This window comes from Methylobacterium sp. FF17 (assembly GCF_025813715.1).
Classification (GTDB): Bacteria; Pseudomonadota; Alphaproteobacteria; order Rhizobiales; family Beijerinckiaceae; genus Methylobacterium; species Methylobacterium flocculans.
On the sequence record NZ_CP107532.1, the window covers coordinates 170022 to 283395 of the forward strand.

The 113374-nt window shown below is 68.1% G+C and carries 101 protein-coding genes, 3 tRNA genes, 4 pseudogenes and 2 riboswitches (2 of these 110 only partly in view); of the genes and pseudogenes, 50 read left to right on the forward strand and 58 right to left on the reverse strand.

Going from position 1 to position 113374, the window contains the following annotated elements; all coding sequences use genetic code 11:
* Positions 1 to 891 carry the 3' portion of an SDR family oxidoreductase gene (locus OF380_RS00815; RefSeq protein ID WP_264048898.1) on the forward strand. Its footprint begins 108 nt before the window's first position, so the window shows 891 of its 999 coding nt (coding positions 109-999); its start codon lies off the left edge, out of view; the stop codon is at positions 889 to 891.
* A gap of 251 nt (positions 892 to 1142) precedes the next feature.
* Here OF380_RS00815 and OF380_RS00820 read toward each other — a convergent pair whose 3' ends face one another.
* The gene (locus OF380_RS00820) at positions 1143 to 1910 is read right to left on the reverse strand and encodes a Crp/Fnr family transcriptional regulator (protein ID WP_264048899.1); all 768 of its coding nucleotides are present in this window, start codon (positions 1908 to 1910) and stop codon (positions 1143 to 1145) included.
* A gap of 700 nt (positions 1911 to 2610) precedes the next feature.
* Between OF380_RS00820 and OF380_RS00825 the strand changes: the two genes are divergently transcribed.
* From OF380_RS00825 to OF380_RS00840, 4 genes are all read left to right on the forward strand, one after another.
* The gene (locus OF380_RS00825) at positions 2611 to 4632 is read left to right on the forward strand and encodes a hybrid sensor histidine kinase/response regulator (protein WP_264048900.1); all 2022 of its coding nucleotides are present in this window, start codon (positions 2611 to 2613) and stop codon (positions 4630 to 4632) included.
* A 236-nt stretch (positions 4633 to 4868) separates the two neighbouring features.
* Complete coding sequence (locus OF380_RS00830) at positions 4869 to 5108, forward strand: DUF6894 family protein (RefSeq protein ID WP_264048901.1); 240 nt, start codon at positions 4869 to 4871, stop codon at positions 5106 to 5108.
* 175 nt (positions 5109 to 5283) lie between these two features.
* Entirely contained in the window at positions 5284 to 6813 is a 1530-nt protein-coding gene (locus OF380_RS00835) for an ATPase domain-containing protein (protein WP_264048902.1), read from the forward strand.
* The gene (locus OF380_RS00840) at positions 6804 to 8855 is read left to right on the forward strand and encodes an ATP-binding protein (protein ID WP_264048903.1); all 2052 of its coding nucleotides are present in this window, start codon (positions 6804 to 6806) and stop codon (positions 8853 to 8855) included. The genes OF380_RS00835 and OF380_RS00840 overlap by 10 nt, the downstream gene beginning before the upstream one ends.
* 133 nt (positions 8856 to 8988) lie before the next feature.
* Here OF380_RS00840 and OF380_RS00845 read toward each other — a convergent pair whose 3' ends face one another.
* Entirely contained in the window at positions 8989 to 9267 is a 279-nt protein-coding gene (locus OF380_RS00845; protein ID WP_264048904.1) for a hypothetical protein, read from the reverse strand.
* Positions 9268 to 9464: 197 nt separating this feature from the next.
* On the opposite strand from OF380_RS00845, the gene OF380_RS00850 reads away from it, so the two are divergent.
* From OF380_RS00850 to OF380_RS00860, 3 genes are all read left to right on the forward strand, one after another.
* Positions 9465 to 9683, forward strand: a complete 219-nt coding sequence (locus tag OF380_RS00850) for a hypothetical protein (RefSeq protein WP_264048905.1) — start codon at positions 9465 to 9467, stop codon at positions 9681 to 9683.
* A gap of 358 nt (positions 9684 to 10041) precedes the next feature.
* Positions 10042 to 11034 (forward strand): patatin-like phospholipase family protein, encoded by a 993-nt coding sequence (locus OF380_RS00855; RefSeq protein WP_404810520.1) that lies wholly within the window; start codon positions 10042 to 10044, stop codon positions 11032 to 11034.
* A 245-nt stretch (positions 11035 to 11279) separates the two neighbouring features.
* Positions 11280 to 12458, forward strand: coding sequence for a zinc-dependent alcohol dehydrogenase (locus OF380_RS00860; RefSeq protein WP_264048907.1), 1179 nt, complete (start codon positions 11280 to 11282; stop codon positions 12456 to 12458).
* 102 nt (positions 12459 to 12560) lie between these two features.
* On the opposite strand, the gene OF380_RS00865 is transcribed toward OF380_RS00860, so the two are convergent.
* The 3 genes from OF380_RS00865 to OF380_RS00875 all read right to left on the reverse strand — a co-directional run bounded on the left by OF380_RS00865 (position 12561) and on the right by OF380_RS00875 (position 15833).
* The gene (locus tag OF380_RS00865; protein WP_264048909.1) at positions 12561 to 13577 is read right to left on the reverse strand and encodes a sensor histidine kinase; all 1017 of its coding nucleotides are present in this window, start codon (positions 13575 to 13577) and stop codon (positions 12561 to 12563) included.
* A gap of 264 nt (positions 13578 to 13841) precedes the next feature.
* Positions 13842 to 15524: a hybrid sensor histidine kinase/response regulator gene (locus OF380_RS00870; protein WP_264048910.1), complete on the reverse strand. Its 1683-nt coding sequence runs from the start codon at positions 15522 to 15524 to the stop codon at positions 13842 to 13844.
* A 30-nt stretch (positions 15525 to 15554) separates the two neighbouring features.
* A complete protein-coding gene (locus OF380_RS00875; protein WP_264048911.1) occupies positions 15555 to 15833 on the reverse strand; it encodes a hypothetical protein in 279 nt (92 codons plus the stop codon).
* 143 nt (positions 15834 to 15976) lie between these two features.
* On the opposite strand from OF380_RS00875, the gene OF380_RS28670 reads away from it, so the two are divergent.
* On the forward strand, positions 15977 to 16396 hold the full coding sequence (locus OF380_RS28670; RefSeq protein WP_318784398.1) for a DUF2934 domain-containing protein: 420 nt from the start codon (positions 15977 to 15979) through the stop codon (positions 16394 to 16396).
* Positions 16397 to 16412: 16 nt separating this feature from the next.
* Here OF380_RS28670 and OF380_RS00885 read toward each other — a convergent pair whose 3' ends face one another.
* The gene (locus tag OF380_RS00885; protein WP_264048912.1) at positions 16413 to 17936 is read right to left on the reverse strand and encodes a sensor domain-containing diguanylate cyclase; all 1524 of its coding nucleotides are present in this window, start codon (positions 17934 to 17936) and stop codon (positions 16413 to 16415) included.
* A gap of 567 nt (positions 17937 to 18503) precedes the next feature.
* Here OF380_RS00885 and OF380_RS00890 point away from each other — a divergent pair.
* The gene (locus tag OF380_RS00890; RefSeq protein WP_264048913.1) at positions 18504 to 20291 is read left to right on the forward strand and encodes a sensor histidine kinase; all 1788 of its coding nucleotides are present in this window, start codon (positions 18504 to 18506) and stop codon (positions 20289 to 20291) included.
* Between the two features lie 117 nt (positions 20292 to 20408).
* On the opposite strand, the gene OF380_RS00895 is transcribed toward OF380_RS00890, so the two are convergent.
* A complete protein-coding gene (locus OF380_RS00895; RefSeq protein ID WP_264048914.1) occupies positions 20409 to 22637 on the reverse strand; it encodes a CHASE3 domain-containing protein in 2229 nt (742 codons plus the stop codon).
* A gap of 471 nt (positions 22638 to 23108) precedes the next feature.
* Here OF380_RS00895 and OF380_RS00900 point away from each other — a divergent pair.
* Together OF380_RS00900 and OF380_RS28675 are read left to right on the forward strand one after the other, a co-directional pair.
* A pseudogene (locus tag OF380_RS00900) lies at positions 23109 to 23892 on the forward strand (PepSY-associated TM helix domain-containing protein); the annotation flags it as partial.
* A gap of 409 nt (positions 23893 to 24301) precedes the next feature.
* Positions 24302 to 24394: pseudogene (locus OF380_RS28675) on the forward strand (hypothetical protein); the annotation flags it as partial.
* Between the two features lie 52 nt (positions 24395 to 24446).
* Here the strand turns inward: OF380_RS28675 and OF380_RS00910 are convergent.
* Together OF380_RS00910 and ku are read right to left on the reverse strand one after the other, a co-directional pair.
* Positions 24447 to 24674 carry a hypothetical protein gene (locus OF380_RS00910; protein WP_264048915.1) on the reverse strand — a complete coding sequence of 76 codons (228 nt, stop codon included), beginning with the start codon at positions 24672 to 24674 and terminating at the stop codon, positions 24447 to 24449.
* Positions 24671 to 25573, reverse strand: a complete 903-nt coding sequence (gene ku / locus OF380_RS00915) for a non-homologous end joining protein Ku (RefSeq protein ID WP_264048916.1) — start codon at positions 25571 to 25573, stop codon at positions 24671 to 24673. The genes OF380_RS00910 and ku overlap by 4 nt, the downstream gene beginning before the upstream one ends.
* A 217-nt stretch (positions 25574 to 25790) precedes the next feature.
* Between ku and ligD the strand changes: the two genes are divergently transcribed.
* Complete coding sequence (gene ligD, locus OF380_RS00920; protein ID WP_264048917.1) at positions 25791 to 28295, forward strand: DNA ligase D; 2505 nt, start codon at positions 25791 to 25793, stop codon at positions 28293 to 28295.
* Positions 28296 to 28753: 458 nt separating this feature from the next.
* On the opposite strand, the pseudogene OF380_RS00925 reads toward ligD, so the two are convergent.
* Positions 28754 to 29836 (reverse strand): annotated as a pseudogene (locus OF380_RS00925) (catalase family protein).
* A gap of 282 nt (positions 29837 to 30118) precedes the next feature.
* On the opposite strand from OF380_RS00925, the gene OF380_RS00930 reads away from it, so the two are divergent.
* Together OF380_RS00930 and OF380_RS00935 are read left to right on the forward strand one after the other, a co-directional pair.
* A complete protein-coding gene (locus tag OF380_RS00930; protein ID WP_264048918.1) occupies positions 30119 to 31156 on the forward strand; it encodes a catalase family protein in 1038 nt (345 codons plus the stop codon).
* Positions 31157 to 31357: 201 nt separating this feature from the next.
* The gene (locus OF380_RS00935; RefSeq protein WP_264048919.1) at positions 31358 to 32683 is read left to right on the forward strand and encodes an APC family permease; all 1326 of its coding nucleotides are present in this window, start codon (positions 31358 to 31360) and stop codon (positions 32681 to 32683) included.
* Positions 32684 to 32693: 10 nt separating this feature from the next.
* On the opposite strand, the gene OF380_RS00940 is transcribed toward OF380_RS00935, so the two are convergent.
* The 7 genes from OF380_RS00940 to OF380_RS00970 form a co-directional block, all read right to left on the reverse strand.
* Positions 32694 to 33338 (reverse strand): nodulation S family protein, encoded by a 645-nt coding sequence (locus OF380_RS00940; protein WP_264051521.1) that lies wholly within the window; start codon positions 33336 to 33338, stop codon positions 32694 to 32696.
* Positions 33339 to 33760: 422 nt separating this feature from the next.
* The gene (locus OF380_RS00945; RefSeq protein WP_264048920.1) at positions 33761 to 34330 is read right to left on the reverse strand and encodes a cytochrome b; all 570 of its coding nucleotides are present in this window, start codon (positions 34328 to 34330) and stop codon (positions 33761 to 33763) included.
* On the reverse strand, positions 34327 to 35475 hold the full coding sequence (locus OF380_RS00950; protein ID WP_264048921.1) for an acyl-CoA dehydrogenase family protein: 1149 nt from the start codon (positions 35473 to 35475) through the stop codon (positions 34327 to 34329). Before OF380_RS00950 ends, OF380_RS00945 begins: the two co-directional genes overlap by 4 nt.
* A 244-nt stretch (positions 35476 to 35719) precedes the next feature.
* Positions 35720 to 37870, reverse strand: a complete 2151-nt coding sequence (locus tag OF380_RS00955) for a TonB-dependent receptor (RefSeq protein ID WP_404810521.1) — start codon at positions 37868 to 37870, stop codon at positions 35720 to 35722.
* Between the two features lie 106 nt (positions 37871 to 37976).
* A riboswitch (cobalamin riboswitch) is annotated at positions 37977 to 38177 on the reverse strand.
* A gap of 294 nt (positions 38178 to 38471) precedes the next feature.
* Positions 38472 to 39134, reverse strand: a complete 663-nt coding sequence (locus OF380_RS00960; protein ID WP_264048923.1) for a GAD-like domain-containing protein — start codon at positions 39132 to 39134, stop codon at positions 38472 to 38474.
* A 325-nt stretch (positions 39135 to 39459) separates the two neighbouring features.
* Positions 39460 to 39876, reverse strand: coding sequence for an ester cyclase (locus tag OF380_RS00965; protein WP_264048924.1), 417 nt, complete (start codon positions 39874 to 39876; stop codon positions 39460 to 39462).
* A 159-nt stretch (positions 39877 to 40035) separates the two neighbouring features.
* On the reverse strand, positions 40036 to 42198 hold the full coding sequence (locus tag OF380_RS00970) for a molybdopterin-containing oxidoreductase family protein (protein ID WP_264048925.1): 2163 nt from the start codon (positions 42196 to 42198) through the stop codon (positions 40036 to 40038).
* A gap of 240 nt (positions 42199 to 42438) precedes the next feature.
* On the opposite strand from OF380_RS00970, the gene pdxR reads away from it, so the two are divergent.
* From pdxR to OF380_RS00990, 4 genes are all read left to right on the forward strand, one after another.
* A complete protein-coding gene (gene pdxR / locus OF380_RS00975; protein ID WP_264048926.1) occupies positions 42439 to 43926 on the forward strand; it encodes a MocR-like pyridoxine biosynthesis transcription factor PdxR in 1488 nt (495 codons plus the stop codon).
* A gap of 883 nt (positions 43927 to 44809) precedes the next feature.
* On the forward strand, positions 44810 to 45559 hold the full coding sequence (locus OF380_RS00980) for an AAA family ATPase (RefSeq protein WP_264048927.1): 750 nt from the start codon (positions 44810 to 44812) through the stop codon (positions 45557 to 45559).
* Positions 45560 to 45621: 62 nt separating this feature from the next.
* Positions 45622 to 47445, forward strand: coding sequence for a S8 family peptidase (locus OF380_RS00985; RefSeq protein WP_264048928.1), 1824 nt, complete (start codon positions 45622 to 45624; stop codon positions 47443 to 47445).
* A 42-nt stretch (positions 47446 to 47487) separates the two neighbouring features.
* Positions 47488 to 48171 carry a hypothetical protein gene (locus OF380_RS00990; RefSeq protein WP_264048929.1) on the forward strand — a complete coding sequence of 228 codons (684 nt, stop codon included), beginning with the start codon at positions 47488 to 47490 and terminating at the stop codon, positions 48169 to 48171.
* A gap of 12 nt (positions 48172 to 48183) precedes the next feature.
* Here the strand turns inward: OF380_RS00990 and OF380_RS00995 are convergent, their stop codons facing one another.
* The 6 genes from OF380_RS00995 to OF380_RS01020 form a co-directional block, all read right to left on the reverse strand.
* Complete coding sequence (locus OF380_RS00995) at positions 48184 to 50055, reverse strand: CHAT domain-containing protein (protein WP_264048930.1); 1872 nt, start codon at positions 50053 to 50055, stop codon at positions 48184 to 48186.
* Complete coding sequence (locus tag OF380_RS01000; RefSeq protein WP_264048932.1) at positions 50052 to 51440, reverse strand: lipase/acyltransferase domain-containing protein; 1389 nt, start codon at positions 51438 to 51440, stop codon at positions 50052 to 50054. The genes OF380_RS00995 and OF380_RS01000 overlap by 4 nt, the downstream gene beginning before the upstream one ends.
* A gap of 363 nt (positions 51441 to 51803) precedes the next feature.
* Positions 51804 to 55382, reverse strand: a complete 3579-nt coding sequence (locus OF380_RS01005) for a DEAD/DEAH box helicase (protein ID WP_264048933.1) — start codon at positions 55380 to 55382, stop codon at positions 51804 to 51806.
* A 130-nt stretch (positions 55383 to 55512) separates the two neighbouring features.
* Positions 55513 to 56793, reverse strand: a complete 1281-nt coding sequence (locus OF380_RS01010) for a ParB N-terminal domain-containing protein (protein WP_264048934.1) — start codon at positions 56791 to 56793, stop codon at positions 55513 to 55515.
* A 189-nt stretch (positions 56794 to 56982) separates the two neighbouring features.
* Positions 56983 to 57372: a hypothetical protein gene (locus OF380_RS01015; RefSeq protein ID WP_264048935.1), complete on the reverse strand. Its 390-nt coding sequence runs from the start codon at positions 57370 to 57372 to the stop codon at positions 56983 to 56985.
* Positions 57373 to 57683: 311 nt separating this feature from the next.
* On the reverse strand, positions 57684 to 59768 hold the full coding sequence (locus tag OF380_RS01020) for a hypothetical protein (RefSeq protein WP_264048936.1): 2085 nt from the start codon (positions 59766 to 59768) through the stop codon (positions 57684 to 57686).
* 554 nt (positions 59769 to 60322) lie between these two features.
* Here OF380_RS01020 and OF380_RS01025 point away from each other — a divergent pair.
* The 11 genes from OF380_RS01025 (at position 60323) to OF380_RS01075 (ending at position 64363) form a co-directional block, all read left to right on the forward strand.
* Positions 60323 to 60643, forward strand: coding sequence for a hypothetical protein (locus OF380_RS01025; protein WP_264048937.1), 321 nt, complete (start codon positions 60323 to 60325; stop codon positions 60641 to 60643).
* Positions 60644 to 61046: 403 nt separating this feature from the next.
* Positions 61047 to 61355 carry a hypothetical protein gene (locus OF380_RS01030; RefSeq protein WP_264048938.1) on the forward strand — a complete coding sequence of 103 codons (309 nt, stop codon included), beginning with the start codon at positions 61047 to 61049 and terminating at the stop codon, positions 61353 to 61355.
* On the forward strand, positions 61352 to 61591 hold the full coding sequence (locus OF380_RS01035; RefSeq protein WP_264048939.1) for a hypothetical protein: 240 nt from the start codon (positions 61352 to 61354) through the stop codon (positions 61589 to 61591). Before OF380_RS01030 ends, OF380_RS01035 begins: the two co-directional genes overlap by 4 nt.
* The gene (locus OF380_RS01040; protein WP_264048940.1) at positions 61588 to 62193 is read left to right on the forward strand and encodes a lysozyme; all 606 of its coding nucleotides are present in this window, start codon (positions 61588 to 61590) and stop codon (positions 62191 to 62193) included. Before OF380_RS01035 ends, OF380_RS01040 begins: the two co-directional genes overlap by 4 nt.
* Before the next feature lie 58 nt (positions 62194 to 62251).
* Complete coding sequence (locus OF380_RS01045; protein WP_264048941.1) at positions 62252 to 62488, forward strand: hypothetical protein; 237 nt, start codon at positions 62252 to 62254, stop codon at positions 62486 to 62488.
* 2 nt (positions 62489 to 62490) lie between these two features.
* Positions 62491 to 62943: a hypothetical protein gene (locus OF380_RS01050; protein WP_264048942.1), complete on the forward strand. Its 453-nt coding sequence runs from the start codon at positions 62491 to 62493 to the stop codon at positions 62941 to 62943.
* The gene (locus OF380_RS01055; RefSeq protein WP_264048943.1) at positions 62940 to 63224 is read left to right on the forward strand and encodes a hypothetical protein; all 285 of its coding nucleotides are present in this window, start codon (positions 62940 to 62942) and stop codon (positions 63222 to 63224) included. The genes OF380_RS01050 and OF380_RS01055 overlap by 4 nt, the downstream gene beginning before the upstream one ends.
* On the forward strand, positions 63221 to 63559 hold the full coding sequence (locus OF380_RS01060; protein ID WP_264048944.1) for a hypothetical protein: 339 nt from the start codon (positions 63221 to 63223) through the stop codon (positions 63557 to 63559). The genes OF380_RS01055 and OF380_RS01060 overlap by 4 nt, the downstream gene beginning before the upstream one ends.
* Positions 63556 to 64056, forward strand: a complete 501-nt coding sequence (locus OF380_RS01065; protein ID WP_264048945.1) for a hypothetical protein — start codon at positions 63556 to 63558, stop codon at positions 64054 to 64056. The genes OF380_RS01060 and OF380_RS01065 overlap by 4 nt, the downstream gene beginning before the upstream one ends.
* Entirely contained in the window at positions 64043 to 64201 is a 159-nt protein-coding gene (locus OF380_RS01070) for a hypothetical protein (RefSeq protein WP_264048946.1), read from the forward strand. The genes OF380_RS01065 and OF380_RS01070 overlap by 14 nt, the downstream gene beginning before the upstream one ends.
* 39 nt (positions 64202 to 64240) lie before the next feature.
* A complete protein-coding gene (locus OF380_RS01075; protein WP_264048947.1) occupies positions 64241 to 64363 on the forward strand; it encodes a hypothetical protein in 123 nt (40 codons plus the stop codon).
* 91 nt (positions 64364 to 64454) lie between these two features.
* Here OF380_RS01075 and OF380_RS01080 read toward each other — a convergent pair whose 3' ends face one another.
* From OF380_RS01080 to OF380_RS01105, 7 genes are all read right to left on the reverse strand, one after another.
* The gene (locus OF380_RS01080) at positions 64455 to 64877 is read right to left on the reverse strand and encodes a hypothetical protein (RefSeq protein WP_264048948.1); all 423 of its coding nucleotides are present in this window, start codon (positions 64875 to 64877) and stop codon (positions 64455 to 64457) included.
* Entirely contained in the window at positions 64808 to 65188 is a 381-nt protein-coding gene (locus OF380_RS28860) for a hypothetical protein (RefSeq protein ID WP_449818017.1), read from the reverse strand. The genes OF380_RS01080 and OF380_RS28860 overlap by 70 nt, the downstream gene beginning before the upstream one ends.
* The gene (locus OF380_RS01085; protein ID WP_264048949.1) at positions 65185 to 65406 is read right to left on the reverse strand and encodes a hypothetical protein; all 222 of its coding nucleotides are present in this window, start codon (positions 65404 to 65406) and stop codon (positions 65185 to 65187) included. Before OF380_RS01085 ends, OF380_RS28860 begins: the two co-directional genes overlap by 4 nt.
* Positions 65393 to 65641, reverse strand: coding sequence for a hypothetical protein (locus OF380_RS01090; RefSeq protein ID WP_264048950.1), 249 nt, complete (start codon positions 65639 to 65641; stop codon positions 65393 to 65395). The genes OF380_RS01085 and OF380_RS01090 overlap by 14 nt, the downstream gene beginning before the upstream one ends.
* 21 nt (positions 65642 to 65662) lie before the next feature.
* Positions 65663 to 67276, reverse strand: coding sequence for an AAA family ATPase (locus OF380_RS01095; RefSeq protein ID WP_264048951.1), 1614 nt, complete (start codon positions 67274 to 67276; stop codon positions 65663 to 65665).
* A gap of 90 nt (positions 67277 to 67366) precedes the next feature.
* Positions 67367 to 67906, reverse strand: coding sequence for a hypothetical protein (locus OF380_RS01100; RefSeq protein WP_264048952.1), 540 nt, complete (start codon positions 67904 to 67906; stop codon positions 67367 to 67369).
* 394 nt (positions 67907 to 68300) lie between these two features.
* Positions 68301 to 68537, reverse strand: a complete 237-nt coding sequence (locus tag OF380_RS01105; protein ID WP_264048953.1) for a hypothetical protein — start codon at positions 68535 to 68537, stop codon at positions 68301 to 68303.
* 290 nt (positions 68538 to 68827) lie between these two features.
* On the opposite strand from OF380_RS01105, the gene OF380_RS01110 reads away from it, so the two are divergent.
* The 3 genes from OF380_RS01110 to OF380_RS01120 are packed head-to-tail and all read left to right on the forward strand — an operon-like array spanning position 68828 to position 70062.
* On the forward strand, positions 68828 to 69301 hold the full coding sequence (locus OF380_RS01110; protein WP_264048954.1) for a hypothetical protein: 474 nt from the start codon (positions 68828 to 68830) through the stop codon (positions 69299 to 69301).
* A 42-nt stretch (positions 69302 to 69343) separates the two neighbouring features.
* On the forward strand, positions 69344 to 69838 hold the full coding sequence (locus OF380_RS01115; RefSeq protein ID WP_264048955.1) for a hypothetical protein: 495 nt from the start codon (positions 69344 to 69346) through the stop codon (positions 69836 to 69838).
* On the forward strand, positions 69835 to 70062 hold the full coding sequence (locus OF380_RS01120) for an antitoxin VbhA family protein (RefSeq protein ID WP_264048956.1): 228 nt from the start codon (positions 69835 to 69837) through the stop codon (positions 70060 to 70062). Before OF380_RS01115 ends, OF380_RS01120 begins: the two co-directional genes overlap by 4 nt.
* Before the next feature lie 45 nt (positions 70063 to 70107).
* On the opposite strand, the gene OF380_RS01125 is transcribed toward OF380_RS01120, so the two are convergent.
* Both OF380_RS01125 and OF380_RS01130 read right to left on the reverse strand, forming a co-directional pair.
* Positions 70108 to 70184, reverse strand: a tRNA-Arg gene (locus tag OF380_RS01125).
* A gap of 233 nt (positions 70185 to 70417) precedes the next feature.
* Positions 70418 to 70645: a hypothetical protein gene (locus OF380_RS01130; protein WP_264048957.1), complete on the reverse strand. Its 228-nt coding sequence runs from the start codon at positions 70643 to 70645 to the stop codon at positions 70418 to 70420.
* Positions 70646 to 71360: 715 nt separating this feature from the next.
* Here OF380_RS01130 and OF380_RS01135 point away from each other — a divergent pair.
* Complete coding sequence (locus OF380_RS01135; RefSeq protein ID WP_264048958.1) at positions 71361 to 71498, forward strand: hypothetical protein; 138 nt, start codon at positions 71361 to 71363, stop codon at positions 71496 to 71498.
* Positions 71499 to 71528: 30 nt separating this feature from the next.
* On the forward strand, positions 71529 to 71918 hold the full coding sequence (locus OF380_RS01140; protein ID WP_264048959.1) for an NAD(P)H-dependent oxidoreductase: 390 nt from the start codon (positions 71529 to 71531) through the stop codon (positions 71916 to 71918).
* 292 nt (positions 71919 to 72210) lie between these two features.
* Here OF380_RS01140 and OF380_RS01145 read toward each other — a convergent pair whose 3' ends face one another.
* Both OF380_RS01145 and OF380_RS01150 read right to left on the reverse strand, forming a co-directional pair.
* The gene (locus tag OF380_RS01145) at positions 72211 to 75405 is read right to left on the reverse strand and encodes an efflux RND transporter permease subunit (RefSeq protein WP_264048960.1); all 3195 of its coding nucleotides are present in this window, start codon (positions 75403 to 75405) and stop codon (positions 72211 to 72213) included.
* Positions 75406 to 75500: 95 nt separating this feature from the next.
* Positions 75501 to 76790: an efflux RND transporter periplasmic adaptor subunit gene (locus OF380_RS01150; RefSeq protein WP_264048961.1), complete on the reverse strand. Its 1290-nt coding sequence runs from the start codon at positions 76788 to 76790 to the stop codon at positions 75501 to 75503.
* An 88-nt stretch (positions 76791 to 76878) separates the two neighbouring features.
* Between OF380_RS01150 and OF380_RS01155 the strand changes: the two genes are divergently transcribed.
* Positions 76879 to 77478, forward strand: a complete 600-nt coding sequence (locus tag OF380_RS01155) for a TetR/AcrR family transcriptional regulator (RefSeq protein WP_264048962.1) — start codon at positions 76879 to 76881, stop codon at positions 77476 to 77478.
* A 12-nt stretch (positions 77479 to 77490) separates the two neighbouring features.
* Here OF380_RS01155 and OF380_RS01160 read toward each other — a convergent pair.
* Positions 77491 to 77664: pseudogene (locus OF380_RS01160) on the reverse strand (RidA family protein); the annotation flags it as partial.
* 406 nt (positions 77665 to 78070) lie between these two features.
* Here OF380_RS01160 and OF380_RS01165 point away from each other — a divergent pair.
* The gene (locus OF380_RS01165) at positions 78071 to 78352 is read left to right on the forward strand and encodes a hypothetical protein (RefSeq protein WP_264048963.1); all 282 of its coding nucleotides are present in this window, start codon (positions 78071 to 78073) and stop codon (positions 78350 to 78352) included.
* Positions 78353 to 78512: 160 nt separating this feature from the next.
* On the opposite strand, the gene OF380_RS01170 is transcribed toward OF380_RS01165, so the two are convergent.
* Entirely contained in the window at positions 78513 to 80843 is a 2331-nt protein-coding gene (locus tag OF380_RS01170) for an FdhF/YdeP family oxidoreductase (protein ID WP_264048964.1), read from the reverse strand.
* Positions 80844 to 80994: 151 nt separating this feature from the next.
* Between OF380_RS01170 and OF380_RS01175 the strand changes: the two genes are divergently transcribed.
* From OF380_RS01175 to OF380_RS01190, 4 genes are all read left to right on the forward strand, one after another.
* Positions 80995 to 81276: a hypothetical protein gene (locus OF380_RS01175; protein ID WP_264048965.1), complete on the forward strand. Its 282-nt coding sequence runs from the start codon at positions 80995 to 80997 to the stop codon at positions 81274 to 81276.
* A 24-nt stretch (positions 81277 to 81300) separates the two neighbouring features.
* Positions 81301 to 81510 carry a hypothetical protein gene (locus OF380_RS01180; protein WP_264048966.1) on the forward strand — a complete coding sequence of 70 codons (210 nt, stop codon included), beginning with the start codon at positions 81301 to 81303 and terminating at the stop codon, positions 81508 to 81510.
* A 98-nt stretch (positions 81511 to 81608) separates the two neighbouring features.
* Positions 81609 to 82292 (forward strand): alpha/beta hydrolase, encoded by a 684-nt coding sequence (locus tag OF380_RS01185; protein ID WP_264048967.1) that lies wholly within the window; start codon positions 81609 to 81611, stop codon positions 82290 to 82292.
* A 63-nt stretch (positions 82293 to 82355) separates the two neighbouring features.
* Complete coding sequence (locus tag OF380_RS01190) at positions 82356 to 83660, forward strand: erythromycin esterase family protein (protein WP_264048968.1); 1305 nt, start codon at positions 82356 to 82358, stop codon at positions 83658 to 83660.
* Positions 83661 to 83672: 12 nt separating this feature from the next.
* Here the strand turns inward: OF380_RS01190 and OF380_RS01195 are convergent, their stop codons facing one another.
* The gene (locus OF380_RS01195) at positions 83673 to 83885 is read right to left on the reverse strand and encodes a hypothetical protein (RefSeq protein ID WP_264048969.1); all 213 of its coding nucleotides are present in this window, start codon (positions 83883 to 83885) and stop codon (positions 83673 to 83675) included.
* Positions 83886 to 84072: 187 nt separating this feature from the next.
* Between OF380_RS01195 and OF380_RS01200 the strand changes: the two genes are divergently transcribed.
* Positions 84073 to 84195 carry a hypothetical protein gene (locus OF380_RS01200; RefSeq protein ID WP_264048971.1) on the forward strand — a complete coding sequence of 41 codons (123 nt, stop codon included), beginning with the start codon at positions 84073 to 84075 and terminating at the stop codon, positions 84193 to 84195.
* Positions 84196 to 84207: 12 nt separating this feature from the next.
* Here the strand turns inward: OF380_RS01200 and OF380_RS01205 are convergent, their stop codons facing one another.
* The 4 genes from OF380_RS01205 to OF380_RS01220 all read right to left on the reverse strand — a co-directional run bounded on the left by OF380_RS01205 (position 84208) and on the right by OF380_RS01220 (position 87848).
* Positions 84208 to 84681: an HAD-IA family hydrolase gene (locus tag OF380_RS01205; protein WP_264048972.1), complete on the reverse strand. Its 474-nt coding sequence runs from the start codon at positions 84679 to 84681 to the stop codon at positions 84208 to 84210.
* 270 nt (positions 84682 to 84951) lie between these two features.
* Positions 84952 to 86388: a sugar porter family MFS transporter gene (locus tag OF380_RS01210; protein WP_264048973.1), complete on the reverse strand. Its 1437-nt coding sequence runs from the start codon at positions 86386 to 86388 to the stop codon at positions 84952 to 84954.
* A complete protein-coding gene (locus tag OF380_RS01215) occupies positions 86372 to 87607 on the reverse strand; it encodes a hypothetical protein (protein ID WP_264048974.1) in 1236 nt (411 codons plus the stop codon). Before OF380_RS01215 ends, OF380_RS01210 begins: the two co-directional genes overlap by 17 nt.
* Positions 87608 to 87698: 91 nt before the next feature.
* Positions 87699 to 87848 (reverse strand): hypothetical protein, encoded by a 150-nt coding sequence (locus tag OF380_RS01220; RefSeq protein ID WP_264048975.1) that lies wholly within the window; start codon positions 87846 to 87848, stop codon positions 87699 to 87701.
* 365 nt (positions 87849 to 88213) lie between these two features.
* On the opposite strand from OF380_RS01220, the gene OF380_RS01225 reads away from it, so the two are divergent.
* The 5 genes from OF380_RS01225 (at position 88214) to OF380_RS01245 (ending at position 93719) form a co-directional block, all read left to right on the forward strand.
* Positions 88214 to 89284, forward strand: coding sequence for an SDR family oxidoreductase (locus OF380_RS01225; protein WP_264048976.1), 1071 nt, complete (start codon positions 88214 to 88216; stop codon positions 89282 to 89284).
* Positions 89285 to 89749: 465 nt separating this feature from the next.
* The gene (locus OF380_RS01230; protein WP_264048977.1) at positions 89750 to 90586 is read left to right on the forward strand and encodes an alpha/beta fold hydrolase; all 837 of its coding nucleotides are present in this window, start codon (positions 89750 to 89752) and stop codon (positions 90584 to 90586) included.
* 107 nt (positions 90587 to 90693) lie between these two features.
* The gene (locus tag OF380_RS01235) at positions 90694 to 91089 is read left to right on the forward strand and encodes a limonene-1,2-epoxide hydrolase family protein (protein ID WP_264048978.1); all 396 of its coding nucleotides are present in this window, start codon (positions 90694 to 90696) and stop codon (positions 91087 to 91089) included.
* A gap of 174 nt (positions 91090 to 91263) precedes the next feature.
* The gene (nhaA, locus tag OF380_RS01240) at positions 91264 to 92463 is read left to right on the forward strand and encodes a Na+/H+ antiporter NhaA (protein ID WP_264048979.1); all 1200 of its coding nucleotides are present in this window, start codon (positions 91264 to 91266) and stop codon (positions 92461 to 92463) included.
* Between the two features lie 239 nt (positions 92464 to 92702).
* The gene (locus OF380_RS01245) at positions 92703 to 93719 is read left to right on the forward strand and encodes a zinc-binding alcohol dehydrogenase family protein (RefSeq protein WP_264048980.1); all 1017 of its coding nucleotides are present in this window, start codon (positions 92703 to 92705) and stop codon (positions 93717 to 93719) included.
* A gap of 21 nt (positions 93720 to 93740) precedes the next feature.
* On the opposite strand, the gene OF380_RS01250 is transcribed toward OF380_RS01245, so the two are convergent.
* Positions 93741 to 94253 (reverse strand): NUDIX hydrolase, encoded by a 513-nt coding sequence (locus tag OF380_RS01250; protein WP_318784404.1) that lies wholly within the window; start codon positions 94251 to 94253, stop codon positions 93741 to 93743.
* A 133-nt stretch (positions 94254 to 94386) separates the two neighbouring features.
* On the opposite strand from OF380_RS01250, the gene OF380_RS01255 reads away from it, so the two are divergent.
* Entirely contained in the window at positions 94387 to 94863 is a 477-nt protein-coding gene (locus OF380_RS01255; RefSeq protein WP_264048981.1) for a CYTH domain-containing protein, read from the forward strand.
* 11 nt (positions 94864 to 94874) lie between these two features.
* On the opposite strand, the gene OF380_RS01260 is transcribed toward OF380_RS01255, so the two are convergent.
* Positions 94875 to 95630 carry an AraC family transcriptional regulator gene (locus tag OF380_RS01260; RefSeq protein WP_264048982.1) on the reverse strand — a complete coding sequence of 252 codons (756 nt, stop codon included), beginning with the start codon at positions 95628 to 95630 and terminating at the stop codon, positions 94875 to 94877.
* Between the two features lie 90 nt (positions 95631 to 95720).
* Between OF380_RS01260 and OF380_RS01265 the strand changes: the two genes are divergently transcribed.
* The gene (locus OF380_RS01265; protein ID WP_264048983.1) at positions 95721 to 96941 is read left to right on the forward strand and encodes an MFS transporter; all 1221 of its coding nucleotides are present in this window, start codon (positions 95721 to 95723) and stop codon (positions 96939 to 96941) included.
* A gap of 32 nt (positions 96942 to 96973) precedes the next feature.
* Here OF380_RS01265 and OF380_RS01270 read toward each other — a convergent pair whose 3' ends face one another.
* Genes OF380_RS01270 through OF380_RS01290 form a run of 5 tightly spaced genes read right to left on the reverse strand, consistent with a single transcriptional unit; the run spans position 96974 to position 103905 of the window.
* Positions 96974 to 98125 carry a DUF1624 domain-containing protein gene (locus OF380_RS01270; protein WP_264048984.1) on the reverse strand — a complete coding sequence of 384 codons (1152 nt, stop codon included), beginning with the start codon at positions 98123 to 98125 and terminating at the stop codon, positions 96974 to 96976.
* Between the two features lie 47 nt (positions 98126 to 98172).
* Positions 98173 to 99651 (reverse strand): DUF3526 domain-containing protein, encoded by a 1479-nt coding sequence (locus tag OF380_RS01275; RefSeq protein ID WP_264048986.1) that lies wholly within the window; start codon positions 99649 to 99651, stop codon positions 98173 to 98175.
* Complete coding sequence (locus tag OF380_RS01280) at positions 99648 to 101042, reverse strand: DUF3526 domain-containing protein (protein ID WP_264048987.1); 1395 nt, start codon at positions 101040 to 101042, stop codon at positions 99648 to 99650. Before OF380_RS01280 ends, OF380_RS01275 begins: the two co-directional genes overlap by 4 nt.
* Positions 101039 to 101761: an ABC transporter ATP-binding protein gene (locus OF380_RS01285; RefSeq protein WP_264048988.1), complete on the reverse strand. Its 723-nt coding sequence runs from the start codon at positions 101759 to 101761 to the stop codon at positions 101039 to 101041. Before OF380_RS01285 ends, OF380_RS01280 begins: the two co-directional genes overlap by 4 nt.
* Positions 101761 to 103905, reverse strand: a complete 2145-nt coding sequence (locus OF380_RS01290) for a TonB-dependent siderophore receptor (RefSeq protein WP_264048989.1) — start codon at positions 103903 to 103905, stop codon at positions 101761 to 101763. Before OF380_RS01290 ends, OF380_RS01285 begins: the two co-directional genes overlap by 1 nt.
* A 319-nt stretch (positions 103906 to 104224) precedes the next feature.
* Positions 104225 to 104432: riboswitch (cobalamin riboswitch) on the reverse strand.
* Between the two features lie 184 nt (positions 104433 to 104616).
* Here OF380_RS01290 and OF380_RS01295 point away from each other — a divergent pair.
* Positions 104617 to 104859: an alpha/beta fold hydrolase gene (locus OF380_RS01295; protein WP_404810522.1), complete on the forward strand. Its 243-nt coding sequence runs from the start codon at positions 104617 to 104619 to the stop codon at positions 104857 to 104859.
* An 8-nt stretch (positions 104860 to 104867) separates the two neighbouring features.
* Here OF380_RS01295 and OF380_RS01300 read toward each other — a convergent pair.
* The 10 genes from OF380_RS01300 to OF380_RS01345 all read right to left on the reverse strand — a co-directional run.
* Positions 104868 to 104941 (reverse strand) — tRNA-Gly (locus tag OF380_RS01300).
* 68 nt (positions 104942 to 105009) lie between these two features.
* Positions 105010 to 105093: transfer RNA gene (locus OF380_RS01305), tRNA-Tyr, on the reverse strand.
* Positions 105094 to 105161: 68 nt separating this feature from the next.
* Positions 105162 to 106982 (reverse strand): single-stranded-DNA-specific exonuclease RecJ, encoded by a 1821-nt coding sequence (gene recJ, locus OF380_RS01310; RefSeq protein WP_264048990.1) that lies wholly within the window; start codon positions 106980 to 106982, stop codon positions 105162 to 105164.
* A 94-nt stretch (positions 106983 to 107076) separates the two neighbouring features.
* Positions 107077 to 108477, reverse strand: coding sequence for an NAD(P)(+) transhydrogenase (Re/Si-specific) subunit beta (locus OF380_RS01315; protein WP_264048991.1), 1401 nt, complete (start codon positions 108475 to 108477; stop codon positions 107077 to 107079).
* Positions 108478 to 108480: 3 nt separating this feature from the next.
* Positions 108481 to 108930, reverse strand: a complete 450-nt coding sequence (locus OF380_RS01320; RefSeq protein ID WP_264048992.1) for a proton-translocating transhydrogenase family protein — start codon at positions 108928 to 108930, stop codon at positions 108481 to 108483.
* A gap of 17 nt (positions 108931 to 108947) precedes the next feature.
* Positions 108948 to 110087, reverse strand: a complete 1140-nt coding sequence (locus OF380_RS01325; RefSeq protein ID WP_264048993.1) for a Re/Si-specific NAD(P)(+) transhydrogenase subunit alpha — start codon at positions 110085 to 110087, stop codon at positions 108948 to 108950.
* 77 nt (positions 110088 to 110164) lie between these two features.
* Complete coding sequence (locus tag OF380_RS01330) at positions 110165 to 110458, reverse strand: aa3-type cytochrome c oxidase subunit IV (RefSeq protein WP_264048994.1); 294 nt, start codon at positions 110456 to 110458, stop codon at positions 110165 to 110167.
* 123 nt (positions 110459 to 110581) lie between these two features.
* Positions 110582 to 111946 (reverse strand): ABC1 kinase family protein, encoded by a 1365-nt coding sequence (locus OF380_RS01335; protein WP_264048995.1) that lies wholly within the window; start codon positions 111944 to 111946, stop codon positions 110582 to 110584.
* Between the two features lie 131 nt (positions 111947 to 112077).
* Entirely contained in the window at positions 112078 to 112266 is a 189-nt protein-coding gene (locus OF380_RS01340; protein ID WP_264048996.1) for a hypothetical protein, read from the reverse strand.
* 54 nt (positions 112267 to 112320) lie between these two features.
* Positions 112321 to 113374, reverse strand: the 3' portion of a protein-coding gene (locus OF380_RS01345) for a M3 family oligoendopeptidase (RefSeq protein WP_264048997.1). The gene runs 821 nt beyond the window's last position; 1054 of the gene's 1875 nt are visible here — the last part of the coding sequence; the start codon falls outside the window, past its right edge — the gene reads right to left on this strand; the stop codon is at positions 112321 to 112323.

Below are 113374 nucleotides of genomic sequence, written 5' to 3' on the forward strand. Positions count from 1 at the left end.
CTTGCTGCCCGCAGCGGCGACGTGCTGGCCGAGGTCGCAGCCGAACTCGGTCCCAGGGCAGCTTACGTCGTCGCCGATGTCGGTCGGCGCGAGGACGTCCAGGCGATTGCGGACGAGGCACGGGCGAGCTTCGGCGGCTTCGACACCTGGGTCAACGTCGCCGGCCTGACTGTCTACGGTCCCTTGAGCGAGATCGACTACGCCGACCACGAGCGCCTGATCCAGACCAACCTCTGGGGTACGGTGAACGGCTCCCTGGTGGCGGTCGAGGAGTTGCGCAAGCACGGGGGCGCCCTCATCAACGTCGGCAGCGTCGCCTCCGATCTCGCCTTTCCCTTCCAGGGGCTCTACGCCACCTCGAAGCACGCGGTGAAGGGGTTCACCGACACCTTGCGCATGGAGCTGATCGCCGAGGGCGCCCCGGTCTCTGTCACCCTGGTCAAGCCCGCTTCCATCGACACGCCGCTACCGAACCGGGCTCGCAACTACATGGACCGGGAGCCGACGCTGCCACCACCGATCTACCCGCCGGCCGAGGTCGCCAACGCCATCCTGCACGCCGCCGTGCACCCGCAGCGCGACATCTTCGTGGGTGGCGGCGGCAAGATGTTCGTGATGGGCAAGGAGTTCGTGCCCGGCGCCTACGATGAGCTCGCGCCCGCCATCATCGCCCTGCAGAAGCGCTCGGAGGCTCCGCGGAACCCCACGGGGGCCCTCCATGCTCCCGTCGATGCCGGTAAGGAGCGCGGGGATGCGCCGATCTACGTCATGCGCACGAGCGCCTACACCCGCGCCACGCTTCATCCGCTGACAACGACGGCGATTGCGGTCGGCTTGGCTGCCACGGCAGCCTTGGTTCTCGGAAGCCAGCGAGCCAAGCGTCAGCTCTGATGAACGTCGAGCCCGGGACGCCGTGCCGCTGCGGTTCGACACGGCACCGGCGATGTCCCGGGAAAGCCGACCCACCCGACCACCACCGTTCGCCTGTGGGTACGTCGGACGTCAGGGCTTCGGCTTACCGCGATGGTCCCATCGCTTGCCAAACACGCGTAGACTCAATCGAACCATCCGTTGGAAACGGAGCCTGAGCCCATCGACAGAGGCGTCGGCGAGCATCCGGACCGTCGCCGCGGATAGGGACGTCAGGGGACGGCCACGGACACGAAGGGCAACCCGGCCCGATGCCGGCTCAAATGCAAATAGTCGGGCTTGAACTCGGCCAGTGCCCGGAGCGCAGGCATGTCGAGGATGGTCAGCGTCTTGCCGCCGAGATGGATCAAGCCCCGCCGCCTGAGTTCCTGCAGCGAGCGATTGACGTGCACGTTGCTCAACCCGGTCGTGTCACCGAGTTCCGCCTGGTTGACGGGCAACGCATACCCGTTCCCCGTGACCAACCCGACGACGTCCATGCGAAGGAAAAGCTCGCAGAACAGGTGCGCCAACCGCTCGACGGCCGTGCGGCAGCCGACGTTCATGACCCATTCCCGCAAGGTCGCCTCGTCCACGAGCGTACCCAGGCGCAAGGTGCGATCAATTTTAGGATGGCTTCGCCGAATGCCTGTAAGCAGCGCCGGCTCGATCCATGTCACCCTGCAGGCCGAGAACGTGGCGATGCCATGGTCCATCCGGTCGAGGAGCCCTGCATCGAGATCGCCGAGATCCCCGGGCACCAAGTAGGCTACGATCTGGCGCGCCCCACCCACGCGCATCTTGTAGCGGTACGCCATGCCTTCCAGGACCAGGAGGATGCCCCGGGGCTTGTCGCCCTCCAGAACCAGGTCCGTACCGGACGGCACGGTCTCGCTCGATGCGCCCAGCGCCTCAAGCGCGACGCATTCGACCTCGGACAAGGAGGTGAAGGCTTCGAGCTTGCGAACCAAAGGGTTCGCGGAGCGACGGGCTTGCATCATTCAGGGCGGTGGACCCTCGGTGAAAGGCGAGTTTTTCACTCACGTGGAAGAAGAAAACCGCTCGATACAGCGAGTATCCGAGAACGCTTCCGCGCTTCAAGACATCATTTTCGTGGCCCCATGGGTAATTCACATCGAGGAGGCTAACCTCGACGTGAAAATACATCGGTAGGCTTCTTCAGGGTTCCAAGACGACCGGACCCAGGCCCTCAAGACGTACTGAATCGGCCTCGGCAGAAACTTCGGTTACGTACCGGACGGCCGCTTGCGTCGGTGACTTCGGGTGCATCCCGACACGTGGAATGCATCGCCGCAATCCGGGGCGCGTACTTCCGCTTCGGCGCGCAAGAGGGCCGGGGCACGGACAGCGGCCCCTCGTGGCGAGAGCGTCCGTGTCGCCGTCGGACCGGCCGCGAGGTGCCAAGCAGGGGCCTCTCCGCTCGCTTGGCGCGCAGGCTTTCGAACGCGCGCAACCAAGGTGCAAGCCACCTTAGGACACGCTATGACCGGATATGGCCGTTCGCGATCCCACCACCATTTCCGGCCCGGGCGAGATCCACACCATCCTCGGGGAACGGGCATGGTCCGGCCCCTTCGTCATCGGGGGTGAGGCATCGAATGCCGGTTTTCGCTTCGTTTCCCCGCGTAGGGAAGCCGCGAACCGCCACAGCGCTTCGCACGCCGAGGACGCGACCGCGTCATGAGTAACACCGAAGGCAGGCCGATGCGGGCCCACGATTTCGCCGCCGACCTCGTGGACATCGCGAGCATCGAGGCGATCCCGACCCTCCTCGACGTCGTCTGCCGCACGACCGGCATGGGGTTCGCGGCCGTCGCCCGTGTCACGGAACATCGCTGGGTCGCCTGCGCCGTCCGCGACGACATCGCCTTCGGGCTCCAGCCGGGCGGCGAGCTGAAGGTCGCCACCACGATCTGCCATGAGATCCGGCAATCGCGAACCGCCGTGATGATCGACCACGTGGCAGCGGACGAGGCGTATTGCGGGCATCTCACCCCGGCGCTCTACGAATTCCAGAGCTACGTCTCGATGCCCATCGTGATGCCGGACGGCACGTTCTTCGGGACCCTGTGCGCCATCGACCCGAAGCCGGCGCAGGTGAGCAGGCCGGAGGTGGTCGGCATGTTCAAGCTGTTCGCCGATCTCATCGCGTTCCACCTCGACGCGCACCGACGCGTCGCGATGAGCGCGGTCCGGCGCGACCTGGCCTGGAGGAACTCACAGGATCTCCAGGCGGTGGTGGATGGGTCGGGGATCATCCGCGCGGCGAACCAGGCATGGCACGCCATCCTTGGCTGGCAGCCCGAGGAGGTCATCGGACGGAGCCACCTCGACTTCAACCATCCCGACCATCAGGCCGCGAGCGAGAAGGTCCTGGCGGACAGCGCGACGCAGGCCATTCCGGCCTATGAAACGCGTAACCTCCACAAGGATGGTAGCGACCGTTGGATCGCCTGGGTCGCGGCGCCGGAGGGCGGGCTCATCTATGCCAGCGGCCGTGACGTGACCCGCGAGAAATCCGCGGCGGCCGAGCTTCTCGGAATGCAGGAGCAGCTCCGCCAGGCGCAGAAGATGGAGGCGGTCGGCCAGTTGACCGGAGGCGTCGCGCACGACTTCAACAACCTGCTGACCGTCATCAAGTCCTCCACGGACCTGCTGAAGCGACCGGATCTCGCGGAGGAACGTCGCCAGCGCTACATCGGCGCGATCTCCGACACGGTCGACCGTGCCGCCAGGCTCACGGGACAGTTGCTGGCCTTCGCCCGTCGACAGGCGCTGAAGCCCGAGGTGTTCGCCGTCGGCGACAGCGTCCGGGCTATCGGCGAGATGATGGGCACGCTGACCGGCTCGCGCATCGGGATCACCACCGACCTGTCGGAGGAGACATGCCTCGTCGACGCCGACCCGAGCCAGTTCGACACGGCCCTCGTGAACATGGCCGTCAACGCCCGCGATGCCATGGGCGGGGAAGGCCGGCTCGTCATCGGCGTGCGTCCGGTCGAGCTCATGCCCGCCGTGCGCCGGCAGCCCGCCGTCAGGGGCGCCTTCGTCGCGGTCTCGGTCACCGACACCGGCTGCGGCATCCCGGCCGGCAAGCTCGAACAGATCTTCGAGCCGTTCTACACCACCAAGGGCGTGGGCGAGGGCACGGGCCTCGGCCTGAGCCAGGTCTTCGGCTTCGCCAAGCAGTCGGGAGGCGAGGTCACCGTCGAGAGCGAGGAGGGCCGCGGCACCACCTTCACCCTCTATCTTCCGCGTGTGCATGAGAAGGGGCAGGCAGCGGACGTCGGCGAGCCCGAACCGTTGGTGGATGGCCATGGAACCTGCGTGCTCGTGGTCGAGGACAACGTCGACGTCGGCACCTTCGCCACCCAGACCCTGGCCGAGCTCGGCTACCGGGCGACCTGGGCGGCCGGCGCCGACGAGGCCCTCACCCGACTGGCCGAGGACGCGGACCGCTTCGACGTGGTGTTCTCGGACGTGGTGATGCCGGGCATGAACGGCGTCGACCTCGCCCAGGAGATCCGCCGTCGGCATCCGGGCCTTCCGGTGGTCCTGACCTCCGGCTACAGCCACGTGCTGGCGCAGAACGGCACCTATGGTTTCGAGCTGCTGCACAAGCCCTACTCGGTCGAACAGCTCTCGCGCGTCCTGCGGAAAGCCGCCACGTGGCAACGGCGCAAGCGCATCCTGGAACGGTAGACCAGTCCGATGCCTCCCTGACCGGGAACCGTGCAGCCTTCGGCACGGACAGCCTTCGCCCCACCACGCACGAACGGTCGAGTACCCGACCGTCACGGTCGGGTGCCAGGCCGTGCAACCTATGTCATGGCAAGCCGGAGCCCCGTCGCCCATCGTTCGACCATCGCGGTTCCATCCATGGCCTTCCGCGCCTGCGAGACCTGTGCGCTCCCGCCTCATGATGCGTGGAGCGTCACATGCCTCGGTATTTCTTCGACATCCACGACGGTCACACCGAGCACGACATCGAAGGGACGGAATTTTCCGGTCCCGAGGAAGCCGTGCGGCACGCCAAGAGGATCCTGCCCGAGATCGCCGTCCACGAGGTGCCGGCGGACGGCGAGCACCATGCCATGTCGGTCCTCGTGACAAACGAGGACAGCCATCCCATCTACTCAGCAGCCTTGTCCTATGTCGGGATCTGGCTGGTCCGATAGGCCTGGGACGCAATGATCTCGTTCATGGGACGGGGCCCTGGGCGATGCCCGTGCGGAGATCCTTGGGGACCTATCGCGACACGCTGCGTTGAACCATGAATGTCCTTTCGGACGCCCGTAGGCCATTCCCCTCGCGGATGGCTTCGGGACAGGTCCATCCCCTATCATGGTGCCCATGCCTGACGAGAGTCCAAGCCCCGCCCCGACCGGTTGCCGCAACGTCGTGTCCACGGGTATTCCTGGCCTCGACGACATCCTTTCGGGTGGCCTGACCCGGGGACGGCTCTTCCTGGTCGAGGGCACGCCCGGCACCGGCAAGACGACCCTCTCGCTGCAGTTCCTGCTCGAAGGCGTCAGCCAGGGCGAGAAAGGGCTCTACGTCACCCTGTCGGAGAGCGCCGACGAACTCCACGCCGGTGCCGCGTCTCATGGCTGGAGCCTGGACGGCATCGAGGTCTATGAGCTTGTCAACGAGCTCGGCCTCGACCCTGACAGCGAGCAATCCATCCTGCACCCGTCCGAGGTCGAACTCGGCGAGACCGTGCGCGAAGTCATGGAGCGCGTCGACGCGCTCAAGCCAACCCGCGTGGTGTTCGACAGCCTCTCCGAGCTCCGCCTTCTCGCCCAGAACCCGCTGCGGTACCGGCGCCAGATCCTGGCCCTGAAGCAGTTCTTCGCTTCGCGTCGCTGCACGGTGCTGATGCTCGACGACAACACGGCGGACGTCCAGCTTCACAGCATCGCGCATGGCGTGCTTGTCTTGGAGCAGATGGAGCGCGAGTTCGGGTCCGAGCGTCGGCGCATCCGTGTGGCCAAGATGCGTGGCGTAAAGTTTCGGGGCGGCTTCCACGATCTTGCGCTCGACACCGGTGGCGTCACCGTCTTCCCCCGGCTCATCGCGGCCGAGCACGGCGCGGACTTCGAGCCGGTCACAACCTCGACCGGTCTTCCCGAACTCGACCTGCTGCTCGGCGGCGGCCTCGTGCAGGGTACCAACACCCTGCTCATGGGCCCGTCCGGCTCCGGCAAGACGACCACCGCCGTCCGCTGCCTGCTCGCGGCGCTGGAGCGGGGCGCACGCGCGACCTATTTCCTGTTCGACGAGGGCAAGGCGACCTTGCTCGCCAGGTCCGCACTCCTCGGCATGGACCTGCGGCCGTACGTCAAGACCGGCGCACTCAACCTCATGCAGATCGACCCGGCCGAGATCTCGCCGGGCGAGTTCGCCTGCCGGGCCCGCGAGGCCGTCGAGGACCATGGCTCGACCTTCGTGGCCATCGACAGCCTCAACGCCTACGTCCACGCCATGCCGGACGAGCAGTACCTCGTCCTGCAGATGCACGAGCTGCTGAGCTACCTCAACCAGAAGGGGGTGACGACCGTCCTTGTCCTTGGGCAGCACGGGGTCATCGGCGAGGTCCGCAGCGACGTCGACCTGAGCTACCTCAGCGACGGCATCGTGCTGTTCCGGTACTTCGAGGCCGAAGGCGCGGTCCGGACCGCCTTGTCCGTGGTGAAGAGCCGGGTGAATGCACATGAGCGCACCATCCGCGAACTTATGATCTCGGGCACGGGCCTGCAGGTCGGCGAGGCTCTGACCGACTTCCAGGGCGTTCTCACCGGGTTGCCCGCCTACGGCGGAAAGGTCGCCATGCTGAAAGCCGACACCCCCACGGCGCCCGGCGCAAGCGCAAGATGCCCTTAGCCTTGGCGGACACCGAGAACCGGGTCCTGATCCTGGCGCCGCGCGGGCGCGACGCGGGGGTCATCGAGCAGTTGCTCGCCAAGGCGAGCACTCCCGTCCGCATCTGCCCGGATGTCGCGACCTGGGTCGGCGAACTCGCAAATGGCGCGGCCGCCGCCATCGTCACCGAGGAGGCCCTGGTCGAGGCCGATACGGCCACACTGAACGAGTGGGTCGACCATCAACCGCCGTGGTCCGATTTCCCCTTCGTCATGCTGGCGACCCGCCAAGTCGGACGTCGGCCCGCGCGCGCCGCCGCCATCATCGAGCGCCTTGGCAACGTCGTCTTGCTGGAGCGGCCGATCAACGCCGAGACGCTGGCGAGCGCGGTCGCGTCCGCCTTGCGCGTGCGGCGCCGCCAGTACCAGGCACGCGGGCACATCCTCGAACGCGAGCAGGCGCAGGAGCGTCTCAGGATCGCCAACGAAACGCTGGAGCGTCGCGTCGAGGAGCGCACGCGAGAGGTGGAAGCGGCGCGCGAGACGCTGGCCTTCGCGCTCGATTCCGCTGGCATGGGCTCTTGGGACCTCGATCTCGTGAACGACACCGCTCGGCGTTCCGGGCGCTACGACGCGATCTTCGGCTACGACAAGCCGGTGGCCTCCTGGGGACGCGCCGACCTTCTCGGCCATGCCGTCCCGGAGGACCGGCCCCTCGTGGAGGCAGCTTTCGCGCGAGCGGTGGAGACCGGCCTCCTCGACATCGAGTGCCGCATCCTACGCCCAGATGGCGCCGTCCGATGGATCGCCGCGAAGGGCCGGGCGGAATATGACCGTAACGGGCTGCCGGTGCGCATGGCGGGCATCGTCCTTGACCGGTCCGATCAACGCGTGACCGAGGATGCCCTGCGGCAGGCCCAGAAGATGGAGGCCATCGGGCAGTTGACCGGGGGCGTGGCGCACGACTTCAACAACCTGCTAACTGTCATCGTCGGCGGTCTCGACATGGTAATCCGCAAGCCGGAGAACACCGAGCGGGTCGTGCGCCTGGCCGAGGCTGCCATGGGGGCCGCGCGCAGGGGCGAGCAGCTCACCCAACAGCTCCTGGCCTTTTCCCGCCGCCAGATGCTGCGGCCCCAGACCCTCAACCCGAACCGTCTCCTCCTCGACTTCCGGCCCTTGGCCGAGAGGGCCGCCGGCGGCGCCATCGAGATGGTCTTCGATCTCGATCCCGCCATCGACCCCATCCGCATCGACCCGTCCCAATTCGAGGCGGCCGTACTGAACCTGGTGGTCAACGCCCGTGATGCGATGGAGGGTGGCGATCGTGTGGCGCGCATCGCGGTGCGAAGCCGCAACGTCCGCCTCGACACAGCTGCCGTCGCGGACAAGGGCGTGCCACCCGGAGACTATGTCGAAGTCTCCGTCTCCGACCTCGGCAGCGGCATCCCGGCGGACTTGCTCGCCCGCATCTTCGAGCCGTTCTTCACGACGAAGGAAGTCGGCAAGGGAACCGGTCTGGGCCTGTCCCAGGTCTATGGCTTCACCCGCAGCGCCGGTGGCTACGTCGACATCCAGTCCGAGGTCGGAGCAGGCACAACGTTCCGCATCCGCATCCCCCGTTCCGCCGATGCGGCCGGGGAGGAAGTCGGCACCGGCCCTGCGAGCGTACTTCCCCTGCGCCGCGCCGTCGAAGGCGACACCGTGCTCCTGGTGGAGGATGACGAGGGGGTGCTCGGCATGGCGGTCGAGAGCCTGGAGGAGTTGCGCTACAGGGTCGTGGTCGCCCGCAATGCCGCGGAAGCGCTGGACCACCTCAGAGGCGTCGAGCGCATCGACATCCTGTTCTCCGACGTGGTGATGCCCGGTGGGATGAACGGCTCGCAACTCGCGGTCGAGGCGCAGCGCCTGCGTCCCGGCTTGAAGGTCCTGCTGACCTCCGGCTACGTCGCTAACCTCGACGAGGGCCAGGTCATCGGAAAGGGCGAACTCCCGGTCCTGAACAAGCCTTATCGACGCGATGAGCTCGCGCGCTCCCTCCGGCTCGTCCTCTCGGGCGAATAGGGACCGCTCAAGTATCACCACGACGTCGCCCGCAAGCGGGTCAGGGTCCCCTTGGGAGGCTGCCAATCCGTTCGCGGTAGGGATGGTACGCCTTGCCTTGCTCAAATCCCATCGATGACGATGCCAGACGGCCTCAGGACGTCGCCGATGGGATCGTGGAGGGTGTCGGTTCGCCGCCACGTTCGGCGTAGGGGGGCCTATCGACCAGCGTTCCGATGAGGCGAAGCAGGGCTTGCTGCTCAGGCTTACCTGAACCATCGCTCAGGAAGGCTCCGAGCTCGATATGACGAAGCTGTCCCCCGGAGGGGCCGTTGGGCTGGTGGATGACGAAGGCGCGACCGTTCGTCGGCTCACGGCCGAGGTGCCAGGTGTCGCCGCTCGGGCTCTGGTAGAGTTCCCGTCGGTTCGACATGCGCTAGCCCTTCCTCTTGGCTCGGGCCCATGCCTACCGGGAGGGTCACGCGAGAGGCCGTTTCAGAATGCCGGTTCGTCAGACCGTAATCATATAACACACGACGAGCCAACGAACTGTATCCTTTTACACAACTGGCGGTCCCGCGATGGTAAGGACTTGGGCCGGCATTGTTCGGCGGGAGCCGATCAATGACCATGAGGTCTCGAAGACTGACGCATCGTAGACGGGCCGACTGCCTTGCGGAGGTGTCCGCCTGCATCGCCGAGGCGGAGACCTCCACCTCCGCCCAGGCCCTCACCGTCATGCTCCTGGCGAGGACCGGCTTCGACGCGTCCGAGGCCGTCCAAGGACTCTGGGTCGACATGGATGCCCTGGCGGTCCTGCGGGATGTCCGACGTTGCCTTCAGGGCTGACATCGGACGGCGAGGCTGGCTCGAACGATCCGACCGCCGCAAGACGAAGCCATTCCGGAGAAGAACGGCGAAACACCTCCGATGCTCGGACGCCCCCGACGGCATCGCGGAACAATGCCGGGCCCGAGGCGTCTCGGCTTCGAGGTCATCGAAGCCGAATGCGCCTGCCTGACCTTCATTACCCGCCCGGACGTGCCGTTTCACGAACCTCAAGGCTTAATCGCGCTTGTCATCGAACCCGAACGATCACGGTCCGGCGGTCCACGAAACCAGCGTCGGACCGTACGATGCATCCACGAGCGATGCGGTCAGCCGTTACCCGGATGCGACGGCCCCGTCGGACAGGGGCGACGTCGCCTTGGTCCTGAGCGGGGGCAATGCGCTCGGCGCCTATCATGCGGGCGTGTACGAGGTCCTGCACGAGCGCGGCATCCGTCCGGGTTGGATCGTGGGCGCCTCGATGGGGGCGGTCACGGCCGCCATCGTCGCCGGGAACGCTCCCGAGGACCGCGTCTCCCAGCTTCGCCGGTTCTGGAGCGAGGCGACCCAGCACACCGCCCCCAGCGTCTCCGGTATGCTGAAGCCGCGGCAGGTCTATAATGGCCTGCATGCCGTCCTGACGCTCATGTGGGGACGGCCCAACATCTTCCAGCATCGCTGGCCCGGCCTGTGGTCGGCCTTGCCCGGGGTGCCGAACGACGTCGCGATGTTCGATCATGCGCCACTGCTGGCCAGCATCAACCGGTACGTCGACTTCGAGCGGCTCAATCGGGGCGACATCCGCGTGACGATAGGCTGCGTCGATGTCGCGTCGGGCGAGGAGGTGTACTTCGACACCGCGCACGGGACGGTGCGTGCCGAGCATGTCCTCGCCAGCACCTCGCTTCTCCCGGCCTTCCCACCGGTTGAGATCGATGGACGGCTGCTATGCGACCTCGGATACACCAACAACCTGCCTCTTGACCCAATCTTCGCGGACGAGCCGAAACGCGACCTCCTCTGCATCGCCTCGGACCTCTTCAACCTGCAGGCGCCCCGCCCAGGCTCGCTCGATGCCGTGCTGGAACGGGCCAACGACCTCATCTTCGCCAGTGCGGGCCGCCGGGCCATCTCGGCCCTTGAGCGGGAGTACGAGCTGAGACGGAGGTTGGAGCCGAACGGGCCGACCGTGACGTTCCTTCATACCGTCTACAAGGCGGCTGCCGACCAACTTTCAGCGAAGAGCTTCGACTTCTCGCCGTCCTCAATCCAGGACCGATGGGCTGCTGGAGAGCGGGACATGACACATGGCCTGGCAGGTCTGGCAGACCATGCCTCCGATGGCCGGCGCTTCGTCTACGAAGCGGTCTGACGGGATGACGATGGCACGCCGGCACCTCCCGCGCCCGAAGACGCCATAGATAACATCCTACGGAGACGGGGAAAGACACCATTGTGGTTCGCTTTTCAGCCAACCCGATCCCCCCCGCTGCACGGTCAGCGTGGAAGTAAATTCCTCGTTCGCCGGATCACGCCCGCGTGACGGACATTACCTCCTGGTGGAAGCGGTAGCGGGTCATCCGTGCCGACACACCTCGAACCAGGAGCGTCGACAGGATGAAAGCACTCACGTGGCAGAGCCGGGGCAAGATCTCCTGCGAGACTGTACCCGATCCGAAGATCGAGCATGGGCGAGATGTCATCATCAAGGTGACCGCCTGCGCGATCTGCGGCTCTGACCTCCACCTCATGGGCGGCTTCATGCCCACGATGGAGTGCGGCGACGTCCTCGGCCACGAGACCATGGGCGAAGTCATCGAGGTCGGACGCGACAACCAGAAGCTCAAGGTCGGCGACCGCATCGTGGTGCCTTTCACCATCTGCTGCGGCGAGTGCCGCCAGTGCAAGTGGGGCAACTGGAGCTGCTGCGAGCGTACCAACCCCAATGGCAAGCTCCAGGCGGAGACCTACGGTTACCCGCTAGCCGGGTTGTTCGGCTTCTCGCACATCACCGGAGGGTTCGCCGGCGGCCAAGCCGAGTACCTGCGAGTGCCCTATGCCGACGTCGGCCCCATTGTGGTGCCCGAGGGTCTCACCGACGAGCAGGTCCTGTTCCTCAGCGACATCTTCCCGACCGCCTACCAAGCCGCCGAGCATTGCGACATCGGTCCGGAGGACACCGTAGCAATCTGGGGTTGCGGCCCGGTCGGCGTGCTCGCCGTCAAGTGCTGCCTGATGCTGGGCGCCAAGCGCGTCATTGCCATCGACAGCGTTCCCGAGCGCCTCGCCCTGGCGCGGGAAGCGGGCGCCGAGACCATCGACCTGTCCAAGGAGAACATCCAGGACACGCTGATGGAGATGACCCACGGCCTCGGCCCGGACTCGGTCATCGAGGCGGTCGGTATGGAGTCCCACGGCGCCGACACCACCCTGCAGAAGGTGTCCTCCGCCATCATGGAGCACACCGTCAGCCTGGAACGCCCCTTCGCCCTGAACCAGGCGATCCTGGCCTGCCGTCCCGGCGGCAACGTCTCGATGCCGGGCGTGTTCGCGGGGCCGGTCGGTCCAGTTGCCCTCGGCATCCTGATGAACAAGGGCCTGACCCTGAAGACCGGCCAGACCCACATGGTGCGTTACATGAAGCCGCTGATGGAGCGCATCCAGAACGGCGACATCGACCCGTCCTTCATCATCAGCCACCGCTCCACCAACTTGGAGGACGGCCCGGCTCTGTACGACATGTTCCGGGACAAGAAGGACAACTGCACCAAGGTCGTGTTCAAGCCGCACGGGTAGGCTACGTCCGGCTCAGGGCCGACACCGGACCTGAGGCGATACTCTGATCCCATCGGCCGTCCGGATCGATGGGACACGGGGCAGGGAAACGGCACCGGCCCGTCACGTCACGAGGAAAGCCTTGTTCATCCGGAGGATGACCACGACGCCGTCCGGGTCCCACTCGCGCTCGATGGACCCGTCCAGCTGCTGGGTCATCGCCCGCTTGAGCAACTTGCTCCCGTACCCTCCGGGAACGGTCGGCGCGGTCACCGGGGGACCTCCGCGCTCCGTCCAGGAAATCACCACCACGTCCTCGTGGGTGGGAGACGAGACATCCAGCGTACCGGTCGGAACCGAGAGGGCGCCGTACTTCAGGGAGTTCGTCGCCAGTTCGTGCACGACGAGGGCCAGCGTCGTGGCCGCCGCCTCGCCGACGCCCATGCGCGGGACCGAGACGCGGATGCGGCCGCTGAAGGCGCCCATGTCGTCGTAGGGTGCCAGCAGGATGGCGAGGAGGTCGCCAAGCAGCGCGGCCTTGCCCTCTCCGCCGGGGAGCGGCCGGACGAGGTCGTGGGCCCGGCCCAGAGCGGTGAGCCGCTGGGTCAACTCGCGGGCCATGTCGACGGTGGTGGTGGTCGAGCGGGACGTGATGGCGGTCAGGGCCGTGGCGATGGCCAGCAGGTTCTTGACCCGATGGCTCATCTCGCCGGCGAGGAGCTCGTGGCCCTCCTCGGCCTGCTTGCGTCCGGTCGCATCGAGGAAGACACCGAACATCACCGCTCCGACGATGCCCTGGTCGTCGCCCTGACCCCGGGCGGAGATCCATCGGACCTCGTTGCCATCCATGATGCGGAAGTCGGTCTCATAGGGACCGAGGATGGCGCGCGTCGCCGAGAAGGCCGCCCTGACCCGGTCCCGGTCGGCCGGATGGATGCGCGAGGAGAGGTCCTCGAAGGTCACGTGGGGGCTCGGGGCAAGGCCCCATAGCCCGAAGCCGCGGGCGTCCATGGAAAAGGTATCGTCGTCGACATTCCAGGACCAAAGGGCGACCCCGGCGGCCTCGATGGCCAATCGCAGGTGCTTTGCGGTCCAGGAAGGCGCGCAGTAAGCCCCCGGTGACGCTTCGACCTTTCCCATCGAGCCTGCCTCGGTGCCGTGACATCGTCCCCTGCTCGAAGGGACCGGATGCGGAAACCTAACGTGGTTCTTCGGGGACGTCCCGGGACTTATGTGTCCTTTCGGTCACATCGAAGGCCGGTTTTCGGATTCCGGATGCATCGGACCTGGGACGAACGGAGCCTTGCGGCACATCCGACCGGCCGTCGGACACGTTGGGCACGACCTACGGCTTCCACAAGCTGATGGGCACGGTGGCATGCCGTCCTCGAAGCACAGGAGCCGTCAGCGTCCCCCAAGGGTGGAACGCAATACCGTTTCCAGGTCCGCGACGCCGAACGGCTTTCGCAGCAGGACCGCGGACGGACCGACGGCCTTCTCGATGGCGTCCGTCTCGGAATAGCCGCTCGCGAAGATGATGGGCAGCGTCGGACGCTGCCTCCGCACGACCTCCGCCATCTGTGCACCGGTCATTCCCGGCATCGCGAAGTCGAGCAAGAGAAGGTCCGGATCGACCTCCTCCAGCATCGAGAGGCCCTGTTGGGCATCCTCTGCGGCCGTCACCTGGAAGCCGAGGGTCTCCAGAGATACGGTGAGGAACAGCCGCACATCCGGGTCGTCGTCCACCAAGAGGACCTTTTGGGCGGCATAGGATGCCGAAGGAGCTTGGTCACCGGCGGCGGCATCAACCCCGGCCTTCACCGGAACGAACGGGAGGCTGAGGACGATGGTGGTGCCTCGCGGGAGATCCCGTTCGATCCGTGCGGTGCCTCCGGCCTGCCTTGCCATGGCATAGACCTGGCTCAGGCCCAGACCTGTGCCCTGGCCGACGCCCTTGGTGGTGAAGAATGGCTCGAAGGCACGGGCGGCGACGGCCGTCGTCATGCCTGTCCCCGTGTCGGCGACGCTAATCTCGACGTACATGCCGGGCGGCAGGTCGTGGTCCTCGGCGACCTTGCGCTCGGTTACGGCGACGATGAGGTCGCCTCCGTCCGGCATGGCATCGCGCGCGTTGATGGCGAGGTTCAGCAGCGCCATCTCAAGCTGGGTCGGATCGGTCAGCACGCCGAGATCCTCGGGGCCGCTGTCTAGGGTCAGACGGACGAGGGGGCCGGCGGAGGTCTGGAGGATCTCGGTCAGGCCCGCGACTAGGCTCGTGACGTTCGTGGGTCGCAGCTCAAGCTTCTGCGCACGCGAGAAGGCCAGCAACTGGGCGGTGAGCTTGGCTCCGCGCTCCGCTGCCTGCAGGCCGTTCCGAGCCAGGCGTGCGACGCGCGGCGCGTCGTCGGGCTTGCGCAGGATCAGGTCGAAGCTTCCCAGGGCGGCTTGGAGGAGGTTGTTGAAGTCGTGCGCCAGGCCGCCCGTGAGCTGTCGCAGGGCCTCCATCTTGTGTCCTTGGCGCAGGGCCTCCTCGCGACGCAGGTCTTCGGTGACGTCGCGCCCGACTGTGTAGAAGCTGCTGCCTTCCGCGTCCGCTTCTGGAACGGCGGACCAGGCGAAGGGAATGGCCGTGCCGTCCGACCTCAAGAGCCGGACATGGAACTGGTGCACGGCCTGGCCGCTTCGGAGCGTAGCGACGACCTCGCCGGTCAGCGTGAGGTCGTCCGGATGGATGATCTCCGAGAAGGGCCTTGCCAGCAGGTCCGCTTCCGGACGTCCGAGCTGGCGCGACCAAGCCGGGTTGATCGACGTCAGGTAGCCCTCGAAGGTGGCAACCCCGAACAGGTCGCGGCTCGCCTCGAACAGGCGGTCGCGCTCGCGCTTCGCCTTGGCGACCTGACGGCGTTCGCCGATAACCCGGTCGGTCGTCTCGGTGCAGGCGCAGAACAGGCCGGCGATGCCGCCGCCCTTGTCCGGCACCGGGGTGTACGAGAACGAGAAGTGGGTCTCCTCGGGATAGCCGTTCCTGTGGAGCGTCAGGGTGAGGTCATCCATGTGGATCGGCTCGCCGGCGAACACGCGGTCCATCAGTCCGCCGACCGTCTCGATGACTTCTGGTCAGACCTCGAAGAAGGGCCGCGAGAGTGCGGCCGGATGCCGGGTCCCGAGCATCTCGGAGTAGCCGTCGTTGTAGAGGAGCGTGCGCTCCGGCCCCCAGGCGACGAACATGGGCTGGCCGGAACCGAGCATCACCCGGACCAGGGTGAGCAAGGACTGGGGCCAATCGCCCGGGGGGCCGAGGGGCGTTCGGCTCCAATCCTGTTCGCGCAGGAGCGACCCTGTTTCGCCGCCATCGGGAAACGACCCGCACTTCGCTTGGAATACCGTGGAACTCAACGTCTGGCGCCTTCCCTGTGACGCCCACGACCGCGCCTGGTCGGTGGGTGCTGACTTGCCTATCCTTGCCTTCGGAACCGTCCTGTCGCTTCACGCGACCCGTCACCGCCGGTACGAGGGTCCCCGCGGTCCGCGACGTAGATGTGGCGGACAATCCGGCCGTCAAGCGACGCGTCGCGGCATCGTCCCGAGCGGGGACATGTGCGTTCGGGCGCTGCTCGGGCGCTCTCGCGAGGCAAGCGGACGCCCGCCTTTCCACCCATCGGGCCGGTGACCGGGCGATCCGGGATGCGACGTCGAAGCCTGTCGAGGAGCGGACCCTGGCCCGTTACGCGAGGTTCGATGGATACGACCGGCCCAATGATCGGAGCTTTCCGACCATGCCAGACGACGGGATCACCTTCGAACGCATTCGGGAACGTGCCTACGACATCTGGGACTGCAACCATCGGCCGGATGGATTCGACGTGGAGTTCTGGCTCATGGCCAAACGCGAGCTCAATGCCGAGGCGGCCGCGGCGACGACGGCCCGCCGCGAGGACCTCAGCGAACTTGCGTCGTGAGAAGGTCCGGGCTCGCTCAGCCCCCGACGACGCGCAAGGGCTGCCTTTCGCCGGACCGCACGACGGCGGACGCTGCGCAACGGGTCTGGTTGCGACCGCCCGCCTTGGCCTCGTAGAGGGCCGCATCCGCGCGGGCAAGGAGGTCGGCGGCATCGGCGACACCGGATGCCAGCCCGATGCTGACCGTGACGGCACCCGCACCGATTCCGACGGATGCGACGGCCAGCGTCCTGACCTGGGCATGCACTTCCCCCGCGACGCGCAGGGCGCCGGCCTCGTCCGTGTCGGGCAGCAGGAGAACGAACTCCTCGCCGCCGACCCGGCAGACGAGATCCGAGGGGCGGTGCACGCATGCGGTCAGGCCCCGGGCGAGCCCCTTCAGCACCTCGTCGCCGACCGCGTGGCCATAGCGGTCGTTGTAGCGCTTGAAGTGGTCCGCATCGACGACGAGCAGCGAGAGCGGCCTGCCCGTGCGGCCTGCATCGGCGCAGGCTCGCCGGTACGCTTCCTCGAAGCGCCGGCGGTTGGCCAGCCCGGTCAGGGCGTCGGTCTCTGAGAGCCTCGCGAGTTCGGCCTGCATCGCGGCACGGCGGCGGAGCTCACGCCCGAACAGCACCGACAGGACGACCGTCAGCCCGCACAGGATCAGCACGACCGTGCCTATCACCAGGGCCTTGGCCCTCCAGCTGGCCTCCACCTCGTCGACCGAGAGTGCCACGTTCAGGATCAGCGGCAACTCGCCGACGCGGGTGAAGGTGTAGAGCCGCCGCACGCCGTCACGGACGGAAGTTTCGACGAACGTACCCGCTCCCTCGCGAGCGAACCGGTCGAAGGTCCGGGAGCCGGCGATGTTCACGCCGACGTCGGCCTCCAGGAAGGGGTGGCGGGTGATGCGCGTGCCGTCCTTCAGGTAGAGGTTGATCGCACCCTCGTTGCCGAGACCGATCTGGTCGAAGAGGCGCCCGAAGTAGGTCAGCTTCAGGCTGCCCAGCACCAACCCGCCGAAGGAGCCATCGGGCTTGTCGATACGGCGACTGAAGTTGACCATGCGCTCGCCGGTCAGGCGCGAGACGATAGGCCGTCCGACGTAAAGCCCGAGATGGCGGTTGGCCTTGTGGGCCTGGAAGTAGTCACGGTCGGCGTAGTTGCCCTTGCGCGGGGGCGAGGCGGCGAGGTCCTCGATGACGTCGCCGTTCTCGTCGAGGACGAACATCACGCCGAGGTCGCGCGCGCTCGCGGCGCGGTCGAACAGGACGAGCTGGCGCATGGTCGCGTCGAGTCGCGCCAGGCCAGGCGCCCGCAGGTTGTCCTGGACGGCCTGGAGCGTGAGGTCGATGACCTCGACGTTCCGGGCGATGTCGCGCTCGATGACCTGCAGAAGGTTGCGGGAGGTCTGCTCGGCCTTGTCCCAGGCGTCACGCCGCAGGTCCATCAGCATCAGGCCCGAGATGACGAGCATGCCGACAGGCGCGAGCACGCCGAGTGCGATCCAGGTGTGGGCGGAGCGAAGCCGTCGCGCGAGACGAAGCGGCATGGACATCGACGGCCTTTCGCAAGCAGGGTTCTTCGTTGCTTGGTATCTGGCATGCCGAGGCCTAACGCGAGTTTGAGCCAACCCCGAAAGGTTTGCCGAACGCACTCTTGGCTAACGATTTCCCTACCGGATCGCACGAACAGGGGACCGGAGGCAGGAACCTTGTCGGACCGGCGATTGGCAACGGAATCGACTTTTCGAGATCGCCGGTGCTTGCTTCGGGTCGCGACTTCCGATCCGCGGGCACCCGTTCAAGCCCCCGCCTCGGGAACGGCATACCGTATCCCGGGAATGTAGCCTTAAGGTCCGTCGTTTGATCCAAGTGCGAGCCGACGAACCATGGGAGCCGACAAAGGTGCATCCTCCGCCGGCTTATTCCGGTCGGCGACGGGATGGATGCAAGGGCGGGTTTTCACGGTCTCGCAGTCATTGACTTCGGAAGGTGTGGATCCGGATGTTTGCCTGCGCCGCGACGCGGAGGCGATGTGCCATTCCCCCACGACCTGTCGTATGCATTCGTCAGATGCGTCGTGCGAAGGGTCCAAGCCCGGGGGCCTTCGCGGAGACACTCGATTGCAAGGCAACCCTGAACTGACGGCGGCCATGCCCGGCGCTCCGCCCCAAGCGGGCGCTGCCCCCGTCGTCACCTGGCCTGCCGGGAGCGGTCCGTCGATCCGCGCGGTGCTGGCGCTTTCGCTCGCGGGTATCGCCCTGGCGGCGACCATCGCCCTCGCGGCTTTCGTGACGCGTTACGCGACGGGGCGCATGGAGGCGGAGGTCGGGACGCAGCTTGCTGAGGTCGCCGGGCACATGGCGTCCAATCTCGACCAAGGCATGTTCGAGCGCTGGCGTGACATCCAGATCGCCGCCTCCCTCGACACCCTCCGCTCGCCCTCAGGCGCGCTCGCCGACAAGCGTGCCGTCCTGAGGAGCATCCAGGAGACCTATTCGAACTACTCCATCGTCGGCCTGATCGACGCCTCCGGACGGGTCGTCGCCACCAGCCTCGGGCTCCTGGAAGGCGTGGACGTCTCGGGGCGAAGCTATTTCAGCGACAGCCGGAACGGGCCCTACGTCGGCGACCTGCACGACGCGGTTCTCCTCGCCAAGCAGCTTCCCCGCCAGTCGCGCGAACCGCTCCGGCTCCTCGACGTGGCCGCCCCCGTCCGGGACGGCGCGGGCAACTTCGCGGGCGTGGTCGTCGCCCATCTCGACTGGACCTGGGCGCGCGAACTCGCGAGCGGCCTGGCGCGCTCCCTCAGGGGCCACCGTGCCGGTTCCGAGATCATCATCCTGGGCAAGGACGGGACGGTGCTCCTCGGTCCGGAGGCGCTCCGGGGCAAGCCGCTTCCGCCCGGGTCCGACGCGGCGGAAGCCGGCGTAGGCCGCATCGGCGCGTGGCCCGACGACGGCAAGGTCTACCTCAGCGCCACCGCTGCGACGGCTGGCTATCGCGACTACCCGGGGCTGGGCTGGCGGGTGGTCGTCCGCCAGGACGCGGTCCGGGCGCTGGCCTCCGTCGACGAGCTCAGGCGGGGCATCCTGGCGGCGGGCGGGCTCGTCTCGCTCATCGCCGGCCTTGCGGCCTGGCTCCTTGCCGGCCGCATCGCGCGGCCCATGCGCAACCTCGCCTCGGCCGCCGAGGCCCTGGGACGCGGCGAGCCGCTGCCCCCCATCGCCGACCCCATCGTCCGGGAAGGTCGATGCATCGCGGACGCCCTTGCCGGCGCATCGGACGGCATCCGTCGTCGGGACGCGACGCAGCGCCTCCTCATCGACGAGCTGAACCACCGGGTGAAGAACACGCTGGCGACGGTCCAATCGATGGCGGTCCAGAGTTTCCGCGGCATCGGCGAGGAAGCGGCCCACCCGCGGCGGACATTCGAGGCGCGTCTGCTCGCCCTCTCGGCGACGCACAACATCCTCACCCAGGAAGGCTGGCACGGGGCCGACGTGGGGACCCTCTCCGCCGAGGCGGTCAGGCCGTTCGACGACGGGCGCGGACGCATCGTCCGCTCGGGACCCACGGTCTACCTGCGCCCGCAGCAAGCCCTGGCCCTCTCGCTTGCGCTGCACGAGTTGGCGACCAACGCCACCAAGCACGGGGCGCTGTCCGTCGATGCGGGACGCGTGGAGGTCACCTGGGCAATCACCGAAGCGGAGGGTGGCACGGCCCTGACCGTCTCGTGGATCGAGCGGAACGGGCCGGCGGTGCGGGCGCCCGCCCGGTCGGGGTTCGGGACCCGGCTGCTCCGTCGCGGTCTCGACGACCATGCTGGGCCGGAGATCGCGTTCGCTCCGGAGGGGCTGCGGTACGTCGCCAGCCTGCGCATCGACATGCCATCCCACGGGGCGTCCTGAACGGACGGGACCGCGGTCTTGGCCCGGCTGACGCACGGCTCTGCAGCTGGCCTTTCGAGTGGCTGCCTAGCCCGGCCCGTGGGCCTCGTCCGCCTTCGAGGGGCTTAGGCCGTCCGGCTAGCCATCACGTCGAGGTCTCAGCTCCACGACGTTGGGCATCTCGTGGCCGGCCGTACCGGACGGCCCGAGCACCTCTGCGACCTTGCGGGCGAGTTGCTCGCGCTTGAACGGCTTGCCGATGAGCTGCACCCCGTCGTCGAGGCGACCGTGATGGACGATGGAGTTCTCGGTGTAGCCCGACATGAAGATCACTTTCACCTCCGGGCGGATGGCGGTGATGCTCTCGGACAGCTCCCGTCCGCGCACCTTGCCTGGCAGCACCACGTCGGTCAGCAGCAGGTCGACCTGCGCCGCATGGAGCCCGAACATCCGGAGGCCCTCCTCGCCGTCGGGGGCCTCCAGAACCCGGTAGCCAAGGTCTGAGAGGATGGCGCAGGCGACCTCGCGCACGGCCGCTTCGTCCTCGACCACCAGCACCGTCGCCGACCCGCGCGGCAGGTCGATGGGGGCGGAGGAGCGTGTCGCAGCGGCGGAGACGGCCATGAGGGCGCGCGGCAGGTAGATCTTCACCGTCGTGCCCTGCCCCGGCTCGGAGTAAACCTTCACGTGTCCGCCGGACTGCTTGACGAAGCCGAACACCATGGCGAGGCCGAGCCCCGTGCCCTTGCCGTCGGGCTTGGTCGTGAAGAAGGGCTCGAACACCCGCTTCACCACGTCCGGAGCCATGCCGTGCCCCGTGTCCGAGACAGCCACCATGGCGTAATCCCCCGGCGTCACCTCGGCGTGGTCGCGGGCATACGCCTCATCCAGCACCTTGTTGCCCAGCTCGATGGTGAGGCGCCCGCCGCCCGGCATCGCGTCCCGGGCGTTCAGGGCGAGGTTGAGGACTGCGCTTTCCAACTGTGCCGGATCGGCCATGGCGGGCCAGAGCCCTGCGGTCTCGACGTAGCGCACGTCGATGTGCTCGCCGAGCGTGCGGCGCAGGAGCGGCACGAGGTCCGGCATGGTGGCGGAAAGGTCGATGGCCGAGGGGGCCAGGGGCTGCTTCCGGGCAAAGGCGAGGAGCTGTCCGGTCAGGGTCGCCCCGCGCTGGGCCGCCCAGGCTGCGCGCTCGATCCTCTGCTGGAGCTTGGGGTCGTCGGCGAGCTTGGAGCGCACAATCTCCAGGTTCCCGAGGATGACCTGCAGCAGGTTGTTGAAGTCGTGCGCGATGCCCCCGGTTAGTTGCCCGATGGCCTGCATCTTCTGGGCTTCCCGCAGCACGCCCTCGGCCTGGGCACGCTTGGTCATGTCGGAGATGGTCAGCACGAACCCGCCGTCCGGCATCGGGGTGCGCCGGATCTCCAGGTGGTGGCTGTCGGCGCGCTCGCGCTCGTAGGTGACCGCCTCGCCGGCCTTGCGGCTGCCGTGTCGGACCTGCTCCTCGGTCTCCAGGGCGGGGCGGCCCGGCTCTGCCGTGTGCTCGACGAAGGTGCCGTAGGCGGTGCCGGGGCGGACCATGGCCTTGGGCAGGTCGAGCAGGACCTGGAAGCAGTGGTTCCAGTTCTTGAGCTTGCGGTCCGGGCCAAACACGCCGACGCCCTGGCTCAGGCTGTCGAGGGTGGTGCGCAGGCGCAGGACGAGATCGCGTTGGGCGATCTCCGCCTTGTAGGAGCGCGACCATGCTTGGTTCAGCAGGCGGGCTGCCGTCACCAGGATGAGGACGGCGAGCCCGGAGCCGCCGATGACCATCCAGCGCACCCAGGCGGCGCGGGCGTCGTTCTGGGCGACACGCTCGGCCAGCAGCGTCTCCTCGTCGGCGAGCATCGTTGCGAGTGTCGTCTCCGCGTCTCGCATGTAGGAGCGGCCGGCATCGGAGTTGACGATGCGCAGGGCCGTTTCCAGGCCGGAATCCCTGCGTGCCTGCACGGTCTGGGCGAGTTCCTCAAGCTTGCGCTGGATGACCGGCGCCAGGTCGCGCAAACGCTTCTGCTGGACCTCGTTGTCACCCGTGAGCTTCTGCATCTCGCCTTGGAGCACGCCGATGCGGTCGCGGGCGGCGTCGTAGGGAGCGAGGTACTCGTCCCTGCCGGTGAGGACGTAGCCGCGCTGGCCGGTCTCGGCGTCGCGCAGGGCGATGGCGAGGTCCTTGAGGGTGCCAAGGACGTGATAGCTGTGCTGCGACCACTGGCGTGCCTCGCGGGAGGCGTTGAGGCGTTCCCAGGTCACCGCGCCGACCAAGGCGAGGATGGCGAGCAGAACGGCGAGAACGAGGACATTCGCGCGCGCCACGAGGTGCTTGGTCATGACGTCCGTTCCGGTGCTCGCCGTTCGGGATAGGCCCTCGCGCCCCGGCACCCAAACGGCCGCTGCCCGAATGCCGGATACCCCGTGCCCCGTAAACCTACGCGAGGAGTATGGCACATCACAGGACGATTGCGGCGATTATCGATGACCTCAGGGTTGCGATGACCTTCGCGAAGCTGATGCCGGCACCGACCCATGGATATACCGGACGGCCCTCCCTCCCGAGCCTTGGCGGTCGTCGCATCCCGCAGGTCGCCCGACGGCCATGCGCCGGCTGGCCGGGCCCGACCCGATGGTCCGTCAGGTATCGGATCGGAAAGCATCATGGTTGTCCGACGTCAGCACCTGTGGGACAGATCGCGGGTCTTCACGAACGGAGGATGGCTGGTTCATCGTAGCCCCTGAGGAGCGAAGATGAAGCAGACATCCGGACCGGCCAAGAAGCCGGCAGAAGCGGTGATCAAGGACCTCCGTCGGGCCACGCGTCGGCAGTTCCACGCGGTCACGGGCCTGGTGGCGGGCGGGGGGCTCTTCTTCCTCGCCGCGACGGGCCTGCCCTGGTCGATCTGGTGGGACCAACAGGTCCGGACCCTGTCGAACGAGGCCGGTGTCGGGCAACCGCAGGCGCTGTGGGCGAACAAGCCCGTCTCGAACGTCCCTATGCGGGAGATGCTCACCACCACGGGGTGGGCGATGGAGGATGCGCCGGTCCCGGTCTCGAACCCGAGCGCGGCATCCGCCATCGGGCTCGCCCGTGCGGTCGAAGTCCTGCGCGGCCTCGGGATGCCGCCCGGGTTCGAGATCTCGCTGCCGGTGGGCGAGACCGGCGTCTACGCCGCGGCGGCCTACCCGAAGGACGTCACCGCCCAGCGCATGATCACGCTGGACCAGTACACCGGCAAGCCGCTGGTCGACGTGCGCTTCGCCGATCTCGGCGGCGTCGCCCGAGCCGTCCAGTATGGCATCGGCATCCACAAGGGCGAACACTGGGGCCGGGCCAACCATCTCGCCATGCTGGCCTTCTGCCTCGCCACCATCCTGCTCTCCGGTCACGGCCGCGGTGATGTGGTGGAAGCGTCGGCCGGCCGGCCGCCTCGGCGTCCCGCCCTAGCCGCGCGACCGTCGCGTCGCCGTGACGGTGACGGGCATCGTGCTCGTCCTCGGCGCCCTGTTCCCGCTGACCGGCCTCGCCGTTCTCGGCATGATCGCGCTCGATCTCGCTGTCCAGGCCTTGCGCCCGCGCCTAGCGCCCTGAGCGAGCGGCCGGGGCGGGATGCGCCCCGACCCCCGCACACATCCATTCCCTTCTCTCGGTGGTGGCGGTCGCGTCCGCCTGCCGCCCACAGACGAGCCACCGCCATGCCCCGTCGCCGTCCTAGCCATCGCGTCCGTGCCCTGGCACTGATCCTCGTCGCCGGCCCGCCGGCCCGCCGGCCATTGCCACCGCCCATGCCCAGGGCGGTGGACCGGTCGTCGCCCTCGACGAGATCTCGGTCACCTCCGAGGGCAACGGCACGCAGGGGCCCGCATCCACTCCCCGCACCGGCGCTCCTCGGCCTGGGCTGCCGCCTGTCTCAGCCCCGACGCCGCTGGACAGGCCGGTCGGCGAGGTTGTGACCAGCGTCGGGCGTGAGGGCGTGATCGACAATCGCGCCGCCACGACCGTGGGCGACATCCTGCGCAACAGCCCTGGCGTGACGGTGCGACAGGGCAACGGCCCCCGTGACGTCGTGGTCTCGATCCGCGGCAACAACGCCCGCGCCACCGGCGTCTCGCGCAACTTCATCGTCCTGGAGGACGGCTTCCCCGTCACCCACGCTGCCGTGAAGCGGACATTCCGAGGGTCTGTGAAGGGTCGATCGCGACCTCTGGCGTCACCTCCTCGAGCCAATCCTGCGCGCTGCGGGCGTCGAGGAACGCCAGGACGTCGAATCCGTCCGACGCCAGCGCCTTGCAACTGCGTTCGCGTCGTCCCTCGTCGTCGGACAGGACCATGCCGAAGGGGCGGCCGATCTGTTCGTCCACCCGGCGGGTCATGCCGCCTTCCGGGTCCGGCCGGCGGCGGCCTTGCCCGCACCACGCTTCCGCGCAGGCGTCGATGGCTTCGTCTCCGTCTTGCGCGGCTGCGCCTTCGCCGGCGAACCGCCCTTCTCGGAGGCGATGCTACGCTTCAGGGCTTCCATCAGGTTCACGACGTTGCCGGAGGTCGGCGCGCCGGCCTTCGCCTTGCCCTTGCCCTTCGCGGGCTTCGGCGCCTTGCCCTTCACCAGGGCGATCAGCGCCTCCTCGTAGCGGTCCTCGAACTTCGAGGGATCGAACTTCCGGGTGGAGCGCGCGATCAGCTCTTCGGCGAGCGCCCGCATCTCGGCCGTCGGATCACCGTCGGGCATGTCCTCGAAGTAGGCCGTCGGCGAGCGAACCTCGTCCTGGTAGCGCAGCAAAGTCGCCAGCAGGCCCTTGCCGTAGGGTTCGAGCAGGACCACCCGCTCGCGCTTGTAGATGACGATGCGGCCGAGCCCGGCCATGCCCTTCTTCTTCATCGCATCCCGGATGACGGCGAAGGCTTCGCGCGAGACCTTGTCCTCGGCCGCGAGGTAGTACGGCTTGTCGAGGTAGCGCTCGTCGACCTCCTCGCGCTTGCAGAACGCCTCGATGTTGATCGTGTGCGTGCTCTCCAGGGCGATCTCGCTGAGCTCGTCGTCCTCGACGGGGACGAGCTCGTCCTTGGCGATTTCGCAGCCCTTCACCTGATCGTCGCGATCGACGGTGTCGCCGGTGACGGAGTCGACCATCAGCTGCTTGAGACGGTTGCCGGTCTCGCGGTTGATCGTGTGGCACTTCAGCTCTCTCGACGAGCTGACCGCCGGATACAGTCCGACCGCGCAGGAGACGAGTGAAAGTCGAAGATGACCTTTCCAGTTGGCGCGGGCTGCCACGTCGGTCTCCTGTGTCCGTCGAAGTATTGTCGCCCGCCGATGTAGCCGTAATTCGGCTTACCGGGAGCTTGACGGTTCAACGAGAGTCCAACTCGACTCGTTCCTCCACAGGCACACCTGTGGATAACTTGCTGACTATTGTAGTTTCCTCCTCCGTTCCTCCCCCGTCCCGGCCCGCCCAGGAACTCGATCCCGCTGGTCCCGTTTCCTCGAAACGATGACCGAGCTCCTCAAACCGTATCGGGAAAAGCGGGACTTCGAGGCGTCCCCCGAGCCCAAGGGAAAGCGCGGCCGCAAGGCGGCGAAGGCGCGGTTCGTCGTCCAGAAGCACGATGCGCGGCGCCTGCACTACGACCTGCGTCTGGAGATGGACGGCGTGCTGAAGAGCTGGGCCGTGACGCGCGGACCGAGCCTGTCGCCCGCCGAGAAGCGGCTCGCCGTCTCGACCGAGGATCACCCGGTCGACTACCTGGCCTGGGAAGGATCGATCCCGAAGGGCCAGTACGGCGGCGGGACCATGATCGTCTGGGACACCGGGTCCTGGGAGCCGGTCGGCGATCCGGCCGCCGGGCTGGCGAAGGGCCACCTCGAATTCACCCTACACGGCGAGCGGCTCGCGGGCCGCTGGCATCTCGTGCGGATGAAGGGCCGCGGCGGCGAGAAGAAGCAGCCCTGGCTTCTCATGAAGGTCGACGACGAGCACGCCCGGCGCGACGGCGACATCCTGGTCGAGCAAGAGGCCTCGGTCCTGTCGGGCCGGACCAACCGGGATCTCGCGGGCGGCGGAGCCGTGAGAGCCGATCACGCCGCCCGGGCCGATGTGGTGGCGGAACGGAAGACGAAGCCCCCTGCGTCCCGGTCCAAGGCCGCCCGCAAGGCGATCCTGCCGCCCTTCGTCGAGCCGGCGTTGGCGACCCTCGTCGACGACGTGCCCACCGGCGACGGCTGGCTGTACGAGATCAAGCACGACGGCTACCGCATGCAGGCCCGCATCGACGGCGGCTCGGTGAAGCTCCTGACGCGCTCGGGCCTCGATTGGACCGCGAAGTTCGAAGCGACGGCCCTGGCCCTGAAGGCCATGAAGCTGCCATCGGCCCTGATCGACGGCGAGATCGTCGTCGAGACGGTGGCCGGCGTCTCCAGCTTCTCCGCCCTGCAGCAGGCCCTCGCCACCGGCGATACCGGATCGGCGGCCTTTTACGCCTTCGACCTGCTCTACCTCGACGGCAGGGATCTGCGCGCGCTGCCCCTGGCTGAGCGCAAGGACCTGCTGCTGCAGAGCCTCGACGACGCTCAGCCGGGCGGCCTCGTTCGGTTCAGCGAGCACTTGGCCGCCGACGGCGCGGCCATGGCGCGCCATGCCTGCAGGCTCGGCCTGGAAGGCATCGTCGCGAAGCGCGCGGACGCGCCCTACCAGTCGGGCCGGACCGACGCCTGGCGCAAGATCAAGTGCAGCTCGTCGGAGGAGTTCGTGGTCGCCGGCTTCATGCCGTCGACCACGGCGCCGAAGTGCGTGGGATCGCTGATCCTCGGGACGCACGAGGACGGCACTCTCGTCCATGTCGGGCGGGTCGGCACCGGCTTCCGCGACGCGGTCGCGCGGGATCTCTGGACGCAGCTGGAGCCGCTGCGCCTTCCGGCGCCGCCCTTCGAGGCCGAGCTGCCGCCGCTGGCGCGCCGGAACGCACGCTGGGTCGAACCCAGGCTCGTCTGCGAGGTGACGTTCCGCGGATGGACGGGCGACCGCCAGCTCCGTCACGCGTCCTTCAAGACGCTCCGCACCGACGTGCGTCCGGACGAGGTGATGCGGGAGGCGAAGCCGAAGCCGGCGAGGGCGCGGACGCGAAAGCTAGTCCGAGCGGTCTCGAAGCTGACGCATCCGGATCGCGTGCTCTGGCCCGACGTCGGCCTGACCAAGGAGGGTCTCGCCGAGTACTACGCGGAGGTCGCCGACGGCATCCTGCCGCACGTCGTGGACCGGCCGCTGTCGCTTCTCCGGTGCCCGGACGGTCTCGGGTCCTGCTTTTACCAGAAGCATGCCTGGGCCGGGCTCGAAGAGCGCTACATCCGGCTCGTGGGCGATGAGAAGGCTGTCGTCGTCGGCGACCCCGAAGGCCTCCGCGCTCTGGTCCAGTCGAGCGTCCTTGAGATCCATCCCTGGGGCGCGTCGGCCTCCGACCCAGATCGGCCGGATCGTCTGGTCTTCGACCTGGACCCGGGCGACGGCGTCGCGTGGGCCGATCTCGTGGCCGGCGCCCTGGATGTGCGCGAGCGGATGTCGGCCGCCGGCCTCTCCAGCTTCGTGAAGACCACCGGCGGCAAGGGGCTGCACGTCGTCGTGCCGCTCGAACCGAAGGCCGGCTGGGACGAGGCGAAGGCCTTCGTTAAGCGGATCGCATCCGAGATGGCGAAGGACGCCCCCGACAGCTTCGTCGCCACCGTGTCGAAGAAGGCCAGGGACGGCCGCATCTACCTGGATTACCTGCGCAACCAGCGCGGAGCGACGGCCGTCGCGGCCTTCTCGACCCGGGCCCGACCCGGTGCGCCCGTATCCGTTCCCGTCGATTGGGACCAGCTCCCGTCGCTCGGGTCCGGCGCGCGCTTCGACGTCGCCAGTCTGCCTGGCCGCCTGTCCGCCTTGGGTCGCGATCCCTGGGCCGGGTTCGAACGCGCGGCCCGGCCGTTGGATGCTGCAGGGCGTCGGCCACGTCGGAGGACCTAGTGGTCGAGATCCTGCGCTCGGCACTCATCGCAAGGGGCTGCTTGCGACCCAACACTGCCATTCGAGATCTCTTTGTCGATACCCTGAAGCGGACACGACATTCGTTGGGCATGATCAGGCAGCCAAGCGCCAGTACGATGGACTGGTGGACCGGAACACCCGCCGTGACGCCGTCCGCCGCAGCCCAACTCACGCCGTGGGGCGCCCGCGCGATGTCCCCGGCCGCATACACCCCCGCCTCCGTCATCAGATTGGCGGCATCCGTGCGGATGACCGGACCGAACGGTCCTTCGTTGAGCGCGCAGCCGAGCCGTTCCGCCAGCGGGCTGTTCATCTGCGTTCGCGGGACTTCGTGAACTCCGGCTCCTCCGTCCCCCAGGGGGCGATCAGGGTGGCAATGGTCATGCCCTGAAGGGTCATGGTTGGCTCCTCTATCGGTGGCGGATAAGGGGTCGGCCTCAGGCCGGAATGCTCTCCGGCGAGGCGGTGTTCTCGGCGGTCACGCCGTTCTCCCGGTGTCGGAAGTCGCTCAGCGCCCGGTAGACCTGGAGCCGCGCCCGCATCACCGAACCGAGCGGCTGGTGCGCCACGAGGCTGTGCGCGGGGCGGAAGGTCATCACCTCGTCGAAGTAACGCACCCGTTCAGGAGAGTAGGCGTCCTGCCGGGGTAGGTGGAGCGTCGCCACCGTACGGTACGGGCTGACCGCGACCGGCCAGTCGACCGACGCGTCCTCAATGGGCTGGCGCTCGGCGTCAGCCCACAGTTAAGCCTTCAATTCGAACACCACCTCAGTCTCGCTAAAGAACGCAGCCGCCGCATGGCGGAAACCATCCTCGTCCCCGTGCGGATCAAGGCGCCATTCGGCGAGGTCCCTTTGGGCAGGCGAAGCCGGGACCGCCCCGAGCTTGGCAACGTAGTCGCCGAACCGCATCGGGGCCTGGCTGAAGTAGCTGTCGGCGAGCGGATGGCTGTAGGGATGGCCGAGAAAATCGGCCATGGCGCTTTCTGTGCCGAAGGCGTGCAGCATTCGGTTGAGGTTGCGGGCTGTGGCCGCGACAGCGCTCTTCACGCCCTCCGGCAGGCCCGTCGATTTTCCAATGACCGTGCCGTCCCGCAGGAAGCCCGCCGCCGTGCCCGACGGGAAGGTCGTGCCGGTGGCGAGCACGAAGTCCTGGGTCTCGACATCGTGGCCCGGCAACTTCTCGCCGGGCACCTCGAAGACCTTGATCGACATGCCGCGGTGGGTCGACACCCGGTCGCCCAGGATCTCCCCGGGCCCTTGCGCGAAGCGCACCGCCACCTTGTGCGTCCCCGATTTGGCGAACAGGCCCTGTGCAAGTTCCGGAGGCAGGTTCTCCGGAACGACCAACTCCCCGACGACGCAGGCCGAACTCTTGGCGTGGCTCGCGCGTACCGCGTGGCGCTCGCGCTTCTCCACGACCTGCGACTGCTGCGTCATCCCCTGAATGATGCCGTCGATGGACTTCTGCTCGTCCGGGGCAGGCGTCTCGATGTCGGGGGCGTAGCGAAGGTATGTCATCGGCGTCTCCTCGACGTGTCGTCCGCCTGCGGGATGGTTTGACGAAAGCAGGGATCGGGACGTGGGGTCCGAAAGCCGCCGGATCGCGGCCGCGCCTGGGCGGAAAGAATGACCGCACCGCCGAAAAGCCGCGCCAGCCCCCTGCCGTTCCACACCTCGTTCAGGGGCGATTGAATGCCGCACAACCCGGAACGTCGCCGGGTTAACGGGTGTTCTGTCCTGGCCGCCAGCGGGAGACAGACCTTGCGATCACCGGTGCGATACACTCCCGACGTCGAGGCAATGATGCCGAACGAAGGGCAGACCATCGAGCAGCTCAACCAGACCTTCGATAAGATCCTGAACCGGGTCGCGGAAGATTCCGGGCACGCCGTGCGTTCAGTTCACGCCAAGTCCCACGGCATCCTCGAAGGTGTGCTCAACATCGATGCCGGGCTTCCGCCGGACCTGGCCCAGGGGCTGTTCGCCAATCCCGGCGAGCACAAGGTCTACATGCGGTTGTCGACCAACGCCGGCGACATCCTCCCCGATGCGGTCTCCCTGCCCCGAGGCCTCGCACTCAAGGTGCTGGACGTCGATGGCGAGCGCCTGGCGGATGCAGAGGGGACGACGCAGAACTTCATCATGGTCAACGGCAAGGTGTTCCAGGCGCCGAACACGGAGAAGTTCCTGGGCAGCCTCAAGCTGCTGGCCGGTACCACGGACCGCGCCGAGGGGCTGAAGGTCGCCGCCTCTACGGTCCTGCGCGGCGTCAACAAGGCTTTGCAGGCGGTGGGCATCGACAGCCCCACCATCGGTTCCCTGGGCGGTGCGCTCAATGTCGATCCGCTCGGCGAGACCTATTACAGCCTGACTCCGTTCCGGTACGGTGACTACATCGCCAAATTCTCGCTGGCCCCCGTCGCGCCGGCTCTGACCGCCCTGACCGGCACTGAGATCGACGCCTCCGGCCGCCCGAATGCCATCCGCGAGACAGTGCAGTCCAAGATGATCGGCATCGCCGGCGAATGGGAGTTCCGGGTCCAACTCTGTCGCAACCTCGAACGCCAGCCGGTCGAGGACCCGACGGTGGAGTGGAAGGAGGACGAGGCACCGTTCCAGCGGGTTGGGATTGTCCGGGTTCAGCCGCAGGACAGTTGGGACCCCGCCCGGGTCCAAGCGGTGGATGAGGAGATGCGCTTCAGCGTGTGGACCGGCCTCGCAGCGCACCGACCTCTCGGCAACATCAATCGCGCCCGCAACGCCCCCTACAGGCATTCGGCCGAGTTCCGCGAGCGGTTCAACCGCTGCCCGATCCACGAGCCGGGCGCGGTGATCTGAAGCGACATCCTGAGGTCGCAACTACTGTAGGTATCAGGATAGGGCGCGACGGCGATGTCTGTTTCATCGCTAATCCGCTCGAAAGCCGACAGGCAGAAATCCGCCCAACATGGTCGTACAGGTTACAGCAGGCGCCTCCCGGGAGTGGACACAGACCCAAGCTTGTGGACGCAACATTAGCGTAAATCCTATGGACTGGTCATGAAAACACCCGCCGCGGCCGTTTCGACCTTGACCGCGACTGCCATCGTCGTAGCCGACATGATCGGTGTCGGCGTCTTCACCAGCCTTGGGTTCCAGGTCACCGACATCACGTCCGGCTTCACACTGCTGCTGCTCTGGTTCATCGGGGGCGTCGTCGCCCTATGCGGCGCGTTCTGCTACGCTGAACTCGCGACAATGTTTCCCCGCTCCAGCGGCGAGTACAATTTTCTCACCCGCGTCTACGGCCCGGCGTTCGGGTTCATGGCTGGCTGGCTCTCCGCCACCGTCGGTTTCGCGGCACCTGTGGCCCTCGCCGGTATGGCGTTCGGGCAGTATGCCAAGGCCGTCCTGCCCGGTGCGCCGCCGCTCCTCCTCGGCCTTGGGGTCATCTGGATCGTCACCGCCGTCCACCTCCGAGGCACACGCCACGGCAGCGTCCTCCAGGTTGGTTCCACGCTGCTGAAGCTGGCGCTGATCGTCGCCCTTATCGTCGCGGGCTTCACTTACGGCGAGGCTCAGCCCATCGACTTTGCGCCGCACGCCTTCGACGTCGGGCAACTCTTCAGCGCTAGCTTCGCGGTCAGCTTGGTCTTCGTGATGTACGCCTACACCGGCTGGAACGCGGCAACCTACATCGTCGGCGAACTTGCGGATCCACCCCGCAGCCTGCCACGGGCTCTGTTCGTGGGGACTGGCATCGTCGTCGTGCTCTATGTCGCCCTAAACGCGATGTTCCTCTACACCACGCCGCTCCCCGCCCTCGCCGGCCAAGTCGAAGTCGCGCTGATTGCCGGGCGCCACATCTTCGGCGAAACAGGTGGTCGTCTCGTTGGCGCGCTAATCTGCTTAGGGCTTATCCCAACGATCAGCGCGATGATGTGGATCGGCCCCCGCGTGACGGTAGCCATGGGCGAGGACATGCCGGTGCTCGGGGCACTCGCCCGCCACTCAAGCCGCGGGGTCCCAACGGCCGCAATCCTTCTTCAATGCGCGGTCGCCAGCCTGCTCCTGCTGACGCAGAGCTTCGAGGCGGTACTGGACTTCATCCAGTTCGCCCTGACCTTCTGCTCGTTCCTGACGGTGCTCGGTCTCGTCAAGCTGCGGATCACACGGCCCGACTTGCCGCGATCGTGCCGGGCCTGGGGCTACCCGGTCACCCCGCTGATCTTCCTGTCCATCACGCTGCTGATGATGGTCCACCTTCTGACGGTCCGGCCGTTCCAGTCGCTAGCAGGCTCCCTGCTGATGCTGGCCGGGCTCCTGCTTCACGTCCTTGCAAGGCGTCAGGATCAGGAAGGAACTCGGCCGACGTCTCCGGAGTAAGCGAGGCTCTTCAGGATTTAGCAGCCCGCAGGACGTCGAGCCGGTATTTGTCGGTCCGCTCCTGCTTCAGGATCTGGGCGAAGCCGCGCGCGCCAGCGATGAACCCTTCGGCAGCCTCGTCACCGGACAGGGGATAGTGGGTCACACCGGTCCAGTGCACCAGTACGATATCAGCCTCCGGCAGCAGAGCATTCCCGACCCGTGCGACTAGACGGGCGAGGTCGGGACGGTCGAGGTAGTACGCAACTTCCGAAATCAGGATCAGGTCGAATTTGCCCTCGGGCCACTCGCCGGGAACAGCACTGAGCTTGAAGCTGGTGTTCGGGCAGTCAGCGCAGCGTGTACGGGCCTGCTCAAGTACCGATGGCACAACGTCGAGCCCCAGGAGAACCTCGCAGCGAGGGCAGAGCTGATGAGTGAACACGCCGATCGAGCAGCCTACCTCAAGCGCTGAGGTGTAACGGGACCGCGGCAGGGCCGCCAAGGTGGCCGCGTACTTGTCCCGCTCGTAGGCGCTCGTTGCGAACTGCCATGGATCGGAATCTGTGGCGTACATGCCTTTGAAATAGTCGGTATCAAGCGTTTTTGACCGCCGACCCGTCGGTGTCTCGGCCGGGCTGGCATTACCTGATTCGGCGCTCAATGATCCGTTCATTCCCAACAACATAGCGGTAGCCACACCGCCGCCGGATTGTAGCAGCCGGCGACGCGAAGACGTCTTCGTTTCGCTCATGTCACGCCTTATGAATTCCACGGGTGAGCCAGAATGCAACCTCGCTTGGACGCAGTAGTTCCAGAGCGAGGCCGGAGATAAGCGATACGCTTACGGATGGAAATTTCATCTTGCGTAGAAACCTGACGGTCGCCTTCCAACTCAAACTAGACATACAGGATACTGCAAGCATCATTCGGAAGCCGGCATAGTCCCAAACTTTGCTCTATGCCACAAAATGACCCTTCGCGGACTTCAAGCGCCTGTCAGTTGAAGGTCTGTTCACGTGCGAAATTGAACGCTACGCGAAGCGGCACAGCGTCCCCGAAGGTCTACTTGCTAACGACGCTGTCCCTTCAACCGCATCATGTCATCCGAGCGAGCACGTCCTCCTTCTGGAGCTTGCGGTGCAGGAAGGCCATGACGACGTGGCCGACCAGCACCACTAGGAGCGTGAAGGCCAGCCAATGATGGAGCAGGTCGCCGGGGGCAACCATCCAGGCGACCTTGTCGTCGCGCCCGGGCATCAGCGGGATGCCGTAAGGCGTGAACGGCTTGCCCGACCCGTACTGGCGCAGCAGCGCGAGACTGGGCACGACGACCATCAGCGCGTAGATGAGAAGGTGGCCGGCTACCGCAGCGCGGCCCAGGCGCCCCGGATGCGGCGGGCGCCGGGCCAGGTTCGCTAAGCCCCAAGCGCCGCGCAGTAGCACCAGCATGAACAGGGTGAAGCCCAAGGTGAAGTGGCTGCCGCCGACGATGCGCGTCACCGCATTGTCTCCGGTGACGACGTACAGCAGCGCGCCTGCGAACTGCCACGCGAACAGCGCCGCCATGAGCCAGTGAAACGCACGGCTCACGCGGCCGTAGCGCCGTGGCGTGTCGAGCCACCCGTCTTCGACCGGGGCTGTGTCGGTGCCCCCGGCCGTGGTCATGGCGCCGTCCCGTCCCATAGGTCCCCCACCATGCCTCCGGCACCGAGGATCTCCTGGGCGGCCGCGGTAAGGGCCCGGTCCGGCCCGGGCTGGCGCAGGTAGGTGGCAAGGTCGCGCGAAAGCCGCTCGAGGGGATGCGGGCGCAGGAAGCCCTGCAGGCCAACCGAGCGCTGGGCGAGTTGCAGCACGTCGAGTCCGGCCCGCTCCACGGCGAGCCGTGCAAGGTTGACGAAGGCAACGATGCGCTCCGGCGGCAGGACGTCCTTGGACACCGCTTCCGCGGCGCGTTCCACCCACAACCTGGCCCCTTCCACCGCGATGGCACCCTCGCCGAGGCGCGCGAGTTGGTGCGGGTCGCCGCTACGGCCGGCCACCGCGAGATGCCCGCGCCAGGCGTCGAACACGGACTCGATGCCGCCGAGTTGCACAGCTGCAAACCGCCAAGCGCCGCCTGAGAAATCCGGTTGGCGGAAGTAGGCGTCCGGATCGCCTACAATGTCCCCCGCCATGACGGCGATGCCAGTAAAGTCGAGGGTGCCGGTGGCCGAGGCGCGCATGCCGTGGGGCCGCCACGCAGACAAGTCGGCCCGGCTCCCAGGCTGCAGCGGCACAACCAGCATCACTGTGCCGCTTCCGCCTGGACCACGACTCGTCACCAGGGCACGGGTGACGTAGCCCGCCCCAGAAGCGAAGGTCTTCACACCGGTCAGCCGCATGCCGTCGGCGCCGTCCTCCAGGCTGAGGCCGCCGCCGTTAGGCTCGGTGTTCCAGACGCCGAACAGGTGGCCATCACGGGCGTCTTCGAAGAGCCGTTCCCGCTGTTCGGGCGCGCCGTAGCGGGCGACGAGCTGCAACGCGTTGACGTGTCCCTCGTAGAGCCGCCCCAGCGGCAGGCTGCCGTAGCCTACCAGTCGCAGCACCGCCGCGAGCTTGCGTGCGCCCGGCTCCTCGCCGAGCCCGGCGCCGCCAGCCAGAGACGGCACAGGCGCTGCGAGCAGGCCCAGGCGGCCGAGGTCAACGACGTCCTCGGTTGGGAAGCCGTCGTCGTGGTCTTGGGCCCTGGCGCGCGTCGCCGCGGTCGCAGCAATTTGGCGGGCGGCTGCGACGGCATCGTAGGACAGGGCGAGCGGGGTCACTTGATCCATATGCGTTCCCCCTCGAACCCCGGCGGGGTGCAGCCCGCTTCGATAGGTCCGATCCTGGCATGATGCCCAGCCCGGCCGTAGGGCGACATATGGTCCGCAAGCCGAAATACCTTGCACTCGGCATGTCGGGACCGCGCCATGAGCCGAAGCTCGCCGACTTCCCTGAAGCGGACGTACCGCCTCCGACCCGACCCGGGCGAAGTAGCCCATCTCCGTCCTCGCCGACATCGGACGTTCGAAGATCCTAGAACCGACCCGCCAGGGTCAGCCTTACCGCTGTCGGCTCGACCGAATGGAAGTGCCGGTCGGCGACACCGTCCGCTGCCTCGCCGGGTAGACGCGAGGTGTAGAAGTAGGTGATCTGGTCGGCATTGGCGTTGGTGAGGTTGAGGACGTCGAGGGACAGGCTGATCCCGTTCTCGAAATTGTAGCCAACGCGGCCGTTGAGCAGCGCGGTCGGCTTGGAGCGGACTGAGTTGTCCTCGATCAGGGGGCGCGGTCCGAAGTAGCGAAAGCGCATCGAGCCGAACCAGCCCAGGCCCTCGCCGAAGGTGAACCCGGCCGACGCGATGGTGGTCGGGGCCTCGGGTACCCGGTTGCCGGCAGGGTCCCGGTCCGCAAAGCGGGCGTTGGTGACCGTCAGGTCCCCTTCCAGCGAGAGCCAGGGTGTGACCGCGTAGCGGTTAATCCACTCGACGCCGAAGCGACGGGTGGGGCGGCTCGGCTCGGTGGTGCCGGTGTCGCCCTGGAACAGGTTCTCGGAGGCGAAATCGAGTTGGAACAGCGTCACCGCCGTCTCCAGGCCGGCGATGCTGCGGTTGCGCAGGCCGATCTCAGACCCCGTCGAGGGCACCAGGAAGGGCGAGCGGCTGATGTTGAACAGCGGGCTTGCCGGATCGACGGTGGCGGTCACGCCGCGAGCGTCGTTCGAGTGGAAGCCGCCGCCGTAGTTCACGAACAACTCGGTATCGAACCAGGGGCCCAGCACGAGGCCGAGCTTCGGATTGACGATGCTATCGCGCGCCTTGCCGGAGTTTGCCGCAGTGTCGGATACGACATCGGCGTAGTAGGTATCCGCCCGGAGGCCGACGCTGGTGCGGAGCCAGTCGGTCCAGCGTAGCCGGTTCTCGTAGTAGAACGCCCCGCTCGCCTCCAGCACGCGGTCGTCGAGGACGGTCGAGCGATACTGCCGGTTCGTGGTGTTGAACAGGCCCACCCGGATGCTGTCGGTTCGGGTCTGGACGCCGATCTCGTTCTCCATCGGCATCCCAAACAGGTCGCCCTGGAAGGTATGGCCGAGCTCGCCGCCGCCGAGTACCCGGTTGTCGCGCTGGCGGAACTGGTCACCGTTCATGGGGTCGTTGAGGAAGTAGGTGAAGTCGTTGAACAGGTTCATCCCGTAGCGGATGACGTAGGCGTTCGCCCGCGTGATCCCAGCATCGCCGGTCTGGCTCCAACGTCCGGAGAGCGAGAAGCGGCCGGTATCCCCACCATCGGTCGGGTTCAGGGTGCCGAACCGCCCGATGATGCCCTCCGAAACCGCGCGCTCGGGGATCTGGTTGGTGGCGTTCCACTTCGCCCAGTAGGCCATGCTGGTGAGGGCGAAGCCGTCCAGCGCCGTGCCCTGGCTATAGCGGACGACGCCGTTGAGTTTGCGTAGGCGGTCCGGCACGTCCCACGGACCGTCATAGGTCTGGGCCTCGCCGGCCACGAGGAGGGTGCCTTGGCCCAGCGGCGCAGAGGCGATGGTCAACGCCCGCTTGAAACCGAAGGAGCCGAACGAGGTCAGGGCGAGGTTACGGTTCACCTTGTCAAGATAATCGATCCGCACCGACCCGGCCGAGGCGAAGTCGCCGTCGCGGACGAAGTACGGCCCCTTGTGGAACTCGACGGCGCCGACAAGTTCGGGGATGAGGAAGTTGAGGTCGGCGTAGCCCTGCCCATGGGCATGGGTCCGCATGTTCACCGGCATGCCGTCGACCGAGATGGCGATGTCGGTGCCGTGGTCGAGGTTGAACCCGCGCAGGAAGAACTGGTTGGCCTTCCCCTCTCCGGAATGTTGGGTAACGATCAGGCCCGGCACGCTCTCCAGCACCTCGCCGGGTCGTGTGATGGGGCGGCTGTTGATCTGCGCGCCTGAAATCACTCCAGCGCTCGCCGCATCGACAGTCCTGAGGCTACCCCCGATGCCAGTGACACCGCCGACGTACCCTGCGCTCGCGGCAGGCCCGGTCGTATTGGTGGCTGGCGCCTCCGCCGTCACTGAGAGTTCGGCCAGATTGGCTTCTGCTGCCTGGGAAGAGGCTCGTTGAACCTGAGCGCCGTAGGGTACGAGGCTGGCACAGGATGCGAGCAGAAGGGTTCGGTAGGCGGGCCGTGAACGAACGGGCGGCATAGGACCTCGGGTGACGTCTGTGGCACGTCACCGCGAAGACGCTGGTCCGCCCGCGACATGCGAACGCCTCGACACCCACCAGGACACCCCGCCCGATGCGTTTCGCGTGTGACCACGACTGACGGCAGGTCTCCTGGCTCGCGGGTCACCGCCCTCTCATCGTCTTCCCAGATCCTCGCAGATCCAGTGACGTGTTGATGATGGGCTCGCCGCTTACAGTTGCGGGGGCAGCCGCGGCATCGGGCCAAGGCCCTCACCGCGTTCCCTTTTGATCCTCCGAGAAGGAACCGTCAGGCACAAGGAGCCCCATCAGGCGACACAGCGTCAATGCCGGTTCGAGACTTTCCGGGTCCGTGTGCTCGGTAGGTGACAAGCGAACCTTTGGGAGCGCTCGCTTGGGGCGACCGCGTAACGCCTGCTTCGAACGTTTGCTGCCTGACAGCGGACCGGCGGAAATCCACCCGAATCGGTCGTTGAGCGGACAGGCGGATCTCGACCCAACATAGTCATACATGCTGCTGCGAGCGTCGCCTGGAAGCGGTCATAGACCCAGGCTCTGCCGAACGGCAAAATTCGGCCCAATGCGGTCATTGGGCCGAGTTCATGAAGAAATCACCCGCACCGGGCGAGGCGGAAAAGCGGCGTTGTCCATCAACTGCATCTCATGCGCCTGCGCCAGGACCGCCATATGCGGCAACGCGTCGTAGATCGTCAGACTTTCCAGGGCTCTGTTGCCGCCAAGTGTCAGGATCGGGTTAAAGCCATAGATCTGCCCGACGCCGAGCTTTCCCAGCTTGGCACATGTCGGCTTGAAAAGCTTTTTGACCGTTGCGTCATATTCATCGAGGGTCGGATCGTCGATCATCATCAATTGGCTGGTGACGGCCATATTGGGATCGAAGGTCTTGCCGCTTACAAGAGAAGGGCACGACACCTGGCTGCTCACGAGGTTGATGGCGACGTCCTGATACACTTCATTCCATGCGACGATCGTTCCAAACGCCCCGAAGCCTAGGGCATGTGTCTGTTCGGGTCTGATCTCGTTGTCGCCATCGAAAACAACCTTCATGATCGAAGCAAATCGAGCGGGATCGCAAAACTGAAAATATCCATCCAATACGATCCCGGTCCCATACTGCTCCCAGAACTCGATCATGGCGTCCGGGACTTGGCCCCTATGGCGTTCCATGTCGACCGCTTCTCCGTCCTTGGGAACGCCGAAGTTTTCCACGATCGAAGCAAGCCTGACCTGGTATTCGTTCATATGGCGCTCCCATCACTGCCTTCAAAGTGCATCAATAAATCAGAACGACCGTGAGTTTCCTAGGATTCGACACGTCATAGAGCATATCGCCATCACTGCATGACCGGTGTTGGCGCGAAGCGGTCGTCCCTTAAAATTCGCGCGAACGTCTGATTTGTTGATTCTGATTCCCAAAAGCAGACCGGGAAAAAGCCACCCTTTTCGGTTCTTCCGCTTACGGAACCAGCCACAAGGCAAGCAGCCGCCCGCTGACGCTGCGTGAGCGCTAGCGGATGGCGGCCTCGTCACACTGCTCGTTGGAAGATGGGGCGCGCCACTTTGAGGGCTATGACCAGCCAAGCTCCTTGACGGCCTGGGCGTCGTTCCAGATTTTCGTCAGCCCAACGATCCTGTCGCCCTCGAACTGCATGATGTAGACGTAGTCGGTCGAAGTGCTCTTGCCCGTCGGCGGGCACGGACCGCCTTCCCCGGTATGGGTCCCGCGGAAGATACCGTAAGCCGCTACGTTCCGGCGCTCCTCGTCCGTGGCGAAGGATTTCACCTCGTACCGACCGTCGGGGATGAAGGTCAGAAGCCCCTTCATCCACTCGGTATAGCCTCGTAGCGAGGTGACGCCGGCCAAGGCGTCGGCTTGGGCCGAGAAGGTCGCGTCAGTGGTGCAATAGCGCTCGCAAGCCTCCCAGCCACCACCTGTCTCGCAGGCGTCGAAGAAGGCCTTCGCAACCGTCGTGATGTCGCTCATGTCGGGGTCATTCCTTTACCGTCGCTTCGGACGCCGCCTGTCGCGGATGCCCGTCCGGGGACATCCCGCATAAAGGCTCGCTTCGTAAGCCTCCATCGAACCGAGCAAGACCTTAGACGCAGGCCCCCCGGAAGGACGCCTGCGTTGATCATCGTTCGGCTAATTCGCCCGGGCGACTTCGACGAGGTTGTCCGAGAACGACGGGGCGTGGCCCATGTCGGTGAAGGCGTGCGATGAGATGCTGTTGACCGTGCCCTCGTTGAGCTGGCGCCAGTAGCCAAGCGTCGCGACCACAATGCCGGCCTTCACGTCCTCGGTGATGCGGGCCACCCCCTTGAATGCGCCGCGATCGTTAGCGACCTGCACCCGGTCACCATTGCGGATGCCACGCGCATCCGCGTCGTGCTGGCTGATCATCACGAACTGCTCGCCCTGGCCCTTCTGTTTATCCTCCATGTTGGCGTAGCAGGAGTTCAGGAAGTAGTGGCTCTTGGGCGAGACGATGTTGAGCGGGAAGCGCTTTGCGAGTTCCGGATCGTTGGTGTGGGACTCGCGCGGGCCAAGATAGTCGGGTAGCGGATCGAGCGCCTCCCCGGGTTGGAAGCCCTCGTACATCTGCCGGAAGGGCGGGGCGACGAAGTTCGTGGCGCCCTCGACCATGAACATGCACTTGCCGGTCGGCGTCGGGAAGTTACCCTCCCGGTGCGGGGCGCGGTCGTCCGGCGTGCCGACCTTGAGCCGGGCGAAGCCGTGTTCGCGCATATACTGGAGGTCGATGCCCTCGCAGGCCGGAGCGTTCCAATCGACGTAGTGCTCCAGGCACTCCGTGTCAGTCCACTTGAAGTTTTCTTCTTCGAAGCCGAGGCGGGCCGCGAGCTGGCGGAAGATCTCGTTGTTCGGGATGGCCTCACCGGGGGCGTCTGCGCACTTGGTGTTGTAGGTCAGGTAGAGGTGGCCCCAGGACAGGATCATGTCCTCCATCTCCGCGCCCATCGTCGCCGGGAGCAGAATGTCGGCGTAGGATGCCGTGTCGGAGATGAAGTGCTCGGCCGAGACCATGAACAGGTCCTCGCGCATCAGCCCTTCCACGATCTTGTCGGTCTCGGGCGCCTGCGTGACCGGGTTCGAGTTCCAGCACATCATCGACATGATCGGCGGGTCGAGCTTCAACTCGCCGGTGAGCGCGCGTCCGATCTGCAGGTTGCTGATGACGCGGGTACCCTCCGGGATCAGGTCGGGCCGGCACATCACGTCGAACTTGTAGGGATGCTCCCAGACACCGAACTGGGTGACGCCGCCGCCGACGTGGCGCCAGGCGCCGGTGAGCGCCGGGATGGACGACACCGCCCGGATGGTCTGGCCGCCGCCGTAATGCCGCTCCAGCGCCACGCCCATGCGTATGCCGACCGGCTGCTCGGTCGCCATCTCGCGCGCGAGCTTGCGGATGTCCTCGGCTGGGACGCCGGTGATCGCGGCGGCCCATTCCGGCGTACGCGGAGCGGCTCGCTCCTTCAGTTCCTCGAAACCGACCGTGTAGTTGTCGACGTAGTCCTGGTCGACGAGGCCTTGCTCGATGATCGAATTGATCAGCGCCATGGCGAGCGCGCCGTCCGTGCCGGGCTTCGGCGCGATGTGCCAGTCGGCCGCCTTGGCGGTGCGCGAGGCGTAGGTGTCGATGACGACGACCTTGGCGCCTTGTCTCTGAGCGTCCTTGACGATGGCCCAGTGGTGCAGGTTCGTGCTGACCGAGTTGCAAGCCCAGATCACGATGTACTTCGAGTGGATGTAGCTGTCCGGATCGAGGCCCGCCGTCGGGCCTACCGTGAGCAGCCACGCCGTGCAGGAACCTTCGCCGCAGAACGTACGCTCCATGACCGTGGCGCCCATGCGATTAAAGAAGGCGTCGCCACCGTTCAGCCCGTGCACGAGGCCCTGGTTGCCGAGGTAGCTGTAGGGCGCGATGGCCTCGGGGCCGTATTGGTCGATGATCGCCTTCCATCGCGTGACGATGGTGTCCAGCGCCTCGTCCCAGGTGATGCGCTCGAACTGCTTGGAGCCCTTCGGCCCGACCCGCTTCATCGGATAGAGCAGCCGGTCCGGGTGGTAGTGGCGCTTCTCGTAGTCCTTCAGCTTCACGCAGAGGGTGCCGCGGGTCATCGGGTGGTCAGGGTTGCCGCGCACGCTCAGCAGTTCCCCATCCTTGACCTCGAACAGCATCGAGCACGTGTCCGGGCAGTCGTGCGGGCAGCCGCCGAAGAAGGTCTCGGTCAGGCTCTCGGCCCGAGTGACCAGCAGGGAGTCGGGCTTGACGATCTCGTTCATGTTTCCTCCACGGCCGAGCGTCCCGCCTTATTTTTCTGGCGGGCCGGCCCGGTGCGTCAGCAGAATGCACTCAAGTGCAAACAATTCCAAATCTTGGTCCGGTGGAAGGACCAAAAGAGTGTTGGGCCATGGTACCAACGGTTTTGTCGCGGATCGGCGCGGTCCGCCTGAGGCTTGGTTCGTGACGACAGGGACGGGGTACGTCACGGCCAGCAGGCGACCTCGGGCAGGATGGAACGTGTGGAACTGACGCTCACCCTAGACGCCAAGTCCGAGAAGCCGCTCCAGGCACAGGTGTTCGACCAGGTTCGGGAGATCATCCTGGATGGGCAGATCAAGGCCGGCATGGCTTTGCCTCCAAGCCGATTGCTGGCGGAGCGCCTCCGCGTGTCCCGCAACACGGTGTTGCTGGCCTATGAACGCCTTGCGGCGGAGGGCTACGTGAGGGCGCGCGGCACGGCGGGCCTGTTCGTGGAGCCGATCTCGCCGGATAGTCTCCTCCTGATCCAACAGGGCAGTCGGTCCCTGACGAACGGCCCGGTGCCGGACGCGTCGAGCGAGCCCCTGCTTTGCTTCGCCGGCTCGCCCGGCGGCGGCGGCGACCGACCCGAACTCGACTTCTGGGTCGGGCGGTCCGATCCGGCGGGGTTCCCGCTGGCCATCTGGCGCCGTATCGTGACGCGCCTCCTTGCGCGAGAGACGATATACCTGACCGATTACTGCGATCCGGCCGGCCTCCCGGAGTTGCGCACGGCCATCAGCACGCACCTGCGGCGCGCCAGAGCGGTGGCGGTGACCGAAGATCAGGTCATCGTGACCACGGGTGGGCAGGACGCTCTCAACCTCGTGTTCAACCTGCTGAAGGGACACACCCGGCAACTCTGCATCGAGAATCCCTGCTACCTCGGAGCCTCGCTGATCTTCAGGAATGCCGGCCTGGCCATCCATCCGGTCCCCGTCGACGGCGATGGCCTACGGACGGACCTACTGCCCACGGCCAAGGGCAGCCTGCTCTACGTGACGCCGTCGCATCAGTTCCCCACCGGGGCCACCATGCCGCTGACGCGGCGCCTGGCCCTGCTGCGATGGGCGGAGGAAACCGACAGCTACATCGTCGAGGACGATTACGACAGCGACTTCCGGTACGACGGGCCGCCGCTGACGGCCCTGGCCGGTCTCGATGGCGGCCGGCGCGTCTTCTACGCCGGGACGTTCTCGAAGTCGGTAGGCGCTGGCCTCCGCATCGGTTTCGCCACGGTTCCGCGCATGTTCTGGGACGAAGCGCGGATGCTGAAGGCGCGCATGAGCAACGGCCAGGCCTGGCTTGAGCAGGCCGCGCTCGCCGCCTTCATCGAGGAGGGGCACTTCGACCGGCACCTGCGCCGCCTGAGGCAGGTCTACAAGGCGCGGCGGGACCGCCTTGTCGGGGCGTTGCGCAGGACGTTCGACGGGGCCGTCGTCCTCGGCGGCGAGAGTGGCCTGCACCTGGTCTGGCGCCTTCCGCCCGGCTTTCCGCCCGCCCGGCAGATCCAGCTCCTTGCACGCGAGCAGGGCATCGGGGTCTACGCCCTTTCGAGCGGGGCCGCCTACGATTTCGATCCCGGGGCACGGGACGACATGTTGGTCTTCGGATACTCATCGCTCAACGAAACGCAGATCGAGACAGCAGTCGGCGCGTTGCAGCGGATATTGCTTGGGCAAGCAGACCGCAACGAAGGCACGGATTAGGTCTGCTTCAGAGCACCCAACGAAATGGCTTCTTCGGAGTAGTTGGGTCGGGAGCGGACCCAGGGCATGGGTTCCATCCGTCAGATTTCGGTGACTAGGTCCGCTGACGGGCATCGTGCCATAGCCAAGCGGCGCTGAGCAGCAGCAGTACGGTGGCCCCCGCGCCCACCAGCCCCAACGCGTCCAAGCTGTCGGTATACGGAAGTCGCGGGTGCATCCCCCAATGGGGGGCAGCCGACATCCGGGTCTGGGCGTATCGCGAGCCAGATTGACCCAAAAGCAATTTAGGCTATTTAGGCAATATGGTTGGTCGCCCGTCGCGTCGAGATGCCCAAGAGCTCTGCCAGCGCCTCGAAGGCGCTCGTGCGGATGCCGGGCTGAGCCGTGCTGCCATTGCGCGCGCACTTGGAACCAGCCCCTCCAACCTTCTCAGGTCACTTAGGGCGGGTGGATTTTCAGGCGATCTCTCAAGGCGCGTCGAGATGCTGCTTGAGAACGGGGTTTCCGGCATGCGAGACGTGCCCCCCAAGGCACGCGAGGCAGGCGACGACTCGCTCGACCGGGCGTTGCTTTTATTGCTTGAATTTCGTAGGATGGTTCCGGATCTCGAAAGGGCGCTCGTGGCGGTCCGCCGAGCCGCGAATGCCGAGGATGGCCGATGACGAGCTCGCGAAACGTCCTGGCGATGATCCGAAGCCATGCCGCCGGTGACAGCGCTCATTTCCTGTCCATCGCGGAACACATCGCGGGCGAGGCGGCCCGCTCTGGCAAGACGAAGGTCGCCGAGGAAATCACGGCGGCCGTCCAGCGGGCAAAGCTCCAACCCAAGATCTCGAACCCGCCGACTCCGATTGCGGCCGCACGGGGCGAACTGGCCGGACTGATGCGGGTCACCTATCCGGAGGTCCGCCTGTCGGAACTTGTCGTGGGGCCTGACCTTCAGCGTCGCCTGCGCCGTCTCGTGCGCGAGCACGACGAAGCCGAGGCCCTGAAGGCGAAGGATCTCTCTCCGCGGCGCAAGTTCCTGTTCTCCGGGCCTCCGGGCACCGGAAAGAGCATGACCGCAGCGGCCATCGCCGGAGAGCTCGGCCTGCCGCTCTTCACTGTGATGCTGGACGGCATCATCACGAAGTTCATGGGCGAGACCGCCGCGAAGCTAAGGCTCGTCTTCGACGCGATGCGTGCGACGAGGGGCGTATACCTGTTCGACGAGGTCGACGCCCTGGCCGCACGGCGGGCATCGGAGAATGACATCGGCGAGGCTCGCCGGATGCTCAACTCCTTCCTCATGTTCCTTGAGGAGGATAACTCCGGGAGCGTCGTCATCGCCGCCACGAACCTCAGGTCTCTGCTGGATACGGCGATCTTCCGTCGGTTCGATGCGGCGTTCGTCTACGCGAAGCCCTCCACCGACGAGGCGCGACGGGTCCTGATCAATCACCTCCAGAGCTTCGCGGTTTCGGACCTTGATTGGACCAGGATCGACGAATGCACGACCGGATTGAGCCAGGCCGACATCGTCTCCGCCGCGGCCGATGCGGCTCGGGATGCGGTTCTGGACAACTCTTCCGCGCTCACCACCGATATCGTCTGTCAGGCACTGGCTGATCGGGCTAGCATCCACGTAGAGTAGTATTTACGTAATGTAGCGTGCGGTCGCCAACGGGCGGGCGTACCATCCGGCTGTCGGTGCACATGGTCGAGCGAACCCCCTACCGCCATATCCATGTCCGGGGCCTCGGGGTCGCCTCGGCGTCGTTCCGGCCCGTCGTGGGGGGCGGTTCCGACAAGGGCTTTCCGCCGGTCGACAATAGGGCGGCTCATGCGGATATGCTTCGCGATGGTTTGGACAAGGCCATCGAGCTCATGGATGAGTATCGTTCGGCGCAGAAGGAATCTGGCGTACCGAAGAACAAGCGCGGAATGCCGATTACGGTAGAGGCTCGTCCCGACATCGCCTTGCGGATCGGGCAGAGCCGATCCGGCCAGGGGTTCGCCCTTCTTAACGTCCGGAGAGGGCAATCGGTCGATCCCGAGCGCGGCCCGGAAAATGATCATGCCACCTTCTTCACGACGCCCCAGACGCTCGACACCTTCCGTCGCGATCTCGAAAGGTACGCTGCGTGGGAGCCTTCCGAACGGGACCTGTCGAACGCGTGGGACGACGATCAGGATGTCCAGCGCCGCCCCCCGCGCTTCAAACTGTTCGAGAGTGCAGCCGGCATTCGTCCGACGACCCTTCTCGACCTCTGGACGGACCGGTTCGACCGCTATCCCAGGGCCCGTGGGGAGCATGCCTGGGAAGTCTGGACGCGCATCGATTTCCAGGGCGCCTTCAAACAGGCCGTCGAAGATCTCGGATTGCGGAAGTATGGACGGCCATCGGAGTTCATCGATACGGTCGTTCGTGGCCTGATCGCCACGCCCGCCCAGATCCAGGAGGTCGTCCGCGCCACCGGTGCGGTCGTAGGCCTACGGAGCGCGTCGACCTTCGCATCCGATGACCAGCATCTCCAACCCAGGGACATGACGGGGACCCTCATCGCGCTTGCCGGCCACATCGTGTGGCCGGGTAAGGACGCTCCCGTCGTGGCAATTCTGGATACCGGCGTCCAGGCGAGGCATCCGCTCCTGGGCGGGGCCCTGCCGGTCTCTCGCCAGTTCACGGCCGAGCCGTTCTGGGGAACGAACGATCACCATGGGCACGGCACGAAGATGGCGGGCGTCGTGCTCTATGGCGATCTCGCGGCGGTCCCGACGGACGGACGTCCGCTTCGCATGGCGACTCGCTTGGAGTCCGTGATCGTGACGGGTCCCAAGGGGGCTCCTCCGGTCCCTGCCCGCGATGCCATTCGCCGTGCCGTCGAGGCCGTCGAAGAGGAGCGGGCCATTCGGGTCTATTGCCTGGCCCAAACCGCGTCGGGCGAGATGGAAGACGGGTTGCCGACCAGCACGTCGAGCGTTCTCGATCAACTGGCCTACGGCGACGGGGAAAGGACGCGCCTCTTCTGCGCGGCCGTCGGCAACGTGCCGCATACCGACAACGAACCGTATCAGGCCGCATACTACGCCGACCGCAACGCCCAGTTCGGCATCCAATCTCCCGCCCAAGCGCTGAACGCTCTGTCGGTGGGGGCGGTCAGCCTGAAGGACATAAGAACTCCAAAGGCCAACCCGGTCGCACAAGCCGGCGATCTCGCCCCCACTTCCAGGACGGCCCAATCCTGGGCGAAGCTCCATGCGAACAAGCCGGACATCGTCATGGAGGGCGGGAATTTCGTGGTCGATGCGGATGGCGTTTTCTGCAGCCCGTCACCGGCTCACTTGGTTCTCACGACATCCGGCCCCGCATTGACGGCCCCGCTGGCGCTTGTGGGCGAGACAAGCGCCGCAACGGCGGCATGCGCTGGTCTCGCCGGTCGGTTGTTGGCCCGCTACCCGAAACTCCGCATGGAGACCGTACGGGCGCTCATGGTCCATGCCGCCGAGTGGACGCCGGCGATGCGCGCCCAGCTTTAGGCGGCCAGGAATGCGGGCATTCCGAGGAGCGAGGCCTACGCGATGCAGATCGGCCGGTTCGGCTGGGGCGTGCCGAACGAGACCCGACTTTTCGAGAGTGCCGGAAACGCCTTGACCCTGATGTTGGAGGACTCACTGGAGCCGTATCGGCGTGGGGACGGATCCAGCCTTCCGCTCAAGGAGATGAAGTATTTCAAGCTGCCGTGGCCCGAGGATGCCTTGCGCGCCCTCGGGGCGACCCAGGTCGAGATGCGCTGTACCCTTTCCTACTTCATCGAGCCCGATCTCCATGCGGTGGCCAGGGACCGGATGGAGCGGTATCCCTCGCACCGTCTCCGGTTCGACGTGAAGCGGTACGGCGAGGACGACGCCCAGGCACGTGCACGGGTGAACACCCAGGCGGACGAGGGCGACGCCGTGGAGGACACGAGCGACGACGGCTGGATACTGGGATCGTTCAGTCGTCATAGGGGGACGCTCCACCACGACATCTGGTCCGGTCCGGCCCACCGGCTCGTTGAGCGAGGCGGCCTCTCGGTCCTGCCGGTCAGGGGATGGTGGGGGGACACACGTAGGTTCGACCGTGACGGGCGGTCCGTGAACTTCTCCCTGGTCGTATCGATCCGGACCCCCGAGGCCGGCGGCGGCGACCTGTTCACGGAGGTCGTCGGCAAGATTAAGGCGGCCAACCTCGTTGAGACGCCGGCGGCGGTCGCCGTGACCTGACCGAAGCGCGCCTCACGACATCCGGGCCATGACGTCGCCGTGGCACAGATAGGCGTAGGGCGTCGCAGAAGCGTTCCGGTAGCATTCGCGGGCTTCCCGCATCGCCTCCCCGAGCGTTTGGCCGTTCAGCAAGCCCGTGATCTGATCATGGACCACGGATGAGGCGAGCGAGTCCTGGATGGCCCAGATCGGCGCGAGAATCCCACCGAACCCCCTGTCCGCCAAGCTTGCCGGCCAACCTCCGACGACACCGAGAGTATGGTTCGCGACACCGATTGAGCATGCGTTCAAGACCGCGAACGTACCGTCCTCCATCCCGAGGACGACGCCTCCGTTGACCTCCATGTGCGAGACCCACCCATCGCTCATCCGGAGTCCTTCGGACCCGGCTTCGCCCCTTTCGCCGGGCGGGTTGGCATGACCTGCGAAGTGGAGGATCGAAACGCGCGCGTCCGGTTGCGATCGGCACAGGAAATTTGTGAAGCCCCCGCATGTCGCTTCTCCGATTTCGGCGCCATGCTCCGAAATCAGCTTCCGGCCTTCCTCCACGGCGTCCGGCAGGCCTGAACCGTCATCGTACTCGGGAACGAAGCTGACGATCCGCCCCTTCGAGAACCCTTCGAGCATGCCTCCTTCGCACTCGCCGAACCAACGCGCCACCGGATGGGACATGAAGATGTGATCGGCATCCGCGATCCCGGCGTTGGCATCGGGATACATCATCTCCCAGGGGACGTGAGGATCGTTCGTCACGAACTGTATCGGAAAGCGCGGACCGTGGATGGCGCGCAGTTCGGCGAAGAGCGACTTGAAGTGGCCGGGCGTAGCCTTCCAAATCCGTTCGCCAATGCCTCTCAGCACGTTGGCATGCGTGCGACCCGGTGGCAGTGACGGACATCGATCCAACAGGTCGCGGGCGAAGCTGGCCGTACCCTCCTTGAGGTGGATTTCCTCCATCCACGATACGGTCTTGAATCGTGTGGGCCCCTGAAGGGCCTTGAGGCTCCACATCAGCTTCCCGGGACTTGAGCCCTCCATGATCTTGACCGTCAGGACCGGTTTCTCGGCATTGCGGACGAGTTGGATGCCACGCCCGGCCGGAGGCATGCCGACCGCGATCCCCTGCGTCCCCGACTTGGTTCCCTTTTGTATCGGTATCCGTCGGACGGCGGCGCCGGCATGACGGTCCTGGTACTCGAACATCACCGACATCTTACAGATGCTGCCTACCTCGGCATCCGGCCTGATCCTGCCCCTGAAGACCGCAGGGCGAGACGAGCCGTCCGGCATGATCGCGATGATGCCTTTCCCATCCTCGGGACGTTCGAAGACGATGGCCGGGAAATTGACCTCGGCGGTCACCTGCACCTCCGTCCACCCGGCCGGCAGGTCCCTGAGTTTCACAGGGTCACCCTCGGTCATTCCGTCGGGTGTCGGCGCGAGGTCTACCTTGAATTGGAATATCTCACCGGGGGACGCATCCCCGTCCGGGGTCACCGAAGGGTAACGGGTCAGTGATTCCGACGGCGGCACCGCGGTGGCGGTCTCGACCCAGGGTGCGTTGGCGCATTCGAATGGCGCGGTCACTTCCAGGTCGTTGCGCAGGCTTTCGGCGGCGTTGCGGAACATGGCCCCCAGCCCGGCCTTCACCTTTTCGCTCGTCACGCTCCCGGTCAGGGCAATCGCCGTTCCGGCAAGCGTTACCTCCATCCCGTAGATCTCGCGTGCGAGCTTGTAGACCGACGAGCGTATCCTCGACCAAGGCTCTTCCTCGACCGTCGGCCCGTCGGTGTCGATGAGCCCGAACGCGATCCAGTTACCCGCATCCACGACGCCGCCCTTGCGCCATGCCCAAGTCCAATGTCCGGCACCGTCGGTGGTCATGCCCTGGCGCCCGGATCGAGGACCAGGAAGATGTCGTCGACCGTGGCCAGTCCCTTTCCGCCGACCGATGCACGGTAGAGTCCTGGCTCCAGCGACACCTCGGCACGGAAGATGCCGTCCCGTGGTCGAAGGAAGACGGTGCGTGGCGCCGCCGGCTCATCGATCCGTTCGACGGTCCCGTTTAGGGACTGGAGGTATCCGGTCGGCACGGCTTCCAGGTGCACGGGCTCATCGGCGCGATAGGCGTCCTGTATCGACAGGCGGATCGGTGCGCCGCCGGCGTGGCCGGTGCGGAACTTGCCAAGGTCGATGCCGGCACCCGTCATCACGCCCTTCAGGTGGTCGAGGGCCGCCGGCACGGACTGCAGGGCGGAGTGAGACGTCGCGACATACGTCACGGAGGCCTCCTTGTCGCCGATGGGAATGGCCGAGACCCGGGGTACCGTTCCGTCGCCGCCATGATCCTTGCCCTCATGGGCCCGTACGGGGGTCAGTACCTCGTCCTTCAGGGAAGCGGATTGCCAGGTCGGCTGGTTGATGCCCACGACCGGGCGAATGTTCATCCCCGATGCCAGGTAGCCCTGGATGCCATCGTTCGATGCCCGCGCTGCCTGCATCTCGTCGTGGAACGCCTTCGCCCTGAGAACGCGGGCGGCATCGAGATGCGGAAGGGCGATCTCGGAGATGCGGGCCAGTTCGGTGCCGCCGTGCTCGACAAACGGGTAGACAGGCAGGAGTTGGTAGGCCGAGTCGAAGGACCGAAGGGCGTCCGTGCCGTCGAAGGCCGACACGGAACCGACCTTCCAGGTGAACCCGTTGCAGAGGAAGTCCACCGCGTTGCCCGCACCTCGATAGGGCGTGCCGAAGCTGACCATCGTGCGGACGATCTTCCAGCCCTCAAGGCACTCCATGAAATATCGGCCGACGAGCCCGCCCATCGAATGCGAGACGAGCACGATCTTGGCGTTCTCGTTCCCGCTGCTCGTCTTCCACTTTGCGAGCCACTGCGGGGCGACCCTCGCCAGCTTCCGTGCGGAGACGCGGTTGTCCCGACGCCAGTCGTAGGGGAACTCGAAATAGTTTTCGCCGCGGGTCAGCCCGAGACGCGAAACGAGGTCTGCGCCGAGGCGGGAGTACCCGCCCTGTTTCCAGAGACGCGGAATGATCTCGGGGTTTGGAACCAGCCCCGACGCGACGATGCCGTCACCGAGATCCTCGTCGCCGTTGTCCTCGCCCGTCAGTCTAAGGCGGTCGAGGTTCTCGCCGATTATGGTTCCCCAGAGCGCGCCAGGTGAGGTGCCCCATAGGGGCTTGCCATCCTTAGTCAGGACGGAACCGATCAACCCGGGCAGCACCACGACGACATCACCGAAACCGCCTGCCATTCAGGTCTCCCCCGCTTGTGTCACCGCCGATACGAATACCGCTGGTCGTGCCGATTGCTCGATCTCCGCCGGTCCGTGGACGCCGATCCGCCGACATGATCGCCGGGTCGGACGAGGACGCTTCGGGGCAGGATCGGTGACGGGGTCGGATTATAGAACGTACGACGAACAAAACCAGCTGACGACGTTACGTATGGAATGATCCGATGCGAGCTTAGCCGTGGATTCGGTTAAGGCACCATGGGTCCGCACGCTTGTCCGGAAGGGCCGTACGACCGCCGGAGGGTGGAATGCACGCCAAGTGTCGCACGGACCTATCCGCTACCTTGTTCGCCCTGCCTTCCCGTACTCCGTGGCCGGACACTACACGGTACGGGGATCATTCGGCCGGCTCGCGGACCTCCGAGGGGGCCGGCCAGTTTCGGGCGAGGCGGCCGAACACGCCGGCATCGGCCCAGGCCTGGCGGGAGCCGACGACGTAGAGGTTCTCCTGGGCTCGGGTCGCCGCGACGTTGAGGATGTTCGGCGGTCCCCCCGCCCACCCGCCCACCCGCGCGCGCCGCGCTGGGTCGGCATCGGCGCCCCGAGGACGAGGATCACGCTGTCGGCCTCGCGGCCCTGGACGGTGTGGATCGTGCCGACGCGCTCGCGCGTCCAGCGATAGGGGTCCATTGTCCAGCGGGACAGTACCCCGGCCGCCGTGATGCGTTCGCGCAGGCGCTGGGCCACGATGAGGAACGGGCTGATCACGTAGAGATCGACGGCCGGTACTTCGGCCGCCGACAGGCGACGCAACATGTCGATCACGGCGACGCCCTCGGCGTCCGACCACTTGTCCTCGGTCCGCCCGCCGGTGACGTCGACCCAGTGCGATCCCCCCAGGACGTCCCGGATGACGGACGCCCGGCGCGGCGTCGCGTGGACCATCAGGCCCTGGTAGGCGACCTCGTTCGAGAGGGTGAACATCGGATCGGCGCAGCGCCGGTGGACCAGCAGGGGGAAGCCGACCCGCACGGAGCCGACGGTCTGGCGGAACTCGGCGACGTAGGTGGCGGAGGCGTCTGCGACCGCCTGCACCGAGGCCTTGGGGGCGTTCCAGCGGCCGGGATCGATTCCGAAATCGGCGCAGATGGTCTCGGAGAGCTCGGTCGGCAGGGACGTCACCGGCTCGATCTGCAGGGGGTCGCCGACGACGACGGCGCGTCGTGTCCGCGTGATCGCCCCGATGGCGGCCTGGGGCACGGCCTGGCCCGCCTCGTCGACGAGGAGCCAGCCCAGCGTCTCGGGCGGCAGGTAGCCGAGCATGCGGGTGACCGAGGCGAAGGTGGTCGAGACGACAGGGACCACGAGGAACAGGGTGGCCCAGAGGTCGGGCATGTGCGGCTTGGTCTTGGGCTGCCAGGCGTTCCGGCCGATGAGCGCCTTGAATAGGTTCTCCAGGTTGCTCCGGATGGGCTCCGCCGCCGCATCGATGAAGGCCTTGTGGAGCGCCAGGGCGAGTTCGAACACACGGTCGCGCTGGCGGTGGGCGGCCATGTCGAGCCATGGCGCCGCCTTCTGGACGGTGTCCCGATCCCTTGCGAAGAACGCCGCGTCGACGATGCCGGTGCCGCAGCGTGTTCGCATGAGCTTCACCCGAGCCTCGGCAGTATCACGGGCGGCGGTCGCGGCCCGGAGGGCCTCCTTGCCCGAGGCCTTGGAAGCCTCGGCCTCGCGCAGCCGGTGCCGGGTACGATCCGCCTCGCCGAACGCCCGGCGTTTCTCGGCGTCGGCCCTGTCGACGGCCTTGGAGAGTTGCGCGTCGCTCGTCGCCCAGTCCTTGGCAGAGGTCGTCCGGAAGACGCGCGCTAACAGGCCGGGCCGACGCGGGGCATGGCCCGCCCGGGCCTGATGGGCGCGGTCCCGGGCCTGCGATGCGACGGCGGCCGCATCCGTCGCCTCGCGGTGTTCCCGTTCGCTCGTGGCCGCCCCGGCATCCGCCCCGGCGACCGCCCGACGCGCCTCGTTGACCGCGTCGCGCAATCGGGGAAGGGTGCCGACGACCTTGCGGGCGGCCTCGATCTCGGCGAGGAAGTCGCGGACCCGGGTCACCTCCTCCGTGAAGGCCGTGCGGGCCTCGCGCCAGCGCTTGAGCGCGTCCGTGCGATTGCGCGGCGGGTTTTCGCGCTCGACCACGACGGGGCGCCGCCTGCGCTTGCGGGTCGAGTCCGCGGGGTCGGGCTCCTCGATCCATTGCGGACTTCCGGCGGCCTCGGCGAGGTAGGCGCGCAATCCCTTGTCCGGGTCGATCCACATCGCCTCCCGGAAGGTGAAGCGGTTCGAGGCGTTCCCGAGCACGGCGGCGATCAGGCCCCAGGCCTCGACGTCGCCAGAGACGTTGTCCGCGACCGTCTTGAAGTAGCGCAGGCCGGTGGCGTCGTCGGCGATGGCTTTGAGGGCCGGCAGTTCGCGGCTGACGTTCTCGACGGCCTTGTTGTTCGAGGAGGCGACCAGCATCTCGAAGCCGCGCAGGCGGAGGTCGACCCTATGGACCGGGACGGTCGCGGTGCCGATCCTCGGCCGGTACCCGGATGCGGGAAACGCCTTCTCGGGATCGTCGAAGCCGCACATCGCCCCGGCACGCCGAACGACGAGCGAGGCGACCATGTCCCGCAGGAGCGTGGTCTTGCCGGTGCCGGGCGGCCCGTTGACGGGAAACAGGTCGACGCCTTCCAGGTCGGACATCGCGAGGTTCACGGCGCCCTGCTGGAGCAGGACGAGGGGATGGCGTCCGGCCGCGGGCCATCGGCCGATAGGGAACCGCGCCGGCGCCACCGCGGCGGCGATGACGGTGTCGTCGGCCAGGACGTCCTTGCGGGCCTTCGGCTTGTCGATGCCGAGGTATCGGCGGAGGTTTGTCGTGGTCTTGCCTTCGACGACCTGGCGGCGGGCGCTCGCCAGGTCTTCCAGGTAGAAGCTGCCGAGAAGGGGGGCGTCGGGCGGGTCCTGCGCCATCCAGTAGTGGTAGACCCTCATCGCAAAGGAGGGTGGCTCGATCAGGCTCGAATGCAGGCCCAACTCCGAGACCAGCCAATCGAATGCGGCCCGGATCGCACGCCCGTCGAGGGGAACGGGTTTTCCGTCGTCGCCGGCGCGGCGGATGCGGCGGTCGAGGCCTTCGTTCAGGCGCGTCTCGGCCTCCGGCCATCGCCCGAGCCCGACGAGGTCCCGCCGCAGGGCGAGGGGCAGGCCCCAGGCGAAGCTGGAGATAGCCGTCGCCTCGCCCTCCGCCACCGGCACGCCGGCCTTGTCGAGGGTCACGGTCGCGATGGCCGCGAGCCCGGCGGCACCGCGACGGTCCTGGTTCTTGTCGACGAAGACCGACAGCAGGGCGTTCGTGGCCTCGTCCATGCGGATCGCGCCGAGGACCACCTGATAGAACAGTTGCTTCTGGGGCCTCGCCCTCTCGCCCGGTGGTTGCCAGGGCATGGATTGGGTGATGTCGGCGATGCGTCGCTGGTCCCCGTCCGCCATGTCGGCCGGCTTCCGGTAGGTCATCGGCGAGAGCACCTCCAAGGCCGTCCAGGCCGAGAGGATGTCCTCGGGGCGGTCGCGGACGGGTCGAGAGGTCGGTTGCGGTCCCGGCCTCGTCCAAGGCGGCGGCTCGCTGTCGAGACGCGACGTCGATGCCGTCGGCTCGTCTTCGGGCGGTGGCGATGGACGTGCACCTGCTGAGTTCGACCCCGCCGCGGCTTCCTCGCCGGCGCCACGTCGCCTCTGCCGGCCAGGCTCGCGGTTCGGGTTCGCGAGGGCCTTCTCGACCTTTGTGCGGAGCTTTTCGGCGCTAGGCGTCGTGCGATGACCCAGTTCCGCCAAGAGCGCATCGAGGATGTCCCGGTCATCCTTCGTGGCTTCGAACACGCGTTCGAGGTCGGTCACGCGCAACGGCTGATAGGGTCTCATCTTTTTCCCGACTTGGAATCGTTAACGGCATTTTCCGGGTCGGCTCATCCGGTGTCCAGCGAATGCTTCCCTCGCTCCCGGCGGACATGATCCTCGATTGCTCCGGCATGTCGTCGAGGTGACCGCTTCTTCACGTCTCGACCCCAGCCTTGAAGGTCATTCCGTTCCCGGCCAGCGAGGCCTCGGTCCGGGTCTGGCGCTCCCATGCCAGGATCAGGGCGTCCGCCGCCCGGAGGTCTTTGGAGGAGGCCCCGGCGACCGTCAGGCGGTGGGGGCCCAGCATCCAGGTCTCGCCCGCCCGGCACACGCTGGGCTCGTCCGTCACCTGGATGTCGCGCGCCTCCTCCTCCTCCTCGGGCGGCGGCGCCAGGACTGCGGCGTAGTCCTGCACCTCCTGCTCGGAGAACCCGATGTCGAGGAGCGACAGGTCGAACTCGAACTCCCCGGCCTGGATCGCCTCCTCGATGAAGGCGAGCTGTTCCGCCACGACCCTGTCGTTCCACCCCGAGTTCAGGGCGACCTTGTTGTCGGCGAGCACGAGGGCGGCGCGCTGCGCATCGCTCAAGCCCGGGCGGCGGATCACCGGGACCTCGGCCATCTTGAGGCGCTTGGCCGCCTCCAGGCGCCCGCGGCCCGCGATGATGGTGTCGTGCTCGTCCACGATGAGCGGGACGAGGAAGCCGAACTGCCCGATCAGCGCGACGAGTTGGGCGATCTGGTCCTCGCCGTGCGTACGTGCGTTGGCCGCGTACGCAGTCAGGGTGCGCACCGCGACGAGTTCGGTCCGCGCGTACCGGTTCGGACCCTCGGTGCGCACCGACAAGCCGTTGTCAGTCATGGGAAACCCCGAGGTGCGTACCCAAACGATTTCTGTGTGACTCCGTCGCCCTTGCGCCCATGCGACCTCCGGGATCGGCGCATCCGGGAAGGACCCGTGACGGGGGGCCTGGCCGACGATTCGATGACCCGTCGCCTGCTCGACGGCGCCGTGCGCACCTCGGCGGTGGTCGAAGGTACGCACCACCCGGTCGACGAGCGCGCTATCGAGGTCGAGCTCCCCGTCCGCGCACTTGACGACCCGCCTGTTGGGGCTGGCCTCGGGCACGGCATGGGCGACGGCCTGGCATGCGGCCTCGACGGTCATGCCGGCGTGCACCAGCGCCACGATGGCGAGGGCGGGGGATCGGGACAGGCCTGCGTGGCAGTGGACCAGGATGCGCTGCGGGGCGCGCTCGTGGAGGAAGCTGAGGAATCGGCGCACATGGAACCGCGTGCAGGCCTCGATGCCCCGGCGGTTCAGGCTGCCATCGAAGCTGGTGGTGCCGTCCCATTCCGCGTCGTTGAAGGACAGGCGAAGGTGGGGCACGCCGGGAAGCGGCTGGACGGGCCAAGCCGGGCTGTGGACTGACACGACGGCATCGGGGTGCCAGGCATCGAGAGCGCGTCGAGCGAGGACGTGGAGACCTGCACGGGGCGCCTTCCGGAAAGGCGGGGGCCCGGTACGCAACGCGCGGGCCCCCAGTTGCCATGTTCCGCACCCCTCGTTGAAAGGGCACGCTCTACCGTGGTTGGTAGGCGTGCATCCCGCTATTCCCGGACCTCAGGCGGCGAGGCCGAGGCGGTCGACCAAGGCCTGTCGCGCACCGGCGGCAGGGATGTTGCGGCCCTCCACCATGATGGCCATCGCCTCTCCGACGACTTGCTTCAGGGTGACGTTGAGGAAGTCCATCGAGCCCTGCTCCCGGATGCGCGCCGGAATTCCGGCGCGCATGATGACCGTGGCCAGGGCCTGAGCCAGCGCGCTGTCGACGGATCGGGGATCAGGCAGGCCCGCATCCCGGCGCTTGGCTCGCTCCCGACGCTTGCGATCCGCAGCGTCCCGACGGGTGCGGGCCCTCTCGGCCGAGGGGTTCTCGATGGGTGTGGGCACGCTCGCACCCGGGACGGGGAAGTGCGTTAGCATTCTCGCGACGTCGTAGGCGGTGGTCATGATGGCGGGCTCCGAGGAGGACCCCACCATGATCGCCGGGCACACGCATGGCACAAGGACGCGTCACACATGAACCATCGGGCGCGCCGACCGATGAAGCCCCCAACAAATCCAACGTCTTCAACCACCATTTCACCAACACGGGTGGGTGAAATCCGTTGGTCAAATGGGCATGCGCTGCGCCGCCTCAGGGCATGACCCTGACATGAAAGAACCCCCCACCTTGAGGGTGAGGGGTCCATCGAGGTTGTGGTGCAACGCCGAGCCCGAGAGCCCCCATATATTAGCAGAGCGCTCGCAATAGACAACGCCTATCTGAACGCCTGTCGGGCCAGCATGCGCTTTCTTTCGTCGCTGAGGGCCCTCACCCTGTCGGCCAGCGCGCCGACGTTGGCGATGCGTTCCTCGCGCGACATCGTCGACCATGCCTTGGTCGGAGCCGGAACCGGAGCGCTGGGCCCGTTCGTGGAAGACAGGGACGCAGGGATAGCCTCGACCCTCGCTTGCGGGGGACGAGCAGGACGCAGCGCAGGGACGGGCGCCACGGCCTCCTGCCTCACGGGTGCGGGGGAATCTACCCTGGATGGGGGACGTGCCCAGCTGCTCCCCACAGGAGCAGGAGGGGGCGGAGATTCCCTCAGGAGCGCAGCGGCGTCAGCGGCGGCCTTGGCCTCGGCCCGCACCTGTCTGAGGGCGACCTGGAGGAAGGCCGGGAAGGGTGTGGGGGCGGAGGAAGGGGGAACGTCAGGGACGGGTGCGGGCGGAGCAAGAGGGGTCGGAGAAGGGGTAGCCAGGACCACGGGGCGGAGAGAAGGACGACGGGGCGGAGCAACTCTCACCTGTACGACGGGGCGGAACGGGGCCTCCGGAGAGGGGGTGGCCAGAAGGGACGGAGCAAACCCCGAAGCCTTCGGCAAGCGGCTCTCCTTCCCCTCAGGGAGCGGGGCGGTCACCCCGGCGGCAGGACAGCTCACGGGCTCCGCAAAAGGGGTCTCCAAGACGGATAGGGTATTCCCCTGCCCCTCCGGAGAAGGGGCGATCTCGGGCTCCGCAGGAGAGGTCTCCCCCAGGGAAGGAAGGACACCCACGACCCCCGGGACCACCCCCAAGGGGGTATATCGGATCGTTTGGTCCGAACTCCTTAGAAAGACTGGTGAAAAGGTCGAAATCGTTTGAGCCATCACGTCCCCCATTATGGCGGTCACCGCGACGCCTTTGGAACCCGGTGCGATGAACGAGTCGTGCACGGGCAGGACGCCGATCTGGGCGGCCCGACACCGCTTCATCACTTCGTGCGCCATGCCGGAATCGATGTTCATGAGCTTGATGCCGGCATCGCTCCCGATGTCGTCGGCGATGAGGGGATTGGCCGCCTGCACGGCCTCGACGATGCGCCTCGTCTCCGCGGGCCCATAGACCCATACGGGCTCGCCATCCTCGTCCATCTCGTACCGCTTCTCCAGCAGCGCGCCGATGCCCTTCGGGATCGTCTTGGCGTTGAGCACGACGTTGAGCGCCAGTTTTCCGGCGTCCCGATGCCATGCTTTCGTGACGTACGGATCATGCTGGAGGACGTGGCCGCGCATGGCGTACAGGAGCCGCGGATGAATGGCCGAGAAGTCCGGCTCGATGGCCAGCTCGCCGTTGATTAGGAGCTCGGCCCTCCTGGACTTGGGCAGGCTCTGCCACCATCCGTACCAGCGTCCGTGCCGGTCCCAGCGTCCACGCCCATACACCCGGTAGACCGCGGGGGTTGGGGTGGGCCTGACGCACGTCCAGGTCTCGCCGTTCCGCTTGACCTTCCGCGCATGAAGGTGGTGCGCCGAGCGCCTCCAGTCCTCGGGGTTGGCCTTAGGGCTGATTCCGACCTCGATGCCGCCGAGATAGCTATTGATGTCCTCGACCTCGGCCACGAGGCGCCGGGTCAGCGCTGTCTCGCGGTAGTTGATGCGGGTGCCATCCTCGTCCTTCAGGACCAGGGGGCAGCGGGTGCCGACGTATGACAGGTCGACGCCTTCCGCGAGGGACATGAGCAGGTCCGTAGCGATCATGCGGCTTTGGTGGCCGTGGGTCAGGTGTGAGCCGGGCTTGCTCCTCATCTCCTCGATCAGGCCGGCCTCGGCGATCTCGGCGACGGCAAGCCTGACGTTTGAGTAGGAGTAGTCCGTGCCTTCGTACCGGCCTTCGGCGGCGTAGAAATCCCGCGAGCGGGAATACGAGACCCACGGCCGGTCGGAATCGCCGGCGAGGACGAGGGATGCCAGGACCGAGTTGCGGGCCCGGCGGTAGGACGAGCGACCGAGTTCAGTGAGGCCGGCGGCGGAGGCGAGGTCGTCCGTGGCGCGCCAATGGAAATCGAGGGCGCGGGCATCAAGACAACGGGGGTCGAACGACATGCGGGAGGGGCTCTCTGGCCCGCGACAGGCACCACACCGACGCGGGACAGGCGATGGTCACCCCGGATTTGCCCTTTTACCAGACGGCCTTAGCTACCCCTTGACGCTCTCGGCGGTGCGAGGGTCAGCATGGGACCTCATGGGCCGATTTGGCGATCTGAGCCATGGGAGATGGGCTCGTTTCAATCGGCCCTAAGAATCCAACCACCCATCCTGCGAGGTGCCTGGCGAGGCTGCCAGTGGCCATCATTGGGAAAAAGTATATTCGCAGTCTCAAATGGCGGATCAGACCGCCCATGCGCCAAACGCTGGCTGCCTCATGGGAAGCCATGGGGCAGCCAGCGTTTGGCGCATGGGGTCACAGGACGGGGGATTCGGACCTCGCATGCCGTCCGGCCGGATGGGCCGGTCAACCTTGACGTCGGCCAGCCCTAACGAGCTGGTAGCCCTAAAGAATTGGGCATACCAGATTTTGTGGTTGCAAGCCCCGATGGCACAATTCTGCCCAACGAATCCTGCGGAGGATTCGACCGGTCCCAACGCGGACCTTGCCTGTGGGGGCATCCACCGTGTTCGACGACACCTTTGACACCCTGACCGAAAACCCGCGCGCCGGGCAGATCCGCCCCCGGCCCTGCGCCACCGACGATTACCTCAACGACAAGGCCGACATCCTGGACCTCATCCGCAGGCGCATCGCCGAGCGGGAACTTGAGCCCAAGGACATCCGGAAGACCATCAAGGGCTGGCGCCCGGAAGAGCACTGCCGCGTCACGAGCGGGTTTTACGACTGCGACATCAGCCAGCGCCGCGCCTACCAGCTCGCGGCCGCCGTCGGGCTCAGGCGGACGAAGTCGCTCCCCTGGGGCCTCTGAAATCGTCGGCCATCGCGGAACCACCCGGTGACCATGTGTTGGCGGATGCACGGCCGGGCGGTCCCCTAGGATCACGGTGCACCCCGGCGATCTGCCCCCAGCCTCCTCATCGGAGCGCCGTCCTCGATCCCCCGAGACGGCATGCCCCGCACCCGAATCCTCGCCCTCGACCTCGCGACCGTAGGCGCTGCCGCATGGACGGTCGGCGAGCTCGGTCGCGTCGACACGATGCATTTCGATCTGCGCGAGCGGGCCGGCGTCTCCAAGGCCAAGCAGGCCTCGTCCCACGGCGCCCTGTTCGTCGCCCTGCATGCCCTCGTCACCGACCTGATCGACCTGGCGGACCCCGAGGTCATCGCGGTCGAGAAGGACACCGGCCGGGGCTACTCGATCCTCGTCATGCTTGGGGGGCCTGAGGGCCATCGCCGAGCTCGCTGCGGCCGAGCGGGGCATCCGGTGCATCACGGATCTCGACGCCTCGACCGCACGGGCCCTGGCCGGCGTCGGTGGCGGCGCCACCAAGAAGGAGGTCGCCGGCGCCCGGGCGCGGATGCTGTTCGGCCTCCCCACCCAGACCGATGACGAGGTCGACGCCGTCATCCTCCATGCCGCGGTCGAGGCCCGCCTCAAGGCCGAGGCGATCCAGGCCCTCCTGAAGTCCACCCCCCGTCGCAAGGCCCCCCGGGCCCTCACCAAGAGGAGGGCCGCATGAGGCTCGTCGACAACATCGAGTGCGTCCTCAAGCACGCATGGTCGCTCAAGTTCACCGCGCTGCTCCTGGTTCTCGATACCGCCCAGGGTAGCGTCGCCTTCTTCGCCGGTTCCGAGCTCGTCAGCCCGGTCACCCTGACCGCCGCGAACATCGGGCTCGGGCTGGCGTCATTCCTCGCCCGCTGCGTCGCTCAGGAGAAGGTGTCCGGCTCGGCCGCACCGGGAGGCGAGGCATGAACCTGCTCTCCCTCTTCTCCCGCCTGCGCCGTCCCGCGCTCGCCGCCGCCATCGCCGTGGCGCCGATGGCCCCGGCCCGGGCCGCACCCATCGTGGTGCCGGTCTCGGTCGCCGCGGCCCCCGCCGTCCGTCGCAAGACCAAGGGACGCCTCGTCGCCGGGACCGCGCTCGCGACCCTTGTCTGCACCGTCATCACCGGCTTCGAGGGCATGCGGACGACGGCCTACCGGGACGTGGTCGGGATTCCGACCGCGTGCGTGGGCGAGACGAAGGGCATCCGCATGGGCATGACCTTCACCAAGCCCCAGTGCGAGGCCATGCTCCTCAAGCGCCTGACCGAGGACTTCGGGCCCGCCATCGAGAGGTGCGTCACCCGTCCCATGGGCGACGACTTCTACGCGGCCGCGATCTCGCTCGCCTACAACATCGGCGACGGCGGCTTCTGCAAGTCCAGCATCGTCCGGCTCTACAACGCCGGGGACCGCCGAGCCGCCTGCAACGCCTTCCTCCTCTACGACAAGGGCGGCAAGCCGCCCCGCGTCATCGCCGGGCTGGTCAAGCGCCGCCAGGCGGAGCGGGCCCTGTGCCTGAAGGGAATCTGACGACGCGCCTCCCCAGGGACGGCGCTGCCGTCTCAGCCTTCATCCACGGAGCCAACCTATGACCCCGCATCACGCCGCCTTCCTCATCGTCGTCGCCCTGCTCCTGTTCTGCCGCCTGAACACCCTGATGCGGATTGCGATGGCGGCAGGCCTGGTGGGCATCGCGAAGGACGGCACCCTGCTCGGGTCCGTCGCGTCGATGCTGTCTCTCCTGTTCGCGGTCGCCCTCGTCGCGCAGGCCACATGGCGCCTGATCCCCCGGCGTAAGGCCAGGTCGCTGCGGGGGGCTCGCTGATCATGTCCATCCTGATCAAGGCCGGCCTCGCCGTCGTCGCGTTCCTCGCCCTCGCATGGGCCGGCATCGCCACCTACGACCACGTCTACGATGCCGGCGTCGCGGCCGAGCACGCCAAGACCCAGGCCGTCGAGACCAAGCTGGACGCCATGACCGACCGTGCCCTGCAGGCCGAAGCCACCGCCAAGGACAACGAGACCGCGGCCCTCGCTTTGGGGCAGTCCCTGACCGATCAGGCCGCGGCCTACGACGCCCACGACGCCAGCGCGAAGTCCGACGCCGACGCCTACACCGCGGCCCTCGATGCCGCCCGTCGGGCCCGCTGCCCGGACGTGCCCGATCCCATCCCCGGCGCCATTCACGGCGCCCTGACCGGAATCGTCACCCCCGAGGACGCCCCCCTGCCGGGCAGCCTCAAGGCGGCCATCCGCGACCTGAAGCGGAGGGGCAAGTGACCCTCCGATTCCTGGCGCTGATGGCGCTCCTTTCCCTCGCGGCCTGCGCCGAGAAGCCGGTGCTCGAAGCGCCGCGCCCGATCATCCAACGGGTGGTCGTCGACCCGACGCCGGTCCCGGACCGCCTCCTGACCTGCCGGGCGCAGCCGGCCCTCCTCGACGAGGACGCGCCCCAGTCCGCGCTGGCCCCGACCTACGTCGACGAGCGCGCGGCCGGGCAGGACTGCCGCACCAAGCTCGCCGCCGTCAGGCGAACCCTCAGAGGAAAGCCCGTTCGATGAACTTCAGTTGGGACATCAACATCGGCCACATCGTGATGGTCGTCGTGCCCCTGCTCGGCGTCATCGTTGGATACGTGACGCTGAGGGTGAAGGCCGAGTCCAACGACACGGCCACCAAGAACCTCGGCACCCGCGTCGACGCCTACGGCACCGCGCTCGCCGACCTCCGTCTCCACGTCGAGGCGACGTGCGTGAAGAAGGACGACCTGCAGCGGGTCGAGGACAGGATCACCGACCGCATTGGGACCGTCGAGCACACCGTCCGGAACACCTCCGCGACCATCCTGGCGGCGCTGACGAATAACGCCCGACCGGAACGGGGGACGCGTCCATGAGGTGGGCCGCCAGCCGGATCTCGATCCTCTACATCCTCGGGGCGGTCATCTGGTCCGTCTACGCGGTCGCGTGCGGGATCAGCTATGGACGTCCCCTCGATCTGGTGGGTTGGGCGCAGACCCCGCGCGTCGCCGCCGGGCAGCCGCTGGTCGTCGGCTATACGGTGACCCGCCGGCAGATCTGCGAGCTCACCCGCTACGTTACCATCATCGACGGGGGCGGCCATCGCCATGAGTTCCCCGCCGAGTACCGGCCGGCGCTCGGTCGCCCGGGCGATACCGAATCGTTCTTCGTGGAGCGGGTGGTGCCGTTGTCCGCCATCCCCGGTCCCGCCCGGTACCGCGTGATCCTGGCCTACGAATGCCCGATCTCGGTCGGGCCCGTCCTCGTGCCGAACCTGTTCCACCAGGCCTCGCCGAACACCCTCATCCTTCCCGACATCGAGTTTGAGATCCTGGCGCCCCCGCCCGATGAGGCGACCCATGACGCCGGGTGACGTCGCCTACATCCTCACCCTGGCGGGCCTCCTTCGGGCCGGCATCCTTGCCGATCCGGTCCCGGACTATCGACAGGAAGACCTCCGATGGTGGCCGGCGTTCGATTGGGACCGCTACCTCGGCATCGACCGGATGGCGGCCTGACACCTGATCAAGCGGGGCCTCTTCCAGGTCGCCTGGGAGATGCACAGGGGGAAGCCGCGTCCGACGACGAAGCTCACGGGCAAGGGCATCGTCCACTACGCCCGCGAGCTCGGCGTGCGGCCGCCCGCCATCTCCAAGCAGGGTCTGCTGCCAGGTTTCTGAGGGCCCGGAACGCAGCGTAACTAAAACGTAGCTCAGACCTCTTCACTACACTTTGGGCCTGTTTCCATCGCTGGAGCAGGCCCTTAGCGTTTCAGTCGCCCGTCGAGAACTCAGCCGCCCCACGCGCGCAGGGCGTCTTCCCATACCACTCCATCACCGCGCCCTCCTCCAGGGCCACGCACCACCGGCCGAGGTCGCCCGCGTCCCCGCACCAGGCGTCCTGCCGTAGGAGTGCCTTCCCCTTCCGCCGGATGACCACTGCGTCCTTGGGGGCCCGATTGTCGGTGATGGAGCATGTGATCTGGACGTCGTCGTGGCCGGCCTTGGCGTTCTGCGAGACCTGCATCCCCGTCGTGTGCGTGAATGGACCGGCTTCCTGAACGACGCCCACGTACCAGTGCGGCGCGGACCATGGCCCCTCGTCGGCGACCGCGGCGGTCGTGATCAGGACAATGAGGATGGCGAAGGCGCTACGCGTGATGGATCTCCAGGTGGGATGGGGACGGCCCAGCACGAGCCGTCGGGCAGGAAGGACACGGAGGCGGCCGCGCGGATCGGGCTGCCGTCGGGAAGCGTGAATTCGTCGGACCGGTAGGGATCGAACCGAACCCGCAGCGCGCCTTCCGGGAGGCCCGATTCGGCGGGGACGCCCCGGGCGAGGGCGACCACCTCGCGGGCCTGCCGCTCGCGAATCCGGCGCACGCCCGGGAGGGAGACGATGAACCGGACGTCCCTGAGGGTCAGGGATGGGACGTGGCCGACGACCCAATTTCTGACGCGGACGGACCAGCAGCGCCGGCTCAAGTTGCGGTAGACGTCCGTCACCGCTGCGGCATGGGCAGGGGGGCGAACGCCAATGCCAGGCTCTCCGCCTCGGCGGCGATGCGCATCGCCGCCTCCGGGTGCAGCATGCCGGCATCGACGAGGCGCGCCGCCCAGATGACCCTCGCCCGGAACCCGCGCGCGACGAGACGGCAACTCCTTCCCATCTGCCATGCGGCCTGGATGCGATCCGCCGTCGCGTGGAGGTCAGGGACGCACATGCTCGCGGCCTCCCGTCTCCAGGGCGAGATCCAGCGCCTCGGCCGCCTGCTGGGCGGCCTCGACCGGGGTCATCGCCTTGTGGCGAACCGCAAGCTGAAGCGCCTCCAGATGGCTGCCGCAGACGCGGGCCGCATCGACGGAGACGCGACCGGCGAGCGCCTCGGCGCCGAGGTGACGCTGGCAGAGCTCGACGAGGGCGGCACCGTGTTCGCCGGGGATCGTAGTGGAGCGCATGGGGTATTCTCCTGTTCGGGATCAGTGGCGGGGGGCCAGGCCGTCGCGGCCCGCTACGATGGTTTCGCAAAGCCGACGAACGCGACGCACGCTTCCCCCGTCGAAATGCTGCTCGATCAGGGCTTCCTCATCGCCATCCAGGTCCGGGAGCCAGCGCTCGTCCAGGCCACGCTCGGCCCGGATCTCCGCCATGATCCCGCGAACGAGGACTGGGAGGTCCTCGCGCCGGGGGCTCGGCATGGAAAAAATCCGGAATCGGTCGACCAACGCGCTATGGTCCTTCCGCAGTCCCGTCAGGCCGTTGGCCGTCGCGATCCAGGAGATCCCCGACAGGTCGACCGGGTGCTCGACGTAGGGGTCGAAGAAGGTCTGGGGGTCGGCCGTTAGCGTCAGGAGGCCGTCCAGCATCGAGCCGTTCTGCCTGCCCGATGCGGCCTTCTCGATCTCGTCCAGGACAATGACCGCGCACGCCATGCCAAGCCGCTTCAGGAGCTGCAACGGCACGGATGCGCGACCGGTCCCCCATTGGCGGGATGTGCCATTTAGGGACGAATCGCTGACGCCACCGCAGGAAAGGATTTGCCATCCCAGCCCGAGGACCTCGGCCAGGCGCCGGGCCAGCCGCGACTTGCCCGATCCCGGCGGCCCGACGATCAGGAGCGGGCGCAGGTGGACGTGCGGCCGCCCGGCGAGGTCCCGCAGCACCGCATCGACGACGTCGGCGGCGTAGGGGAACTCGCCGACGAGGATCTCCCGCGCCCGGGCGAGGTCGGGCACGCGGACGAGGGGCCAGCGGCGGCAGGCGAACGGCGCGTACTCGGACCGGGCGGTCGTCGCGTTCGTCGCGTTCAAACCGCCGATGCGGTCCTCGCCGGCCTTGGCCGTTCCGGGCAAGTGATCCGTCGTCGCCAGGACCAGTAGCGACGGGCCGCTGCTGGTCCGGGCGGCCTCGATGGCCTTGAGGCCGGCCTTCGCCTTCGCCTCCTTCGCCCATTCCGGCTCGGCCTGCGGGAGCGTGCCCGTAAAGGCCGCGCGTCCGAACTCGATGCAATCGCGCACGAAGCCGGTAGGACCGCCTCCGGGGCGCCACTCCTGGAATCTCCACGGCTCATCCGCGTGAAGGGAGGCCCCGACGGCGCAGTAGAGCAGGTCGTCCTCGGCGCGCTTCCGCAGGCGGGCGTGGCGCCATGCGATGTCGGCGGTCTCGGCCCGCGCCTCCCTGTCGCCTAGGTCAGCGAGCAGGAGCCTCACGGTGTCGAAAAACTCCTCCTCGCGTCCGTCCGGGCCGAGGTCGAGGTCCCTGTCGATGGCGGTGTGGACGTACGTGATCCGGCCGAGGATTCCCCGCGCCTCGTGCAGATCGCTGGCGAACCGGGTCTCGGCGGCGATCCGGTCGCCCTTGTTGCCGACGCAGGTGTTCGCCGCCCGCCACAGTCCCCGGACGAGCTCGTAGAGCGGCGCCGATCCCCCGCACTGGGCGAGCATGATCTCTCGGCCCCCGTCGAAGACGCTGGGGCAGATCGAGAGGATCACTGCCTGGATGTGTCGGGCGTGGCTGTTGCGGTGGAGCGGCGTGCCGAGGAGCAGGTCGCGCACGGACGGCGCACCCGCCCCGTCACGGGGGGTCTTTCGCATCGGTATCTCACCAATTTGGCGCCAGTGGTCGAAGCCGACTGATCGCAGGAGAAACCTCTCTAGCAGGGCCCCCTTAAGAGGATAGCCGCGTCAATCCTCGCAATTGTCTGCATCTATCCTTGGACGCAGGGCACGCCCGGTCCGAACCCGCTTCAGGCCGTCCAGGGCATTAGCGGCGGCGCGCATCGCGTCGTCGAGGCGGTCGACGTCGCCGTTGCCCTCGGTGTGGGCGTCGGCGTAGTGCGCGAGGGCGTGGAGGAGCCGGCCGATGCCTTCAGCGTCTTCGTGGCAGCTCATCGCCCCGAGCGTCCGGAGCACGACTGGATGCAGGCCGGACCTGGTGATGCGGTCGCGCTGGACCGACCGTCGGTTGAGGCGGAACGCTTCCGAAATCGCGTAGGTCCACCCTTGAGGCCAAAGCCTGGACGCAGCCGCCTCCACCGCCGGGGCGAGGGCCGCGTTCACGGCAACGGGATCGAGCGGCTTCGGTACGCCGTCCTCGACGGCATGGGGCGTCCTTTCGGGATCGTACGCCAGCGCCGTCGGGCCGCCGCCGAGGAAGCCGACGGCAGTCCAGCCGGGCGGGACGGGAAAGACGTCGGGGTCGACGTAGGTGAGGAGGATCTCCATCCCGCCCGGATATCACGAGACCGTAAACGAAGGAGGCCAAGCGCGGTGGCGGGCCTCCTTCGTGTGCTCCCGCCCCCGGGAATGCGCTCAAGAAAAAGGGTTGTTTTGTTCGACGTCGGCAGGGCCCTCTCCCCGAATCGACGGTGCGTGCGTATTTTCGGCTGGTGCCCATGGACAAGGCGCGGCTGCCGGTGATGGGGGTAATCCAATCATGCCGGGCCCACGGCCAAAGATGTCCCGTCACTCCTCGCCGAACTCTCTCGCGAGGCTGACGCATGTCCGAAGCACACTCACGAACGAGGACCTCGGCGCTCCCTTCATTGCGTGGCGCCGGCATCGAGCCCGCCAGCGCCTCTTCAGGTCCTGGCCAATGGTTCGCTGACGCTCCCCGTCCTCAGCCGAGCCTTTTGCGGACGAGTCGGAGGGCTTTGTCGATCCGCTCCTCCGACGTGGCTTTAAGGGCGAAATCCGCGAACGCAGAGTCTTCGTCGAACAGGTTTGAAAATTCCTCCTCGCAGGCACCGAAGAAGGCGTTCTCCGCCTCGATCTGGCGGTCGCTGCCCCAGTCATCGTCGTCCAGCGGGCGTGCGCTTTTCGCCAGCGCGTCAAGATCCGTCAGCGTCACGCTCATGGATGGAGCCTCGCATCTCGCACCCCAGACCGCAACTGGCCTAAGCCCCCGGCAACCGTCGATGCTCACCGATCGGTGAATCCGGGCGACCTGCAGCAGGTGCAAGGCCCGCATTAAGTTCCTGCCCGAGGAGGGCCGATCCGGCGAGGACTCCCAGGACCAACGCTCCGTCGGCCGAGAGAGGCGCTACCCACCTCGGATTTGATTGATTCGATCCGTTCAAATGCGACCTTCCGATTCCGCGAGCGGTAATTCGGCCAAGCTACGGTGCCCCCGATCCGGAGACACCGATGCCCTACATCCGCGGCCCGTCATGGCGCCCCCGCAAGATCTTCGGCCACCAGGTCCAGGCGCTTCAGACGACGAAGAACCTCGACCTAGAATGCGACACCGAGTTCCAGCAGGCGAACCTGACTGACCGGGCCCGCGAGATCATGCTGCAACTCAAGCTGACGGCATGGTTCATCCGCCGGCCCAACGAGAAGGCGACCTTCGCGACGCTGGTCTTATTGGACGGCCACCATGAGGCAAGCAATCGCCTCCTGAAGGAGACGTGCCCGTATCAGGGAACGCCCCTGACGACCGACGAAAAGCCCGAATACCTTTACTACGGGCAATACCACTACTCGTTCGTGGACGGCCGGGTGCAGACCTACATGAACGGCAACAAGGACTACCTCTGGAAGCAGGTGAGCGATTACCTCGATTGGATGGCGATCCCGGCTGAAGACAGGAAAGCCCTCGAAGAGATCTCCGCCCTTTAGCGCCGACCCCGCGCAACCATCCAGGACCTTCCGGAGACGACCATGGACGAGATGACCTTCCAGACCAACGGGCTGATGATGCAGCTCGCCGAGATCCGCGAGCGCCAGGCGGCCAACGAGGCTGCACGGGCCACCGCTTCCAGCCTGACCGAGGTCGGGAAAGTCGAGGCCGAGGACGAGCAGATCGCGATGGCGTTGTGGTCGGCCCGCATGTCCTGCCGGGTCATGCCCGATACCCCACCCGAGGAGATCGTGCCCATCCTGGCGGTCCGCGTGGCTGACGCGGGCGCGCACTTCTTCAAGGACAAGCCCAAGGTCGATGGTCACGCGAAGTGGTGCTCGGAGGTCGAGCGCCATGGCGGTCCGAGCATCGACCCGGATTGGCTCCGTGCCTACATGACCGATCACCTCGCAGGTCGCGAGCGGGCCATCGATGCCATCGTCCAGCAGGCCATGGTCATCAGGGACGGCCGGGTGATCCCCCCGGGCGGCGTCCTGATGGACGTCGACACCGGCAAGCCCATCCGAACGGCATGACGACACCGGATGAGCAATCCCGTGCCAGGGACGTTCGCGCCGCCCTCGCGTCGGCCCGCATCGAAGGGGTGAAGATCACCCCCGACGCGATGGCGATCTTCGATGCGTACGTTGCCGGGACCATCGATGACGTCGAGATGGCCCGGCACGTCCTGTCGCTATGCGGTCCGACCCCGCAGCCGGACACACTGGTTTCAGGTGAAGTCGTCCTCAGGTCGTCCTAGCTCGACGGAAGTTTCCTGGGGCGAAACCTAAGTCCTTGATAAAACTGGCGACCCCGGTTGGGCTCGAACCAACGACCTGCCGCTTAGAAGGCGGCTGCTCTATCCAGCTGAGCTACGGAGTCGGGACGCCGGTCCCCCCTCTAGCACCCCCCTCCGGAGCTGTCATCCGCCCTACGAAACCCACGCGTTCCTCCTGCACGGACCCACAGAGCGGGCCCTCGCAGGCCCGGCAGGCCGGCGACGCCGGCAGGCCGGCGACGCCGGCAGGGTCGGTTGCCCGGCGCTGAGATTCCTCGACGGGGATACCGGTGTCCCGAATCCAGCCCCAGAGTGATGGCACAGGCTTGTGAATTCCTCACGGCCGAGGGCGATCGGAAGCGGGCCAAGGACGCGGCCTGGATCTTTGACGCTCCCGCCCCAGCTTGCGCGCCAAGTCTGCCGGTCGGGCCGCCCGAATGAAGCGGTGGCCGGCATCCTTCGACACGGTGGCGATCTTCTCCATCGCGTCGGCGAGGGCCCTGCGCAGGGTATCGCGCGCGTCGCCGCCGGACGACTCCATGTAGGCCCGCTCGATCTCGTCCAACGTGTGCTCACTCGATTCTTCATAAGAACAAATAGAGAACAAAAGAATCGGGGATTTTGATCCTGCAACGGTGCGCAAACAGCGAGGTCCAGTGGCGATCGGTCGCGATCGCGCCGGCCGGAGCGCCGAGTGGAATTCGGCAACTCTGGTACACCTCCCCACGGGACGTCGCGGGTGAGTCTAGAACGGGCCGGCTTCCCGCACTGCTCGCTGATATGCCGAACCATCCGTGCCATCAGCGAGGCCTCGGATGCCGCGCCGCGCGACCCTCCGCCACCCGGCTTCGAGAGGTCCCTGGCCCCAGCGCTTCCATCGCGTCGGGCACGATACGATTCGGCACTGCAGCCCGAACCCACGTGGCCTAAGCGCATGGGCACACTGAGACCGAACCGAGTTCGCTCGTCGCGATTCGATTGATCGACGGGCCCAGCCAACCGGATCAGGGCTCCTGAACCCGGCAGGCGCGCGGCCCTGCCAGCCTATCGAGGCAACGTCCGCCTCGGCCGATGGGCTGCGAAGGCCCCTCAGGATCGTGGCGTCGCTCGCCCCGATCACTGCACGATGGAGCGTTGACCCGGTGGTGGATCTGAAAGCCGACATCGACGCCCTGTCGCTGGAGCCGCGCCCGCTCTAGGTCCTCGTCGTCGCGGGCTCGGCCCGGCGGCTCGACGCCTGCCCCGGTCTCGATGGCAAGGCGCGCTTCCTGATGCACCGGATGGTGGGCCGGTTGTCGGCGGACCTGCAGGTTGACCACGTGGATATCGGCAACGAGCACGGCAAGCCCAAGATCCAGGGCTGCAACGGCTGCGTCGGATCCTCGATGGCCCTCTGCGTCTGCCCCTGCAACTGCTAGAGGCCGGACAGCGACCACCAGCCCGACCTGATGTGGAACGAGAAGCTCTACCAGCGCTTGGCCCGGGCCGCTGTCCGGGCTTTCATCGGTCCGGTCTGGTGGTACGGGCCCACGACGAACCTCAAGGCGATGTTCGACCGCCTCGTGTGCATGAGCGGCGGAAACCCGCGCCCGGATCTCATCGACAAGAAGAGCACCCTCGAGGCGCAGGCCCTTGAGCGTTCCCCACTCTGGAGGGAACTGACCCGGAACCACCTTGAGGGGCGCACCGCCGCCTTCTTCTGCTACGGCAACGAGGGCAGCAACGAGGTCGAGTCCGACGGGCGCCCACGCATTCTCGCACACAAGGCCTGCTTCGGTCCCGACGCCGAGCCGTACCGGGGTGACGAGCGTCTCGCCTATCAGGGTCTGGTCTGGTAGTGCCGCTACAGCGGGATCGAAGTCCCGGACGCGCTCTGGCGCTACGCCAGGACCGGCCTCGATCGCGCCGACGCGGACGATCAGGCCGACGACATGGCCGGGGAGAAGGCCGCCATGGCGACGTTCGACGCCTGGGTCGCGCAGGTCGTGCGCCCCGTGCGCGAGAAGGGGCCGGTCGGCGGGACGGAAGAGGCCGAGCGCGCGGCCCGGTCGACGACCGACTGACCCGCGCGGGCCGGCAGCGTCAGGACTGCGCCGGCTCTGCCCCGCGCAGTCCCTCCGCAGGGAGTTGCTAGGCGGCCTCCGCGATCCGGTCCTGGTGCACGATCGACGTGGCATCGCCATGTTGCTTGAGCGGCCGGTTCCCGCCGAGCCGGCGCAGCAGGACGTAGAACACCGGCGTCAGGAACAGCCCGAACGCGGTGACGCCGATCATGCCGGAGAACACGGCCACGCCCATGGCGCTTCGCATCTCCGAGCCGGCGCCGGTGGCCGTTACCAGGGGCAGGACGCCCATGATGAAGGCCATCGAGGTCATCAGGATCGGGCGCAGCCGCAGGCGGCTCGCCTCGATGGCGGCCTGGATCGGGGTCCGGCCGGCGAATTCCAGTTCCCGGGCGAATTCCACGATCAGGATCGCGTTCTTGGCCGAGAGGCCGACGAGCACGATCAGGCCGATCTGCGTGAAAACGTTGTTGTCGCCCGCCGAGAGCCAGACGCCGAACATCGCCGCGAGCAGGCCCATCGGCACGATCAGCAGGATCGCGAGCGGCAGCGCGAGGCTCTCGTACTGGGCCGCGAGCACGAGGAAGACGAGGAGCAGGGCGAGCGGGAACACCCACATCCCGGAATTGCCCGCGATGAACTCCTGGTAGGTCAGGTCCGTCCATTCGAAGGCGAAGCCGCGCGGCAGGGTCTCGGCCGCGATGCGGGCGGCCGCCGCCTGGGCCTGGCCCGACGAGTAGCCAGGGGCCGCGCCCGCGTTGATGTCGGCGGAGAGGAAGCCGTTGTAGCGCATGGCGCGCTCCGGCCCGGCCGTCTGCCGGACGCGGAGCAGGGCCGCGAGCGGCACCATCTCGCCCGAACCCGCCCGCACCTTCAGCGCCCCGATATCGTCCGAGCGGGCGCGGAAGGGTGCGTCGGCCTGGACCCGGACCGAGTAGGTGCGGCCGAACCGGTTGAAGTCGTTGACGTAGAGCGAGCCGAGATAGATCTGCAGCGTGTCGAAGACGTCCGTGACCGGGATCCGGAGTTGGCGCGCCTTCGTCCGGTCGATGTCGGCGAAGAGCTGCGGCACGTTCATCTGGAAGCTGGAGAACAGGCCGGCGAGTTCGGGCGCCTGGGCGGCCTTGGCCATGAACGCCTTGGTCGCCTCGTTCAGCGCCTCGTAGCCGAGGCCGGCCCGGTCCTCGATCTGCATCTTGAAGCCGCCGATGGTGCCGAGGCCGTTGACGGGCGGGGGCGGGAACATCGCGATGAACGCCTCGGGGATCGCCGCGAACTTCTTGTTCAGCGACTGCGCGATGGCGCCGCCGTTCAGGGACGGCGACTTGCGCTCCTCGAAGGGCTTCAGGGTCGAGAACACGATTCCCGAGTTCGAGCTGTTGGTGAAGCCGTTGATCGACAGGCCCGGGAAGGCGACGGCGCTCTCGACGCCGGGCTCCTTCAGGGCGATTTCGCTCATGCGGCGGATCACGTCCTCGGTCCGGTCGAGGGTGGCGCCGTCCGGCAACTGCGCGAAGCCGACGAGGTACTGCTTGTCCTGGCCCGGCACGAAGCCGCCGGGAATCTGGCGAAACAGCACCACGGTCAGGCCCACGAGCACGAGGTAGAGCACCATCATCGCGCCCTTCCGGGAGACGACGGCTCCGACGCCGCGCCCATAGCCGTCCGAGGCCCGCCCGAAGGCCCGGTTGAAGCGCCGGAAGAACCAGCCGAGCAGCCCGTCGAGGATTCGGGTCAGGCGGTCCTTGGGGGCGTGGTGGTCCTTGAGCAGGAGGGCCGAGAGGGCCGGCGAGAGGGTCAGTGAATTCACGGCCGAGATGACGGTCGAGATCGCGATGGTGAGGGCGAACTGCTTGTAGAACTGGCCCGTCAGCCCGCTGATGAAGGCGAGCGGCACGAACACCGCCACGAGCACCAGGGCGATGGCGATGATCGGCCCCGAGACCTCGCGCATGGCCTGGTAGCTGGCGTCTCGCGGCGATAATCCGCTCTCGATGTTCCGCTCGACGTTCTCCACCACCACGATGGCGTCGTCGACCACGATGCCGATGGCCAGCACGAGGCCGAACAGGCTCAGCGCGTTGATGGAGAAGCCGAAGGCATGCATCACCGCGAAGGTGCCGACGATGGAGACCGGCACGGCGAGAAGCGGGATGATCGAGGCGCGCCAGGTCTGCAGGAACAGGATCACCACGAGGACGACGAGGGCGATGGCCTCCAATAGGGTATGGATGACGGCCTCGATGGAGGCGCGTACGAACTGGGTCGGATCGTAGACGATCTCGTAGTCCACCCCCTCGGGCATGTTGCGCTTGATCTCCGCCATGGTCCGGCGGACCTCGTCGGAAATCTGGATCGCGTTGGACCCGGGCGACTGCGAGATCGGCAGGGCGACGGCGGACTTGTTGTCGAGGAGCGAGCGCAGGGCGTAGTCGGAGGCGCCGAGTTCGATCCGGGCCACGTCGCGCAGGCGGGTGATCTCGCCGCCCTCGCCGGTCTTGACGACGATGTCGCCGAACTGCTCCTCGTCGGTCAGGCGCCCCTCGGCATTGAGCGAGAGCTGGAGGTCGAGGCCCGGGATCGCCGGCGAGGCGCCGATGACGCCGGCCGCCGCCTCGACGTTCTGGGCCTGGATCTCGCGCACGACATCGCCGGCCGAGAGCCCGTGCTCGGCGACCTTCTGCGGGTCGAGCCAGATCCGCATCGCGTAGTCGCCGGAGCCGAAGAGCTGGACCTGGCCGACGCCATCGAGGCGGGCGAGCCGGTCCTTGATGTTCAGCACCGCGTAGTTGCGCAGGTAGGTCATGTCGTAGCGCCCGTTGGGCGAGACGAGGTGCACCACCATGGTCAGGTCCGGCGAGGATTTCACCGTGACGATGCCGAGCTGGCGCACGATGGCCGGTAGGCGCGGCTCGGCCTGCGAGACGCGGTTCTGCACGAGCTGCTGGGCCTTGTCGGGGTCGGTGCCGAGGCGGAACGTGACGGTGAGCGTCATGATGCCGTCGGTCGTGGCCTGGCTCGACATGTAGAGCATGCCCTCGACGCCGTTGATCTGCTCCTCGATCGGCGTCGCCACCGTCTCCACGATGACCTTCGGGTTGGCACCCGGGAAGGTCGCCCGCACGACGACCGAGGGCGGCACCACGTCCGGGTACTCGGAGATCGGCATCGCGAAGAGCGAGATCAGGCCCAGGATGAAGATGAGCACCGAGAGCACGCCGGCGAAGATCGGCCGGTCGATGAAGAACTTCGAGAGGTTCATGCCGCCCTCCTGGGCGCACGGGGAGAGAGGGCGGTCGCGAGGCGGCCGCCGGGAACGCAGAGGCAATCGGGGATGGGAGCGGCGTTCGCCGCCCGTCAGTTCTGCGCGAGCCGGCGCGGCACGGGCGCGGGATCCTGTGGCCGGACGCCCATGGCGACCGGTTCGGGCCGCAGGAGCATGCCGGGCCGGAGGCGCTGCAGGCCGTTGACGACGATGCGCTCGCCGCCGGACAGACCCGACGTCACGACGCGAAGTCCGTCCACGGCCCGCCCCAGGGTGATGGCACGGAACTCGGCCCGATCATCCGCGCCCACCACGAGGACGAACTTCTTGTCCTGGTCGGTGCCGACCGCCCGCTCGTCCACGAGCAGCAGCGCGTCGGGCGTCGCCTGGCCGAGGCGCATGCGGGCGAACTGGCCGGGGATGAGGTGCCCGTCGCCGTTGGCGAAGCTCGCGCGGACCCGGATGGTGCCGCTGCGCGCATCGACCTTGTTGTCGATGAACTGGAGGTGCCCGCGCGCCCGGACGCCGTCGTTGGTGAGCATCTCGACCGGGATGCGGTCGAGCCGGCCGCGCTTGCCCGAAGCTTCCTTGCCCGAAGCTTCCTTGCTCGAAGGTTCGGCGAGGGAGGCCAGGGCCCTGAGGACGACGGTCTCGTCCGCGTCGAAGCTGGCGTAGACGGGATCGACCGAGACCAGCGTGGTCAGCACGGCGGCGCCTGCGCCGGTGGCGACGAGGTTGCCCGGCGTGATCTCACGGCGTCCCACACGTCCGCCGACCGCTGCCCGGACCTGCGTGTAGCCGAGGTTCAGCCGCGCCGCCTCCAGCGTCGCCTTCGCCGCGTCGACGTTGGCCTTCGCCTCCTTGAATGCGTTGGCGCGGACGTCGAGGTCGCGGGCCGTGACGATGCGCTGGTCCGACAGGCGCTGCCCGCGCTCGAGGTCGCTCGCGGTCAGGGCGAGGCGTGCCTCGGCGCCCGCGACCTGTGCCTCCAGGCGCTGGACCTCGGCCGCGTAGGGCGCCGGATCGATGGTCACCAGGAGGTCGCCCGGCTTGACGAGTTCGCCCTCGGTGAAGTGCGTGGCCTGGATGGCGCCGCCGACGCGGGCCCGCACGTCGACCCGGTCGACGGCCTCCAGGCGGCCGGAGAATTCGTCCCAGAGAACCACCGCGCGGGACGCGACGGTGGCGACCGGAACCGGCATCGCCTGCTCGGCCGGCGGGGTCGCGGCGATCGCCGCGGTGCCCCGCGTCACCCAGGATGGGAGGATCTGGACGGATGCGCCCGCCAGCGAAACGAGGGCGACGCCGGCCGCGAGGCTGCGCCGGAGACCGGAACGAGTAAAGAGAGAGTGAGGCGCAGGGTTCACGACCGGCTCCAACATCTGTAGAGTTCGCTACACATGTCGGCGTGGACGTCGGCCGTCAAGAGACTTATCTACCACTCGATATAAAAGTTGGAGCGTACAGACAATGGCGATGGGGCGGCCCCGGTCCTTCGATAGGGACAAAGCCCTCGATGAGGCGATGGAGGTGTTCTGGCGCCACGGCTACGACGGCGCGAGCCTCGCCATGCTGACGAAGGCGATGGGCATCAAGGCGCCGAGCCTCTACGCGGCCTTCGGCAGCAAGGAGGGCCTGCTCAAGGCCGCCCTCGACCGCTACGCCCTCAGGCGATCCGACCACATGCGCTACGTGCTCGCCGGCGCGACGGCGCGCGACGTGGCGGAACGGTTCCTCAGCAGCATCGCCGAGAGCCATACGGATCCCACCAATCCGCCGGGGTGCCTCCTGGTCCAGGGTGGCCTCGCCTGCGGAGCCGGTTCGGAGAACATTCCCTTCGAACTGGCGTCCCGCCGGGCGCAGACGGAGACGGAACTCCTCGGGCGCTTCGTCCAGGCGAAGGCGGAGGGCGACCTCCCGGAGGAGGCGGACCCGGTGGCCCTGGCGCGATTCCTGTCCACGGTCGCCTCCGGCATGGGCGTCATCGCGTCCTCCGGCGCGAACCGCGACGCCCTGCGCGAGGTGGCGCGCGTCTCGCTCGGCGCCTTTTCCGGAAGCGGGAACGCCTGAGCGATACGAGGATCAAAGCCCCGGACGCACTTCGGTGCGATCTGCCCGGCCGGGGATGCGGGCGATGGCCTTGATCTCGAAGTCGAATCCGGCCAGCCAGGTCACGCCCACGGCGGTCCAGTTGGGATAGGGCGCGGTGCCGATCGCGCGATCGCGCACGGCCATCACCGTCTCGAACTGCGCCTCCGACGAGCCCCGCGCCGTTCTCGCCAAAGCGGTCGAGGCGTTCCGCAGCCTCGTCTCCGGCCTGCTGGTGCCCGGAGCCTGAGGGAGCGGGCGCCATCCGCGCCACAGATCGCAGCACCATTGCCGCGCAGTACCGGCCCGTAGATCCGGTCGACCAGTTCCGGGGATTTGCCGTCGAGGCACAGCGCCGTGGCGCCGGGCCCGGGCGCGACGATTCTAAGGCCATCGAACGGGATCAGGATGGGAACCGGCGCGTCGAGCGGTTCGGACAAACAACCCGCCCGCAACGCATGCGTCTCGGGCCTGTTCAGGCAACCCTCCGGGACGAACGACCGTTCGCACGACGAACACCCCGCGTTGCGCAAACGCCAAGCGATCACGTTGTCTGAAGCCGGAAGAGCCTATCATGGACCGCCCCCGCCGCGTCGGCCTGCCCTGGTACGAACCGCAGCACTACGCGTTGCTGCGCCAAATCCTTTCTGACGGCGCGAAGCTGCCGGTGCACTATGAGGCGTGGCGGGTCTCCACCGAGCAGGTCGAACAGGTGGTCCAAAGTAGCGGCGTCGACGTCGTACGCGTGCCGATCGAACCGGATGCGTTCACGGCCTGGTGTGAGCGCACGGACTCCGCGATGGATAGTGCCGCTCGCACCCGGTACGCCGAAGAGGTCCTTGTTCGCAAAGTCTGAAGGTGTCCCAGAGTGCGAGACCTGCGATGACATCGCTCGCGTCAGCTGGGATCTTCGAACCGCATCAGATCCCGGCCGATCATCCTGATGCCTTCATGAAAATCATGAAGACGCGATGGTTTCCATGATTTCCCAGGCCTGAAGCGCGCGAGCGCTGCCCTCACCCTGTCGCGTATTCGAGTTGCGGCGCCCGCACCCGGTCATCGTCGGCCTGCACGGTGACCGGGATGGTCTTGGCCGCCGGAGTCTTGCTGCCGATGGCGTAGTGCCAGATCGGCAGCAGCACGTTGCATTCGGGATAGTAGCCGCCGATGCAGCCGATGGGGATGTCGTAGGCGACGACCAGCATATCGGAAAGGCTGCGGTCGATCCCGTCGTCGGCCACCGTCCTGAGGGTCACGGCCTGCCCGATCTTCAGCCCGAGCCGGTCGATGTCCGAGCGGTTCATCAGCACCACCTTGCGGGTGTTCTTGATGCCCCGGAAGCGGTCGTCGTAGCCGTACACGGTGGTGTTGAACTGGTCGTTCGAGCGCAGGGTCATCAGGCGCAGCACGTCGTGCCCCACCTCCGGCATGTCCGTGTCCTCGTCGAGGCCGCTCGGGGTCACGATGTTGGCCCGGCCCGTCTCCGTGTGCCACTGGCGCTTGCGCGCCGGCAAGTCGCGCTGGAAGCCGCCCGGCTCCCACATCCGGCGTTCGTAATCCCAGAACGAGTCCGGCAGCGTGTCGGAAATCGCTTTGCGGATCTCGGCGTAGTCCTCCTGGTAGGTATCCCAGGGCACGCGTGGATTGGGGTCGAGCACGCGCCGGGCCAGCTCGCAGATGAGCCGGATCTCGCTGATGAGGTGCGGCGAGGCCGGCCGGCGCACGCCCCGGTTGCCGTGGATGCAGGCGGAGGTGTCCTCCATCGAGAGAACCTGCTGTCCCAGCTTCGTCTCGTCGATCTCGATGCGGCTGATCACCGGCAGGATGTAGCTGACCGCACCCGGCAGCAGGGCCGAGCGGTTGAGCTTGGTGATCACGTTGACGGTCAGCCGCAGTCGGCGCCAGGCCGGCTCCATCTGGCCGTGATCGGGAATCGCCCGGACGAAGTTGCCGCCGAGCATGACGAACGCCCGGACCTCGTCCTTCAGGACCGCCTCGCAGGCCTCGATCGTGTTGTAGCCGGCCTCGCGGGGCGGCGCGAAGCCGAACTGCTCGCCGAGCCGGTCGAGGGGGAAGAGCTCCGGCTTCTCGGTGATCCCCACCGTGCGCTGGCCCTGCACGTTCGAATGGCCCCGGATCGGGCAGATGCCGGCGCCCACGCGGCCGAGATTGCCGCGCATCAGCAGGAGGTTGACCAGCATCTGCACGGTCTCGACCCCGGCCCGGTGCTGGGTCAGGCCCATGCCGTAGACGCCGATCACAGCGTGCGAGCGGCCGTAGACGGTCGCGGTGGCCTCCATGTCGGCGCGGCGCAGGCCCGAGCGCCGTTCGAGCTCGTCCCACCCTTGCGCGCGCAGCCAGTCGGCGAAGGTGTCGAAGCCGTGGGTGTGCTCGGCGATGAAGGCTTCGTCCAGTACGGCCGGGCCGCCGGCCGCCCGCGCGGTATCGTGCATCTCCAGCACGGACTTGCAGATGCCGGCGAGTGCCGCGAGGTCGCCGCCCGCCTTCACCTGGTGATACTGCGAGCTGATCCGGGTGTCCTTGCCGGTGAGCATCTCGGTGGGCGATTGCGGGTTCAGGAACCGCTCCAGCCCGCGTTCGCGCAACGGGTTATAGGTGATGATCGGGACGCCGCGCTCGCTCGCTTCCTGCAGCGGATGCAGCATGCGGGGCGCGTTGCTGCCCGGGTTCTGACCGAAGAACAGGATGCAGTCGGACTTCCCGAAATCCTCCAGGGTGACCGTTCCGACCGGTTGTCCGATGCTGGCGGGCAGCGCCACCGAGGTGGTCTCGTGGCACATGTTGGACGAGTCGGGCAGGTTGTTGTTGCCGTAGAGCCGGGCGAAGAGCTGATAGAGGTAGCTCGCCTCGTTCGACAGGCGGCCCGAGCTGTAGAACACGGTACCCTTCTGGCGATCCTCGACGGCGCGCAGTTCGCGTGCGATCTCGTCGAGGGCATGCCCCCAGGAGACGGGCACGTACTTGTCGCTGTCCGCATCATAGCGGAGCGGGTGGGTCAGGCGGCCGGGCTGTTCGAGGTGGAAATCGTCCCAGCCCCGAAGCTCGGTGACGGTGTGCTCGGCGAAGAACTTCGGCGTGCAGCGATGCGCGGTCAGTTCCCAGGCCACCGCCTTGACGCCGTTCTCGCAGAACTCGAACGGCAGCGGGCTCGCGGGCTTCACCCAGGCGCAGCTGTTGCACTGGTAGCCGTCCACCTTGTTGTGGCGGGTCAGCGCGATCGGCACGCTCGCCAGCACGCCCTCCCGCCTCAGGATGTTGCCGACCGAGCGGGCCGATCCCCATCCGCCGGAGGGCAGTCGGTAGGGCTTGAAAGTGGGCTTTTCCAACGAACGATCTCCGTTCCGACGCGACCCTGTCGAACCGACCGGGGAAACATCGGCCGCCCGCTTGGGTTTCACCTCCAACCCAAGGCCAAGACGTTTGTTCGCAAGACGTCAATTGTTCACAAGACGACGTCGGGTCTTAACGGAGGTTAGAATGCTGATCGGGCCAGATTATCTTTTGAAGAAGCCGGAGCGACCCTCGGTCCCGAAAGTGTTCTTCGACACCCAGATCGTGCCGATCGCGGCCAATCTCGCCGGCGGGTGCGAAGTGGCCCTGGACCGGACAGCCAGGCGCCTGCGCGTCCGGCCGATGGTGATCGTCGCCTGGGCCTTGGGCCTGGCGGGGATGAGCCTCGCGGGTTTGTCGACTCTGCGCCGCGAGCGGCGCCGCACAAACCCCTCACACCGTCGAACAACGATCACCTCACGCGATTGACCCTGTCAGATCCGAGACCGTGCCATGACGAGAGCCAAGATCGAACCGACCCCGCCGGATCAAGCGGACCGGCCGCGCGGCCAGTCCCTCGCGGATCTGGCGGCCGAGCGGGCGCCCGGACCACGGGCGCCGGATGAAGACCTCCGGGCGCGTCAGGAACAGCTCCTGGACGAGGCGATCGAGGAAACCTTTCCGGCCAGCGATCCGATCGCCCCGAAGCGGATCACCCGGTAGGCGGCTCGCTTCACCGGAGATCGGGCAGATCCACTGACTTCGTGGCCGGGACACGGGGGTTCGCAAGGAGCGGTTCCGAGACTGGCGACCGGGCGAGAATGGCGAACAGGCATGAACACGCACGCGGGATCCTGAGCGCACGGCCGGGGTCGCCCGCCGAGGCCGGCGCGGGGGATCGCGTCGGGCAGGATACCCTACGGGAGCGCCTGCGCGGCCTCCTGCACGTTCCCGCCTCGCTCGATCCCGCGGGGCCGGTGCCGCTGCTGATCATGCTGCATGGCGCCGGGGCTCGGGCGGGCGACGTGATGCCGATGGTGGCGCCGGCCGCCGACGACCATGGGGTGATCGTTCTGGCACCCGACGCGCGGGGAGCGACCTGGGACGTCATCCAGCCGGGATTCGGGCCCGACGTGGCGACCCTCGACGAGGTGCTCGCGGCCATGTTCCGGGCATATCCCATCGATCCGCAGCGGATCGCCATCGCGGGCTTCTCCGATGGGGCTTCCTATGCCCTGTCACTGGGGCTCGCCAACGGCAGTCTGTTTCGCGACATCCTGGCGTTCTCGCCCGGTTTCGCGGCCCCGGCCCGAACCGAGGGCCGCCCTCGCATCTTCATCGCGCATGGGCGCGAAGACCCGGTGCTGCCCTTCGCGCGCTGCGGCGACCGCCTCGCCGGTTCGCTCCGGAGCGCCGGGTACGATGTCGAAGACAGGCCGTTCTCCGGCGGGCACGTGGTGCCCACCGAGATGGTGCGGGCGGCGTTCGCCCGGTTCCTGGGCTGATCGCCGGCCGCACCGAGACACCGTTGCCCGGCGGTGACCGCAGCAGACGAGCGGAGGAGAGTCATGGCGCCTTCGACCAAGCACAACCCCATCGTCGACCACCTGCGGGGGGCGGCCGAACCGTTGCCCGCGCCGGATGCGCCGGGCTTCGGGGCCTGCTTCGACCGGTTCGGGGAGGCCCGGATCGTGCTGCTGGGCGAGGCCACCCACGGGACGTCTGAGTTCTACCAAGCGCGGGCGGCCATCACGCAGCACCTGATCGAGCATCACGGCTTTCGCGTCATCGCGGTGGAGGCCGACTGGCCGGACGCGGCGATGATCGACCGCTATATCGGGCATCGCGCCGCCACCCCGTTTCCGGGGGACGCCTTCCGGCGCTTCCCGACCTGGATGTGGCGCAATGCGGAAATGCTGGACTTCGCCCGCCGGCTCCGCGACCTCAACATCGGCCGGGCCCCCCAGGACCGGGTGCGGTTCCGCGGCCTCGACGTCTACAGCCTCGGCGCCTCGATGGCGGCGGTTCTGGATTATCTCGACCGGGTCGATCCCGGCGCGGCGCGCCAGGCCCGCGACCGCTACGGCTGCCTGACGCCCTGGCATGCCAAGCCGGAGCGCTACGGCCGCGAGGTGATGTTCGGCGTCAAGCACCCGTGCGAGGCCGCCGTCACCGAAATCCTGACCGACCTTCAGGACAAGCGCGCCGCCTACGCCGCGCAGGATCCGGACGCCTACGTCGATGCGACGCAGAACGCCCGGATCGTACGCGCGGCGGAGCAGTACTACCGCACCCTGTACCGGGGCTCCGTCGAGTCCTGGAACGTGCGCGACCGGCACATGTTCGAGACGCTGCAGACCCTGGTCGCGGGCGGGGACAAGGCGGTGGTGTGGGCCCACAACTCTCATATCGGCCATGCGGGCGCCACCGCGATGGGGTGGGAGGGCGAGTTCAACATCGGCGAACTCGCCAAGACCGCTCACGGCGACGCGGCCGTGCTGATCGGCTTCGGGACCGACCGGGGCACGGTGGCGGCCGCCGACGACTGGGACGCGCCGATGCGGATCATGGACGTGCGCCCTGCCCGCCCCGACAGTCACGAGGCGCTGTTCCGCGAGGCCGGCCTGCCGCTCAGCCTGACCGACCTGCGCGAGGCACAAGCCCTGCGCGAGGCTCTTGCCCAGCCCCGTCTCGAGCGCGCAATCGGCGTCGTCTACCGGCCGGACACCGAGCGGGTGAGCCACTATTTCGACGCGGTGCTGCCCGAGCAGTTCGACGCCTATGTCTGGTTCGAGGAGACCCGCGCGGTCACGCCGCTGGCGCGCAAGCCTGCGGGGGCCGGCGAGGACCTGACCTTTCCCTCGGGCCTCTGAGGCCCGAGGCCCTCAGGGCTTGTAGCGATCCTCGGGTTTCGGGCGATCCGGGTCGGTCTCGCGCGTCCCCGGGCCTGCGGTCTCGGTCAGGCGGCGGTGGCTCGGCGCCCGGTCGCCGGATTCCTGATGGTCCGGGCTGCTCTGGCTGACATGGTCGAGGCTGGCGGACACGCTCGCTCCGGCCAGTCCCTCCGCCCGGTCCTCGCCCGTCGTGTTGCTGGTCATGGTGGCGGACTCCGATCTGGATGCTGCAGGCCTCTGGATGCTGCAGGCCTCTGGATGCTGCAGGCCTCGGGATGCTGCGAGACGAGGGACGCTCAGCGGCTGGGCCGCTTGAGGGAACCGGTCGGTTCGTCGCGGTTCTGCCCGCCCCCCGTGCCGATCGAGCCGGCGCTGGGCGGCGCACAACCTGATGGTCGGTTCCGTCTGCGGCCTCACCTGCGACTGCCTCGGCCTGATCGGCTTCGCCCTCGCGGCCCTGCGCCAGCACGCCGCCGCCCGCCGCGTCGCGCCGGGTCTCGCCGCGCGGGTCTGACGCCGACTTGCCTCAGGCGGCGAGTGGATCGGCGAAGGCCTCCGGCAGGAATTGGGGCAGGTCGCGCATCGTGCCGAACACGCGCTCTGCGCCCGCCGCCAGGAGGCGCGCGCCGTGGTCGGGATGGCAATGGCCGCCGCCGGTGAAGCCGAAGACGCGCAGGCCGGCCGCCCTGGCCGCCGTCACACCGGGCACGCTGTCCTCGATCACCACGCAGTCGCGGATGTCGGCCCGCATCCAGCCGGCGGCGTAGAGGAAGACGTCCGGCGCCGGCTTGCCGCGGGCGACCGACGACGCGCTGACCACGTTTCCCCCGAAGTGGTGCAGCAGGCCGGTGGTCTCGAGGCCGAGCCGGAGCTTGCCCGGTGCGCTGCTCGAGGCGACGCAGACGGGCGCGCGGAGCCGGTTCAGGATGTCGGCGACGCCCTCGACCGCCCGCAACTCCGTGGCGTAGGCCTGCGTGATCCTGGCGTGCATCTGCGGCACGAAGCGCTCCGGCAGCGGGCGTCCGCCGCGATCGCGCGATCTCGGCGAGCATCTCCGGCTCCGGACGGCCCGCGAAGCGGGCGATCACATCCGTCGTGGTGATGGGATAGCCATGTGCGGTCAGTTCCTCGGCGACGAGCCCGCAGACCAGGATCTCGCTGTCGATCATGACGCCGTCGCAGTCGAAGATCAGGGTCGGCGCGGCGGACGGGTCTGTGCTGGACAAGGGCAAGCTGTCTGACTCCAAGGAGAATTCGGACGGGTTGGATCTCAGGGCCGGAACGTACCGTCGCGTAAGGCGCCCTCGATCGCCTCCAGGCTGCGCCCGGCGGTCTCGGGCACGAAGCGGAGCACGAACAGGAAGGCCGCGACGTTCAGGGCGCCGTAGAGCAGCATGACGCCGCCGGTTCCGAGCGCGTCCACGAGGGTGAGGGCCGAGGCCGTGACCACGAGGTTCGAGCCCCAGACCATGGTCGCCTGGGCGCTGGTGCCGGCCGCGCGCACCGAGAGCGGGTACATTTCCGAGCCGCTGAGCCAGCCGACCACCTGGATGCCGCCGGCATTGAAGAACATGAAGGCCAGCAGGCAGGCGAGGATCGGCCAGGAGCGGTCGCCGCCCGCGAGCCCGAAGGTGAGCAGGCCCCCCAGTAAGAAGAGACTGAGGGCGGCGCCGGGCAGCATGAACAGCGAGAGGTTGCGTCGACCGACGCGGTCGACGATGGCGAGGCCGATGGCGGTCATCACCGCGTAGACGAGGCCGAGCCAGAGGGTCGAGCGCAGGGCGGTGGCGTGGTCGACACCGACCCCGGTCAGCAGCGTCGGCGCGTAGTAGATCATCATCTCGATGCCGGTGAGCTGCGTGAAGGCGGCGATGCCGAGCGCCGCCAGCACGGCGGGGCGCACCCAGCCCTGCGCAAGGCCGCGCCAGCCCTTCACGGGGGCGGATTTCTCGACCTCCACCACCCGCTCGATCTCGCCGAGTTCGCGGTCGAGATCCGTCCCCGGCGGGCGTACCCGCGCGAGATCCCGGCGGGCGGCATCGCTCCGGTCCCGGCCCACGAGCCAGCGCGGGCTTTCCGGCAGGACGAACGTGCAGGCGCACAGGATCGCGGCCGGGAGGATGGCCGCGCCGATCATCCAGCGCCAGGACAGCATCTCGCGGAATTCGGAGGCGACGAGGTTGGCCGAGAGGATGCCGAGCCCGATCGCCACGTTGAACATCGTCACGCAGCGCCCGCGCCGGTTGGCCGGGGCGAGTTCGGCGAGATAGACCGGGACCGCCTGCGAGGAGGCGCCGACGGCCAGCCCCAGCACGATCCGGGCGGCGATGAGGAGGCCGGCACTCGGCGCAAGGCTGGAGGCGAGGGCGCCGACGACGTAGACGGTCGCCAGCACCGTCAAGGTCCGGCGCCGCCCGACGCGCTCGGTGAGCCAGCCGCCCGCCAGCGACCCGCCGATGGCGCCCACCAGGATCGCGGCGGCCGTCATCTCCTGCATGCGGTGGTCGAGGCCGAACTCGTCGCGGATCGCCAGGAGGGCGCCCGAGATGATCCCGGTGTCGTAGCCGTAGAGGAAGCCCGCCAGGGCCCCGACGCCCACCACGAAGATGAGAAAGGGGCTGAAGCGCGCCCGCGCCCGCCCGCCCTCGGTCGCGCCGGCGACCTCCACCGTCGTGGGCAGGCGCGACGCCTCAGCGCGCGCGGACATCGGTGACGATCCCGGTGTCGATGAAGGTTCCGGATTCGACGAGGCGCAGCAGGCTGAGCAGACCGCGTCCGGCGGCGGGCGGGACGATGCCCCGCTCGGCCTCGTAGGCGCCGATCGGCCCGTTGATCCGGTCCGCGAAGCGCCGGCTGAAGGCGTCGATCGGCGTCGTGTCGCCGGGGGCCGGAGCCTGGAAGCGCGCCAGGATGCGGGTGATCGGGTCTTCGGTCGAGAGGAAACGCTGCAGGATCGCGGTCGCCGCACCCGCGAGATACGCGTCGACATCGATATCCCGCACGAAGTCGGCATAGGCCGGGTCGCGTCGGAGCAGGATCGCCACGCCGTCGCGCATCTCGTCCATCACCGCGATGGCGTGGCGGCGATGCTCGGGCGAGGTCGCGATGAAGGCGTTGAGCTTCATCGCGCGGTCCCCGCCGCTGGCCCGGAACGCCTCCAGGGCGATCAGCCAGTGGGTGCCGTTGAGGAGCCAGCCCTTGATCTGCTTTTCGACGTCGAGGTGGCGGCTGAACTCGATCGCGGTCCCGGCGCAGAGCGTGCGCAAGGGCTCCGTCCGCTCGGTCAGCTCCAGCTTGAGCGAGGCATAGGGCTCCGTCCGCACGCCGACTACCGGATGGGCACCGGAGGTGTCCTCCTCGATCTCGACGCACATCCGGTCGACCAGGGCGGCCACCGGAATCACCTGCCGGCGCGTGGAGGGCATCACGGCGGCGGCGCAGGCGGGCCCGTCGAGCACCGCCTGCGCCGAGACGGTGTTCTCGCAAGCGACGAGCGCGATCGGGCCGATGGGCTCGCCCGCCTCCTTCATCTGCGAGAGCGTGTTGAGGGTCTCGACGACGGGGCCGTAATTCTCGTGCTTCAGGACGGAGGCCGTGACGACGACGCCCCGGTGCTTGGCCGCCGAGGCCTGCGCGATGGCCCGCACGGTGGGGCGAATCGTCGCCGGGTCGTAGGTGTGGAAGCTGTCGTACGCGATGGTCTCGCGGCGGGTGTCGACCGCGTCCAGCATGCGCAGCCGGTAGGTTCGATCGGGATTGTCCCTCAGGAGCGCGTTCCGGCGCGCCGCCCCGAGAGCGGTTTCGCCGGTCGCGTTGGCACCGGAGACCGCCCGGTTCAGCAGAACGGTTTGCGTATGGAGCGACCGGAAGGCCGGAACGACGAGGCCGAGACCCAGCCGGCCGGTGCCGAAATGCAGATGCAGCATGGATGAGCGACCTGTTTTGAAAGCGTGGTCCCCGGCCAAGCGCATGGCCCCGCGGCGGGCGCAGGCGCAAAGCCGGGGATCGGATGGTGGATCAGGAGGCTGCGCGCTTGGAGGTGTCGCGTCGGACGCCGACGCGATGAGCCTCGGCGATGCGCCGGGCGGCCGGAATATTGTTGAGGACGATACTGATTAGCACAAGCTTATCCGGTAGATTTGTCGATCCGATACGCTGATCGTTCATCGTGAAACCTCATGCAAAAGGAGATGTTGCGACAAACCGCGCGATGGCCGCGCTGATCCGGTTTGAAATCGTACCGAGGCCGTGATCGTCGGAATTGAAACGGACGGACCTGCGGCGTGGGTCGTGATCGCCGGCATCCGCAGGACGGTGTTTGGGACGGACGAATGACCCGAGTCCCTGCCGGTGGCGAAGCAATCGGCGCACGCAGCTGCGCACACGCTTCGCCAAGTGTGTTCGCCAAGTGTGCTCGGCATGTGTGATCGCTCCGGTCGGTCAAACCGTCGATCAGGTCTGAACAAGTCCTGCCAGGCTCCGGTTTCTGAACCGACGTCGAACTTGCGTCGATCTTGCGAGGTGCCTGCGGAGTGAAGTCCGAGACAATCGATGCGCCCCGGCTTGGAACGGCCCTGATTGCCGGCGCAAACGGCATCATCGGCAAGGCTCTGATGGAGGAACTCGGTTCGACGCCGGGTTGGCACGCCCGCGCCCTGTCGCGCCGCCCGCACGGATCGGCCGGGTCCATCGCCGTGGACCTCGGCGATGCGGGTGCGACCCGTGCCGCGCTCCGGGAGGCACGGGACACGACGCACCTGTTCTACGCCGCGCTGGCACCGCAACCGAGCCTTGCGGAGGAAGATCGCGTCAACGGGGCAATGCTGCGCAACCTGCTCGACGGGCTGGAGGCCCACGATGCGCCGCTGCGGCGGGTGGTGCTCTACCAGGGCGCCAAGGTCTACGGGGTTCATCTCGGGCCCGTGCCGTCACCCTTCTACGAGGACGATCCGCGCCACATCGGACCGAACTTCTACTTCACCCAGGAGGATGAACTGCGGACGCGCGCAGCGCGCGGCGGCCCGGCCTGGGCGATCCTGCGGCCAGATGTCGTGGTCGGGGATGCCGCCGGAAATGCCATGAACATCGCCATGGTGATCGGGGCCTACGCGGCCCTGTGCCGGGCGGAGGGGGCAGCCTTCCGCTTCCCCGGCCCCGCCCATGTCTATGAGGGCGTGCTGGCCCAGGTCACCGATGCCGGCGCCCTCGCCCGGGCGAGCCTCTGGGCGGCGACGGCGGAGGCGGCGCGCGGGGAGGCCTTCAACTATGTGCACGAGCCCTTCCGCTGGCGCCGGGTCTGGGAGACGCTCGCGGTGGCGCTCGACCTGCCCCTCGGGCCGCCGGTTCCCCTGAGACTCGCGACCCACATGGCCGATAAGGCGTCGGCCTGGGAGCGTCTGGTGGCCGAACAGGGCCTGCGCGAGACGCCCTATGCGCGCGCGGTCGGCTGGGGTTTCGGCGACTTCGTGTTTCACAGCGATTTCGACCTCGTCTCCGACATGGGCAAGATCCGTCGCGCCGGCTTCGACGAAAGCGTCGACAGCATCGCGGCCCTGCTGGGGGCCATCGGACGCCTCCAGGCGGCGAAGGTTCTGCCGCGTTGAGGCCGTAGCGCCCCGCGCGGTGCTCCTGCGGGTCCTGGGCTCCGGTACGCATCCCGGCAACGCGCGATCCTGACCTTTCAAGCGCGGGGCCAAGGCCCGTCCGGGCACGCGCGGACGCCGCTGCCCATGAGACCGTTTTCCTTGCGATCAACCGGTCGACGCTGCCCGCTGCACTGGGCGGCCTCGCCGAACTTGGCGGCCGGATCGCGGCGCCGCGGCCGAGGCGAAAGCGGTGATGCACACGCTCATCGACCGACACGGCTTCTTCGGCATCAATCTTGGTTCTCTCGCGAATGGGGGCCGTCTCGGACAGTTCCCGGGCGGCCCTTTACCAGCAATCAACCTCGTCAGGTTCGCCTGAGCACGAGGCGACCGAGCGTGACCGCTTTGTCATCACTTTGAAACCGATCGGCATCATACGCGCGATCGGCCCGTAGCGCCTGAGCTAGCAGAAGGAAGACCCTCATGCCCTTCGTCACCACCTCCGACGGCGTCGAAATCTTCTTCAAGGACTGGGGTCCGCGGGATGCGCAGCCCATCGTCTTCCACCATGGCTGGCCGCTCTCCTCCGACGATTGGGACGCGCAGATGCTGTTCTTCGTCGCGCAGGGCTTCCGCGTCGTCGCGCACGACCGGCGCGGCCACGGCCGCTCGGCCCAGGTCTCCGAAGGTCACACGATGGACGCCTACGCCGCCGACGCGGCCGCCGTCGTTCGTCATCTCGACCTGCGCAACGCCGTCCATGTCGGTCATTCCACCGGCGGCGGCGAGGTGGCCCGCTACGTCGCCCGGCACGGCGAGCCGGACGGTCGCGTCGCCAAGGCCGTGCTCGTGAGCGCCGTGACGCCGCTCATGCTCCAGATCCCCGACAATCCGGGCGGCCTGCCGATCACGGTCTTCGACGGCTTCCGTCAGGCGCTCGCCGCCAACCGGGCGCAGTTCTTCCTCGACGTGCCGACGGGGCCCTTCTACGGCTTCAACCGCGACGGCGCGACGGTGCATCCGGGCGTGATCACCAACTGGTGGCGCCAGGGCATGATGGGCAGCGCCAAGGCGCATTACGACGGCATCGCGGCCTTCTCCGAAACCGACCAGCGCGAGGACCTGAAGGCGATCGGCGTCCCGACGCTCGTCCTGCACGGCGAAGACGATCAGATCGTGCCGATCGACGCGGCGGCGCGCGAGTCGATCAAGCTCCTCCGCCACGGCACGCTGAAGACCTATCCGGGCTTCAGCCACGGCATGCTCACCGTCGACGCCGACACGCTGAACGCCGACATCCTCGCCTTCGTCCGGGGTTAGGCTCCCGATGCAGGCGGGCCGCGGCGACGCGGTCCGCCGACCGCGAAGGCTCCCGGGACGATCCGATCACGACCGGCAATGCCGTGACGAGACACGCGAGGCATGCGATGACCGACGACACGCCCGAGATCGCCCTGGTGCGCCTGTTCTTCGAACACATCAACGCCGACCGCTTCGATGATGCGATCGACTTGCTGGCCGAGGCGGTTTTCTACCACAACATCCCGTTGCCGGAGATCCGGGGCCGGGAGAACGCCCGACGCTTCCATAAGACCTTCGGGGTCGGCGACCGCATCCGGGTCGACTGGAAGCTGCTGCGCATCGCCCAGGACGGCGATACCGTTCTGACCGAGAGACTCGATCTCTTCACCGCCCCGAACGGGAACCGCATCGCGCTGCCGACCATGGGCAGCATGCGCGTCGGCAACGGGGCGATCACGGAATGGCGGGACTATTTCGACCTCGCCAGCTTCGAGAGACAGGCGGCCGCGTTGCAAGGCTGATCCGCGCGGTGGCGCCATCCTCGCGTGCCGCGGCCTTCGGCGAGGATGGCATGCGCCGAAGCGGGTTGCGGGCGGAGCCGGCCGATGCGATAGGGCGCGCCGGGTGCTCGGTCCGTCGGTCGGAACGGCAGGGTTTAGCGTTGGTCGGGCCGCCAGCGTCGGAGACCTGCGACCATGCCGTCACTCCTGCGTCCCCTTTCGATGTTGCGCGCTACGCTCGCCAACGAGGCCGGCGGCGGCATCGTCCTGATGGCGAGCGCCGCGCTCGCCCTGGTCATCGCCAACTCGCCGGCCGCGCCGATCTACTTCGCGACGCTCGAGGCCTATCTCGGACCCTTGAGCGTGCTGCACTGGGTCAACGACGGCCTGATGGCGGTGTTCTTCCTGCTCGTCGGCCTGGAGATCAAGCGCGAGGTCCTCGACGGTCGGCTGCGCACCTGGCCGGACCGCGTCCTCCCGGGCATCGCGGCTTTGGGCGGCATGGTCGCCCCCGCCCTGGTGTATGTCGCCGTCAACCGGCACTCGCCCGAGACCCTGCGCGGCTGGGCGATCCCGACGGCCACCGACATCGCCTTCGCGCTCGGGGTGCTGGCCCTGCTGGGCTCGCGCGTCCCGGTCTCGCTCAAGATCTTCCTGACGGCGCTCGCCATCATCGATGACCTCGGCGCGGTCCTCATCATCGCCGCGTTCTACACCGCCGACCTGTCGTTGCCGATGCTGGGCGGCGCGGCCGTGGTGTTCGCGATCCTGTTCGGGATGAACAAGGCGGGGGTCAGCCGGCTGACGCCCTACCTCGCCCTCGGCGCCGTGCTGTGGTTTCTGGTCCTCAAGTCGGGCATCCACGCCACCATCGCCGGCGTCCTCCTCGCCCTGACGATCCCGCTCCGCCTGAGCGTCGGCAAGCCGGACGATCCGACCTCCCCGCTGCACATCCTCGAACACGCGATCCACCCGTGGTCCGCCTACCTGGTGCTCCCCGTGTTCGGCTTCGCCAACGCGGGCGTCTCGTTCGCCGGCATGACGACCAAGATGCTGCTCGATCCCGTGACCCTCGGGGTGGCCCTCGGCCTGTTCGTCGGCAAGCAGGTCGGCGTGTTCGGGGCCGTGGTCGCCGCGGTGAAGCTCGGCCTCGCACAGCGTCCCGCCCATGCCGGGTGGTGGCAGCTCTACGGGCTCTCGCTCCTCTGCGGGGTCGGCTTCACCATGAGCCTGTTCATCGGATTGCTGGCCTTCGCCGACAGCCCAGAACTGGAAGCGGAGACCAAGATCGGCGTCCTGCTCGGCTCCCTGTCCTGCATGGCTTTGGGGGCTCTCGTGCTCCTGCTCGCCCCGAAATCGGAGATGGCGGGCCTTCGGACACCGAAGGGCGCCTGAATCGCCGATGCCTGCGCTCGCCTGGATCGTCCCGGCGACGGGCCTCCGCGCCATTCCGCCGGCGGCCCTGCTTGGACGCGGGTGCTGACACAACCCCTGATGCTGTGGCGCGCACCCGCATCGGCATCGCCCGGTGGAAGCTTCGCCAAGTCACGGGTTGAACTCCGGCCGATTTCGGGCGACCCGGTGCCACGCGCCGCCGGTCCCCAACCCGACCTTTCGTCCAGAGGAACCGCCCCATGCAAGCCGTTGGTTTCCACGCGTCCCTCCCCGTCGAGAATGCCGAGGCGCTCGTCGACCTCGACCTCGCCGATCCCGTCCCGAACCCGCGTGACCTTCGCGTCCGGGTGCAGGCCGTCTCGGTCAACCCGGTCGACACCAAGGTCCGTGCCCGGACCGTGCCCGCTGGCGGACAGCCGCACATCCTCGGCTACGATGCGGCCGGAATCGTCGAATCGGTGGGGGCCGAAGCCAGCCTGTTCAAGCCGGGGGACGCGGTGTTCTATGCCGGCGCGCTCGGGCGCCCGGGCACGAATGCCGAACTGCATTGCGTGGACGAACGCATCGTCGGCCGAAAGCCCGCCTCGCTCTCGTTCGCCGAGGCCGCGGCCCTGCCGCTCACCGCGATCACGGCCTGGGAAGCCCTGTTCGATCGGCTCGATGTGCGCAGGCCCGTCGCGGGAGCCGGCCATGCGCTCCTCATCATCGGGGGTGCCGGCGGCGTCGGCTCCATCGCGACGCAGCTCGCGCGGCGGCTCACCGACCTGACCGTCATCACGACGGCCTCACGGCCCGAGACGGCGGCCTGGAGCCGGGACCTCGGCGCCCATCACGTGATCGACCACAGCCGGCCGCTCGGCGCCGAGGTCGCCGCCCTCGGCCTCGGTGCGCCGGCCTTCGTGTTCTCCACCACGGCCACGGACCGGCACATGGCGGAGATCGCCGGGCTGATCGCGCCGCAGGGGCGGTTCGCGCTCATCGACGACCCGGCCAGCCTCGACGTGCTGCCCTTCAAGCGCAAGAGCGTCTCGACGCACTGGGAGTTCATGTTCACGCGCTCGATGTTCGAGACCGCCGACATGGACGCACAGGGACGACTCCTCGACGAGGTCTCGCGCCTCGTGGATGCGGGCACGCTGAGGACCACCTTCGCGGAGAGTTTCGGGCCGATCTCGGCCGCCAACCTCCGGCGCGCCCATGCGCTGATCGAGAGCGGGCGCGCCAAGGGCAAGATCGTACTGGACGGCTGGGCCTGAGCGAAGCGGCTCGCCGGCGCCTCAGTTGGGGGGCCGACCGGCCTGTCCGCGAAACGCCCGAAGCAGCGCCTGCAGGTCACATTCCTGGACAAGGTCCGCCGCTTCCTCGGCGGCGTACCAGCGCCGCTCGCGCTGCGTCTGCTCCGGCCAGCTCTTGCGCTCCTCGCTCACCTGCAGGGGATAGACCTTGACCGCGCAGGCCAGGGCGCGGCCGTCGCCCAGCTGCTTGTCGTAACGGTAGTGCCCGATCGCCTTCTTGCCGATCCGCCCCTTCAGGCCCGCTTCCTCGAACGCTTCCTGCTCGGCCGCGCGGTGGTCCTTGCGGCCGCGCATGGGCCAGCCCTTCGGGATGATCCAACGCTTGGTTTCGCGGGACGTGACGAGGAGGATCTCGGGGCGGCCCTCCGCATCGAGTCGGAATGGAAGGGCCGCGATCTGGATTCGAGGGCCGTGCTTCTTCTTCAGCGTCGTGTCTCCCGCGCCCTGACAATTCTTTGGGCAAGTCTGATCTGCAACCAACGCGCCGACATTCACTTTAGTTGATCTGCCGGCACAGTTTCGCCCAAGGATGTGGGATTCGGGTCACGCTTTCGCTCCCGCGCGGGACCCTTGCGTTCCGCCACGCGATGCGTCAGAAGGTCGCCCACACAACTACCGTAGGTTCTGTATGCCGATCGAGATCGAGCGCAAGTTCCTCGCCCACCGGGCCGTGCTGGAGCACTGCCGCACCGGTGTCTGCATCGTTCAAGGGTACCTTTTCACGGATTGTGACAACACGGTGCGGGTGCGCCGCATGGGCGAGCGCTACTTCGTGGCCTGGAAGGGCAAGCGCCGTGGCGTCTGCCGCGAGGAGGTGGAGCAGGAGGTCGAGCCCGAGATCGGCGCCGCGCTGCTCGCCACGATCTCGCCCTTGAACCGGATCGAGAAAACCCGCCACCGCATTCCCGTCCACGGCCATGTCTGGGAGGTGGACCTCTTCGCCGGCAAGCTCGACGGTCTGATCCTGGCCGAGGTCGAACTCGGCCGCGAGGACGAGGCAGTGGTGCTCCCGGCCTGGGTCGGTCGGGAGGTGACGATGGACGAGCGCTACCGCAACTCCCGGTTGGCGGCCCGCGCGCTCGGCTTCCTCACCGTCGCCGCCTGACTCCTGCTTCCTCAGGCCCCGCGCGCCTGCCCGACCAGGGCCTCCGTCCGGCCCCGCAGGGCCTGGAGGCTTCGATAGCCCACCGCCTCCGCCACCTCTCTCAGGCTCCGTCCGTCGGCGGCGAGCGCCAAGGCCCGTACGATCCGGGCGCGGGCGCGCCATTGTCCGAAGGTGAGGCCCGTCTCCCGGCGGAACCCGCGCGTCAGGGTCCGGCGGCTCAGGGCCGCCTGCTCGGCCCAGGCGTCGAGGTCGAGGGCCCGGGCGGGATCGTCGATCAGCGCCAGGCAGATCCGGCGCAGGCGCGCATCGCGCGGGAGCGGCAGGGTCAGGCGGGTCTCCGGGGCGCGGCCGATCTCGTCGAGCACGAGGGCCGCGAGGTGCCCGCCGCGCCCGGCCTCGTCATAGAGCACGGGCTCCCCCGTCAGGGCGGCCAGGGCTGCGGCGAGAAGGGGTGAGACCTCGATGACGCGGGCCCGGCCGGGAAAGCCGGGGATCGCCTCCACCGCGAGATAGGCCGAGCACATCGCCACATCCCCGTGCATGACCACCGCGTGCGGCAGGCCGGGCGGGATCCAGAGGGCGTGGCCCTCCGGCACGACCCAGGTGCCGTCCTCGGCGGTCGCCATCATCAGTCCGGCGGTCGCGTAGAGCAGCTGCGCGCGGGGGTGATGGTGCCGGCCCGTGCTGGAACCGGCCGCGAAGGTCTTGGGCATCACCGCGACCGCGCGCGGCAGCGCCTGGTAATCCTCGGCCCGGATCGAACGCATGACGCCTCCCTGGCCCGATTGCGTACACCTTCGGCCCGACGGCGTTCAACGGGTCAGGTAAGACGGGCGACCGCCGGAGATGCCCGCCTCATGGATGCCGAGACCCTTTCCCGTCGCACCCTGCGCTTCGTGAACGTGGCGCATGCCCTCGACCACTTCGTCCTGCTGATCTACCCCACCGCCGTGATCGCGATCGCGGCCCAGACGGGTCTGGGCTACGGTGAGCTCATCACCCTCGCGACCGGTGCCTTCGTGGCCTTCGGCCTCTGCGCGCTTCCGATGGGCTGGCTCGCCGACCGGTTCGGGCGGCGCAACCTGCTGGCGGTCTTCTTCTTCGGCTACGGCCTGTCCTGCCTCGGGGTGGCGAGCGCCCGCACGCCGACCGCCTTCATGCTCTGGCTCTGCGTGCTCGGGCTCGCCTCCGCGATCTACCATCCGGTCGGCTCGACCATGCTGGTCAGCCACGCGCGCCGCCTCGGACGCGATCTCGGCGTGAACGGCGTCTGGGGCAATGCCGGCGCCGCCACAGCCTCCGGCGTCACCGCGCTCCTCGCCACCGGCTTCGGCTGGCAGGCGGCCTTCATCGTGCCGGGCCTGTTCTGCCTCGCCTGCGGGGCGGCGTTCCTGGCCATGGTCCCCGGGGACGGCGCGGGCGCGCAGGGCAAGGCCGGGGGCAAGCCCCTCATCGCGGTCACCCGTCCGGTCGCGCTCCTCGTCGTGTTCGCCTTCGCCATCGTGGCCGGCGGGATGACCTTCAACATCGCCACGATCGCCCTGCCCAAGGTCATCGACGAGCGGGTGGGCGACGGGCTGCCGCTGGCCCTGATCGGCTCGGTGGCGACCCTCGTCTTCGTGTTCGGCGCGCTGACCCAGTTGCTGATGGGCCGCCTGATCGATCGCTACAGCCTGCCGACGCTCTTCCTCGGGCTGTCCGTCCTGCAACCGCTCGGGCTCGGCATCGCCGCGTCGAGCACGGGCCTGCCGATGCTCGTCGGCCTCGTCCTGACCATGGCGGCGCTCTACGGGCAGGTCGTCATCAACGACGCGATGGTGGCCCGCTACGTGCCGCCGTCCTACCGCGCCCGGGCCTACAGCGTGCGCTACTTCCTCGGCTTCACGGTCAGCGGATTCGTCGTGCCGCTGATCGCGTTCCTGCACGAGCGGGGTGGGTTCGGGACGGTGCTGGCGGTCGCGGCGGCGTTCGGAACCGTCATCGTCGCCGCGGCGCTGGGCTTCTTCTGGCTCACGCGGCGGGATGCGCCGCCGGCCCTCGCGGTCGCGGAAGCACCCGCTCCGGTCGCGGCCCCCTGACGGGAGCGCCGGTCATCTGGATCGCGACGGGCCTAGACGTAGCGGACCCAGCGCGCGGTGCTGCGGCGCTTGAACCGGACGGCCCAGCGGCAGGCCGCGTAGAGGGGAAGAGCGAGCGCCCCGGCGATGAGCCAGAGCGTGCCGGGCGACGCGGCCTCGATCCGGCCGCTGGGGCCGGCGAGGCCGAGGGCGAGCAGGCCGTCATGCAGCGCGCGCAGCGCGTAGAGATGGACCACGTAGAAGAACAGCGGCACGCCCCCGAAGGTGCAGAGCCAGCCGATCCCCCGGGCCGGGACGGCCTCCAGCGCCGCGAGCAGGATCAGCCCGAGGCCGAGGGTCGCGAGCAGGAAGTCGGCCGAAGGGGGATACTTCGTCAGGTTGAGGAACGACATCAGCGTGGCGGCCGGCGTGGCGCCGGCCTGCCAGGGCACGGGTTCGCCGTAGCCGTTCAGGCCGCGCAGGACCAGGAACGCGGTCAGGGCGGCGGCGCCAAGTCCGAGGAGCCAGCGACGGCGGGCGGCGGGTGTGGCTGCGACGTGGAGCGGCCCGAGAGCGTAGCCGGCCGCGATGACGCCGATCCAGGGCAGGACGGGGTACGAGGTCCGCGCCACGCCCCAGGGCAGGTCGATGAAGCCGCGCTGGTGGAGGATCGCCCAGGCGGTGTAGCCCGTCTGGCCGGGCGCGAGGACGAGGGGCGAGAGCAGGTTGTGCCCGAGCATGATCGCCAGGGCGACCCCGACGAGCGCCGGGCGCGGCAACCACAGGAGCGCCGCCAGGGCGATCATGCTGAGGCCGATCGCCCAGATCACCTGCAGGTAGAGGATCGGCGGCAGCGGGCTCGCGGTCCAGGCGAGGTTCACCAGGGTCAGTTCGAGCAGCACCAGGACGAGGCCGCGCTGGAACAGGAAGGCGGCGGTGGCGCGGTCCCCGTGCCGGGCCCGGTAGAGGGCGGCCGAGAGACCGGTGAGCAGGACGAAGACGGGCGCGCAGAGATGCGAGGCCGTCCGGCTCCAGAACAATCCGGGCGCGGTGGTCGCAAGGTCCATCGGGTCCCGGACCTGGGCGTGCAGGAAGAAGAACTCTCGCACGTGGTCGACCAGCATGAGCAGCATCACGAGGCCGCGCAGGGCATCGATGGACAGGATACGCCCGGCCGCGCGTCCGGTCTGGGCTGCGTCCGGCATCACGGCTCCATCGACTCGTTGCGGGTGGGTTGCGAAGCCCGAGCGCGTCACGCCGGCCAGGCCTTCAGGCGGGCGCGGGCGCACAGGGCCAGGACGAGGCCGAGGGCGAGAAGCACGGCCAGCGCGCCGAGGGTGTATTCCTGTCCGGACCTCGCCGCCGGCGCGGCCTCGAAGCGGGGCACGGCGTCGTAGGCGTCGAAGTCGAGCCGTGCCCGGCAGCCGTCGCAGACCGGCACAGGGTTCAGCGCCTGGGCCACGATGCGCGGTTCGAAGAACCGGCGCAGGCTGTGCCGGTACTCGGCGGCCGAAGCCAGGAAGGCGGCGTGGCGGCCCGCGTCTGTGCCGGCCGCGCCCTGGAGGGCGAGGTCGAGGGCGGTGGCCGGCGAGAGCAGCGCGAGCCACCGGCTCGTCGCGGCGACGGCCGCCTCATAGCTCCGGAAGGCCGCCCGGTGGGGGGCGAGTTCCGCGTCGTAATAGGCGTCGCGGGCCAGGCGCTTGATCTCGGGTGCGTCGCGCAGGTCGGGGCGCGCCGCTCCGCCGGGGATCCGGGCCAGCCATTCGGCCGTCAGGCGCGGGCCCGTGCCGCCGTTGTAGAAGGCGTCCTGGGCCTGTCGGCTCGCATCGATGGCCGCGATGCGCGAGGGCTGCGCCACGAGGCGGTCGGTCGCGATCGAGGCAGCCCCGGGCACCGCCACGGTGAGCAGGGTCCAAGCCAGCACGAGGATGGAGAGCGAGGCGACCGCCCCGCGCCACAGGGTCGCCACGAGCGCGCAGGCCGCGACCCAGAGCAGGATGCTGGCGGCGAGCAGCGCCGCGAGCCAGGCGAGCATCGCGGCGACGCCCGGACCGTCCGTGACCGCACCGGTCGCCAGGAGGGCGAGCCCGGTCTCGGCGAGGATGACCGGAACCGCGATCCCCGCGACGGCGCCAAACTTCGCCCCCGCGACCGCGCGCGGTCCGATCGGCTGTGCGGCGATCAGCCGGAGCGTGCCGGAATCGTGTTCGCTCGAGAGCCGGCCTCCCGCCAGGGCGATGACGCAGAGCGGCACCAGGGCGACGAGGACGAAGGCGAGGTCGAAGGCGCCGAGCTTCAGCTTGGCCGCCGCGCCGAGCTCGTACTCGACGTCGTCGAAGACCGTTCCGAAGCCGAAGTTCATCCGCAGCAGCATCGGCTGCACATCGGATTGCCCGGTGGCGAGGGCGGCGAGCGGGGTCGGCGGCTTGACCGCGTGGACGGTCAGGAACTGCGTCATGTAGCCGAAGGCGTGGGTCGGGTCCTGCCAGTAGTTCACCGTCACCGGCGTCGGCCTGGCGTAGCGGGCATGGGCCTCCCGCGCGGCCGTCACCGCCGCCGCTTCCGCCGCGGCGGCACGGGCGAGGGTCGCGCGTTCCAACGCGACCCGGGACGCGCCCGTCTGCGCCCCGATGATCAGGGCCACGAACAGCGCCGCGAAGATCGCCCAGGTCAGGCGCTCGCGCAGGAGGAGACCGGTTTCGAGGGCGAGGAGGCGAAGCGCCCGTCTCATGGGGTCAGCCTGCGCACGGCCAGCGTCGCGGCCCCGCCGAGGGCAGCCAGCCAGAGCGCCAGCATGGTGGCCGGCAGCGCTGCCTCGCGGGCCGAGTCCGCGAGGGGAACCGGCCGGTGCCGGAACGGCGGCACCGTCTCCCAGAGTTCGTGGTCCGCCATGTAGAGCCGTCCCTGGCCCTGCGGGTTGTCGATCAGCGCCCGGTTCATCCGCTCCGAGATCGCGCGCCGGTAATGCTCGGCCGCCCAGACGAAGTGGACGTGCTGCGCGAAATCCGTCCCCGCCAGCGGGGCCGAGAGGGCCTGGAGGGCGATGCGCGGGGAGAAGAGCCCGGCCCAGCCATAGGCGCGCTCCTGATGCAGCAGGCTGTCGAAGAAGGCACCGAACGCGGCGTCGAACACCGCGAAGTTGTGCTGCTCGTTCTCGCTCATCATCAGGCCGCGAAGGTCCACCGGCAGGGCGTCGGGCTCGGTCACGCCGTAGCGGGCGAGCACGGCCTGCGCCCGGGCGTCGTTCGCCTCCGCCGTGCGGTGGGCCCGGAACGCGCCGTCGATACGGGCGCGCGTCTCCCGGTAGGACAGGGCCGGCGCGCCGGCCTCCACCGCGATCGTCGCGAGCCGGGGCGCGGCGACGCAGATCAGGACCCAGGCCAGCAGCGCGGCGGCGAGCGCCGCGCGGGCGGTGCGCGCGGCGAGCGAGAGCGTCATGGCCAGCACCAGGAAGACGGACGCGTAGGCGAGTTGCGCCGCGATCCAGAGGCTGAGGCGGGCCCAGAGATCCCAGTCCGGCGCCTCCAGGCTCGCCGCCGCCAGACCGCCCAGGATTCCGAGGGGCAGCCCGACGACGAGGATCGTCGCGGCGAGGAGGGCCGCGAGCCGCCCCGCGAACAGCCGGCCCGGCGCGGCACCGTTGCCCAGCGCCAAGCGCAGGGTGCCGCGTTCGCGATCGGCGGCGAAGGCGGAGAAGCCGAGCAGGATCGCGGCCAGCGGCACGATCAGCTGCACGATGTCGGCCACGCTGCCGAGGCCGGCCCGCGCCAGCGGATTGGCGTCCTGCACCGCCCGGAACACCGCATCGTTGAACAGGTGGGCCTCGATGCGCACCATGCGCCCGGTATAGGGCTCGACGCCGGGGTCGAGGATGGCGAGCGGCGAGGACGGCTTGAAAACCCACAGACCGTAATGGTCGGCCGAATGGGGGTTCTTCGCGTCCTGCCCGAGCCAGCGCCCGCGCTCGGCCTGCGTGATCGCCCCGACATCGGCGGCCTCGCGGCGCGCCTGCTGCCAGGCGCCAGCCAGAGCGATGCCGAGGAGCGCGACGAGGACGCCGCCGATCCAGCGGAGCCGGGCCTCGCGCAGCACCTGGCGCAGTTCGGCGAGGATCAGCCTCATGAGGCGAGCCGCTCGATGTAGAGCCGTTCCAGGCCGACATGGTCGAGCTGCCCGGGGTCGATCTCCTCGATGATGCGGCCGGCCCGCAGCACCCCGACCCGGTCCGCCACCTCCTTGACCCGGTAGAGGTCGTGGGTCGCCATCAGGATCGCGGTCCCACGCCGGGCGGCCGCGCGCACCAGGGTCGAGAAGTCGGCCGCGGCCGTCGGATCGAGGCCCGAGGTGGGCTCGTCGAGGAGGAGGAGCCGGGCGCGGCGCGCCAGCGCGATGGCGATGCCGACCTTCTGGCGCATGCCCTTCGAATAGGTCGCGGCCCGGCGCCCCCGCGCCTCGGGCGCGAGCCCCGCTTCGGCCAGGAGGTCGTCGGCCTGCGCCGCGGACAGGGCGAGCCCGGCCAGCGTCGTGAAGTAGCGCAGGTTCTCCCGTCCCGAGAGCGCGGGGTAGAGCGCCACCTGCTCGGGAATGTAGGCGATGGCGGCCCGCGCCGCGATCGGGTCCAGGCCGGCATCGACTCCGCAGACCCGGACCGTGCCCGCATCCGCGCTGAGGAAGCCGAGGATGAGGTTGATCGTCGTGGTCTTGCCCGCTCCGTTCGGCCCGAGGAGGGCGAAGACCTCGCCGGCCCGCAGCGTCAGGTTGAGGCCGTCGAGGGCGTCGCGGCCGCCGAACCGTTTGACCACATCCCGGATGGCCAGCACGGCCTCGTCGGACCCCGCCATCAGAACCGCACCGAGACGGTGCCGGTGAAGCGGCGCGGCGCGCCGGGATAGACCCGGAACACGTTGAGCGAACTCTCGTAGATCACGCTGTCGAAGATGTTCTCGACGTTGAGGCCGAAGCGGATGTTCTCGTAGCGGTAATAGGCGAGCGCGTCGGCCACCACGTAGGCCGGCAGGACGAAGCCGGTGCCGCCGGCATCCCCCGCGCGCTCGCCCACGCCCCGAACGCCGCCGCCGAGGCCGAGGCCGGACCAGGGCCCGGACTGGACCTCGTAGACCGCGAGCAGGCTGCCGCTGTGCTTCGGAATGTTGATGAGGGCGGCCCCCACCGGCAGGACATTGTCCTTCGTCACCACCGCGTCGGCGTAGACGTAGCCGCCGATCAGGCGCAGTTCGGGCGAGATCTGGCCGGTGGCCGTGAGTTCGAAGCCCTGGCTGCGCACCGCGCCCGCCGCCAGGGAGAAGCCGCTGTTGCTCGGGTCGGGCGTGAGCACGTTCTCGCGCTCGATATGGAAGGCCGCTCCCGTCAGGCTCAGCGCCCCGCCGTAAAGGTCGAGCTTGGCGCCGACCTCGTAGCCGATGCCGGTTTCGGGCGCGAACGGCACCCCGCGCGAGGCCGCCGCAGCATCGGGGCCGATGTTCGGCCGGAAGCTCGTGCCGACATTGGTGTAGAGGGCGAGTTCGGGCAGCGGCTGGTACACGAGGCCGGCGCGCGGGGTTGCCGCCACCCGCGTCTGCTCGACGTCGCTGCGCGTGACGCGCTCGCGGAAGGACTGCTCGAAGGCGTCGAACCGGACGCCCAGCAGCGCCTTCCATTCGGGGCTGAGGGCGATCTGGTCCTGCGCGTAGAACGCCGTGTTGGTGACGCGCTCCAGGTTGGCCCGCCGAATGGTGAGCGGCGGGAGAGCCTGCCCGTAGCGCGGCTCGTAGATGTCGATGGAGAACGGATTCTGTCGAAAGTTCGAGCGGTCGTAGATCGTGCGGCTGTCGGTGCTCTCGCGCTCGAAGCCGAGGAGCAGGGTGTGGCCGAGATCCCCGGTCGCGAACCGACCGACCACCTCCGCCTGGCCGATCGCCGTATCCCAACTGTAATCGCGATAATTCCGGTCACGGGACACCGTCCGGTTGTCGGCCGCGATCGCGCGGATCTCGGCGGATTCCCCCTCCAGGGTACCCGTGTTGAAATGCGCTCCGAGGCGCATCTGCCAGTCGGCGTCGAAGCGGTGCTCCAGGCGGACCTGCAGGGTGTTGGAGGTCTGCTCGGTGCTCTGGCCCGGCTCGCCGAGGAAGCGCGAGATCGGCAGGAACCCGAGCTGCCGGTTGATGGCGATCACGCCCCGGTCGAAGACGATGCGGTTGCGCACGAACTCGGTCTCGACGGTGAGCTTGGTGTCGGGTGTGATCTGCCAGCTGAGGGCGGGGGCCACGAACAGCCGGTCGCCGTCCACGAAATCCCGGAAGCTGTACTGGTGCCCCCCGGCGAAGTTGAAGCGGTACTGAAGCGTCTTGTCCTCGTTGAGGGCGCCGCCGGCATCCACCGTGCCGCGAAACTGCTCGAACGAGCCCCAGAGCCCACCCATCTCCACGAAGCGTTCGGCGGTGGGCTGCTTGGTGATGATGTTGACCACGCCGCCGGGATCGCTGCGCCCGAACAGGGCCCCGCCCGCGCCCTTGAGCACCTCGATGCGCTCGACGTTCTGGGTGTCCGGCGGCGGCGGCGAGCCGCGATTGATCGCGAAGCCGTTCTTGAAGATCTCCGAGGTGGTCACGCCGCGCACGGCGTAGCTGAACACCGTCAGGCCCCCGAAATTGTTCTGCTGGGAGACGCCGGGCGTATAGTTGAACACCCGGTCGACCCGCGTGGCGGCAAGGTCGGTGATGACCTCGCGCGACGCCACCGTAACGACCTGGGGGACGTCGCGCTGGGGTGTGTCGGTCTTCGTACTGCTCACGGCGCGGGCCGCACTGAATCCGGGCGTCGGGCCGATCAGACCGATCGCCCCCTCCGGGACGTTCAGGCCGATGCCGGTTCCCTCCACGGTGAGGGTCTCCAGGGTCACGGCCGCGTCCTCCGCGAGCGCCGCCCCGGGCAGGGCCAGGGCGGCCAGGGCGACGCTTAGGCGCAAGCCGTTTTGGAAGGACATCGACAGGCTCGGATGCGACGGCGGTGAGCCGGCCTCCCGCCCCGCGCGGAGCGCGCATGACGGCGAGACGGCCCCGGACCAGGGAGGGGATGAAACGTTATTACGTTTCCAAGCCTTGCCGTGCAACCAGAACGTGGTCCGACCGGACTCCTCCGGAGCCGGATCGGATCCGGGCGTCCCGCTGGTATCGAGGTTTTCGCGCAGGCGCATCGACACGATCCAAGAGCTTTGGCTGGTGTCAGGCCGAGCGGCACGCGCCGTACCGCCCCGACGCATCGGGCGGCACCGATCATGCGACCCACCGGAGCACCCCGCCCGAGAGACGTTCTAGGCCAAGGCAGGTCTCCTGGCTCGCGGATCGACGCCCCTGCCCGGCCTTCCCGGTGACGAGCACCAGTGACCCTGTTCGGCAGCGGCTCACCGCTCACAGTTGCGGGGGCAGCTTCGGCATCGCCCGCACGGGCTCGACCGAATTCCCTCTTAGCTCGCGGTACCGGACCGCAAGAACCTTGACGGTTCGACGTTTCCATGTGCCGCCGGTGGAGTCAATCCGCTGCCGGAAGCGTCGATACCCCGGTCGGGCGCCCTCCCCCGCAGGACCACAGGCGGCGCCCGCTCGTCGTCAACTCCCGGAGGCCGCTCGTCCTTCTTCCGCGTCGTCCCGACCGGCCCTACGGCTTCCATCGCGACGGCGCACAGGCGGTGCCCGGCGTGATCCAGACCTGGTGGCGACGGGGCATGACCGGCAGCGTCAACGCCCATGACGCGGGCATCGAGGCGTTTTCCGGGACCGATCAGACCGAGGATGTCCGGGTCATCACCGTCCCGACGCGGGTGCTGCACGGCGAAGACGACAATGTCGTTCCCACCGCGTCTTCGGCGCTGAGCTCGATCGCGTTGCGTCAGAACGGCAGCTACCAGTGCAGCCGGCGCGGCCTGAGAACGGATCCGTGAGAGAGGAGTGGAGCGGGTACCGGGAATCGAACCCGGGTATTCAGCTTGGAAGGCTGCTGCTCTACCATTGAGCTACACCCGCATCGATGACCTTACGCGATGGTCGTCGACAGTGAGACGCGAAGGAGGTGCTCGCCATCTCGAAACGTTTGGTGGGGGAAGTAGGACTCGAACCTACGAAGCTTACGCAGCGGATTTACAGTCCGCCCCCTTTGCCGCTCGGGACATTCCCCCAAACCGGCCGCTTCTCAGCGGCGCGCCGTCCTTATGATGACGGCTCGGGCACGAGTCAACCGCGTCCCTCAGTCGAAATGCGCGAGATCGCAGATCCGCACCTGCGCCCGCTCGGCGCCTCGCCAGCTGTCCACGGACAGGGTTCCGGCGACGTGGAGTTCGCGCCCGATCCCCGAGAGGATCGCCTGGCCGAGCGGGCCCTGCGCCGCCCGGAAGGCGATGGCGCCGATGGCCTGACCGTCGCGGCTGCGCAGCCGCGCCCGCACGTGTCCATTGCCGACGATGCCCGCATCCACGATGCGGTGGCGGGGCAGCACGAAGGTCGGCTCCGGGGCGGCGGCACCGTAGGGCCCTGCGCGCTGGATCATCCGGACGCGCTCGGCGGTGACGCCGCCGGCATTCACGGTGCCGTCCACCAGCAGGGCCTCGACGGCGCGCGCCTGCGCCACCGTCGAGGCCAGGGCTTCGCGCAGGTGATCGCGAAAGCGCGCCACGTCGGGTCCCGGCAGGGTCACGCCCGCCGCCATGGCGTGCCCGCCCCCCTTCAGGGCCAAGCCGGCCTCCACCGCGCCGCGCACGGCATGGCCGAGATCGGCTCCGGAGATCGAGCGGCCGGAACCCGTGGCGGTGCCGTCGGGCCGGATGGCGAAGGCGAAGGCCGGGCGGCCGAAGCGCTCCTTCAGGCGGGCTGCGATCAGGCCGACGACGCCGGGGTGCCAGTCGGCCGAGGCCGTGACCAGGACGGGGCAATCCGGGTCGAGGCCGAGCGCGTGGTCCATCTCCGCTTCGGCCGCGGCGACCGCCAGGGCCTCGATCGCCTGACGCTCCCGGTTCAGCCGGTCCAGCTCGGCGGCGATGCGCGCAGCCTCCGCCGCGTCCCCGGTGGTGAGCAGCCGGGCGCCCAGGCCCGCATCGCCGATGCGCCCGCCGGCGTTGATGCGGGGGCCGAGGAGATATCCGAGGTGCCAGGCTTCCGGCGGCTCGGCCAGGGAGGCGGCGTCGAGGAGTGCGGCCAGCCCCAGGCGCCCCCGTCCCCGCATCACCTTGAGACCCTGCACCACGAAGGCGCGGTTCAGCCCCGTCAGCGGGACCACGTCGGCGACGGTGGCGAGCGCCACGAGGTCGAGGGATTGCGTCAGGTCGGGAAGCCGGTCCGGCGGGAGGCCGTCCCCGCGCAGGCGCCGGTTGAGGGCGACCAGGGTCAGGAAGACGACGCCCGCCGCGCAGAGATGGCCGAGGCCGGAGAGGTCGTCGAGGCGGTTCGGGTTCACCAGCGCGCGGGCGGAGGGCAGGTGCTCCGGCGCGCCGTGATGATCGAGGACGATGACGTCGAGGCCGAGCGCCGCCGCCGCTTCCAGGGGCGCGTGGCCGCTGGTGCCGCAATCCACCGTGACGAGGAGCGTCGCCCCCGCCTCATGCAGCGCCGTGACGGCCGCGACGTTGGGGCCGTATCCCTCCGTGATGCGGTCGGGGATGTGGATCTGGACCTCGAGGCCCAGGCCGCGCAGGTAGGCGGCGAGCAGGGCCGCGCTCGCCGCTCCGTCCACGTCGTAATCGCCGAAGATCGCGACCCGCTCGCGATCCGTCACCGCGCGGGCGAGACGCTCGGTCGCCGCCCCCATGTCCACGAGGCAGTCGGGATCCGGCATCAGGTCGCGCAGGCGCGGGTTCAGGTGCGCCTCGGCCCCGGCCGGGCGGACCCCGCGTCCGGCGAGGACGCGGGCGAGAAGATCGGGCAGGGCATGGGCCTGCACCATCGTCACCGCATCGGCCTGGAGGGCGGGGTCGGCGCAGCGGTCGCGCCAGGGGCGTCCGAGGACCGAACAGGAAACGTCGAGGAACGCGCGGGGCGCGTCGAGGGGCTGGGCGGCTGACACGGGCGGGACCATAGCCGCATGCGGCGCCGAGCGCTGTAGCCGAAACGACGAAGGGGCCGGCGCTCGCGCGCCGGCCCCTCCCCCGCGGGGTCTGAACCGCTCTGGCTCAGAGGTTCTTGACGATGCTGTCGACGACCTTCTTGGCGTCGCCGAACAGCATCATGGTATTGTCGCGGAAGAAGACCTCGTTCTCGACGCCGGCATAGCCGGAGCCCATGCCGCGCTTGATGAACAGCACGGTCTTGGCCTTCTCCACGTCCAGGATCGGCATGCCATAGATCGGCGATGCCTTGTCGGTCTTGGCGGCCGGGTTGGTGACGTCGTTGGCGCCGATCACGAAGGCGACATCCGCCTGCGGGAAGTCGCCGTTGATGTCCTCCAGTTCGTGGACCTCGTCGTAGGGCACGTTGGCTTCGGCCAGCAGCACGTTCATGTGGCCGGGCATGCGGCCGGCGACGGGGTGGATGGCGTACTTCACGTCCACGCCCTCCTTCTTGAGCAGGTCGACCATCTCGCGAAGGCTGTGCTGGGCCTGGGCCACCGCCATGCCGTAGCCCGGCACGATGATGACGCGCTCGGCGTTCTTCATGATGTAGGCCGCGTCGTCCGCCGAGCCCTGCTTGACCGGACGGGTCTCGACGGCGCCACCCGGGCCGGCCGCGGCGGCATCACCGCCGAAGCCGCCGAGGATGACGGAGATGAACGACCGGTTCATCGCCTTGCACATGATGTAGGACAGGATCGCGCCCGAGGAGCCGACCAGCGCACCCGTGATGATGAGCGCGAGGTTGCCCAGGGTGAAGCCGATGCCGGCCGCCGCCCAGCCCGAGTAGGAGTTCAGCATCGAGACGACGACGGGCATGTCGGCGCCGCCGATCGGGATGATGAGCAGGCCGCCCAGGAGGAAGGACAGCAGGACGATCAGCCAGAAGACGAGCTTGCTCTCGTTGCCGATGAAGACCGCGATCAGCACCACCAGCAGGACGCCGAGGCCGATGTTGATGAGGTGGCGCTGCGGCAGCATGATCGGCTTGCCGGACATGCGCCCGTCGAGCTTCAGGAAGGCGATGACCGAGCCCGTGAAGGTGACGGCGCCGATGGCGACGCCCAGCGCCATCTCGAACAGCGACTCCTTGTGGATGTGGCCGTTCTCGAGGATGCCCACCGCCTGCGGGGCGTAGAGAGTGGCGGCCGCGCCCATCACGGCCGCGAGGCCGACGAGGGAGTGGAAGGCCGCGACCAGCTGCGGCATCGCCGTCATCGGCACGCGCTTGGCGATGACGGCGCCGGCCCCGCCGCCGATGGCGAGCCCGAGGATCACGATGACCCAGGCGCCGAGCCCGGCCGGGGGATGCCCGACCAGGGTGGTGAGCATGGCGAGTCCCATGCCGATCATGCCGTACAGGTTGCCCTGCCGGGACGTGGTCGGGTGCGAGAGCCCCCGCAGCGCCATGATGAACAGGACGCCGGAGACGATGTAGAGAAGGGATGAGACGTTCTGGGACATGTCTCAGGCCTTCTTCTTGTACATGCTGAGCATGCGCTGGGTGACGAGGAACCCGCCGAAGATGTTCACGCTGGCGAGAATGATGCCGACGAAGCCGAAGAAGCGGGCCCAGCCGGTGCCGTGCTCGATGTAGGGAACGCCGGCGGCGAGCAGCGCGCCGACGATGATCACCGACGAGATCGCGTTGGTGACGGACATCAGCGGCGTGTGGAGCGCCGGGGTCACCGACCAGACCACGTAGTAGCCGACGAAGATCGCCAGCACGAAGATCGCGAGCTGGAAGACCGTGGGGTCGACGGCGCCGTGGGTCACGGCGCTGAGGCCGTGGCCGAGGCCGTCGGCGTATTTCTGCGCCTGGGCGGCGTGCTGCTGAGCGATCTCCGCAGCGGTTCGGGCCGCAGCGGCGGCAGCGCGCGCCTGCTCGGCGGCCTGATCGGGGGGAAGCGTGGCCATCGTATCCTCCGGCGGGATCAGGATTTGGGCTGGAACGAGGGGTGCGAAACCTGGCCGTCGCGGGTCAGGTTGGTCGCCTTGACGAGCTCATCGTCCCACTTGACCGCCAGGGTCTTGGCCTCCTTGTCGATCAGGGTCTCGACGAAGGCATAGAGGTTGCGGGCGTAGAGGCTGGAGGCGGTGGCGGCGAGGCGGCCGGGCACGTTGAGGTGGCCGACGATCTTCACGCCCTTCTCGGTTGTGACGATCTCGCCGGCCTTGGCGCCCTCGACGTTGCCGCCGCGCTCCACCGCGAGATCGATCAGGACCGAGCCCGGCTTCATCGAGGCGACCATCGCCTCGGAGACGAGCTGCGGGGCCGGCCGGCCCGGGATCAGCGCCGTGGTGATGACGATGTCCTGCTTGGCGATGTGGGTCGTGACGAGGTCGGCCTGCTTCTTCTTGTACTCGGCCGACATCTCCTTGGCGTAGCCGCCGGAGGTCTCGGCCTGCTTGAACTCCTCGTCCTCGACCGCCACGAACTTGGCGCCGAGGGATTCCACCTGCTCCTTGGTGGCGGGGCGCACGTCGGTGGCGGTCACCACCGCGCCCATGCGGCGGGCCGTGGCGATGGCCTGGAGGCCGGCGACGCCGACGCCCATGACGAAGACGCGGGCGGCCGGGACGGTGCCGGCGGCGGTCATCATCATCGGCATGGCGCGGCCATACTCGGCGGCGCCGTCGACCACGGCGCGGTAGCCGGCGAGGTTCGCCTGGGAGGAGAGCACGTCCATCACCTGCGCGCGGGTGATGCGGGGCATCAGCTCCATGGCGAAGGCATCGAGGCCGGCCTCAGCCATGGCGCCGAGTTCGGCCTCATGGCCGTAGGGGTCCATGATCGCGATGACGGTCGCGCCACGCTTGAGAAGGCCGACCTCGTCCGCGTTCGGACGGCGCACCTTCAGCACGAGATCGGCGGATCCGGCGGCGTCCGCCGCGGACCCGGCGATGGAGGCGCCGGCCGCCTCGTACTCGGAATCCGGCACGCCGGCCTTCACGCCGGCACCCGCCTGCACGGTGACGTCAGCCCCGAGCCCGATGAATTTCTTGACCGTTTCTGGCACCGCCGCCACCCGCGGCTCCGCGGGATCGGTTTCCGATAAGACAGCGATGCGCATGCAGGAGTGCTCCTTAAAGGACGGCCCGAAGGCGACCCGCAAAATCAATCAAGAGGTGAAATTCGACGTCTGCGCCTTCAGGCGAAGGCCAGGTACAGGGCAAGGAGGATGCCGACCGCCAGGGGAGCCTTCCAGCCGATCGCGGGCGCCAGGGCGCCGACCGCGCCGGCCGCACCGGAGAGGAGCACACCGAAGATTGCCGTCAGCCAAGCTTCGCGGATGCCGCCGACGGCGAGCGCCAGAACCCAGCAGAGCACCACGCCGGTGCCGATTTCGACGAACCGAACGAAGCCGCGATAAGTCTGTTCGTGAGTCTTCTCGTCCATTGCCGGGCTGTAATGCCCGCCGGACACGGTCTTGGTATCGGCCATATGATGGGCGTCCCCTTGGGTATCATCTTGATTTGTTCCAAGGGGATTTAGCGCAAGCCAAGGTCGCTCGCAATCGACATGCGCGCCTCGCATTCGCCACGAACCGGATTTTCTGGCCGGTTCTCAGACCGGGAGCGGAAGACCCGCGCCGGTCAGGGCTTCACCTTGGCGCGCCTCGAGTTCGGCCAGCGAGAACCGGTCGATCTCCGCCTCGAACAACCGGTGATAGTTCAGCTCCGAGCGCAGATGGAGGAACACCGCGCCGAGGCCCACCGCCGCGCGATCCATGAACACGAATTCCTGCGGGATCGTCACGGGCCCGCGTGCCTTCAGGGCCTGGTGCACCTCGAAGGCCTGGCGCCGGCCGTATTCGCCGGGCTTCACGCCGTCCGCCACGGTCCGGGTCCGGTCCTCCAGGATCGGCCCGTAGATGAAACGCGCCCAGATGTTGAGGATCTCCACGAGTTCCTTGTTCAGGTTCTTGAAGCCCCAGGTCTCGTAGGCATGGACGATCCGGGCGTTGTCGTTGGTGAGGAGCCCCCGGTAGAGGTCCACCACGCCGCCGACGAAGCGCGGGTGGAAGATCCGCACGCAGCCGTAATCGAGCAGGTTGATGCCCTGCGCCTCGCCGCCCTCGGAGAACACGGTGTAGTTGCCGAGATGCGGGTCGCCGTGGATGACTGCGGCGCGGTTGAACGGATGCCACCAGGCCTTGAACATGGATTGCGCCAGCCGGTTGCGGATCTCGATCGGCGCCTCTGCGAAGTCGAGGATGCGCTGCCCGTCGAGCCAGCCCAGCGTCAGCAGGCGCTTGGTCGAGAGATCCTTGTGGATGGCGGGCACCCGCACCGCATCGATGTCCCGCAGCACGTTGCCGTAGAGCACCGCGTGCTTGGCTTCGCGCTCGTAATCGAGTTCCTCGCGGACCCGCGCGCCGATCTCCTTGGCGATCTCGCGGGTGTCGAGCCAGGACGACATCCGCCGGTGCAGGGCGAAGGCGACCTCCAGCTGCTTGAGGTCGGCCTCCACGGCCGATTGCATATCCGGATACTGGAGCTTGCAGGCGAGTTTGGTGCCGTCGAGGGCGGTGGCGCGATGGACCTGACCAAGGGACGCGGCGGCGGCCGGCTTCAGGTCGAAATCCGAGAAGCGCGTCTGCCAGTTCGCGCCGAGTTCGGCCATCATCCGGCGCTTGACGAAGGCGGCGCCCATGGGCGGGGCGTCCGCCTGGAGCTTCTGCAACTCGGTGGCGTATTCGGGCGGCAGCAGGTCCGGCACCGTTGCCAGCAACTGCGCCACCTTCATGATCGGGCCCTTGAGCCCGCCCAGTGCCTGCGCCAGGGCAGCGGCGTTGCTCGGCGCTTCCTTGCCGCCGAAGAGCTTGGCCCCGGCCATGCGGGCCGCGACCCCACCGACATTGGCGCCGACCCGCGCGTAGCGGCTGGCGCGGGCGGAGAAGCGGTTGGCTTCGCGATCGGTGTCGGCCATCGGGTGCATCACCTCGGCAGGAAGGACTGCCCCCGAGATATGCGTCGCGCCCGTGCTTGCCAGGGCGGCGGGCTCATGGGTCGCGGATCGGAAGCGACGGCTGGCCCTGACCGAGCGCGTTGCCCACGAAGTCAGGAATTGGGCGCGGGACGTCCGCCTGCGGCTTCGGCGGCGGGCTCGCAAGGCCAAATCCGGATCGAACCGTCCGGCTGGGCCGCGACGGTCAGGCGCTCCCCGACCCGCGCGCCGCGTTTATCCCGCAGTTCCCCGGGAAGGTCGATCCAGACAGCATCGCCGGTGGTTTCGACGTCACGCTTCATGGCCGCCTCCTGCTACCCGGAACGATCCGCAGAAGGCGGCCTCACCGACCCGCGTTACGCCTCCATGGCTTCCAGCTCGACGATCATGCCCTCGATCATCGACAGCCCGATCTGCCAGAAGCCGGGATCGCGGGCGTCGAGCCCGAACGGGGCCAGCAACTCGCCGTAGGGCTTGGCGCCGCCGGCCGAGAGCAGCGCGAAGTAGCGATCCACGAAGCCATCCTCGGCCTTCGAGTAGACCCCGTAGAGCGAGTTCACGAGGCAATCGCCGAAGGCGTAGGCGTAGACGTAGAACGGCGAGTGGATGAAGTGCGGGATGTAGGCCCAGAACGGCTCGTAGCCCGCATCGAGGCGGATCGCGGGGCCGAGGCTCTCGGCCTGCACCGACATCCAGAGCCCGTTGATCTGCTCGGCGGTCAGTTCGCCCTGCGCGCGGGCGAGGTGGACCTTGCGCTCGAAGGCGTAGAACGCGATCTGGCGCACCACCGTGTTGATCATGTCCTCGACCTTAGCGGCCAGCATGGCGCGGCGCTGCGCCGGGCTCGCCGTCGCCGCGAGCAGGCGCCGGAAGGTCAGCATCTCGCCGAACACGCTGGCGGTCTCGGCGAGCGTCAGGGGCGTCGGTGCCATCAGGGCGCCGTTCGGGCCCGCGAGCACCTGGTGCACGCCGTGGCCGAGCTCGTGCGCGAGGGTCATCACGTCGCGCGGCTTGCCCTGGTAGTTCACCAGCACGTAGGGGTGCGCCGAGGGCACGGTCGGGTGCGCGAAGGCGCCGGGCGCCTTGCCGGGGCGGGTCGGCGCGTCGATCCAGTTGCGGTCGAAGAAGGTGCGGGCGATGTCGGCCATGCGCGGCGAGAAGGCGCCGTAGGCGTCGAGCACGGTGTCGCGCGCCTCCGCCCAGGGGATCGTGCGCTGATCGACCTTCGGCAGCGGCGCGTTGCGGTCCCAGTAGGGCAGCGTCTCGACGCCGAACCACTTCGCCTTCAGGCGGTAGTAGCGGTGCGACAGGCGCGGATAGGCCGCCTGCACGGCCTCCACCAGGGCCGCGACGACCTCCGGCTCGACGCGGTTCGAGAGGTGGCGGGCATCCGCCACGTCGCTGAAGCCG

Bases quoted from the DNA above. Each gene is read 5' to 3' on its own strand.
- OF380_RS01275 (WP_264048986.1), bottom strand. From the start codon at position 99,651: ATGAGACGGGCGCTTCGCCTCCTCGCCCTCGAAACCGGTCTCCTCCTG.
- OF380_RS01340 (WP_264048996.1), bottom strand. From the start codon at position 112,266: ATGAAGCGTGACGTCGAAACCACCGGCGATGCTGTCTGGATCGACCTT.
- OF380_RS01315 (WP_264048991.1), bottom strand. From the start codon at position 108,477: ATGTCCCAGAACGTCTCATCCCTTCTCTACATCGTCTCCGGCGTCCTG.
- OF380_RS00835 (WP_264048902.1), top strand. From the start codon at position 5,284: ATGCCTGACGAGAGTCCAAGCCCCGCCCCGACCGGTTGCCGCAACGTC.
- OF380_RS01000 (WP_264048932.1), bottom strand. From the start codon at position 51,440: ATGGCAGGCGGTTTCGGTGATGTCGTCGTGGTGCTGCCCGGGTTGATC.
- OF380_RS01040 (WP_264048940.1), top strand. From the start codon at position 61,588: ATGAACCTGCTCTCCCTCTTCTCCCGCCTGCGCCGTCCCGCGCTCGCC.
- OF380_RS00980 (WP_264048927.1), top strand. From the start codon at position 44,810: ATGCGGGTCACCTATCCGGAGGTCCGCCTGTCGGAACTTGTCGTGGGG.
- OF380_RS01200 (WP_264048971.1), top strand. From the start codon at position 84,073: ATGGTCGGTTCCGTCTGCGGCCTCACCTGCGACTGCCTCGGCCTGATC.
- OF380_RS01105 (WP_264048953.1), bottom strand. From the start codon at position 68,537: ATGAGCGTGACGCTGACGGATCTTGACGCGCTGGCGAAAAGCGCACGC.
- OF380_RS01220 (WP_264048975.1), bottom strand. From the start codon at position 87,848: ATGAACGATCAGCGTATCGGATCGACAAATCTACCGGATAAGCTTGTG.
- OF380_RS01175 (WP_264048965.1), top strand. From the start codon at position 80,995: ATGCTGATCGGGCCAGATTATCTTTTGAAGAAGCCGGAGCGACCCTCG.
- OF380_RS01020 (WP_264048936.1), bottom strand. From the start codon at position 59,768: ATGTCGTTCGACCCCCGTTGTCTTGATGCCCGCGCCCTCGATTTCCAT.
- OF380_RS01155 (WP_264048962.1), top strand. From the start codon at position 76,879: ATGGCGATGGGGCGGCCCCGGTCCTTCGATAGGGACAAAGCCCTCGAT.
- OF380_RS01330 (WP_264048994.1), bottom strand. From the start codon at position 110,458: ATGGCCGATACCAAGACCGTGTCCGGCGGGCATTACAGCCCGGCAATG.
- OF380_RS01115 (WP_264048955.1), top strand. From the start codon at position 69,344: ATGGACGAGATGACCTTCCAGACCAACGGGCTGATGATGCAGCTCGCC.
- OF380_RS00845 (WP_264048904.1), bottom strand. From the start codon at position 9,267: ATGTCGAACCGACGGGAACTCTACCAGAGCCCGAGCGGCGACACCTGG.
- OF380_RS01195 (WP_264048969.1), bottom strand. From the start codon at position 83,885: ATGACCAGCAACACGACGGGCGAGGACCGGGCGGAGGGACTGGCCGGA.
- OF380_RS01185 (WP_264048967.1), top strand. From the start codon at position 81,609: ATGGCGAACAGGCATGAACACGCACGCGGGATCCTGAGCGCACGGCCG.
- ligD (WP_264048917.1), top strand. From the start codon at position 25,791: ATGACCGAGCTCCTCAAACCGTATCGGGAAAAGCGGGACTTCGAGGCG.
- OF380_RS01085 (WP_264048949.1), bottom strand. From the start codon at position 65,406: ATGTGCGTCCCTGACCTCCACGCGACGGCGGATCGCATCCAGGCCGCA.
- OF380_RS01325 (WP_264048993.1), bottom strand. From the start codon at position 110,087: ATGCGCATCGCTGTCTTATCGGAAACCGATCCCGCGGAGCCGCGGGTG.
- OF380_RS00940 (WP_264051521.1), bottom strand. From the start codon at position 33,338: ATGAACGGATCATTGAGCGCCGAATCAGGTAATGCCAGCCCGGCCGAG.
- OF380_RS00850 (WP_264048905.1), top strand. From the start codon at position 9,465: ATGAGGTCTCGAAGACTGACGCATCGTAGACGGGCCGACTGCCTTGCG.
- OF380_RS00965 (WP_264048924.1), bottom strand. From the start codon at position 39,876: ATGAGCGACATCACGACGGTTGCGAAGGCCTTCTTCGACGCCTGCGAG.
- OF380_RS00970 (WP_264048925.1), bottom strand. From the start codon at position 42,198: ATGAACGAGATCGTCAAGCCCGACTCCCTGCTGGTCACTCGGGCCGAG.
- OF380_RS00840 (WP_264048903.1), top strand. From the start codon at position 6,804: ATGCCCTTAGCCTTGGCGGACACCGAGAACCGGGTCCTGATCCTGGCG.
- OF380_RS00910 (WP_264048915.1), bottom strand. From the start codon at position 24,674: ATGACCCGCCGGGTGGACGAACAGATCGGCCGCCCCTTCGGCATGGTC.
- OF380_RS01015 (WP_264048935.1), bottom strand. From the start codon at position 57,372: ATGACCACCGCCTACGACGTCGCGAGAATGCTAACGCACTTCCCCGTC.
- OF380_RS01320 (WP_264048992.1), bottom strand. From the start codon at position 108,930: ATGGCCACGCTTCCCCCCGATCAGGCCGCCGAGCAGGCGCGCGCTGCC.
- OF380_RS01070 (WP_264048946.1), top strand. From the start codon at position 64,043: ATGACGCCGGGTGACGTCGCCTACATCCTCACCCTGGCGGGCCTCCTT.
- OF380_RS01165 (WP_264048963.1), top strand. From the start codon at position 78,071: ATGGACCGCCCCCGCCGCGTCGGCCTGCCCTGGTACGAACCGCAGCAC.
- OF380_RS01215 (WP_264048974.1), bottom strand. From the start codon at position 87,607: ATGCTGCATCTGCATTTCGGCACCGGCCGGCTGGGTCTCGGCCTCGTC.
- OF380_RS01280 (WP_264048987.1), bottom strand. From the start codon at position 101,042: ATGAGGCTGATCCTCGCCGAACTGCGCCAGGTGCTGCGCGAGGCCCGG.
- OF380_RS01270 (WP_264048984.1), bottom strand. From the start codon at position 98,125: ATGCCGGACGCAGCCCAGACCGGACGCGCGGCCGGGCGTATCCTGTCC.
- OF380_RS00960 (WP_264048923.1), bottom strand. From the start codon at position 39,134: ATGAACGAATACCAGGTCAGGCTTGCTTCGATCGTGGAAAACTTCGGC.
- OF380_RS01090 (WP_264048950.1), bottom strand. From the start codon at position 65,641: ATGCGCTCCACTACGATCCCCGGCGAACACGGTGCCGCCCTCGTCGAG.
- OF380_RS00995 (WP_264048930.1), bottom strand. From the start codon at position 50,055: ATGACCACCGACGGTGCCGGACATTGGACTTGGGCATGGCGCAAGGGC.
- OF380_RS00950 (WP_264048921.1), bottom strand. From the start codon at position 35,475: ATGGATCAAGTGACCCCGCTCGCCCTGTCCTACGATGCCGTCGCAGCC.
- OF380_RS01135 (WP_264048958.1), top strand. From the start codon at position 71,361: ATGGTGGGCCGGTTGTCGGCGGACCTGCAGGTTGACCACGTGGATATC.
- OF380_RS01035 (WP_264048939.1), top strand. From the start codon at position 61,352: ATGAGGCTCGTCGACAACATCGAGTGCGTCCTCAAGCACGCATGGTCG.
- OF380_RS01060 (WP_264048944.1), top strand. From the start codon at position 63,221: ATGAACTTCAGTTGGGACATCAACATCGGCCACATCGTGATGGTCGTC.
- OF380_RS00895 (WP_264048914.1), bottom strand. From the start codon at position 22,637: ATGACCAAGCACCTCGTGGCGCGCGCGAATGTCCTCGTTCTCGCCGTT.
- OF380_RS01265 (WP_264048983.1), top strand. From the start codon at position 95,721: ATGGATGCCGAGACCCTTTCCCGTCGCACCCTGCGCTTCGTGAACGTG.
- OF380_RS00885 (WP_264048912.1), bottom strand. From the start codon at position 17,936: ATGTCCATGCCGCTTCGTCTCGCGCGACGGCTTCGCTCCGCCCACACC.
- OF380_RS01255 (WP_264048981.1), top strand. From the start codon at position 94,387: ATGCCGATCGAGATCGAGCGCAAGTTCCTCGCCCACCGGGCCGTGCTG.
- OF380_RS01285 (WP_264048988.1), bottom strand. From the start codon at position 101,761: ATGGCGGGGTCCGACGAGGCCGTGCTGGCCATCCGGGATGTGGTCAAA.
- OF380_RS00860 (WP_264048907.1), top strand. From the start codon at position 11,280: ATGAAAGCACTCACGTGGCAGAGCCGGGGCAAGATCTCCTGCGAGACT.
- OF380_RS00870 (WP_264048910.1), bottom strand. From the start codon at position 15,524: ATGGACCGCGTGTTCGCCGGCGAGCCGATCCACATGGATGACCTCACC.
- OF380_RS01190 (WP_264048968.1), top strand. From the start codon at position 82,356: ATGGCGCCTTCGACCAAGCACAACCCCATCGTCGACCACCTGCGGGGG.
- OF380_RS01140 (WP_264048959.1), top strand. From the start codon at position 71,529: ATGTGGAACGAGAAGCTCTACCAGCGCTTGGCCCGGGCCGCTGTCCGG.
- OF380_RS00935 (WP_264048919.1), top strand. From the start codon at position 31,358: ATGAAAACACCCGCCGCGGCCGTTTCGACCTTGACCGCGACTGCCATC.
- OF380_RS01230 (WP_264048977.1), top strand. From the start codon at position 89,750: ATGCCCTTCGTCACCACCTCCGACGGCGTCGAAATCTTCTTCAAGGAC.
- OF380_RS00830 (WP_264048901.1), top strand. From the start codon at position 4,869: ATGCCTCGGTATTTCTTCGACATCCACGACGGTCACACCGAGCACGAC.
- OF380_RS01180 (WP_264048966.1), top strand. From the start codon at position 81,301: ATGACGAGAGCCAAGATCGAACCGACCCCGCCGGATCAAGCGGACCGG.
- OF380_RS01075 (WP_264048947.1), top strand. From the start codon at position 64,241: ATGCACAGGGGGAAGCCGCGTCCGACGACGAAGCTCACGGGCAAGGGC.
- OF380_RS01235 (WP_264048978.1), top strand. From the start codon at position 90,694: ATGACCGACGACACGCCCGAGATCGCCCTGGTGCGCCTGTTCTTCGAA.
- OF380_RS00945 (WP_264048920.1), bottom strand. From the start codon at position 34,330: ATGACCACGGCCGGGGGCACCGACACAGCCCCGGTCGAAGACGGGTGG.
- recJ (WP_264048990.1), bottom strand. From the start codon at position 106,982: ATGGTCCCGCCCGTGTCAGCCGCCCAGCCCCTCGACGCGCCCCGCGCG.
- OF380_RS01145 (WP_264048960.1), bottom strand. From the start codon at position 75,405: ATGAACCTCTCGAAGTTCTTCATCGACCGGCCGATCTTCGCCGGCGTG.
- OF380_RS01045 (WP_264048941.1), top strand. From the start codon at position 62,252: ATGACCCCGCATCACGCCGCCTTCCTCATCGTCGTCGCCCTGCTCCTG.
- OF380_RS01050 (WP_264048942.1), top strand. From the start codon at position 62,491: ATGTCCATCCTGATCAAGGCCGGCCTCGCCGTCGTCGCGTTCCTCGCC.
- OF380_RS00930 (WP_264048918.1), top strand. From the start codon at position 30,119: ATGATGCCGAACGAAGGGCAGACCATCGAGCAGCTCAACCAGACCTTC.
- OF380_RS01150 (WP_264048961.1), bottom strand. From the start codon at position 76,790: ATGTTGGAGCCGGTCGTGAACCCTGCGCCTCACTCTCTCTTTACTCGT.
- OF380_RS00825 (WP_264048900.1), top strand. From the start codon at position 2,611: ATGAGTAACACCGAAGGCAGGCCGATGCGGGCCCACGATTTCGCCGCC.
- OF380_RS01245 (WP_264048980.1), top strand. From the start codon at position 92,703: ATGCAAGCCGTTGGTTTCCACGCGTCCCTCCCCGTCGAGAATGCCGAG.
- OF380_RS00985 (WP_264048928.1), top strand. From the start codon at position 45,622: ATGGTCGAGCGAACCCCCTACCGCCATATCCATGTCCGGGGCCTCGGG.
- OF380_RS01335 (WP_264048995.1), bottom strand. From the start codon at position 111,946: ATGGCCGACACCGATCGCGAAGCCAACCGCTTCTCCGCCCGCGCCAGC.
- OF380_RS01095 (WP_264048951.1), bottom strand. From the start codon at position 67,276: ATGCGAAAGACCCCCCGTGACGGGGCGGGTGCGCCGTCCGTGCGCGAC.
- OF380_RS01290 (WP_264048989.1), bottom strand. From the start codon at position 103,905: ATGTCCTTCCAAAACGGCTTGCGCCTAAGCGTCGCCCTGGCCGCCCTG.
- OF380_RS00820 (WP_264048899.1), bottom strand. From the start codon at position 1,910: ATGATGCAAGCCCGTCGCTCCGCGAACCCTTTGGTTCGCAAGCTCGAA.
- OF380_RS00990 (WP_264048929.1), top strand. From the start codon at position 47,488: ATGCAGATCGGCCGGTTCGGCTGGGGCGTGCCGAACGAGACCCGACTT.
- OF380_RS01005 (WP_264048933.1), bottom strand. From the start codon at position 55,382: ATGAGACCCTATCAGCCGTTGCGCGTGACCGACCTCGAACGCGTGTTC.
- OF380_RS01065 (WP_264048945.1), top strand. From the start codon at position 63,556: ATGAGGTGGGCCGCCAGCCGGATCTCGATCCTCTACATCCTCGGGGCG.
- OF380_RS01100 (WP_264048952.1), bottom strand. From the start codon at position 67,906: ATGGAGATCCTCCTCACCTACGTCGACCCCGACGTCTTTCCCGTCCCG.
- OF380_RS01110 (WP_264048954.1), top strand. From the start codon at position 68,828: ATGCCCTACATCCGCGGCCCGTCATGGCGCCCCCGCAAGATCTTCGGC.
- OF380_RS01260 (WP_264048982.1), bottom strand. From the start codon at position 95,630: ATGCGTTCGATCCGGGCCGAGGATTACCAGGCGCTGCCGCGCGCGGTC.
- OF380_RS01210 (WP_264048973.1), bottom strand. From the start codon at position 86,388: ATGTCCGCGCGCGCTGAGGCGTCGCGCCTGCCCACGACGGTGGAGGTC.
- nhaA (WP_264048979.1), top strand. From the start codon at position 91,264: ATGCCGTCACTCCTGCGTCCCCTTTCGATGTTGCGCGCTACGCTCGCC.
- OF380_RS01120 (WP_264048956.1), top strand. From the start codon at position 69,835: ATGACGACACCGGATGAGCAATCCCGTGCCAGGGACGTTCGCGCCGCC.
- OF380_RS00865 (WP_264048909.1), bottom strand. From the start codon at position 13,577: ATGGGAAAGGTCGAAGCGTCACCGGGGGCTTACTGCGCGCCTTCCTGG.
- OF380_RS00955 (WP_404810521.1), bottom strand. From the start codon at position 37,870: ATGCCGCCCGTTCGTTCACGGCCCGCCTACCGAACCCTTCTGCTCGCA.